Origin of the sequence: Kribbella sp. NBC_01484, from assembly GCF_036227145.1 — a bacterium.
Lineage (GTDB): Bacteria > Actinomycetota > Actinomycetes > Propionibacteriales > Kribbellaceae > Kribbella.
Genome location: NZ_CP109437.1, coordinates 5,768,264 through 5,883,606, shown reverse-complemented (window position 1 = coordinate 5,883,606; position 115,343 = coordinate 5,768,264). Strand labels below are relative to the sequence as shown.

At 68.9% G+C, this 115,343-nt stretch carries 96 protein-coding genes, 1 pseudogene and 1 riboswitch (1 of these 98 cut by a window edge); of the genes and pseudogenes, 49 read left to right on the top strand and 48 right to left on the bottom strand.

Annotation, left to right across the window (positions count from 1 at the left end):
• Nucleotides 1-211 precede the first annotated feature (211 nt).
• Nucleotides 212-1,618, top strand: a complete 1,407-nt coding sequence (gene uxaC, locus OG555_RS28765) for a glucuronate isomerase (RefSeq protein WP_329475673.1) — start codon at nt 212-214, stop codon at nt 1,616-1,618.
• A 528-nt stretch (nt 1,619-2,146) separates the two neighbouring features.
• Here uxaC and OG555_RS28760 read toward each other — a convergent pair.
• The gene (locus OG555_RS28760) at nt 2,147-3,319 is read right to left on the bottom strand and encodes an IS110 family transposase (RefSeq protein ID WP_329484779.1); all 1,173 of its coding nucleotides are present in this window, start codon (nt 3,317-3,319) and stop codon (nt 2,147-2,149) included.
• Between the two features lie 697 nt (nt 3,320-4,016).
• Here OG555_RS28760 and OG555_RS28755 point away from each other — a divergent pair.
• Nucleotides 4,017-5,552, top strand: a complete 1,536-nt coding sequence (locus OG555_RS28755; protein ID WP_329475671.1) for a right-handed parallel beta-helix repeat-containing protein — start codon at nt 4,017-4,019, stop codon at nt 5,550-5,552.
• On the opposite strand, the gene OG555_RS28750 is transcribed toward OG555_RS28755, so the two are convergent.
• The gene (locus tag OG555_RS28750; RefSeq protein WP_329475670.1) at nt 5,538-6,836 is read right to left on the bottom strand and encodes an O-antigen ligase family protein; all 1,299 of its coding nucleotides are present in this window, start codon (nt 6,834-6,836) and stop codon (nt 5,538-5,540) included. The two genes, OG555_RS28755 and OG555_RS28750, sit on opposite strands and share 15 nt — an antisense overlap.
• Before the next feature lie 2 nt (nt 6,837-6,838).
• Nucleotides 6,839-8,464, bottom strand: coding sequence for a Wzz/FepE/Etk N-terminal domain-containing protein (locus OG555_RS28745; protein ID WP_329475669.1), 1,626 nt, complete (start codon nt 8,462-8,464; stop codon nt 6,839-6,841).
• 172 nt (nt 8,465-8,636) lie between these two features.
• On the opposite strand from OG555_RS28745, the gene OG555_RS28740 reads away from it, so the two are divergent.
• The 3 genes from OG555_RS28740 to OG555_RS28730 all read left to right on the top strand — a co-directional run bounded on the left by OG555_RS28740 (nt 8,637) and on the right by OG555_RS28730 (nt 14,131).
• The gene (locus OG555_RS28740) at nt 8,637-10,856 is read left to right on the top strand and encodes a LamG-like jellyroll fold domain-containing protein (RefSeq protein ID WP_329475668.1); all 2,220 of its coding nucleotides are present in this window, start codon (nt 8,637-8,639) and stop codon (nt 10,854-10,856) included.
• Nucleotides 10,857-10,999: 143 nt separating this feature from the next.
• On the top strand, nt 11,000-12,526 hold the full coding sequence (locus OG555_RS28735; protein ID WP_329475667.1) for a fibronectin type III domain-containing protein: 1,527 nt from the start codon (nt 11,000-11,002) through the stop codon (nt 12,524-12,526).
• A 105-nt stretch (nt 12,527-12,631) separates the two neighbouring features.
• The gene (locus OG555_RS28730; protein ID WP_329475666.1) at nt 12,632-14,131 is read left to right on the top strand and encodes a fibronectin type III domain-containing protein; all 1,500 of its coding nucleotides are present in this window, start codon (nt 12,632-12,634) and stop codon (nt 14,129-14,131) included.
• 72 nt (nt 14,132-14,203) lie between these two features.
• On the opposite strand, the gene OG555_RS28725 is transcribed toward OG555_RS28730, so the two are convergent.
• Genes OG555_RS28725 through OG555_RS28705 form a run of 5 tightly spaced genes read right to left on the bottom strand, consistent with a single transcriptional unit; the run spans nt 14,204 to nt 19,658 of the window.
• A complete protein-coding gene (locus tag OG555_RS28725) occupies nt 14,204-15,469 on the bottom strand; it encodes a hypothetical protein (protein ID WP_329475665.1) in 1,266 nt (421 codons plus the stop codon).
• 9 nt (nt 15,470-15,478) lie between these two features.
• Nucleotides 15,479-16,255, bottom strand: coding sequence for a WecB/TagA/CpsF family glycosyltransferase (locus OG555_RS28720; protein ID WP_329475664.1), 777 nt, complete (start codon nt 16,253-16,255; stop codon nt 15,479-15,481).
• Between the two features lie 3 nt (nt 16,256-16,258).
• Nucleotides 16,259-17,242 carry a GDP-mannose 4,6-dehydratase gene (gmd, locus tag OG555_RS28715; protein WP_329475663.1) on the bottom strand — a complete coding sequence of 328 codons (984 nt, stop codon included), beginning with the start codon at nt 17,240-17,242 and terminating at the stop codon, nt 16,259-16,261.
• Nucleotides 17,239-18,168: a GDP-L-fucose synthase family protein gene (locus tag OG555_RS28710; protein WP_329475662.1), complete on the bottom strand. Its 930-nt coding sequence runs from the start codon at nt 18,166-18,168 to the stop codon at nt 17,239-17,241. The genes gmd and OG555_RS28710 overlap by 4 nt, the downstream gene beginning before the upstream one ends.
• Nucleotides 18,168-19,658 (bottom strand): sugar transferase, encoded by a 1,491-nt coding sequence (locus OG555_RS28705; RefSeq protein WP_329475661.1) that lies wholly within the window; start codon nt 19,656-19,658, stop codon nt 18,168-18,170. The genes OG555_RS28710 and OG555_RS28705 overlap by 1 nt, the downstream gene beginning before the upstream one ends.
• A gap of 328 nt (nt 19,659-19,986) precedes the next feature.
• Between OG555_RS28705 and OG555_RS28700 the strand changes: the two genes are divergently transcribed.
• Nucleotides 19,987-20,565, top strand: a complete 579-nt coding sequence (locus OG555_RS28700) for a phosphatase PAP2 family protein (RefSeq protein ID WP_329475660.1) — start codon at nt 19,987-19,989, stop codon at nt 20,563-20,565.
• 2 nt (nt 20,566-20,567) lie between these two features.
• Here the strand turns inward: OG555_RS28700 and OG555_RS28695 are convergent, their stop codons facing one another.
• The 11 genes from OG555_RS28695 to OG555_RS28645 all read right to left on the bottom strand — a co-directional run bounded on the left by OG555_RS28695 (nt 20,568) and on the right by OG555_RS28645 (nt 31,968).
• Nucleotides 20,568-21,467, bottom strand: coding sequence for a phytanoyl-CoA dioxygenase family protein (locus OG555_RS28695; RefSeq protein ID WP_329475659.1), 900 nt, complete (start codon nt 21,465-21,467; stop codon nt 20,568-20,570).
• A 125-nt stretch (nt 21,468-21,592) separates the two neighbouring features.
• Nucleotides 21,593-22,909: a glutamate-1-semialdehyde 2,1-aminomutase gene (locus tag OG555_RS28690; protein WP_329475658.1), complete on the bottom strand. Its 1,317-nt coding sequence runs from the start codon at nt 22,907-22,909 to the stop codon at nt 21,593-21,595.
• The gene (locus tag OG555_RS28685) at nt 22,906-23,454 is read right to left on the bottom strand and encodes a dTDP-4-dehydrorhamnose 3,5-epimerase family protein (protein WP_329475657.1); all 549 of its coding nucleotides are present in this window, start codon (nt 23,452-23,454) and stop codon (nt 22,906-22,908) included. The genes OG555_RS28690 and OG555_RS28685 overlap by 4 nt, the downstream gene beginning before the upstream one ends.
• Before the next feature lie 2 nt (nt 23,455-23,456).
• Nucleotides 23,457-24,716 carry a polysaccharide pyruvyl transferase family protein gene (locus tag OG555_RS28680; RefSeq protein ID WP_329475656.1) on the bottom strand — a complete coding sequence of 420 codons (1,260 nt, stop codon included), beginning with the start codon at nt 24,714-24,716 and terminating at the stop codon, nt 23,457-23,459.
• Between the two features lie 2 nt (nt 24,717-24,718).
• Nucleotides 24,719-25,663 carry a glycosyltransferase family 2 protein gene (locus OG555_RS28675; protein ID WP_329475655.1) on the bottom strand — a complete coding sequence of 315 codons (945 nt, stop codon included), beginning with the start codon at nt 25,661-25,663 and terminating at the stop codon, nt 24,719-24,721.
• The gene (locus OG555_RS28670) at nt 25,660-26,952 is read right to left on the bottom strand and encodes a hypothetical protein (protein ID WP_329475654.1); all 1,293 of its coding nucleotides are present in this window, start codon (nt 26,950-26,952) and stop codon (nt 25,660-25,662) included. Before OG555_RS28670 ends, OG555_RS28675 begins: the two co-directional genes overlap by 4 nt.
• A gap of 2 nt (nt 26,953-26,954) precedes the next feature.
• Nucleotides 26,955-28,076, bottom strand: a complete 1,122-nt coding sequence (locus OG555_RS28665) for a class I SAM-dependent methyltransferase (RefSeq protein ID WP_329475653.1) — start codon at nt 28,074-28,076, stop codon at nt 26,955-26,957.
• A gap of 14 nt (nt 28,077-28,090) precedes the next feature.
• The gene (locus OG555_RS28660; protein WP_329475652.1) at nt 28,091-28,756 is read right to left on the bottom strand and encodes a PIG-L deacetylase family protein; all 666 of its coding nucleotides are present in this window, start codon (nt 28,754-28,756) and stop codon (nt 28,091-28,093) included.
• The gene (locus OG555_RS28655) at nt 28,756-29,613 is read right to left on the bottom strand and encodes a sugar phosphate nucleotidyltransferase (protein WP_329475651.1); all 858 of its coding nucleotides are present in this window, start codon (nt 29,611-29,613) and stop codon (nt 28,756-28,758) included. The genes OG555_RS28660 and OG555_RS28655 overlap by 1 nt, the downstream gene beginning before the upstream one ends.
• Nucleotides 29,614-29,659: 46 nt before the next feature.
• A complete protein-coding gene (locus OG555_RS28650) occupies nt 29,660-30,892 on the bottom strand; it encodes a class I SAM-dependent methyltransferase (protein WP_329475650.1) in 1,233 nt (410 codons plus the stop codon).
• Nucleotides 30,892-31,968, bottom strand: a complete 1,077-nt coding sequence (locus OG555_RS28645) for an NAD-dependent epimerase/dehydratase family protein (protein ID WP_329475649.1) — start codon at nt 31,966-31,968, stop codon at nt 30,892-30,894. Before OG555_RS28645 ends, OG555_RS28650 begins: the two co-directional genes overlap by 1 nt.
• Before the next feature lie 141 nt (nt 31,969-32,109).
• On the opposite strand from OG555_RS28645, the gene OG555_RS28640 reads away from it, so the two are divergent.
• The 13 genes from OG555_RS28640 (at nt 32,110) to OG555_RS28580 (ending at nt 49,095) form a co-directional block, all read left to right on the top strand.
• The gene (locus OG555_RS28640; protein ID WP_329475648.1) at nt 32,110-32,322 is read left to right on the top strand and encodes a type II toxin-antitoxin system RelE/ParE family toxin; all 213 of its coding nucleotides are present in this window, start codon (nt 32,110-32,112) and stop codon (nt 32,320-32,322) included.
• Nucleotides 32,323-32,489: 167 nt separating this feature from the next.
• A complete protein-coding gene (locus tag OG555_RS28635) occupies nt 32,490-32,831 on the top strand; it encodes a helix-turn-helix domain-containing protein (RefSeq protein ID WP_329475647.1) in 342 nt (113 codons plus the stop codon).
• A gap of 242 nt (nt 32,832-33,073) precedes the next feature.
• Nucleotides 33,074-34,396: a UDP-glucose dehydrogenase family protein gene (locus OG555_RS28630; protein WP_329475646.1), complete on the top strand. Its 1,323-nt coding sequence runs from the start codon at nt 33,074-33,076 to the stop codon at nt 34,394-34,396.
• Nucleotides 34,393-35,622, top strand: coding sequence for a glycosyltransferase family 4 protein (locus OG555_RS28625; RefSeq protein ID WP_329475645.1), 1,230 nt, complete (start codon nt 34,393-34,395; stop codon nt 35,620-35,622). The genes OG555_RS28630 and OG555_RS28625 overlap by 4 nt, the downstream gene beginning before the upstream one ends.
• Before the next feature lies 1 nt (nt 35,623).
• Complete coding sequence (gene asnB, locus OG555_RS28620; RefSeq protein WP_329475644.1) at nt 35,624-37,543, top strand: asparagine synthase (glutamine-hydrolyzing); 1,920 nt, start codon at nt 35,624-35,626, stop codon at nt 37,541-37,543.
• 9 nt (nt 37,544-37,552) lie between these two features.
• Nucleotides 37,553-39,715 carry a bi-domain-containing oxidoreductase gene (locus OG555_RS28615; protein WP_329475643.1) on the top strand — a complete coding sequence of 721 codons (2,163 nt, stop codon included), beginning with the start codon at nt 37,553-37,555 and terminating at the stop codon, nt 39,713-39,715.
• Nucleotides 39,712-41,688, top strand: a complete 1,977-nt coding sequence (locus tag OG555_RS28610; protein ID WP_329475642.1) for a heparinase II/III family protein — start codon at nt 39,712-39,714, stop codon at nt 41,686-41,688. The genes OG555_RS28615 and OG555_RS28610 overlap by 4 nt, the downstream gene beginning before the upstream one ends.
• A gap of 89 nt (nt 41,689-41,777) precedes the next feature.
• On the top strand, nt 41,778-42,995 hold the full coding sequence (locus OG555_RS28605; RefSeq protein WP_329475641.1) for a Wzz/FepE/Etk N-terminal domain-containing protein: 1,218 nt from the start codon (nt 41,778-41,780) through the stop codon (nt 42,993-42,995).
• Complete coding sequence (locus OG555_RS28600; protein ID WP_329475640.1) at nt 42,992-44,623, top strand: hypothetical protein; 1,632 nt, start codon at nt 42,992-42,994, stop codon at nt 44,621-44,623. The genes OG555_RS28605 and OG555_RS28600 overlap by 4 nt, the downstream gene beginning before the upstream one ends.
• The gene (locus OG555_RS28595) at nt 44,620-45,849 is read left to right on the top strand and encodes an O-antigen ligase family protein (RefSeq protein WP_329475639.1); all 1,230 of its coding nucleotides are present in this window, start codon (nt 44,620-44,622) and stop codon (nt 45,847-45,849) included. The genes OG555_RS28600 and OG555_RS28595 overlap by 4 nt, the downstream gene beginning before the upstream one ends.
• Nucleotides 45,846-47,060 carry a glycosyltransferase gene (locus OG555_RS28590; RefSeq protein WP_329475638.1) on the top strand — a complete coding sequence of 405 codons (1,215 nt, stop codon included), beginning with the start codon at nt 45,846-45,848 and terminating at the stop codon, nt 47,058-47,060. Before OG555_RS28595 ends, OG555_RS28590 begins: the two co-directional genes overlap by 4 nt.
• Before the next feature lie 31 nt (nt 47,061-47,091).
• On the top strand, nt 47,092-48,717 hold the full coding sequence (locus OG555_RS28585) for a right-handed parallel beta-helix repeat-containing protein (RefSeq protein ID WP_329475637.1): 1,626 nt from the start codon (nt 47,092-47,094) through the stop codon (nt 48,715-48,717).
• Nucleotides 48,718-48,723: 6 nt separating this feature from the next.
• Nucleotides 48,724-49,095 carry a hypothetical protein gene (locus OG555_RS28580; protein WP_329475636.1) on the top strand — a complete coding sequence of 124 codons (372 nt, stop codon included), beginning with the start codon at nt 48,724-48,726 and terminating at the stop codon, nt 49,093-49,095.
• 33 nt (nt 49,096-49,128) lie between these two features.
• Here OG555_RS28580 and OG555_RS28575 read toward each other — a convergent pair whose 3' ends face one another.
• The 4 genes from OG555_RS28575 to OG555_RS28560 all read right to left on the bottom strand — a co-directional run bounded on the left by OG555_RS28575 (nt 49,129) and on the right by OG555_RS28560 (nt 52,716).
• Nucleotides 49,129-49,728 (bottom strand): RNA polymerase sigma factor, encoded by a 600-nt coding sequence (locus OG555_RS28575; RefSeq protein ID WP_329475635.1) that lies wholly within the window; start codon nt 49,726-49,728, stop codon nt 49,129-49,131.
• Nucleotides 49,729-49,817: 89 nt separating this feature from the next.
• Nucleotides 49,818-51,344 carry a sugar transferase gene (locus tag OG555_RS28570; protein WP_329475634.1) on the bottom strand — a complete coding sequence of 509 codons (1,527 nt, stop codon included), beginning with the start codon at nt 51,342-51,344 and terminating at the stop codon, nt 49,818-49,820.
• A 272-nt stretch (nt 51,345-51,616) separates the two neighbouring features.
• Nucleotides 51,617-51,892 (bottom strand): PspA-associated protein PspAA, encoded by a 276-nt coding sequence (pspAA, locus tag OG555_RS28565; RefSeq protein ID WP_328521989.1) that lies wholly within the window; start codon nt 51,890-51,892, stop codon nt 51,617-51,619.
• Nucleotides 51,889-52,716 carry a PspA/IM30 family protein gene (locus tag OG555_RS28560; protein ID WP_328521990.1) on the bottom strand — a complete coding sequence of 276 codons (828 nt, stop codon included), beginning with the start codon at nt 52,714-52,716 and terminating at the stop codon, nt 51,889-51,891. The genes pspAA and OG555_RS28560 overlap by 4 nt, the downstream gene beginning before the upstream one ends.
• A 164-nt stretch (nt 52,717-52,880) precedes the next feature.
• Between OG555_RS28560 and OG555_RS28555 the strand changes: the two genes are divergently transcribed.
• From OG555_RS28555 to OG555_RS28490, 14 genes are all read left to right on the top strand, one after another.
• A complete protein-coding gene (locus tag OG555_RS28555) occupies nt 52,881-53,468 on the top strand; it encodes a DUF3043 domain-containing protein (protein WP_329475633.1) in 588 nt (195 codons plus the stop codon).
• Between the two features lie 22 nt (nt 53,469-53,490).
• The gene (locus tag OG555_RS28550) at nt 53,491-54,501 is read left to right on the top strand and encodes an aldo/keto reductase family protein (RefSeq protein ID WP_329475632.1); all 1,011 of its coding nucleotides are present in this window, start codon (nt 53,491-53,493) and stop codon (nt 54,499-54,501) included.
• Nucleotides 54,498-54,707, top strand: a complete 210-nt coding sequence (locus OG555_RS28545) for a hypothetical protein (protein WP_329475631.1) — start codon at nt 54,498-54,500, stop codon at nt 54,705-54,707. Before OG555_RS28550 ends, OG555_RS28545 begins: the two co-directional genes overlap by 4 nt.
• Nucleotides 54,695-54,826: riboswitch (cobalamin riboswitch) on the top strand. It overlaps the preceding gene by 13 nt.
• Before the next feature lie 86 nt (nt 54,827-54,912).
• Entirely contained in the window at nt 54,913-55,620 is a 708-nt protein-coding gene (locus tag OG555_RS28540) for an SCO2322 family protein (protein ID WP_329475630.1), read from the top strand.
• Complete coding sequence (locus OG555_RS28535; protein ID WP_329475629.1) at nt 55,621-56,709, top strand: energy-coupling factor transporter transmembrane component T; 1,089 nt, start codon at nt 55,621-55,623, stop codon at nt 56,707-56,709.
• Nucleotides 56,706-58,316 (top strand): ABC transporter ATP-binding protein, encoded by a 1,611-nt coding sequence (locus OG555_RS28530; protein ID WP_329475628.1) that lies wholly within the window; start codon nt 56,706-56,708, stop codon nt 58,314-58,316. The genes OG555_RS28535 and OG555_RS28530 overlap by 4 nt, the downstream gene beginning before the upstream one ends.
• On the top strand, nt 58,313-59,158 hold the full coding sequence (locus OG555_RS28525) for an ECF transporter S component (protein ID WP_329475627.1): 846 nt from the start codon (nt 58,313-58,315) through the stop codon (nt 59,156-59,158). Before OG555_RS28530 ends, OG555_RS28525 begins: the two co-directional genes overlap by 4 nt.
• Entirely contained in the window at nt 59,151-59,681 is a 531-nt protein-coding gene (locus OG555_RS28520; protein WP_329475626.1) for a bifunctional adenosylcobinamide kinase/adenosylcobinamide-phosphate guanylyltransferase, read from the top strand. The genes OG555_RS28525 and OG555_RS28520 overlap by 8 nt, the downstream gene beginning before the upstream one ends.
• Before the next feature lie 275 nt (nt 59,682-59,956).
• Nucleotides 59,957-60,727 (top strand): adenosylcobinamide-GDP ribazoletransferase, encoded by a 771-nt coding sequence (locus OG555_RS28515; RefSeq protein ID WP_329475625.1) that lies wholly within the window; start codon nt 59,957-59,959, stop codon nt 60,725-60,727.
• Between the two features lie 710 nt (nt 60,728-61,437).
• A complete protein-coding gene (locus OG555_RS28510; RefSeq protein WP_329475624.1) occupies nt 61,438-62,628 on the top strand; it encodes an ROK family transcriptional regulator in 1,191 nt (396 codons plus the stop codon).
• Nucleotides 62,629-62,799: 171 nt separating this feature from the next.
• Nucleotides 62,800-63,876, top strand: coding sequence for a substrate-binding domain-containing protein (locus OG555_RS28505; RefSeq protein ID WP_329475623.1), 1,077 nt, complete (start codon nt 62,800-62,802; stop codon nt 63,874-63,876).
• A gap of 149 nt (nt 63,877-64,025) precedes the next feature.
• Nucleotides 64,026-64,841 (top strand): ATP-binding cassette domain-containing protein, encoded by an 816-nt coding sequence (locus OG555_RS28500; protein ID WP_329475622.1) that lies wholly within the window; start codon nt 64,026-64,028, stop codon nt 64,839-64,841.
• Nucleotides 64,838-66,172 carry a sugar ABC transporter permease gene (locus OG555_RS28495; protein WP_329475621.1) on the top strand — a complete coding sequence of 445 codons (1,335 nt, stop codon included), beginning with the start codon at nt 64,838-64,840 and terminating at the stop codon, nt 66,170-66,172. Before OG555_RS28500 ends, OG555_RS28495 begins: the two co-directional genes overlap by 4 nt.
• A gap of 13 nt (nt 66,173-66,185) precedes the next feature.
• The gene (locus OG555_RS28490; protein WP_329475620.1) at nt 66,186-66,347 is read left to right on the top strand and encodes a hypothetical protein; all 162 of its coding nucleotides are present in this window, start codon (nt 66,186-66,188) and stop codon (nt 66,345-66,347) included.
• Nucleotides 66,348-66,389: 42 nt separating this feature from the next.
• Here the strand turns inward: OG555_RS28490 and OG555_RS28485 are convergent, their stop codons facing one another.
• The 6 genes from OG555_RS28485 to gcvT form a co-directional block, all read right to left on the bottom strand.
• Entirely contained in the window at nt 66,390-67,457 is a 1,068-nt protein-coding gene (locus OG555_RS28485) for an ABC transporter ATP-binding protein (protein WP_329475619.1), read from the bottom strand.
• Nucleotides 67,458-67,475: 18 nt separating this feature from the next.
• Nucleotides 67,476-68,603 (bottom strand): ABC transporter ATP-binding protein, encoded by a 1,128-nt coding sequence (locus OG555_RS28480; RefSeq protein WP_329475618.1) that lies wholly within the window; start codon nt 68,601-68,603, stop codon nt 67,476-67,478.
• Between the two features lie 32 nt (nt 68,604-68,635).
• Nucleotides 68,636-69,628 carry an ABC transporter permease gene (locus OG555_RS28475; RefSeq protein ID WP_329475617.1) on the bottom strand — a complete coding sequence of 331 codons (993 nt, stop codon included), beginning with the start codon at nt 69,626-69,628 and terminating at the stop codon, nt 68,636-68,638.
• A 107-nt stretch (nt 69,629-69,735) separates the two neighbouring features.
• Nucleotides 69,736-71,493 carry an ABC transporter substrate-binding protein gene (locus OG555_RS28470; protein WP_329475616.1) on the bottom strand — a complete coding sequence of 586 codons (1,758 nt, stop codon included), beginning with the start codon at nt 71,491-71,493 and terminating at the stop codon, nt 69,736-69,738.
• Nucleotides 71,494-71,534: 41 nt separating this feature from the next.
• Nucleotides 71,535-72,542 (bottom strand): ABC transporter permease, encoded by a 1,008-nt coding sequence (locus OG555_RS28465; protein WP_329475615.1) that lies wholly within the window; start codon nt 72,540-72,542, stop codon nt 71,535-71,537.
• A 472-nt stretch (nt 72,543-73,014) separates the two neighbouring features.
• The gene (gene gcvT, locus OG555_RS28460; RefSeq protein WP_329475614.1) at nt 73,015-74,121 is read right to left on the bottom strand and encodes a glycine cleavage system aminomethyltransferase GcvT; all 1,107 of its coding nucleotides are present in this window, start codon (nt 74,119-74,121) and stop codon (nt 73,015-73,017) included.
• A 98-nt stretch (nt 74,122-74,219) separates the two neighbouring features.
• On the opposite strand from gcvT, the gene OG555_RS28455 reads away from it, so the two are divergent.
• Entirely contained in the window at nt 74,220-75,716 is a 1,497-nt protein-coding gene (locus OG555_RS28455) for a leucyl aminopeptidase (RefSeq protein ID WP_329475613.1), read from the top strand.
• On the opposite strand, the gene OG555_RS28450 is transcribed toward OG555_RS28455, so the two are convergent.
• The 3 genes and pseudogenes from OG555_RS28450 to OG555_RS28445 all read right to left on the bottom strand — a co-directional run bounded on the left by OG555_RS28450 (nt 75,705) and on the right by OG555_RS28445 (nt 76,787).
• The gene (locus OG555_RS28450) at nt 75,705-76,034 is read right to left on the bottom strand and encodes a cupin domain-containing protein (RefSeq protein ID WP_329475612.1); all 330 of its coding nucleotides are present in this window, start codon (nt 76,032-76,034) and stop codon (nt 75,705-75,707) included. The genes OG555_RS28455 and OG555_RS28450 overlap by 12 nt on opposite strands.
• A 1-nt stretch (nt 76,035) precedes the next feature.
• Nucleotides 76,036-76,137: pseudogene (locus tag OG555_RS42980) on the bottom strand (hypothetical protein); the annotation flags it as partial.
• A 332-nt stretch (nt 76,138-76,469) separates the two neighbouring features.
• On the bottom strand, nt 76,470-76,787 hold the full coding sequence (locus OG555_RS28445) for a hypothetical protein (protein WP_329475611.1): 318 nt from the start codon (nt 76,785-76,787) through the stop codon (nt 76,470-76,472).
• Between the two features lie 167 nt (nt 76,788-76,954).
• On the opposite strand from OG555_RS28445, the gene lpdA reads away from it, so the two are divergent.
• The 3 genes from lpdA (at nt 76,955) to OG555_RS28430 (ending at nt 81,574) form a co-directional block, all read left to right on the top strand.
• Nucleotides 76,955-78,334: a dihydrolipoyl dehydrogenase gene (gene lpdA / locus OG555_RS28440; RefSeq protein ID WP_329475610.1), complete on the top strand. Its 1,380-nt coding sequence runs from the start codon at nt 76,955-76,957 to the stop codon at nt 78,332-78,334.
• Between the two features lie 244 nt (nt 78,335-78,578).
• Entirely contained in the window at nt 78,579-80,543 is a 1,965-nt protein-coding gene (gene sucB, locus OG555_RS28435) for a 2-oxoglutarate dehydrogenase, E2 component, dihydrolipoamide succinyltransferase (protein WP_329475609.1), read from the top strand.
• A gap of 140 nt (nt 80,544-80,683) precedes the next feature.
• On the top strand, nt 80,684-81,574 hold the full coding sequence (locus tag OG555_RS28430; RefSeq protein ID WP_329475608.1) for a TIGR01777 family oxidoreductase: 891 nt from the start codon (nt 80,684-80,686) through the stop codon (nt 81,572-81,574).
• Between the two features lie 119 nt (nt 81,575-81,693).
• Here OG555_RS28430 and OG555_RS28425 read toward each other — a convergent pair whose 3' ends face one another.
• Together OG555_RS28425 and OG555_RS28420 are read right to left on the bottom strand one after the other, a co-directional pair.
• Nucleotides 81,694-83,871, bottom strand: coding sequence for an HNH endonuclease signature motif containing protein (locus tag OG555_RS28425; protein ID WP_329475607.1), 2,178 nt, complete (start codon nt 83,869-83,871; stop codon nt 81,694-81,696).
• Nucleotides 83,872-84,371: 500 nt separating this feature from the next.
• Entirely contained in the window at nt 84,372-86,510 is a 2,139-nt protein-coding gene (locus tag OG555_RS28420) for a protein kinase domain-containing protein (protein WP_329475606.1), read from the bottom strand.
• A gap of 131 nt (nt 86,511-86,641) precedes the next feature.
• Here OG555_RS28420 and lipB point away from each other — a divergent pair, with 131 nt between their 5' ends.
• On the top strand, nt 86,642-87,358 hold the full coding sequence (lipB, locus tag OG555_RS28415; protein WP_442914452.1) for a lipoyl(octanoyl) transferase LipB: 717 nt from the start codon (nt 86,642-86,644) through the stop codon (nt 87,356-87,358).
• 244 nt (nt 87,359-87,602) lie between these two features.
• On the opposite strand, the gene OG555_RS28410 is transcribed toward lipB, so the two are convergent.
• The gene (locus OG555_RS28410; RefSeq protein ID WP_329475605.1) at nt 87,603-88,982 is read right to left on the bottom strand and encodes a sulfatase family protein; all 1,380 of its coding nucleotides are present in this window, start codon (nt 88,980-88,982) and stop codon (nt 87,603-87,605) included.
• A gap of 4 nt (nt 88,983-88,986) precedes the next feature.
• On the bottom strand, nt 88,987-90,297 hold the full coding sequence (locus OG555_RS28405; protein WP_329475604.1) for a sulfatase-like hydrolase/transferase: 1,311 nt from the start codon (nt 90,295-90,297) through the stop codon (nt 88,987-88,989).
• Nucleotides 90,298-90,354: 57 nt separating this feature from the next.
• Between OG555_RS28405 and OG555_RS28400 the strand changes: the two genes are divergently transcribed.
• The gene (locus tag OG555_RS28400) at nt 90,355-92,013 is read left to right on the top strand and encodes a hypothetical protein (RefSeq protein WP_329475603.1); all 1,659 of its coding nucleotides are present in this window, start codon (nt 90,355-90,357) and stop codon (nt 92,011-92,013) included.
• A 4-nt stretch (nt 92,014-92,017) separates the two neighbouring features.
• On the opposite strand, the gene OG555_RS28395 is transcribed toward OG555_RS28400, so the two are convergent.
• From OG555_RS28395 to OG555_RS28375, 5 genes are all read right to left on the bottom strand, one after another.
• Nucleotides 92,018-92,983: a LysR family transcriptional regulator gene (locus OG555_RS28395; protein WP_329475602.1), complete on the bottom strand. Its 966-nt coding sequence runs from the start codon at nt 92,981-92,983 to the stop codon at nt 92,018-92,020.
• Nucleotides 92,984-93,091: 108 nt separating this feature from the next.
• Nucleotides 93,092-94,264 (bottom strand): ABC transporter permease, encoded by a 1,173-nt coding sequence (locus tag OG555_RS28390; RefSeq protein ID WP_329475601.1) that lies wholly within the window; start codon nt 94,262-94,264, stop codon nt 93,092-93,094.
• Nucleotides 94,261-95,142, bottom strand: coding sequence for an ABC transporter ATP-binding protein (locus OG555_RS28385; protein WP_329475600.1), 882 nt, complete (start codon nt 95,140-95,142; stop codon nt 94,261-94,263). Before OG555_RS28385 ends, OG555_RS28390 begins: the two co-directional genes overlap by 4 nt.
• A gap of 201 nt (nt 95,143-95,343) precedes the next feature.
• The gene (locus tag OG555_RS28380) at nt 95,344-96,021 is read right to left on the bottom strand and encodes a response regulator transcription factor (RefSeq protein WP_329475599.1); all 678 of its coding nucleotides are present in this window, start codon (nt 96,019-96,021) and stop codon (nt 95,344-95,346) included.
• Nucleotides 96,014-97,384 (bottom strand): sensor histidine kinase, encoded by a 1,371-nt coding sequence (locus tag OG555_RS28375; protein ID WP_329475598.1) that lies wholly within the window; start codon nt 97,382-97,384, stop codon nt 96,014-96,016. The genes OG555_RS28380 and OG555_RS28375 overlap by 8 nt, the downstream gene beginning before the upstream one ends.
• A gap of 222 nt (nt 97,385-97,606) precedes the next feature.
• Between OG555_RS28375 and lipA the strand changes: the two genes are divergently transcribed.
• The 4 genes from lipA (at nt 97,607) to OG555_RS28355 (ending at nt 100,954) form a co-directional block, all read left to right on the top strand.
• Nucleotides 97,607-98,551, top strand: coding sequence for a lipoyl synthase (gene lipA, locus OG555_RS28370; protein ID WP_329475597.1), 945 nt, complete (start codon nt 97,607-97,609; stop codon nt 98,549-98,551).
• A gap of 21 nt (nt 98,552-98,572) precedes the next feature.
• Entirely contained in the window at nt 98,573-99,268 is a 696-nt protein-coding gene (locus OG555_RS28365) for a DUF4191 domain-containing protein (RefSeq protein ID WP_329475596.1), read from the top strand.
• A 158-nt stretch (nt 99,269-99,426) separates the two neighbouring features.
• On the top strand, nt 99,427-100,707 hold the full coding sequence (locus OG555_RS28360; RefSeq protein WP_329475595.1) for a cyclopropane-fatty-acyl-phospholipid synthase family protein: 1,281 nt from the start codon (nt 99,427-99,429) through the stop codon (nt 100,705-100,707).
• 13 nt (nt 100,708-100,720) lie between these two features.
• Complete coding sequence (locus tag OG555_RS28355) at nt 100,721-100,954, top strand: GNAT family N-acetyltransferase (RefSeq protein WP_329475594.1); 234 nt, start codon at nt 100,721-100,723, stop codon at nt 100,952-100,954.
• 4 nt (nt 100,955-100,958) lie between these two features.
• Here OG555_RS28355 and OG555_RS28350 read toward each other — a convergent pair whose 3' ends face one another.
• On the bottom strand, nt 100,959-101,426 hold the full coding sequence (locus OG555_RS28350) for an RDD family protein (protein WP_329475593.1): 468 nt from the start codon (nt 101,424-101,426) through the stop codon (nt 100,959-100,961).
• A gap of 189 nt (nt 101,427-101,615) precedes the next feature.
• Between OG555_RS28350 and glnA the strand changes: the two genes are divergently transcribed.
• Both glnA and OG555_RS28340 read left to right on the top strand, forming a co-directional pair.
• The gene (gene glnA, locus OG555_RS28345; RefSeq protein WP_329475592.1) at nt 101,616-103,040 is read left to right on the top strand and encodes a type I glutamate--ammonia ligase; all 1,425 of its coding nucleotides are present in this window, start codon (nt 101,616-101,618) and stop codon (nt 103,038-103,040) included.
• Between the two features lie 849 nt (nt 103,041-103,889).
• A complete protein-coding gene (locus tag OG555_RS28340; RefSeq protein ID WP_329475591.1) occupies nt 103,890-105,050 on the top strand; it encodes a helix-turn-helix domain-containing protein in 1,161 nt (386 codons plus the stop codon).
• Nucleotides 105,051-105,423: 373 nt separating this feature from the next.
• Here OG555_RS28340 and OG555_RS28335 read toward each other — a convergent pair whose 3' ends face one another.
• From OG555_RS28335 to OG555_RS28325, 3 genes are all read right to left on the bottom strand, one after another.
• Nucleotides 105,424-106,422 (bottom strand): RNA polymerase subunit sigma-70, encoded by a 999-nt coding sequence (locus OG555_RS28335; protein ID WP_329475590.1) that lies wholly within the window; start codon nt 106,420-106,422, stop codon nt 105,424-105,426.
• Nucleotides 106,423-106,468: 46 nt separating this feature from the next.
• Nucleotides 106,469-107,461, bottom strand: a complete 993-nt coding sequence (locus tag OG555_RS28330; RefSeq protein ID WP_329475589.1) for a zinc-binding dehydrogenase — start codon at nt 107,459-107,461, stop codon at nt 106,469-106,471.
• A 132-nt stretch (nt 107,462-107,593) separates the two neighbouring features.
• Nucleotides 107,594-108,562, bottom strand: coding sequence for an aldo/keto reductase (locus tag OG555_RS28325; RefSeq protein WP_329475588.1), 969 nt, complete (start codon nt 108,560-108,562; stop codon nt 107,594-107,596).
• 214 nt (nt 108,563-108,776) lie between these two features.
• Between OG555_RS28325 and OG555_RS28320 the strand changes: the two genes are divergently transcribed.
• Nucleotides 108,777-109,832, top strand: coding sequence for an LLM class flavin-dependent oxidoreductase (locus OG555_RS28320; RefSeq protein ID WP_329475587.1), 1,056 nt, complete (start codon nt 108,777-108,779; stop codon nt 109,830-109,832).
• A 347-nt stretch (nt 109,833-110,179) separates the two neighbouring features.
• Here the strand turns inward: OG555_RS28320 and OG555_RS28315 are convergent, their stop codons facing one another.
• Entirely contained in the window at nt 110,180-112,075 is a 1,896-nt protein-coding gene (locus tag OG555_RS28315; protein ID WP_329475586.1) for a glycoside hydrolase family 76 protein, read from the bottom strand.
• A 137-nt stretch (nt 112,076-112,212) separates the two neighbouring features.
• Nucleotides 112,213-112,992 (bottom strand): NAD(P)H-dependent oxidoreductase, encoded by a 780-nt coding sequence (locus OG555_RS28310; RefSeq protein WP_329475585.1) that lies wholly within the window; start codon nt 112,990-112,992, stop codon nt 112,213-112,215.
• A gap of 145 nt (nt 112,993-113,137) precedes the next feature.
• Here OG555_RS28310 and OG555_RS28305 point away from each other — a divergent pair, with 145 nt between their 5' ends.
• The 3 genes from OG555_RS28305 to OG555_RS28295 all read left to right on the top strand — a co-directional run bounded on the left by OG555_RS28305 (nt 113,138) and on the right by OG555_RS28295 (nt 115,226).
• Nucleotides 113,138-113,941 (top strand): helix-turn-helix transcriptional regulator, encoded by an 804-nt coding sequence (locus OG555_RS28305; protein WP_329475584.1) that lies wholly within the window; start codon nt 113,138-113,140, stop codon nt 113,939-113,941.
• Nucleotides 113,942-114,071: 130 nt separating this feature from the next.
• The gene (locus tag OG555_RS28300) at nt 114,072-114,845 is read left to right on the top strand and encodes a peptidoglycan recognition protein family protein (protein WP_329475583.1); all 774 of its coding nucleotides are present in this window, start codon (nt 114,072-114,074) and stop codon (nt 114,843-114,845) included.
• A gap of 75 nt (nt 114,846-114,920) precedes the next feature.
• Nucleotides 114,921-115,226, top strand: a complete 306-nt coding sequence (locus tag OG555_RS28295; RefSeq protein ID WP_329475582.1) for a pyrophosphatase — start codon at nt 114,921-114,923, stop codon at nt 115,224-115,226.
• Nucleotides 115,227-115,309: 83 nt separating this feature from the next.
• Here OG555_RS28295 and OG555_RS28290 read toward each other — a convergent pair whose 3' ends face one another.
• On the bottom strand, nt 115,310-115,343 hold the 3' portion of the coding sequence (locus tag OG555_RS28290) for an MMPL family transporter (protein ID WP_329475581.1). It continues 2,120 nt past the right edge of the window; the window shows 34 of its 2,154 coding nt (coding positions 2,121-2,154); its start codon lies beyond the right edge, outside the window; its stop codon occupies nt 115,310-115,312.

Below are 115,343 nucleotides of genomic sequence, written 5' to 3'. Positions count from 1 at the left end.
ACGCCGAAGGCGGCTCTTCTCTCACCCTCCTCGCGAAGCGAGGGGCTGATGCTCCACGGCAGTCTGCAATCGGTTGCAGTGTCGTGTCAAGCTCTCACGCTGCGTGCTCTGCGGCCTGCCCAATTCGCCTTGTGGACAAGTACTTGTGCGGACATGAGAGCACTGCAATCCTTTGCAGAGTTCGTTGCAGCCCCTGTGAACCGGAGGACCCATGCCGAAGGCCCTGCAGCCTCATCCGGACCGCGCCCTGCCCGCCGGCGAGGCCCGTGCCGTCGCCCGCCGGATCCACGCGTCGACGAAGGACCTGCCGCTGCTGTGCCTGCACGGGCACGTCGACATCAGCCTGTTCGCGACCGACGCGCCGTTCGGCGACCCGGCCGAACTGCTGGTCGTGCCGGACCACTACGTCACCCGGATGCTGATCTCCCAAGGCATCTCCCCCGACCGCCTCGGACTTCCGCGCCGCGACGGCAGGAAGACGGCCGACCCGCGCGAGATCTGGCGGGAGTTCTGCGCGAACTGGCACCTCTTCCTCGGGACCCCGAGCCGGTACTGGCTTGAGCACGAGTTCGCCGAGGTCCTCGGCGTCACCACGCATCCGTCGGCCCAGACCGCGGACGAACTGTACGACCAGATCTCCGCGCGGCTCGCCGAGCCGGAGTTCCGGCCCCGGGCGCTCCTCGACCGGTTCGGGATCGAGCTGATCTCCACCACGGACGCCGCGACGGACGACCTCGCCCAGCACGCCAAGCTGGCGGCGGACCTGCCCGGCCGGGTGATCCCGACCTTCCGGCCGGATGCCGTCGTCCATCTGGATCGGCCCGGCTGGCCCGGGCTGGCAGAGCAACTGGGCGCGCTGGCCGAGGTCGACACCTCGACGTACGACGGTTACCTGCAGGCGATCCGACAGCGGCGGCAGGCCTTTGTCGCGGCGGGCGCGCGGGCGACTGACCACGGGCATCTGAGTGCGGCCGCCGTACCGCTGTCCGATGGGGACGCGGCGCGGATCTACGCGAGCGCGCTGAAGGGCGACGTGTCAGCCGAGGAGGCGGCGGCGTTCGCTGGGCACATGCTGTACCAGTCGGCGGTGATGTCGGCCGAGGACGGCCTGGTGATGCAGTTGCATCCGGGCGTCCTGCGGGATCACGATCCGGCGATCCACGCGACGTACGGGCCGGACCAGGGGCACGACATCCCGGTGGCGACGGAGTTCACTCGGTCGCTGCGGCCGTTGCTCGAGCGGTTCGGGCACGCTGCCGGTTTCCGGATCGTGCTGTTCACGGTGGACGAGACGGTGTACTCGCGGGAGCTCGCGCCGCTGGCCGGCGTGTATCCGGCCGTGCGGCTCGGCGCGCCGTGGTGGTTCCTGGACAGCCCGGACGGGATGCGCCGCTTCCGCGAGCTCGTCACCGAGACCGCCGGCTTCTACAACACCTCCGGCTTCGTCGACGACACCCGTGCCTTCCTCTCGATCCCGGCCCGGCACGACCTGGCCCGGCGGATCGACGCCGGCTACCTGGCCAACCTGGTCGTGCAGCACCGCCTCGACGAGGACGACGCTCTGCAGGTCGCGCAGGACCTCGCCTACAACCTCGCCCGCGACACCTACCTCGGCTAACGCGCCCACCGCGGCACCTGCGAGTGTGCGTGCGGTGAGGGCACCTCCTGGCTGCCGCGGACAAAATAGCGGCTCTTCTGCTCGATGTGTGGGTGGTGGCCGGCCTGCCGTGTCGAGGTCGGTGGGCGGACCCGGATCCGGTGACTTGAGAAAGCCCATGGTCCAGTCGCTGCCCCCCGGTTCCCGGCATCCGGCCGGCAGCATCCAGACGCCCAGACGCCGGAGTCCCGAAATGCTTGCGCCGCCCGGAGTGTTGATGGGCGCGATTGCCGCGAGCTCGGACAGGTACAGGGGACCTCGGACACCACACAGCCTGTCCGAGGCACCCAGATCGTGTCCCAGTTCCCGGTGATCGCCACCGGTCCCACCGCCGGCACGACGAACCCGTCCAGCCACCGCACCTGCCCGCCGGTGCGGGCCGGTCGGGTGCGGGCTGGTCGGGTGCGGGCTGGTCGGGTGCCGACGGTGGCTTGCGGGGGATGTGGCTGGGAGTGTGTCAGCTCGACAGACATCCCAGGAGTTTGGGTGTCAAGCTGCGAGGGTTTGGGTGGGGTGGGTCCAGGCGGTTGTTTCGTTGTAGTGGGTGTTGGTTTTGAGGCAGCCGTGGAGGATGCCGACGAGTCGGTTGGCGAGTTGGCGTAGGGCGGGGTTGTGGTCGGCTCCGCGGGCTCGTTGTTTGTCGTAGTAGGCGCGGGCTCCGGGCGAGGCGTTGAGTGCGGCGAAGGCTTGGCTCATGAGGGCGTCGATGAGCCGGTCGTTGTGGACGTAGCGGGCCAGGGCGACTTTCTTCTTGCCCGAGGCGCGGGTGATCGGGCTGGTCGCGGCGTAGTTCTTGCGGGCTTTGGCCGATGCGTAGCGGTCGGGGTCGTCGCCGAATTCTGCGAGCACCCGGGCGCCGAGGATCGGTCCCAGCCCGGGCTGGGACAAGATGATCTCAGCGGCCGGGTGCCGGCCAAAATGGGCCTCCACCTGCCCTTGCAGGCCGGTGACCTGCTCGTTGAGGACGGCCAGGACCGCGACCAGTGCGCGGGTCGAGGCGGCGTAGGCGGCGGTGACCACGGCGGGCTGGCCGAGGTGCTCGGCGCGCAGCGCCGCCTGGATCGCCGCGGCCTTGTCGGCGATGCTGCGGCGACGGGCCCGTTTCAGCGCCGCGGTGATCTGGGCGGTGGTCAGCCGGGCCGCCGCGGCCGGGTCGGGGGCCTTGGTCAGCAGCTCGAGGGTGTCGGCGGCGTCCAGGTCCTCGAAGGCTTCCAGCGCGGCCGGGAAGTACTCGCGCAGCGCGTGCCGCAACCGCTGCGTGGTCCGGGTCCGTTCCCAGATCAGGGTCTTGTGCATCCGGGTGACGACCTTGATCGCCTCGGCCTCGGCGCTGTCACCGGCCACCGGGCGCAGCTGGTGGGAGTCGGTGCGGACCATGTCGGCCAGCACATGCGCGTCGGCCGCGTCGCTCTTGGCACCCGACACCGCGTGCCGTTTGCGGTACTGCGAGGCCTGCAACGGGTTCACCGCGAACACCAGGTACCCCGCGGCCACCAGCGCGGCCACCCACGGGCCCCGATCGGTCTCGATCCCGACCACCACCTCGACCTCGTCAGGATCAGCCGCACCGAACTGCTCGGCCACCAGCGCATGCAACCGCGCCATCCCCGCCACCCCCTCGGGCAACCGCGCCTTGGCCAGCACCCGCCCCGCCGGGTCCATCACCTCCACATCGTGATGCGCCTCGGCCCAGTCATCTCCCACAAAGAACCTCAACACCGATCTCCCACACTCTCGACGCCATCCACACCACCAGCAAGCCGGTCGGGAGAACCATCAGCGACCTAATGAAGCAGTGCTCACGCCCCCCAACCACACCAAGGGCCGGGCACGACATCCCATCAGCGATCAAATCTCCCGGTCACCGGCAGGGGCACGATCTGTCGACAGGACTCAAACGGTCCAGGAGGTACAAGTGCTCACCCACCGGCGGCTTACCAGCCCCGAGTCTGCCCGACGGCGACCCGGTAACTCTCATTAGGAGGTGTCAGTCCTGGCCGCGACCTGGCCGGCCGGGGCAAGGCGTGAATGCCTCGCCCGACCAGCACCCCAGGACCGACACCACCTGTCGAGCTGGCACGCCCAGCGCAGCCAGGCGGTACGGTACAGCTGCGGTATCCGAAGGGGTGGGTGGGTGCCGACCTCGCTCACTTCGCCAACACATCCAGCAGAAGAGCCGCAATAACCTGTCCAAGGCCCCCAGTTCCTGGTCCAGCCCACGGCGGTCGGCTGGGTGGACCTCGGTCGCGCGGCGGCGTGGGACGCGTGCGCAGGTGGGGTGGGGCTCTGGTGAACGCTCGACCTTGTGGCGGGTAGTCTCTCGCAGATCTGTTCGCCGGGGGTGGGTGAAGGGACGTGGATGAGGCGTCGTGGTGTCGCGGTGGGTGGTGCCGTGCTGGTGTTGGTGCTCGCGGGCTGCTCTGACTCCGGGAGTACCGGCAAGCCGCCGGAGTCGGCTCCGTCGGCTACGTCCACGGTGACCGTGCCAACGGGTCCGCCTGCCGCGGCCGCCGCGGCGCTCGGACCGACAGGTCCTGGTACGGCGAAGGCCTGCCGGGGAATCGCGATCCCCGTCGGCACGGATCCGCAGACGGTGATCGACCCCTCCCCCGAGGGCAGCGTGTTCTGCTTCGCCAAGGGTGTGCATCGGATCAGCAAGGCGATCCGGCCGCGCACCGGTGACACGTTGGGTGGCGGCGCGGGCGTCGTACTCACGGGATCCGTGCGGCTGAGCGGGTGGACGCGGGCCGGAGATGCGTGGGTGGTGCGTGGGGTCCTGCCGGCGGCGTACCCGCTCAAGGGGCAGTGTGAGGACAACAAGACCAAGCCGTGTCAGCTCGGTGAGCAGGTGTTCGTCGACGGCAAGCATCTGACCCGCGTGATGAGCCTGAATCAGCTGACGCCGGGCACGTTCTTCGGGGACTACGAGGCGAATGCCGTGTACGTCGGGGACGACCCGGACGGCCGTGAGGTCGAGCTATCGCGCACGCAGACCGCGATCGAGAAGTCGGCGGACGACGTCACGGTGACCGGGCTGACCATCGAGCACTTCGCGAGCCGGCCGCAGGGTGGTGCGTTGCAGGTCGGTCGCGGGTGGAAGGTGAGCGCGAACGAGCTCCGCTGGAACCACGCGGTCGGGATCATGGTGATCGAGGGCGACGGCGCCGAGGTGAGCCGGAACACGGTCGCGGACAACGGGCAGCTCGGGATCGGGCAGTACAAGTCGGCCGGCGTACGCATCACCGCGAACCTGGTCACCCGGAACAACACCGACGGGTTCTGGATCGCGGACTGGGAGTCCGGCGGGATCAAGTCGACCCGGTCGTCGGGCGAGGTGTCGGGCAACGACATCGTGGCGAACCGCGGGATCGGGATGTGGAGCGACATCGCGGAGTACGACCGGCGGATCACCGGGAACCGGATCCGGGACAACGCGGCCGACGGGATCCGGTACGAGATCAGCTACCAGGCGGTGATCGACCAGAACGTGGTCGAGAACAACGGCTTCGGCACCGGCCGGGGCTCCGGCGGAACCCTGTGGGACGGCGGCGGCATCAACGTCAACACGTCCTCCGACGTGCAGGTCCGCGGCAACCTGGTCAAGGCCAACCGCAACGGCATCTCGCTGCAGTCCCGCACCCGGGGCGACGGCCCGCGCGGCACCTACGTCCTGTCCAACGTCCTCATCGAAGGCAACCTGGTCGTCCTGAGCGCCACCGCCACCACCGGCGTCGTCGAGAACAAAGGCTCCCCCACCAAACCCGGCGCCGTCACCTTCCGCCGCAACAGCTACCAGCTCGCGGGGACGCCGGACCGCTTCGCCTACCGCGGCAAAACCATGACCTGGGACCAATGGCAGCAATCAGGCTTCGACCAGGACTCAGTAAGTAGTTAGAGCTCTGGATCGGTGGCGTATTCGGTCTGCATCGCAGACGGCCGCGGCTACCAGTAGGTGCAGGGTCATGGAGCTGAGGTCGGAGAGGCCGCTTTCGTTGAGGGAGGCGACCGTGACGTAGCCGAGCAGGAGGGCCCCGCAGGCGCGGATGTACGGCGTCGGCGCGCGGAGGACCGAGATCCAGGCCAGGACCAGCGCCAACCCGACGATGATGACGGCGAGCAGGCCGGTCTCCCAGTAGAGGCCGAGCCAGCTGTTGTCGATCGCCATCACGTCGATGTCGCCCTCGCCGCGGCGCAGCAGCACCCGTTTGTTGCCGAGCCCGTGACCGATGATCGCGGTCTGGATGGACACCTTCTCGTCCAGCACCGCCTGCCAGCTCGTGGTCCGCCCGCTCAGCGAACTGATCTGCTGCGTCCCCTGCCCACGCAACAACCAGGTGTGCAACGACCCGATGGTCAGGAACGCGATCCCGAGCAGCCCAGGCACTGCCAGACTGGCGATCCGGCCGGCCCAGGTCTTGCGGGTGATGACCAGCGCGATCACCAGCCCGAAGGCAACCGCCGCCGCCGACGTCCGGGTCCGGCTCGCCGCGATCAGTACGCCGCCCAGCCCGATCAACGCACCCGCCGGGAGCAGCGAGAGCTTCCGGCAGAGCAACCCGATCAGCGCCAGCCCGAGCAGGATCGCGCCGACCTCACCCACCCGCGGCGGCAGCATCGGGATGATCACACCCTGCAGGCGGTACCCGGTGCCGAGCGATCGCAACGGCCGCCAGGCCTGCGACGGCGCGTACGCCAGGCTCAGCACGACCGTTGCCGCCAGCAACAGATGGGCCCACAGATGCGCCCGGATCAGCCGCTCCGGGACCTGCACCAGCGGCCGCCAGAGCAGGAACACCAGCACCAGCCCGATCAGGAACCGCGCCAGCCGCGTCAACGGCCCGAGTGGCTCCGCCAGCAGGAACGCGGTGGCGCAGGCGAACAGCACGTACATCACGTACATGCTGCCGGCCGGATTGACCCGGGTCCGGAAACCCGGCTTGGTCGCGGCCAGGGCGATCAGGAAGATGGCCCCCAGCAACAACCCCTTCATCACGCTGTTCGTCGAGCCCGTCGTACCCTGCGGCGCGGCGACCCGCGACGACCACGGCTGGACGCCGAGGACGAACAGGCACCACAGCATCAGCCAGAACCAGGCCGGTTTCTCGATCTGCCCCGCGACCGTCCCCGGCACCGGTGGCGCCAGCCCGGTGCCACCGCGGTACGTCGTCGTGGATCGCATCGTCAGCGCATCGGCGCGACAGCCGAGTCGAGTGGCTTGTAGTTCAGCGGGATCCCCAGCGTCTCGTCCTGCGACGAGGCCCCGATCAGTACGACGCCCAGCACCGGAGCACCCGCGAACTGCAGAGCACCGGTGAGCCGCGCGACATCCATCTCCTTGTCGAGGCCGACCTGCACCACGAGCACCGACGCGTCGACGGCGGCCGCCAGCGGCGTGATCCCGTGCCGCCCGACCGACGCCGGTCCGTGGATCACCACGGAGTACCCAGGCGGCAGATCCGCCACGATGCCCGGCACCAGCGACGGGCCAACGGCCTCCGCCGTCTCCTCGTGGTTCAACCCGGGCGGCAGCACATACAGGTCCGCGACCGTCCCCGGCCGGAACAGCTTCCGCGCCCGGATCGCCCGCGTCGCCGCCGGCTCCATCACCAGGTCGGTCAGCCCTTCGTGCCCGGTCAGATGCGGCAGCACCGGCGGACCCTCGATGTCCGCCAGGACCAGCAGGGTCTCGCGACCGTCGCGAGCGTTCGCCTCGGCCATCGCCAGCGCGATACCCGCCGAGTTCGGCGTGGGCGAGGCCGAGACCACCAGCAACGCGCCCGGGCCGCCACCGGCGAAGGCCCGCGGGTTCAGCTCCCGGCGAGCCAGCGCCCCGCTCGCCTCGGCGCCCAGAGCAGTGATCTCGTACTGCGGTAGTTCGGGAGCGGCCCGGTGCCAGAACCGGCGGCGGTGCCCCTCGGAAGCCGCGATGACCGGCGAGCTCGCGGCGCGCGCCGCCTGGTCACGGGTCAGGATGTACGGCGTCAGGTGCGACCGGAGCAGTGCGAGTCCGAAGCCCAGCACCAGGCCGAGGATGCCGCCGACGAGGATGTCGCGGGCAACCATCGGCGAGGAGCTCGCGGTATCCGTGGTGGCCGGGGTGACGAGCTCGCTGCCGGCGCCCACGGCGTTCAACGCCTTGAGCATCGCCGCCGCGTCGTCCGCCGCCTGGCGGGCCTCGGTGGTCAATCCGACCTGCTGGTCCCGCAGTGCGGCGGCGGTCTGGTTGTCCCCGCGCTGGACCGCCTCGTCGATCCGGGTGGTCAGGCTGCGCGACTGCTGGGTTGCGGTCTTCGATCGGTCCCCCGCCTGCCCGGCCACGTTGGTCAGCAGTGCCTTGGCCTCGTCGTTGCGCTGCTTGAGGTAGATGGTCGAGATCGCATTGGCCCGCTCGACCGCCTTCGCCGCGGTCGGGCCGTCGGTGGTGACCAGGTAGGCGTTGTCGGTGACCGCCTTCACCCGGGTCACCGCGGCGAGGCTCTGGAGGGTCTGGTCGTTGTCCGGCATCCCCAGCGACTTCACCACGGCGCGCAGCAGTGTCGGGCTGGCCATCACCCGCGCCTGGGTCTCGGCCGGCAGGTCCATGCCGAGCGGACCGGTCTTGTCCGAGCTGGTCGACAGCTTCCCGACCAAGGCCGGCGGCACGGCCGGACCGATCACCAGCTGGCTCGAGGCTGTCCATCGCTCCGTCTGGGAGAGCGCGAACACGGAGGCGCCGACCAATCCGAGCAGGATGCAGCCCATGATCAGCCACTTCTGCCGTAGCAGTGACTGGGCGGTCTCCCGCCAGACCACTGTGCCCGGTTCCATCCGATACCTCACTCCCTCGCGCCAGCGCCCCAGGATATAGGCACACCGGGGCGGTGTGGACACAGCATCTCGTGCTGTGCCCTACTCTCTTCCTCAGAGTTCTCGGGGGCAGGTGAGAACTGTCTACGGCGCCGTGGGTGGCGCCCGTGTGTCCGAGGGGGGACATCGCAGGATGAAGAAGAGATGGACGTTCGCGCGTCTGGGGGTCGTGGGCGCTCTGATCGCCGGGGCACTGGTCTTCGTGCTCGCGCCGCCGGCGCAGAGCACCGAGGCCTCGCTCGCGGCGACCGCCGGTCCGAGCTGGCAGACCAACGGCAGCGTGCAGGGCATCGCGGTCGCGGCCGGGAAGGCGTACGCCGGCGGCCGGTTCACCAGCGTCCGCCCGCCGGGTGCGGCGGCCGGGACCGGCGAGGTCGGCCAGGCGTACCTGGCCGCCTTCGACGCCTCCACGGGGGCGCTGGTCAGCTCGTTCAACCCGGTCCTGAACGGTCAGGTCTACGCGGTGGCCGCCACCGCGGACGGCTCGCGGATCTTCGTCGGCGGTGACTTCACCACCGTGAACGGCCAGACCCGGAACCGGATCGCCGCCTTCGATACCGCCACCGGCGCTCTGGTCGCGAACTGGAAGCCCTCGGTGTCCTTCCGGGTGAAGTCGATCGCCGTCTCCGGTACGACGGTCTACTTCGGCGGCTCGTTCGGGCTGGTGAACGGCCTGGACCGGCTCCGGCTCGCGGCCGTCACCGCGGATGTCGGCACCCTGTTGCCCTGGGCACCCGCGGTGAACGGCGACGTGTACGCCGTGGATGTCGCCGACGACGCCTCCAAGGTGTACGCCGGTGGCCAGTTCAGTACCGTCAACGGCACCAACCAGAACACCGTGACCAGCCTCGACCCGGCGACCGGCGGCGTACTGCCGTTCCCGGGCGCGTCCGCCGTCCCGCCGCCGAACGGCTCCTGCACCACGCGGGTGAAGTCGATCGACGCGAGCGGCGACACCGTGTACTTCGGCAACGGCGGTGACGGCGGCGGCTGCTTCGACGGCACCTGGGCGGTCGACATCGCGACGAACACGCTGAAGTGGAAGAACCAGTGCCTGGGCGCCACCGAGGCGGTCAAGGTTGTCAACGGCTGGCTCTACAAGGGCTCGCACGCCCACGACTGCGCCAACCAGGGTGCGGGCGGCTTCCCGCAGGGCTTCGACTACCGCTTCCTGTTGAGCGAGAAGCTGACCGACGGGTCGCTCGGCCCATGGTTCCCGAACACCGACGCCGACCCGAACAGCGTCACCAACGTCGGCCCGCTGGCCTTCGCGACCGGTGGCAACGACCTGTGGGTCGGCGGCGACTTCCTGCACGTGAACGACGTGGCCCAGCAGGGCCTGACCCACTTCACGAACGCGGCCCCGGGTGCGGCTCCGGCCAAGCCGGCCAAGCTGCTTCCCTACAGCGTCCAGCCGGGCGTGGTGCAGATCAACTTCCCGACCGTGCTCGACAACGACGACAGCACGCTGACCTACCGGCTGCTCAAGGGCTTCAGCAACACCACGATCGCGACCTGGACCGCCGCCTCGAAGCCCTGGGACCGGCCCTGGCTGCACTTCACCGATTCCACCGCGGTCCCGGGTGAGGTGACGAACTACCGGGTCGAGGTGACCGACGGCAGTACGACGGTCCGCGGCAACTACTCCGACCCGATCACGGTCGCCACCACGGCGTCGACGGCGTACGACCAGATCCTCAACGCGGACGGCCCGCAGGCGTACTGGCGCCTCGGTGAAGCGGCCGGTACGACGGCCTCCGTCGACGCCTCGGGTCAGAGCAACAACGGCACCTTCACCGGCGTCACACTGGGCACTGCGGGCGCCGTCGCCGGCAACACGGCCATGACGATCAGCTCGACCTCGGGCCGGATGGTCGGCGAGAAGGCGTACAGCATGCCGCAGCAGTTCACGGTCGAGGCGTGGGTCAAGCAGAGCGGCGTCAACCGTGGCGGCCGGATCATCGGCTTCGGCAACTCGAAGACCGGGAACAGCGGCGGTGGCGGCGACCGGATGCTCTACATGCGCACCAACGGCTCGATCGTCTTCGGCGTGAACGACGGCACCCAGCGCACCCTGACCAGCATCTCGGGCACGAACGACGGGCTGTGGCATCACGTCGCCGGCACCTACGACAACGGCGCGATGAAGTTGTACGTCGACGGCGCGCTCGCCGGCAGTGCCCTGGTCGGACCGGCGTCGGTGTACTACGGCTGGTGGCGCGTCGGGTACGACAACACCAACACCTGGCCGGGTGGCGGAGCGACGCAGACCGGAATGGGAATCGACGAGGCCGCGGTCTATCCCTACGCGCTCACTCCGGCGCAAGTGCAGTCTCACTACTCGGCCCGCTGACCGGGTCCGACCGGGAGTTCTGCCACAAAGTCATAACGCGAGGAGGAGGTCCGCTTCCGGTGGACCTCCTCCAGCGCTAATGTCCGCCTCTGGTGCGTGATGAGGCACGTGCTGTTCCACCCCCGCCTGTCCGAAGGACATAAATGAAGAAGTTAGTGCTGGCCCTTGTCACCGGCGCGGCTGTACTGGCCGCGGCGCTGATCCCCTCCGGACCTCCGGTGGAGGCGGCGACTCCGGGCTTCGCCTCGGCTGTCTCGGCGATCAAGCAGACCTCGTGGCAGACGAACAACAGCGTGAACGCGATCGCGATCTCCGGGAACACCGTGTTCGCCGGTGGTCTGTTCACCCGGATCCGGCAACCAGGCAAGCCGGCCGGCCAGGGGGAGGCCGTCCGCAGCTACGTCGCCGCGTTCAACCGCACCACCGGCGCACCGACCTCGTTCGCGCCGGTCCTGAACGGCCCGGTCTACAGCATCGCCACCAGCCCGGACGGCAACTGGGTGGTGATCGGCGGTGACTTCACCACCGTCAACGGCGTCAAGCGGAGCAAGATCGCGATGTTCTCGGTCGTCACCGGCAAGATGGTGTCGGCCTGGGACCCGGTCGTCGCGGCCCGCGTCAAGGCGCTGGCGATCTACGGCAACAGCGTGTTCATCGGCGGCGCGTTCACCAAGATCGACGGCGCGGTCCGCAACCGGCTCGGCGCGGTCCGGCTGATCCAGGGCGACCTGCTGCCGTGGAACCCGAACGCCAACAGCGACGTGTACGCCATCGACGTGTCCGACAACGGCACCCGCGTCTTCGTCGGTGGTCCGTTCAGCACGATCAACGGCGCGGACCACTATTCGCTGGCGATGCTGAACAACACCACCGGTGCGGCCTTCGCTTTCCCGGCCGCGGCGGCGATCCCGAAGCCGACGGCCACCTGCACGACGCGGGTGAAGGACATCGACACCCTCGGCGACAATGTCTATGTCTCGAACGGCGGTGACGGCGGCGGCTGCTACGACGGCGTCCTGGCCGCGCAGGTCTCGACCGGCAAGCTGCTGTGGCAGAACAAGTGCCTGGGCGCGACCGAGGCGATCAAGGCGATCGGCAGCTGGCTCTACAAGGGCTCGCACGCGCATGACTGCTCGTCGTCGCCCAACGGTTTCGGCAACGGCACCGGGACGCACTATCTGCTGGTCGAGAGCGCCATCAACGGCAACCTCGGCCCCTGGTTCCCGAACACCGATGCGAACCAGAGCAGCACCACCCAGGTCGGTCCGCTGGCGATGGCCGGTACTGCCACGGACCTGTGGGTCGGTGGCGACTTCCTGCACGTGAACGGAAAGGTCCAGCAGGGCCTGACCCGGTTCACGAACGCGCCGGGTGGCGCGGCTCCCGCCGTACCGAAGGCGCCGATGCTGACAGCGACGTCGTCCGGCCGGGTGTACGTGAAGTACTCCGACGTGTACGACGTGGACAACATCACGCTGACCTACAACGTGTTCCGCGGATCGACCAACGTCGGTTCGAGCAAGTACAGCACGTACTACTGGCAGCTGCGGAAGTCCTACACCGTGACCGACCGGGGGCTGCAGCGCGGGTCGACGTACACCTACCACATCGAGGTCCACGACGGGCGCAACATCATGAAGAGCCCGTCGGTGACCGTGAAGATTCCGTAGGAGCGGTCCCGAACGAAGGGGTCTGCCTTTTCGGGCAGACCCCTTTGTCGTAGGCAACCGGGCGGGGCTGCCGGACGTCTAGGGGGTAAGGGGATGGGGGGAAACATGGGGAGAAGACTGTTTGCTGCGCTCGGCGCCGCCGGCCTCGTGCTCGGCCTGGCGCCGGCACAACCCGCGGTCAGCACCGGGGCCGGCCTGACCGCGGTCGCCGGATCGGCCTGGCAGACCGACGCCAGCGTGCTCGGCCTGGCCGTTGCCAAGGGCAAGGCGTACGTCGGTGGCCGGTTCCTGAAGGTCCGTCCGCCGGGAGCGGCGGCCGGAACCAACCAGACCAGCCGGACCTATCTGGCCGCGTTCAACCAGAGCACTGGTGCACTCGACACCGGCTTCAATCACGTGCTGAACGGGATCGTCTGGGCGATCGTCGCGTCCGCAGACGGGTCCAGGGTGTACGTCGGCGGCGACTTCACCCGCGTCGACGGCCAGGTCCGGAACCGGATCGCGGCCTTCGACACCGCGACCGGCGCACTGGTCGCGAGCATCAAGCCGAGCGTGTCGTACCGGGTGAAGGCGCTCGCGATCGGCGGGACCAGCCTGTACTTCGGCGGCTCGTTCGGGCTCGTCAACGGCGTGGCGAGGAACCGGGCGGCCGCGATCAGCACCGTCAACGGCAGTCTGCTGCCGTGGAACCCGAACGCCGACAACGACGTGTACGCGATCGACGCGGCCGACGACAACTCGAAGGTCTACCTGGGCGGGACCTTCGCGAAGGTCGGCGGGACGAGCCGGTGGGCCGTTGCGAGCGTGAACAACTCGACCGGTGCGCTGCTGCCGTTCGCCGCGGCCTCCGCCGTACCCCTGCCGACCAGTGGGTGCACGTCCCGGGTCAAGGACATCGAGACGTCCGGGAACCGGGTGTACTTCTCCAACGCCGGCGACGGCGGTGGGTGCTTCGACGGGACCTGGGCGGCGGATGTGGCCACCGGCAACTTGGTCTGGAAGAACACCTGCCTCGGAGCGACCGAGGCGCTCACCGTGGTGAACGGCTGGCTGTTCAAGGGCTCGCATGCGCACAGCTGCCCGGGAGCGTTCAGTGACGGCACGGGCGCGCACTTCCTGCTGCTGCAGAACCCGGCCAACGGATCCCTCGGGCCGTGGTTCCCGAACACGAACGCCGGGCCGCCGACCGAGGTCGGCCCGCTCGTCTCGGCGACCGGTGGCAGCGATCTCTGGGTCGGCGGCGACTTCACCAAGGTCAACGGCGTGGGCCAGCAGGGTCTGACCCGCTTCACCAACCTCGGCCCCGGCGCCGCGCCGCTCGGCCCGGTCCTGCCGACGCTGTCCAGTACAACGGCCGGCCAGGTGAAGGCCACTGTCCAGACCTCGTTGGACAACGACGACATCACCCTCACCTACCGCTTGCTGCGCGGTGCGAGCAACACGGTCGTCGCCACCACCACGGCCAACTCCACCTTCTGGAGCAGGCCGAACATCACCCTCACCGACACCACAGCCCCGTCCGGCACCTCGCAGATGTACCGCATCGAGGTCTACGACGGCCACAACGCAGTCCGCGGCGGCTACTCCACCATCACGGTTCACTAAACCCGTTACGTCCGAAGAAGTGTGGCCTCTAGCCCTCACTTCTTCGGACGTAACGCGTCAGGGGGTCGCGCGTCAGGGGGTCGCGCGGCGGTGGGCTGTGATGGCTCGGTGGGCCTGGAACCACCAGAGGAGGAGTGTGGTGAAGGAGGCGGTGGCCAGGCCCCAGGCGGCGCCCTTCGCGCCCCAGAGGAAGGCGCCTCCGACGCCGCAGGTGATCAGGATGACCGAGGAGATCAGGCGGACCCGGAGGCCGCGGGTGGCGGCGGTGAGGGCGCGGAGGATGGCGAAGGCGCCGGCGTTGGAGGCGCCCAGGGCCTGCAAGAGAATGACCGGGATGAGGACCTCGTGGGCCTGGTTCCAGACGCCCGGGCCGAGGAGCTCACGACCCACGAACGGGGGCAGCAGCAGGAAGATGGCGCCCCAGGCCAGTGCGCCGGCACCGACGCCGACGGAGATCGCCAGGCCGACCAGCCACAGGCGGCGGTAGGAGTGGCGGAGGGCACGGGCGGCTTCGGGGACGGAGATCATCCGGATCCCCTGGTTGAGGACATTCACCGGGCCGAGCAGCACCTGAGCACCGCGGATGCCGGCCGTGGCCGCCAGCCCCGCGGCCGCGGTGATGCCGAGCATGTAGACCTGGATCGTGCCGGACACCGCGAGCATCTCCCCCACGTACTTCGGGCTGAGATCCCAGTTCCGCCGTACCCACTCGCGGATCAGCTGGCGCCGCGGTGAGACGCCGGCCTGGAACCGCCCGGCTATCGCCGCGATCATCGCGCCCAATCCCCACGCGAAGGTCAGCGAGGGTGCCGACGCCGTGTCGGTGAGATAGAGGCCGCCGAAGATCGCCAGCATCGCGAGCAGCCAGATCAGGTCGTTGACCAGGGCCTTCTGCCCCTCACCCACCACGAAGAACGCCCACCGCCACGCGTCCTGCAGCAACAGCCCCGGCATGGTCACCGCGAACGCGATCAGCACCCCCTTCGACGGAACGCCGGGGAACGCCGCGATCGCCAGCGTGACGAGCATCGCCAGGAATCCGGCCAGCAGCGCAGTCGCCGTACTGGCTCGCACCGCCCGTTCCCAGTCGGGCGTCCGCGCACCGGAGTGGCGGACGGCCAGCGGCTCGGTCGAGACCGCGCGGGACACATTGAGAGCGATCGTGTAACCGCCGAAGGCCAGCGCGTAGACACCGAAGTCGGCGACCGTGCTGGACCGCGCGACCACTACTCCGACGGCGAGATTGCTCAGGCTGGACAGCGCCTGGTCGGCCAAACCCCAACTCGCGCGACCGGCCGGTCCGGCCAGCCGACGTAGCTTCGGCCGCCGGAACTTCACCGCCTCACTCTAGATGGGGCGCGGAGGGCGCCGGAGGATGCCCAGGCCGAAACGCGGGATGCCGAGGAAATACCGGCGCCAGAGGCGCTTGGGCTCCTTGTAGAGGCGGTAGCTCCACTCCAGGCCGGATCGCTGCATCCACAGTGGCGCGCGGTCGAGGCGGCCGGTGTGGAAGTCGAAGGCGGCGCCGACGCCGATCAGGATCGACGCGTTCAGCCGATCCCGGTGGTCGGCCATCCAGCGCTCCTGCTTGGGCGCACCGAGCCCGACCCACACGATGTCCGGGCGGGCCGCGTTCATCCGCGCCACCACCTCGGCGTCCTCGGTCTCGGTGAGCGGCCGGTACGGCGGGCATTCGGCGCCGACGACCTTCAACGCGGGGTGGCGCTCCTGGAAGGTGTTGCCCAGCTCCTCGGCCACGCCCTCCGCGCCGCCGTAGAAGTACTGCGTCCAGCCGCGATCGGCCGCCTCCGCCATCACCCGCTCGAGCAGATCGGGTCCGGCGACCCGGTCCATCCGCTCGAAGCCGGCCTTCTTACCAGCCCACACCAACGGCATGCCGTCCGGCACCGTCAGGCCGGCCGTGTTGTACACCTCGGTCAGCCGCTCGTCGGCGCGGGCGTGCAGCAGCGCGTTCATATCGGTCACGCAGACCAGCTGCCGCTCGTCGCCCTCGATCCAGCGCGCGAACGTCCCGATCGTGTGGTCCAGATTGGTCACGCTGACATGGATGCCGAGGACATCGACACGATCCGCGGCGGCCAGCTCCGTGTGCATATCGGTCATCCGTCAGTCCTCCGGGGTCAGCGCGGCCAGGTCGGCGTCGACCATGATCCGGACCAGCTCGGGCACGTGAACCTGGGCTTTCCAGCCAAGCTCGGTGGTGGCTTTGGACGCGTCCCCGACCAGCGAGTCCACTTCGGTGGGGCGTTCGTACCGCACGTCGTAGTCGACGTACTCCTCCCAGTCCAGCCCGGCATGGGCGAACGACAGTGCGACGAAGTCGCGGACCGAGTACGACGTACCCGTCGCGATCACGTAGTCGGCCGGATTGTCGTGCTGCAGCATCCGCCACATGGCCTCGACGTACTCCGGCGCGTAGCCCCAGTCGCGGCTGGCGTCCAGATTGCCAAGGTATAACCGGTCCTGCCGGCCGAGCTTGATCGCCGCGACCGCACGGGTGATCTTGCGGGTCACGAACGTCTCACCGCGGCGCGGGCTCTCGTGATTGAACAGGATCCCGTTGACCGCGAACATGTCGTACGCCTCGCGGTAGTTCCGGGTCATCCAGTAGCCGTACAGCTTCGCGGCGCCGTACGGCGAGCGTGGGTGGAACGGGGTCTCCTCGTTCTGCGGCGGGGGCGTCGCGCCGAACATCTCCGACGACGACGCCTGGTAGAACCGGCAGTCCAGCCCGATCATCCGGATCGCCTCGAGCAGCCGCGTCGTCCCCATCCCGGTCGTGTCACCGGTGTACTCCGGCTCGTCGAACGAGACCCGGACATGGCTCTGCGCGGCCAGGTGGTACACCTCGGACGGCTGGATCGACGCCAGCAACGTCACCAGCCGCGACCCGTCCGTCAGGTCGCCGTAGTGCAGGAACAGCCGCTTGTCCTTGGCGTGCGGATCCTCGTACAGGTGGTCGATCCGCCGCGTGTTGAACGTCGAAGCGCGCCGGATCAGGCCGTGCACCTCGTAGCCCTTGGCCAGCAGCAACTCGGCCAGATACGACCCGTCCTGCCCGGTGATCCCGGTGACGAACGCCTTCTTCATAGGGCCTGCTCCTGATACCAGGCGTACGTGGCGGCCACACCGTCGTAGAGGTCGATGGACGGCTTCCACCCCAGCGCGAGCAACCGGCTCACGTCCAGCAGCTTGCGCGGGGTGCCGTCCGGCTTCGACAGATCGTTGCTGATGGCACCGGTGTACCCGACCACGCGGGCGACCAGCCCGGCCAGCTCGCGGATCGTCACGTCCGCACCGACACCGACGTTGATCGGCTCCGGCGCGTCGTAGTGCTCGAGCAGATGCAGGCACGCATCGGCCAGGTCGTCCACATGCAGGAACTCGCGCCGCGGCGTACCACTCCCCCACAACACGACCTCAGGGGCATTGGTACGACGAGCCTCGTCGAAGCGACGGATCAGCGCGGGCAGAACGTGCGAACTGGTCGGATCGAAGTTGTCGTTCGGCCCGTACAGATTCGTCGGCATCGCCGAGATCCAGGGCAGGCCGTACTGGCGTCGCACTGCCTGGACCTGCATGATCCCGGCGATCTTCGCGATCGCGTAGGCGTCGTTCGTCGGCTCGAGCTCACCGGTCAGCAGACTCGACTCGCGGATCGGCTGCTCGGCGTACTTCGGGTAGATGCACGACGACCCGAGGAACAGCAGCCGCGGCGTGCGGACCTCGAGGGCCGCGTCCATCAGGTTGACCTGGATGCGGAGGTTGTCGCTGAGGAACTCGGTCGGGTGGTCCCGATTCGCCAGGATGCCGCCGACCCGCGCCGCGGCCTCGATCACCACCGCCGGCCGGTGCTCGGCCAGGAACGCGAAGGTGGCCGACCGATCCCGCAGGTCGAGCTCGGACGACGAAGCGCCGATCAGGTTGCTGAAGCCGGCCGCTTCCAGGCGGCGCCAGATCGCCGAGCCGACCAGGCCGCGGTGACCCGCGACATACACCGGTGCACGATGGTCCATCAGTACGCTCCCGCGCCGTAGATCACCGCACGCACGGTCTTCCAGAGGATCAGCAGGTCCAGGGTCATCGACCAGTTGTCGACGTACCGCAGGTCGAGCCGGACCGACTCGTCCCAGGACAGGTCGCTGCGGCCGCTGACCTGCCACAGGCCGGTGATCCCGGGCTTGACCAGCATCCGCCGCGAGTCGTCGGCGGCGTACAGCGCGACCTCCTCCGACAGCGGCGGGCGCGGGCCGACCAACGACATGTCGCCGCGCAGCACGTTGAACAGCTGAGGGATCTCGTCGAGCGAGAAGCGCCGGATCCACCGGCCGAGCGGCGTCATCCGCGGGTCGTCGCGCATCTTGAAGACCACGCCGTTGCCGTCGCTCAGTGCGTACAGATCACACAGCCGCTGTTCGGCGTCGGAGTACATGCTCCGGAACTTCAGCATGGTGAACTCGACACCCGCCCGGCCGACCCGCTGCTGCCGGAACAGCACCGGACCAGGGCTGGACAGACGGACGGCCAGCGCCAGGCCGATCAGCACCGGCGCCAGCAGGACGATGAATCCGAGGGCGACGACGCGATCGAAGACAGCCTTCATCAGGTGCGGGCCGCCACTCACCGACGGGCGCTCCAAGTGCAACAGGGACAGACCGGCGACCGGGCGGACCGAGATCCGCGGGCCGGCCACCTCGATGATGCCGGGCGACACGATCAGCTCGATGCCGCGCTGCTCCAGCGCCCAGGACAACCGGCGCAGCGACTGCCCTGCCAACTCCGGATCGGTGGCGACGGCGACCACCTCGACCGCGTGCCGGTCGGCGGCGGCCAGAATGTCCGGCTCGGCCAGCTCCTCCGGCTGCAGCGGCCCGTTCGCGTGGGCGTCGCCGCGCGGCCGGCACGTCGCCACCACCCGGAACCCGTCGGTCGGGCGGCTCTCGAGGTGCTCACACAGCGTCGCGGCCGGACCGCTACGCCCGACCACGAGAACCCTGTGCATGCAACGGCCTCTGACCCGGTGCCGATGCAGGTCCTTCCGCAACGCGTACCGCAGCATCAACGCGGAACCGACCATCACCGGAATCGCCAGGACGACGAAGCCGCGGGCGATCTCGGTCTTGGTCACGTACGACGCCATCGCGACAGCGGCCGTGAGACCGACACCCGAGCGCAGCAGCGACCGGAACTCGTCCGGGCCGGCGCCGAAGTACCGCGGGTCGTAGCCCTTCGACAGGGCGACCGCGGCGACCCAGGCCAGCGGCAGCACGCTGCTGACGATCAGGTAGCTGCTGCCGACGTGATAGCCGAAGCGCGTCAACAGGGCGATGGAGACACCGAGCATCGCGGCGAGCAGGTCACCGCCCACGGCGGCCCAGCGATACACGCCGACCCAGCGCGGCTCGGTCGATCGCGACGGAAGCGGGACGATCGCCGGCACCTCGTGCGGCACCACCCAGAGCGGCCGGCGGCCATCGACCGCATCCGGCGCCTCTGCTCCGCTCACCCCGGCCCCTCGTCTCACGCTGCCAACGCCCGAACACGGTGCGTGCCCGGCGCAGTCTGCAGTCTCCCTGTCAAAACTGTCAATCGGAGATCGTCACCAAAGGTGACGGCAAACCTACTTGCCACACATCCCCAGGAGTTCATCCGCCCGTCGGCGGTGCGACATGGCACAGTACTACGCGCGAGGGCCTGCCACGACGTGGACTCGAGAAACCCTTGGATAGAATTTGCGTGGGGTGGGGGGATTGAGCCAAGCCGGCGCTGATCGTACGCGCGCAGGGGTCCGACCGGCCGTGGTGCCGGCGGTCCGACGGTCGATGCTGCCGCTGATGGTCCTCGGACTGCTCCTACTCACTGTGCCCGCGGTGGCCTACGCCGGCGACACCCGACCGGGACGGCTGGATCGATGGATCCAGTCGGTCGTCGACCACACTCCGGCCGCCGCGCGAGACAGCGCTCTCGCGCTCGACTGGCTCGGTGAGCCGACCGGCCGGGCTGTCCTGGTGCTCGCCACCACAGCGGTGTGCCTGCTCGCCGGGCGCCGCGCCCTGGCCGTGACCGCGGTGGTTGCCTCAGTCCTGACCGCCGTACTGACGACCGGTCTCAAGTACGTCGTCGATCGCCGGATCCATGACGGTTTCCTGTCCTACCCCAGCGGTCACACCGCCGCGGTCGCGGCCATCGGCCTGGTGGTGGGACTGCTGCTGGCCGACCTGCTCCGCGCCGGCCCGATTCTCGGTACGGCGCTCGTCCTCGGACTCGGCGTACTCGGTGGAGCGCTGATGGCCTGGGCGCAGATCGACCTGACCGCGCACTACCCCACCGACACCGTCGGTGGGGTAGGCAGCGCGCTCGTTGTCGTCCCGGCAACAGGACTGCTGATCGACCGGCTCAGACGACAACCCTGAACTCAGGCGACGTCGTCGTCGACCTTCGGAGTGTCGAAGGCGTCGACGACCTCGGCCGGGACGTGCTCCAGGTCGCTGACCCGCAGGTAGTCGCCCATCGTCGTACCGGTGCAGTCCGAGTCGATGTTCGGTGCGGTCAGGCCCGCCACCGCATCGCCCAGGTGCACCGTCCGCAGATCGATGCTGAACCGGGTCCGCCCCGACGTGTTCGGCACGCTGGAGTGCAACTGGGCCCCGGAGAACAGGATGATGCCGCCGGGCTTGCAGATCGGCCGGATCTGCGGCGTCAGTTCGACCTCCTCCTCCGGCACCGGCTGGATCCGGGTGTCGGTGCCGATCTGGGTCGCGGCGATCTTCCGGCTCGTCGCGTTCCACTCCGCGTAGTTGTAGACCCGGGAGCTGTTCCGGACCGGGGTCTGCCAGTACCTCGGGTGGAAGGCCAGCCCGTTGTCGTCGCTGATCGCGAAGATCGGCAGCCACCAGTTGAGCTGGAAGTGCGGCGCCGAGTACCACGTGTCGCGGTGCGGATGGAACGCGAACGCGATCCCGGTGGTGAGGTAGTCGTTCGACGTCGAGCTCCGCATCCGCGGTACGTCGAAGTACGTCTGCTCCTCGTCGCAGCCGAAGTCGGCCAGCATCTCCTGGATCAGCCGCTTCGACTCCGGGTGATGGATGAACGCCGGCTTCAGCTCGGCCAGCAGCGCCGCGTAGTCCTCGACGGCCATCTCGAACTGCGCCGTCTCCGGGTCCAGCGGCGCGAAGGCCTCCCGGGCCATCGCCGCCGCGAACTCCGTCAGCGCCCGCGTGGACGGCCGCGGCGAGTAGACGAACAGGTCGCCGTCGTACAGCTTCTGCCTGCGTTCGTCGTCGCCGAACTCGGCGTCGACATAGATGGAATGCATGATGAACCCCCCTCTCGTCGAACCGGCTCCTTACCGGCTCGGACCAAGTCCCCGTACCCCAGCCGGCTACCTCGAGAGGTCATCGGCGGGCGCGCCCCCCAGCGCGTCGTGTCTCTGTACAGCGGTTACGTGTAGCGGCGGAAGACCGGTTTGACCGGGCGGCCGCCCATCCATCCCTTCGGGTCGCCGGTGTCGAGTGCCTCGCGGTAGACCGCGCACGCTCCGGCGACGACCTCCACCGTCCGGGCGATGTCCTCGTCGGTGAGGGCCGCGCTCACCACGAACGATGGGCCGATGACGCCGCCGAGGATTAGTTCCCGGAGGAAGAGCGTGCGGTACGGCTGCGACGGCGTCAAGGTCTCGTCGAGCGTCGCGAAGACCAGGTTGCTGGCCCGGCCGCGGACGAGGACGTGATCCTGGACCCCAGCCGCGGCGGCGACCTCCCGGACACCGGCGGCGAGCTTGTCACCCAGCTCGTGCAGGCGAGCCGAGATGCCTTCCTCCTCGTAGACGTTCATGGTGGCGATCGCGGCCGCGAGGGCGTGCGTCTCGGCGCCATGGGTCGTGCTGAGCAGGAACACCCGCTCATGGTTGTCCCGCAGGCCCCCGCGCTCCATCAGCTCGCGCCGACCCGCCAGCGCCGACACGGCGAACCCGTTGCCGAGTGCCTTGCCGAAGGTGGAGAGGTCCGGCGCCACGCCGTACAGGCCCTGTGCGCCGGAAGCCGAGAAACGGAAGCCGGTGATCATCTCGTCGAAGATCAGCAGCGCGCCGTGGCGGTGGGCCAGGTCGCGCAGGCCTTCGAGGTACCCGGCCGGCGGGTCGTGCTGGGTCGCCGCCTCGAGGATCAGGCAGGCGACCTGGCCCTCGTGCTGGGTCAGCAGTTCCTCGGTCGCGGCCAGATCGCCGTACGGGAAGCCGATCGTCAGCTCGCCGATCTCACCGGGGATGCCGGCCGACATCGGCGTCCGGGCGATGAACCAGTCGTCGATCGAGAAGAACGCCTGGTCGGAGCAGAGCGCGACCAGCGGCCGTCCGGTCACCGCGCGGGCCAGCTTGACCGCGGCGGTGGTGGCGTCCGAGCCGTTCTTCGTGAACTTCACCATCTCGGCCGTCGGGACCGAGGTGAGGAAGCGTTCGGCCGCCTCGAGCTCGATGATGCTCGGGCGGACGAAGTTGGAGCCGCGGTCCAGCTCGCGCCGGACCGCCTCGACCACCTTCGGGTGCGCGTGCCCGAGGCTGACCGCGCGCAGGCCGGAACCGTACTCGATGTACTCGTTGCCGTCGACATCCCAGACGTGCGCGCCGGAGCCGTGCGAGATCACCGGCGCCATGTCCTCCGGGTACTGGTCCTCGCCCTTGGCGTACGTGTGCGCGCCGCCGGGGATCAGGTCCTGCAGCCGCTTGTTCGCCGCGATCGAGTTGCCGAACGATGTGGTCATGTCAGCCTCGCAGTGGCCAGAGCGAGCGAGGGAGCCGCCTTGTCCCGGTCGGACATCAGGGTGACCGGCAGCGGCCAGGGAATGTCCAGGTCCGGATCGTCGAACGCGATCGAGACGTCCTCGGACGGGTCGTGGGCCCGGTCGATCCGGTACGACACGTCGGCCGGCTCGGTGAGCGCCTGGAACCCGTGCGCACACCCGGCCGGGACGTAGACCGTCACCTGGTTGTCGCCGGTGAGGTCGAAGACCTCACGGTTCCGGTACGTCGGTGAGCCCGGGCGCAGGTCGATCACGACATCGAACACCTCGCCGAACGAACAGCGGACGAGCTTGGCCTCGCCCGCGCCCGCGCGGATGTGCATCCCGCGGACGACGCCACGCCGCGAGCGGGAGATGCTGTCCTGGACGAAGGCGTCCGGGTCGAGCCCGGCCCCCTTCACCACATCACGGTCGAAGGTGCGCGAGAAGAACCCGCGCTCGTCCCGGTGCGGACTCGGCCGGAACACCAGCGCCCCCGCGATTCCCGGTACTTCGATGACGTCCATCGCTATTCCCCCTGTTCGATGTCCACCGCGACGCGGGGCGTCGTACCGGCCCCGAACAACGCAGCGGACAGTACGTCGTACTGCCGCTCGAGTGCCTCGGCGTACTCGGCGTTCCGTGCACGCATGGCCGGGACGACCGCGGCCGCCCGGGCCTCGAGCGCGCGGAACTGATCGATCAGCCGCGCCACGTCGAGACCTTGGATCGGCTGCCGGAACTCGGCCAGCCGCATCTGTTCCATCAGCAGGTCGCTCTTGGTCCCGTAGCTGATCGAGATGGTCGGTATCGACAGCTTCAGCGCGGACAACACGTTGTGATAGCGCGAGGCGACCACCACGTCGGTTCCGGCGAGCTGTTCCATCAGTTCACCGAGCGAATCGGCCGGCTCGCTGATCAACCGATCCGCAGCCAGGTCCGGCCGGGTCTGCCGCAGGTCGGCCTGGACCGCTTCGACCACCGACAGGTCGCTCGGGTCGCCGGTGACGAGGCGGATCCGGTAGTCCTGGTCGACGAGCCAGCGGGCGAACTCGATGATCTTCGCGGTGTACGCCGCGTAGATCTCGTCGGCCCGGGCCCGGTCGGCGTTGGTGCCGTGATAAGCCATCACTCCGAGGCCGACCGTGCGCCGCGTCTCATCAGCGGGCGCCGGCTCAGCGGGTTCGGGCAACGCGAAGGCCAGGTCCGGGTAGACCTCGTCCGCACTCGTGTCGAGACCCATCTGCCGCATCGCGTCCCGGGAGTACCCGTCCCGGTAGGAGCGGTACGACGCAAGCCGCGCGGCCCCGGTGAACAGCCACCGCAGCGACCGCTCGCGGGCCACGTTCGCACCGACGTTGACGAACGCGGTCTTCGTGCCGGCCATCCGCGCCGACAGCGTCATCAGGAACAGCGCGTACGGCCAGCCCCACGGCCGCAGCTCCAGCGTCGTCTCGAACACTCCCATGCCAGGCACGATCACCACGTCGTACTGGCGGAGCAGCCGCGGCATCCGGACCAGGTCGGCCACCTTGCCGAACGCCTTGCGCGCAACGGAGTCGAGCCTGGAGCGGCCAGGGCCGTGTTGCTGGTACCACGTGATGGCGACCGACGGAATGCCGTACTGCTGCTCGAACACCTCGGGTCCGGCGCACACGCAACTGATCTCCGCCTCCGGATGCCGGGCCCGGACGAAGGCCAGCATCGCGTCGAGCGAGCCGTGGTTGCCGATGTTGCCGGATCCCAGCAGGCCGAAGAAGGCGACCCGCGGCCTGCCTGCGTCGTTCATGCCTACGAGACCTCCCGGCCCCGGACGACTCCGGAGCTCTCCGGGATCGCGGTCGGCGGCGTCGCCGGCTTGCTGTCCTCGATCCGGCCCGTCGAGCGGCGTACGGCGCGGCTCGCCAGCCAGCGGGTCAGATGGCCGTAGCACTCCCGCCGGTCGGCCGACGACAGCGGCGCCCGCCGGATCCCGCCGACGAAGCCGCCGATGTACTCCGAGACCAGCCGGACGGTGGGATGACGCAGCCGGCTCGCCCGCCGCGGCTCCATGTTCGCCGATCGGGACCGGATGGTCGGCTTGGCCCGCTCGGCCCGGTCGGGGTGGTCGCGACGGAAGAAGAGCAGCTCGGGCACCTGGTGGAACCGTCCGTACAGGGCCAGCTCGGCCATGATCGTCCGGTCCGAGTGGTGGTAGCTGCCGTTCAGCGGCGTACGGCGCAGGATGTCGGAGCGCATCACGCCGTAGAAGTCGTCGCCGCCGACGTCGAACAGCAGGCTGCGGAACCGGTCCGGTGCGTGCGGGTTCGCGGTGTCCAGCGGGTAGTCGACCTTCAGCACGATGTCGCCGTTGCCGTCGATGATCGCCTGGTGGGCGTGCGCGAGTACCAGGTACGGGTCGGCGTCCAGCGCTTCGATGCAGCGGGCCAGCAGGTCCCGGCCGTAGAGGTCGTCGTACGACGCCCACTTGAACAGCTCGGTGCTGGACTGGTCGAACGTCCAGTTGTGGTTCGGGGTGGCGCCGATGTTGACCGGCTGCTTGAAGTAGCTGATCCGCGAGTCCTTGGCCAGGTACTCCCGGCAGATCTCCTCCGTGCTGTCGGTCGAGGCGTTGTCGGAGATGATCAGGTGGAAGTCGCCGTAGCTCTGCCCCAGCAGGGCGTCCAGGGACTCCCTGAGGTACTTCTCGCCGTTGTAGACCGGAAGGCCGACACTCAGCCGCGGTTGCGCGTTCATGTGCTCCTCATTTCAGGCATCTCCTGCCGGTCAACCGCCGCGGCCGGCTCAGACTCCAGCTGCGCTTCCAGCTGCTTGCGTTCGCGGACCCCGATCCGCAGCGTGAACCACCAGACGAAGGCGGCGCAGAACGTCGCGCACGCGGCGCCCCAGGCCGACCCCCGGGCGCCACCGATCACACCGCCGGCAACGCCGCCGACCAGGTAGAACGCCGAGGCGCACAGCTGCGCCCGCAGACTGCGCCGGGCGACCCCGAGCGCGCGCAGGCCGGCCGCGGCGCCGGTGTTGAACCCGGCGTTCGCCACCGACAGAGTTGCCGGCAGCAACAATGCCGAGGAGGTCAGCCAGACCTCACCGAGCAGTGCGTGCCCCCAGGCGTCCGGCAAGGCGACCAGCAGTACCAGCCCCCAGGCCAGCGCCGCGACGAACTGCGCGCCGCCGAGCGCCAGGCAGAAGATCGGCAAAGCCCGGACCGATCGCCGCAGCACCCGCGCCGCCTCGGGCACCGCGACCAGGCCGACACCGGACAGGACGATGAAGAACGGTCCGAGCAACATCTCTGCGCCGCGGACCGTGCCGACCGCGGCGAGCCCGGCGAACGCGCCGAGCCCGTACATCCGGAGCTGGTAGGCGCCGCTGATGGTCAGGTTCTCGGTCAGGTAGCGCACGCTGAGGTCACGGTGGTCCCGGAACCAGTGCAGCGCCCGCGACACCCGCGGCATGATGCCGGCCTGCAGCCCGCTCACCAGCGCCGCGAACGCTCCGGCCCCGCCCCACGCCAGCACGAACCTGGTCACACTCGCGTCCTGCGACGCCAGATACAGCAGCGGCACCAGGGCGAGTGCCCAGGTGATGTCACTGACGAAGGCCTTGCCGCCTTGCCCCGATGTGAAGAACGCGAACCGCCAACTGTCTTGCAGCATCAGTCCGGGCAGCACGATGCCCAAGGCGATGAATCCCGCACCCGTGTGTCCACCGAGCAGCGCACCGACGGCGGCACAGGCCGCGCCGAGGATCAGGCCGACCGCGATCGCCATCCCGGACGAACTCGCGACCGCCGTCCGCCAGAGCGGTCGCTCGACCCCGCTGAAGCGCACGGCCAGCGGATCGGTTCCCAGGCCACGCGAGATGTTGACCACCACGCCGTACGTCACCCACGCGAGGCTGAACGCGCCGAACTCCAGCGCGCCCAGCTCGCGGGCGACGACGATGCCCACCACGAAGCTGACCAGGCTGGTCACAGCCTGATCAGCCAGTCCCCAGGTGAGGCGGCGCAGGACTCCGCGCATTGTCAGCGGCCCATCTCGTGGGGCTCCGGCAGCGGGACCAGGTACGTCGCACCCCAGCCGCCACCGGCCTCGAGCTGCGAGATCACCTCGTCGGCGATGTCCCAGGTCAGGATCAGTACGACGTCGGGCCGCGCCGCGCGCAGTTCGTCGATGGGCCGGATCGGTACGCCGCAGCCGCCGGGGATCCGGCGTCCGTGCTTACCGGGTGCGGCGTCGACAGTGAACGGCAGCAGGTCGGTCCCGACCTTGCTCAGGTCCAGCAACACCGGCGCCTTCGACGGAGCGCCGTACCCGAGCACTGTCCGGCCGGCGGCCTTGTGACGGGTCAGCACGTCGTGCAGCGCGCCAGCCGCATGCCACGCAGCCTCTTGCAGACTGGCCAGCTGCACCTCGTCGGCGATGCCCGCGGCGTCCTCGTCCTCGAGCAGCACGTCGACCGACGGGTCCGGCTCGGCGTCCGCGGTGTGCCGGAGCATCACCATCAGGCTGCCGCCGAACATGTCGACCTGCTTCACCGACTCGACGGTCAGACCGTAGAGCGCACCCAGCCGCTGCACCGCCCGCAGCGACAGGTAGGACCAGTGACCGTGCCGGATGGTGTCGAACTGGTTGCCGATGAACAACGGCAACAGGTGGTGGAACTCCAGCACCAGGAGGCCGCCGGGCGCGAGCCGCTCGGCACGGAGCTGCATCAGCTCACCGACCGCCGGCTCGTGTGCGATGCCGTGGACGTCGACCACCAGGTCGGCCCGTTCGCCGTCACCGGCCAGCCGGCACCCCTCGGCGTACAGGTGCTCGAGCCAGGAGCCACCGTGGTGGCTGGCGAACTCGAAGACCACGCCACCGGCGAGCTCCGGGTAGTCCCGCAGCAGTTCCTTCACCGACGACTCGGCGTGCGCGATGCTCGTCGCCGACTCGACCGCCAGCGGCGGCTCAGGCAGCTGCGGCTCGACCGGACCGAGCTGGACCAGCGTGCAGTCCCGGCACAGCCACAGCTCCAGCGGCCAGCGCGGATCCGGCCCTGGCGTGTCCGCGGTCGGGAAGTAGTCGGCGCAGGGCTGCGCACCCAGATCCACCACCGGTACGACGTTCTCCCCCGCGCACCCACGACACTTGAAGCTCACTGCTCCCCCTCCGGTCACCATGTCAACATCGCCTTGGCCGTGGTGAACGCTTCGGCGTACTTCGCCCGGCACTCCATCCCGCGCAGCCGGGCCAGCCCGGCGAAGACCTCTTCGTCGAACCAGTCGTGCGGGACCTGGGACGGGTAGGCCTTGTGCAGCCGGGCGATCTTCTCCCGCAGCTGCTCCTCGGTCAGTTCGACGTACAGCCACGGCCGGCTGATGTCGCCGTCCCACTTGGGGATCTCGTAGTGCAGCACCAGCTGGTTGCGCCACACCGTCGGCGCCAGTTCGGCGATCAGCCGGTGGTCCTGGTGCGCGTCGGTGCGGCTCGGCGCCAGCACCAGATCGGGGCGACGCCCAGAACCGGTGTCAGCGCCCCGAGCCGTTGCCTCTAGCAACTCTTTGGTCTCGTTCCAGTACGACGGCAACCGGCCGTCCGGCAGCTCGGCCGAGGTGACGGTCACCTCGCAGTCGGGCAGGAACAGCTCGGCCGCGCGGCGGGCCTCCTCCAGCCGGAGCGAGGACCCGGTCGCGATCACGAACTCGGCGGTCAGCTCCGGCACCGACTCGGCCAGCTTGAGCAGCGTGCCGCCGCAGCCGATCTCGATGTCGTCCGGATGGGCGCCGAGGGCAACCAGGTGGACCGGCCCGTCGATCAGGCCGAGCTGGAACGGCAGCATCAGATCGCCACCACTACCGGCCCGTCGGCCGATCCGTTGAGGGCCGCCTTGTCGAAGACCTGGGCCTGCTGCTCCCGCGCCTCGTGGCTCCACAGCGCCCACGGCTTCTTGCCCGACCGGTACAGCTCCTCGAGCTGGCTGCGTTCCTTGAGGGTGTCCATCGGCGCCCAGAACCCGTGGTGCGGGATCGCTTCCAGCTTGCGCATCGCGGACAGCCGCGGGAACGCGTCGCCGACCAGATCCTCGTCCTCGTGCAGGACGTCGAAGATCTCCTTCTTGATCACGAAGTACCCGCCGTTGATCCACACGTTCAGGTCGGCGGCCGACCGCAGCCCGGTGATCCGGGAATCGTTGTCGAACTCGACCACGTGGAAGGACGCCTGCGGCGGTACCGCGAGCAGGCTGGCGGTGATGTCGCTGGTCATCACGTGGTCGACGATCTTGTCCATCGGTGCGTCGGTCAGCACGTCGCCGTAGTTGGCCAGGAAGGCGTCGTCGTCCTCCAGGTACGGACGGACCCGGCGCAGCCGCTCACCGATGCTGGTGTCGATCCCGGTGTCGACGAAGGTGATCTTCCACTCGCTGATGTCGGAGTCGAGCAGCTGGATCCGCTGCCCGCCCTTCGACATCACGAAGTCGTTGGAGACCGTCTCCTCGTAGCGCAGGAAGTACTCCTTGACCGCGGACCCCCCGAAGCCCAGGCACAGGATGAACTCGGTGTGGCCGAAGTGTGCGTAGTACCGCATCACATGCCACAGGACCGGCCGGTCGCCGATCGTCATCATCGGTTTCGGTGCGGAGTCCACCCCACTGCGCATCCGCAGCCCGAACCCCCCACAGAAGATCACGACCTTCATCTGACTTCCCTTCCCCCCAACACGTTTTTCAGATCCCTAATACGATTCAGATCAGTTCGAGACGGGGGATGGGGACGACGAACTTCGCGCCCCACTCCCGTGCGTAGCCGAGCTGATGGACGATCTCCTCCCGCAGGTTCCACGGCAGGATCACGATGTAGTCGGGGCGCGTCTCGGCGAGGCGCTCCGGGGCGAAGATCGGGATGTGCGTGCCCGGCAGGAACATGCCGTGCTTGTGCGGGCTGCGGTCCACCGTGTACGTCAGCAGGTCCTCGCGGATGCCGCAGTGGTTCAGCAGCGTGTTGCCCTTGCCGGGTGCGCCGTACCCGGCAACCGTCTTGCCGTCGCGCTGGGCCTGGATCAGGAACTCGAGCAGCTCGGCCTTGATCGTGAAGACCTCCTTGGCGAAGCCCATGTGGCCTTCGACCGTGTGCAGGCCGGCGTCCTCCTCGTCCTTCAGGACCTTCCCGACCAGCTCGGACGGCTCCCCCGCGGTCTCGATCGGCGTCGACATCACCCGCAGGGACCCACCGTGGCTGGCCAGTTCCTGGACGTCGACCACCGTCAGGCCGGCCTTCTCCAGCGCCAGCGCGGCGGTCTTCAGGGTCAGGTACTGGTAGTGCTCGTGGTAGATCGTGTCGTACTGACGACGCTCGATCAGCCGGAGCAGATGCGGGAACTCCAGCGACACCAGCCCGTCGTCCTTCACCAGCGCGCGCAGGCCCTTGGCGAAGTCGACGATGTCCGGCACGTGCGCGAACACGTTGTTGCCGACGACAAGGTCCGCCTGCCCGTGCCGGGACGCCGCGTCCTTGCCGGTCTCCTCGCCGAGGAAGTAGCTCTCGGTCCGGATGCCCTTCTCGTTGGCGATCTCGGCGATGTTCGCGGCCGGCTCGATGCCGAGCACCGGGATACCGAGCGCGGTCGCGTGCTGCAGCAGGTAGCCGTCGTTGCTGGCGGCCTCGACGATCAGGCTCTCGGCGCCGAGGTCGAGCCGCTCCTGCATGTCGACGACGAACCGGCGGGCGTGCTCCACCCAGCTGGTCGAGTACGACGAGAAGTACAGGTAGTCGCTGAACACGTCGTCGGCCGCGACGTACGCCGGCAGCTGGACCAGCAGGCAGTTGTCACAGATCCGGACGTGCAGCGGGTAGAACGTCTCACCGCTGTCCAGCTGGTCGGCGCGCAGGTAGCTCTCGCACGGCGGCGACATCCCCAGGTCGACGAACGTCCGCGTCAGTGTCTGGCCACAGAGGCGGCAGGCGACTGATTCCCCCATCAGTGCTTCTCCTCGAATAGAGCGTCCCCAGGACCGGGGAACTGGTCGTCGGTCTGCCGGCGCAGCTGGTCGTCGACCAGGCCCGCGCCGAGCAGTTGCTGGATCCGGCGCAGCCGGACGAACTGGGCGGAGTTGAAGTCGTCGAGCGTCAGGCCGTGCCGCTGGTAGGCGTTGTACAGCTCGTCGACGCCCTTGCGGACCGTCCACTGCAGTTGCAGTTGCGGGAAGGTGTCGCTCAGCTTGCTGAAGTCGACCTTGTAGTTGCGCAGGTCGGGGCCGGCGCCGTCGGCGATCGACAGGGTCGAGCCAGGCACCGCCTCGCGGACCATCTCGGCGATGTCGCGGACCTGGACGACGTCCTCGGACCGGCCGACGTTGAACGCCTGGTCGTGGATCACTTCGCGTGGCGACTCCAGCACGGTCAGGAACGCCCGGCTGATGTCCTCGATGTGGACCAGCGGGCGCCACGGCGTGCCGTCGCTCTCCAGCCGGACCTGACCGCTGGTCATCGCGATCGCGGTCAGGTTGTTCACCACGATGTCGAGCCGTAGCCGGGTCGAGGCGCCGTACGCGGTGGCGTTGCGCAGGTACGTCGGGCTGAAGGTGTCGTCGGCAAGTTTCGCCAGCTCCTGCTCGGCCAGCGCCTTGGTCTCGCCGTACGGCGTGACCGGGAACATCTCGGCGTCCTCGGCGACGGCTTCGGAGCCGGCCGCGCCGTACAGGCTGCAGGACGACGCGAACAGGAACCTCTCGATGCCCGCGTCCTTGGCGGCGCGCGCGACGTTCAGCGTGCCCTCCAGGTTCACCGAGTACGTCGCGGCCTTGTCGAGGTTGCCGAGCGGGTCGTTCGACAGCGCGGCCAGACAGACCACCGCGTCGTACCCCTCGAGCTCCCCCGCCGTCACGTCCCGCATATCCCGCGGCTTGCGGCGCCCGATCGGATCCGGGCCCCCCAGCAGGTCGCACCCCTCGTACAACCCGGTGTCCAACCCGTCCACCTGATGCCCAGCATCCCGCAGGAACGGCACCATCACGGCCCCGATGTAACCCCGATCCCCGGTGACCAGAACCCTCATCCGTCGCTCCCCACGCCTCGGCTCTGTCATTCGCACAAACAGATCACCGAGGCGCCGGTCTGATACATCCGAACCGGATTCGGGTTCGATCGCGCCGTAGACCGGATTGCATATGTCGTCGACGACATATATTGTCGGCGTGTGGACGAGCTCTACGCGATCGAGGTCGAGCCGGAGGTCCGCGCCTGGCTGGAAAGTCTCCCCGCCAAACATTTCCTCAAGGTCGACGAGTTCGTCGGGTTGCTCGCCGAACATGCTCCGTCACTCGGAGAACCGTACGCACGACACCTCGGTGAGGGCGTTCGGGAGCTACGTCCGACCCTCGACGGCGCCGCCATCCGGATCACCTATTGATTAGCACCTGATCGGAGAGTCGTCCTGCTGACTGTCTTTCGGAAGACGCGCATGCGGGAGAACTCCGAGGTCACGCGTGCCGTGCTGGCCAAGAAGGTCTGTGAGACAGAGCACGGCCCAGCACATCAGGAGTTCTTCCGGACTATCGAGGAAGGCGAGATCGAGCCATGAGCCACAGTCGTTGGAAGACATTGCGCGAGCGGAAGCTCGGGGCGGGCTTCACCGAGCCTGGAGATGTCGCCGATGCTCGTCGCGAGATCCGCTTGTCGATGGCCCTCGCGCAAGCTGTTCACGGACGGCGGACGGATCTCGGGCTCACCCAGACCGAGCTGGCCGCACGTGCCGGCCTGACGCAGGCCAAGATCTCGCGGATCGAAGGTTCCGACACGGTTCCCACGCTGCCCCTGCTGGCGAGGCTCGCAGAGGCGCTCGACGCGTCACTCAACATCGCGCTCGACGACGACAAGACCGAGGTCTCCTTCATCGCACACACAACCGACGCCGCCTGACCTCCGCCAGGGTCTCGTCGTCCACGCCCGAACGAGCCGATCGCGCTCAGCGCTCCTGAGACTGGGAACGTCCGGGGCCGGACGGGCGAGGGCGCCGAACACGTTGCGTGACTCAGGATACGTTCCGCGCAATTTCCCCGAACCCATTTTCCACAGGCATGTATCAGCGCACCGGCCTGCGTGCTCTCCTGTGCGCTGACGTACGTGGGGGATGCCTGCGTCATGAGCCTGTGGGGGGCGTTATGAAGGTTGCCGTATTCGGCTTGGGCTATGTGGGTTCGGTGACGGCCGCGTGCCTGGCCGCCAACGGCCACGACGTCTGGGGGGTCGACGTCGACACTGCGAAGGTCGGTCCGATCACAGAGGGACACAGCCCGGTGGTCGAACCCGGCCTGGACGAGCTGGTGGCGGAGGGGGTCACCGCGGGCAGATTGCACGCGACCACCGATCCGCGGCTCGCGCTGGAGCGCGCCGACGTCTCCTTGATCTGTGTGGGGACACCGTCGACGCAGGCCGGCAGTACTGATCTCACCTACATCCGGCGCGCGGTCCGCGACATCGCCGAGGCCGCGCAGGTCGTGAACCCGCCGGTCTCCGGTTTCCACAGCATCGTGGTCCGGAGCACGGTCCCACCGGGCACGGTCGACGAGGTGGTCGAACAGGTACTGGCCGAGGTACCGCCGCCGGAGGGTCTTTCCTTCGGTACGGCGATGACGCCGGAGTTCCTCCGCGAGGGCTCGGGTCTGGCGGACTTCTACGACCCGCCGTTCGTGGTGGTCGGCACCCGGAACCCGACGGTCGGTACCGCTCTGGCCGACCTGTTCGGATTCCTCGGCGTCGACGTTCAGATTGTCGACGTCCGGACCGCGGAGGCGCTCAAGTACGCCTGCAACGCGTTCCACGCGACCAAGGTCTCGTTCGCCAACGAGATGGGCCGGATCTTCCGGCACTACGGCGTCGACTCGCGTGAGGTGATGCGGATCTTCGTCCAGGACACCAGCCTGAACATCTCGCCGTACTACCTGAAGCCCGGCTTCGCGTTCGGCGGCTCGTGCCTGCCCAAGGACCTGCGCTCGGTGCTGCACCTGGCCCGGGTCAACAACACCGACCTGCCGCTGCTGGCCGGCACGCTGGCCACCAACGAGCGGGCCGTGAGCGACGTCGTCGACCGGGTCGTGGCCGGTCCGGGCCGCGAGATCGCGCTGCTCGGCCTGAGCTTCAAGCACGCCACCGACGACCTGCGGGAGAGTCCGAACGTCGAGCTGGCCGAGCGGCTGCTCGGCAAGGGCTACAACCTGCGCATCTACGACGCGATCGTGAACCCGAGCCGCCTGGTGGGCGCGAACCTGCGGCACGTCAGGTCCAAGCTTCCGCACCTGCAACGGGTGCTCACCGACGACCCGGCGGCAGCCCTCGAGGGTGCCGATCTGGCCATCGTCTCGGCCACCGACAGCGCGGCAGTGAACGCCCTGCTCAGCTCGCCGCCGGCCCGCACCATCGACCTGAGCGGCCGGCTCGGCGACGCCGTCGAGGCGCTGCCCGGATACGAAGGAGTGGGCTGGTGAACGGTCCGCGCGTCCTGATCATCATCCAGAACCTCTGGGTCCCGTTCGACCGCCGGGTCTGGCTGGAGTGCAAGGCCCTGGTGGCCTCCGGGTACGACGTGACCGTCGTGTGCCCGAAGGGTCCGGGCGACCCGTCGTACCAGGTCATCGACGGCGTGACCGTGCACCAGTACAAGGCCTACGCGCCGGGCGGCAGCAAGGTCGGGTTCGTCACCGAGTACGCCTACTCGTTCCTGATGACGCTGCGGCTGGTGCTGCGGGCCCGCAAGGCCGGCAAGTTCCAGGTCATGCAGGCGTGCAACCCGCCGGACATCTTCTGGCCGATCGCGATGCTGCTGCGCCGGCTGGACGGGACCAAGTTCGTCTTCGACCACCACGACCTGTGCCCGGAGCTGTTCCAGTCCCGCTTCGGCGGTACGACGAGCCTGCCGTACAAGGGATTGCGGTTCCTCGAGCGGATGACGCACCGCAAGGCCGATCACGTCATCTCGACGAACGACTCGTACCGGCGGATCGCGATCACCCGCAGCGGCAAGGCGAACCACGACGTGACCGTGGTCCGCACCGGGCCGGACCCGGACAAGTTGCGCCGCGGCGGAGCGGACGAGTCGCTCCGCCGCGGTCACCGCTACCTGGTCACCTACATCGGCGTGATGGGACCGCAGGACGGCGTCGACATCGTCGTCCGCGCGGCCGATCACATCGTGAACAAGCTCGGCCGAACCGACGTCGCGTTCACGCTGATGGGTGGCGGTGACTCCTTCGACGACGTCGTGGCGCTGCGCGACGAGCTCGGGCTCGGCGACCACGTCGAGTTCACCGGCCGGGTGCCGGACGAGACCGTCCGCGCGGTGATGTCGACCGCGGACCTCGGCCTGTCGCCGGATCCGAAGAATCCGCTCAACGACGTGTCGACGATGAACAAGACGATGGAGTACATGGCCTTCGAGCTCCCGGTCGTCGCCTTCGACCTGATCGAGACCAAGGTGTCGGCCGAGGACGCCGCCGTGTACGTCGAGCCCAACGACGTCGCGCAGTACGGCGAGGCGATCGTCGACCTGCTCGACGACGAGGTCCGGCGCCGCCGGATGGGCAAGCTGGGTCGCGAGCGGGTCGAGCGGGTGCTCGCCTGGAACCACCAGCGCAAGGCCTACCTCGAGGTGTACGACCAGCTCACCGGTCACGTCAGCCACGTCGGCGACGTCGCCCGGGCCACGGGGTCCTGAGGTGTGCGGCATCGCCGGCTGCTACCAGCAGCGCGACGGGTTCGCCCTCGCCGAGACGATGAGCGACCGGATCGCGCACCGCGGTCCGGACGCCTCGGCGGTGTACCCGTTCGAGGACGGCGACGTTCGCGCGTACCTGGCGCACCGCCGGTTGTCGATCATCGACCTGTCGTCGGAAGCGGACCAGCCGTTCAGCAAGCGCGGCCTGACGATCTGCTACAACGGCGAGCTCTACAACTACAAGGAACTGCGGGCCGAGCTGTCCAGGGCCGGCGTCGCGTTCCGGACCAACGGCGACACCGAGGTGGTGCTGGAGGCCTGGCGGCGGTGGGGCCCGGACGCACTCAGGCGGTTCCGCGGCATGTTCGCGTTCGCGATGCTCGACGAGGACAGCGGCAGCATGTACCTGGCCCGCGACCCGCTCGGCATCAAGCCCCTGTACTTCCTTCGCCGCGAGGGCGGCGTGATCTTCGCGTCCGAGCTGAAGGCGCTGGTCGCCGCGATCGGACCGGAGCTCCGCACCGAGCCCGGCGCGCTGATCGCGTCGATGCTCTACTACTGGCTGCCCGAGCAGCGCTGCTCGATCGAGGGCGTGGACAAGCTGCCGCCGGGTTCGTGGGCCGAGTTCCGGCCGGACGGCAGTAGCCGGCACGAGACGTACTGGCGCGTGACCGACGTCGCGACCGAGGCAGCGGCCGGGCCGCGCGCCGACCTGCGTACGGTGATCGAGGAATCCGTCGCCGCTCACATGGTCGCCGACGTACCCGTCTCCACCTTCCTCAGCGGCGGCCTCGATTCCAGCCTGGTCACCGTGCTGGCGAAGCGGCTCGATCCGAGTGTCGACTCGTACACGATCACCTTCCGCGCGCAGGACCAGCGGCTCGAGGCGATGCCCGACGACGCGATCTACGCCCGCAAGGTGGCCCAGCAGTTCGGCATCGACCTGCACGAGATCGAGATCGCCCCGGACGTGGTCGAACTGCTGCCGCGGATCGTCGACATCCTGGACGAGCCGATCGGCGACCCGGCCGCGATCAACACGCTGCTGATGTGCGACACCGCCCGCAACGCCGGCGTCAAGGTCCTGCTCTCAGGGATGGGCGCCGACGAGCTGTTCGGCGGCTATCGCAAACACCTCGCGTGCGTGATGGGAGCGCAGTACCAGCGGCTTCCCGGCGTACTGCGCAACGGCCTGATCGGACCCACCGTCCGGCGGCTGCCGGTGACCGTCAACGGTCGCGGCCTGCGGTACGCGCGCTGGGCGAAGCGGTTCGAGACGTTCGCGAACCTGTCCGAGGAGACGGCGTTCCGGCGCAGCTACACGATGTACGACGGCGACCAGCTGACCGGTCTGATCAGTCCGGACCTGGAGCCGTACGTCGGGAAGCTGCTCGCCGAGCACAGCGACATCTACCACGACACCACGCTCGACGATCACGTGAACCGGATGTGCCTGGCCGACTCGCGGATGTTCCTGCCAGGGCTCAACCTGGCCTACACCGACCGGTCCAGCATGGCCGCGTCGACCGAGGTCCGGACACCGTTCGTGGACCCGATCGTCGCGCGGGCGGCGTTCTCGATCCCGGGCAGCGAGAAGATCCACCGGCGGGTGAGCAAGCTCGCGCTGAAGAAGGCGGCCGAGGCCTGGTTGCCGAAGGAGATCATCTACCGGCCGAAGGCGTCGTTCAGCGCGCCGCTGCGGGCGTGGATCCGCAACGACCTGCGCGAACTGGTCGACGACACCCTGGTGCGGGGCGAGCTCGTCGGCAGCGGGTTCCTGCGGCAGAGCGCCGTACAGCGGCTGGTCGACGACGAGCGGGCCGGGCGCGAGGACTACTCGAAGCAGATCTGGCAGCTGCTGACGCTGGAGACCTGGACCCGGAACATGCGGTCCCTCGGCGTGACCATCACCTCTCTCTGAAGGACCGACATGAAGCAGGTTGCACAGAACTACAAGTCCGGTGAGCTGGCGGTCCTGGACGTGCCTCCGCCCACCTGTGCGCCCGGTGGCGTGCTGATCCGTTCGCTGTACTCGTTGATCTCGACCGGCACCGAGCTGATGAAGGTCGGCGAGGCGAAGCTGTCGCTGGTCGGCAAGGCGAAAGCGCGTCCGGACCAGGTGCGGAAGGTGCTCGACTCGGTCGCCCAGCAGGGCGCGGTCAACACCTACAAGAAGGTGATGAACAAACTCGACTCCTACACACCGCTGGGCTACTCGCTGTGTGGTGTGGTCGTCGAGGTCGGCGCCGGTGCCGAAGAGTTCAGCGTCGGGCAGCTGGTCGCTGCCGCGGGCAACGAGTTCGCGCTGCACGCGGAGTACAACTGGGTGCCGGTCAACCTGTGCGTGCCGGTGCCGGACGGAGTGCCGCCGGAGCAGGCGGCCTTCTCGACGGTCGGTGCGATCGCGATGCAGGGCGTGCGGCAGGCGGAGGTGCAGCTCGGCGAGACCGCGGTCGTGATCGGGCTCGGCCTGGTCGGTCAGCTCGTGGTGCGGCTGCTGGTCGCGGCCGGCGTACGCGTCTTCGGCATCGACACGGTCGAGGACCGCTGCCGGATGGCGGAGAAGGCCGGCGCGTTGCACTGCTCGTCCGCGGACGAGGCCGGGGTCGCAACGCTGGAACGGGCCTTGCTCGAGGCCTCGAACGGCCTCGGCGCGGACCGCATCCTGCTGGCCGCCGGCGGCCACTCGAACGGCCCGGTCGAGACCGCCGCCCGGCTGGCCCGCGACCGCGCTCGCGTGGTCGACATCGGCAAGACCAAGCTCGACCTGCCGTGGAACGCCTACTACGACAAGGAACTCGACGTCCGCTTCTCGCGCTCCTACGGCCCCGGCCGGTACGACGACCGCTACGAGCTCGAGGGCATCGACTACCCGGCCGGCTACGTTCGCTGGACCGAACGCCGCAACCTGGAATGCTTCATCGACCTGATCGCCCGCGAACAGATCGACGTCGGGTCCCTGGTGGCCAGCGTGTTCCCGATCGCCGACGCGACCGAGGTCTACCAGCAACTCAGCTCAGGCACCCTCCCCGGAGTCGGCTTCCTGTTCGAGTACCCGGAGGTTACCCAGCAGGAGGCCGCGCCGCAGACGACGCGGGTTTCGCGACCGTCCGCTCCGACCACCGGCTCCGTCCGACTCGGATTCATCGGCGCGGGGAACTACGCGTCGAGCATGTTGTTGCCGCACCTGCAGAAGGATGAGGATGCGGTGCTGGCTCATGTGGCGACGAACAAGTCGTTGTCGGCGGCCAACGCGCAACGGAGGTTCGGGTTCGAGACGATCTCGACCGACGCGGATGCGGTGCTGACGGACCGCAGCCTGGACGCGGTGTTCGTGGTGACCCGGCACAGTAGTCACGCCGACCTCGCCTGCCGCGCGCTGGAGAGCGGGAAGGCCGTCTTCGTCGAGAAGCCGCTGGCCCTGACCACCGAGGACGTGGACCGGATCGTCGCCACGGTTGATGCCACCGGCAACGACCGGCTGATGGTCGGATTCAACCGGCGGTTCGCCCCGCTGCTGACCGACCTGCGGGACCGCTTCGGCACCCCCGGCGGCAACTCGTCGCTGCGCTACCTGGTGAACGCGGGCCGGCTCGACCCGTCCAGCTGGTACCTCGACCAGGACAAGGAAGGCAGCCGCTTCGGCGGTGAGGGCGGCCACTTCATCGACACCCTCAGCTGGTGGCTCAACAGCCCGCCCACCGAGGTGTTCGCGGTACCCGGTCCCGACGCCGGCGACGTCGTCGTCACGCTGCGGTTCGCGAACGGCTCGGTCGGCACGATCAGCTACGTCGGCGGCGGCAACGCGCGCTTCCCGAAGGAGACGCTGGACATCACCGGCGGCGGCCGCAACGGCCGGCTGGACAACTTCCAGAGCGCCTCGGTGTGGATCGGCCGGAAGCCGGCGACGCGCAAGACCCGCGGCACCGACAAGGGCCAGCGGATCGAGCTCGAACACTTCGTCGCCGCGGTCAAGGCCGGCGGCCCGATGCCAATCTCGTTCGACTCGCTGATCGCCACCACCCGCGCGACCATCGCGGTCGACCGCAGCCTCGCCAGCGGCCGCCCGGAGCCCATTCAAGGGACCCAATGAGCCGTCAGCCCCTGGGTTGGTACGTCCGCCGCCTGCGCCGGATGTCCGCCACCGAGCTGATCTGGCGCACCCGCGACCATGCACGCCGTACTGCCTGGGCCTACCAACAGATCCGGCCCGGGCAGGACACGGAGGTTCACCTCCCGCTGCGCAAGGAGCCGACCTTCGGTACGACGCTCCCGCCGCACACCGCGTGCGCCGTACCGGAGGAGGCCCGCAAGGCGGTGATCACCACGGCCGACGCGATCATGGCCGGCAAGCTCGAGGTGCTCGGCGCCGACCGGACCGACCTGCGCTCGCCGGACTGGTTCCGCGACCCGACCACGGGCCGGCGATCGGACCCGGCGCAGTACGTGTTCCGGCTCAACCACCGCAACGAGGAAGTGGTCGGGAACGTCAAGCAGGTGTGGGAGCTGTCCCGCCACCACCACCTGACCCAGCTCGCCGCGGCCTGGTACCTGACTCACGACGACACGTATGCCGAACGCGTCGCCGATCACCTGAACGACTGGTGGCGGTCGAACCCGTTCCTGTCCGGCGTCCATTGGGCCAGCGGGATCGAGATCGGCCTCCGGCTGATCAGCTGGACCTGGATCCGCCGGCTGCTGAACGACTGGCCCGACGTCACCGACCTGTTCGAGCACAACGAACTCGCTCTCCGGCAGATCTACTGGCACCAGCGCTACCTCGCCGCGTTCGAGAGCCGTGGCTCGTCGGCGAACAACCACGTGATCGCCGAGGCCGCCGGGCAGCTCGTCGGCGCCTGCGCGTTCCCCTGGTTCAGCAAGAGCGCGCGCTGGCGGGCCGACGCGGCAGCCCTGCTGGAGAAGGAACTCGACGCCAACACGTTCCCGTCCGGTGTGAACCGCGAGCTCGCGACCGACTACCACCGCTTCGTCTCCGAGCTCGGCCTCTACGCCGCTCTCGAGGCGGACATGGCCGGTCATCCGCTCAGCCCCCGCACCTGGGCTCTGCTCACGCGCACCGTCGACGTCGCCGCGGCGATCGTCGACGACACGCTGCGACCACCTCGGCAGGGCGATGACGACGAGGGCATGGTGCTCGTCCTCGATCCACCGGATGTCCACCACTGGTCAGCGTTCCTGTCGCTCGGCGGCGCCGTCGTCGGCCGAGCACCCTGGTGGCCGAAGACTCCGGTCACGGCGACCGCGGTCATCGTCGGCTCCTTGGTCAACGGCAAGCAATCAGATCGTCCGGCCGAGCGGCCGGCACACTTCGGGGACGCCGGACTGACGATCCTGCGCAGCCGCACCAGTGTCGACGGAGCCGGCGGCCCGGAGATCTGGTGCCGCGCCGACGCCGGCCCGCACGGCTTCCTGTCCATCGCGGCCCACGCGCACTGCGACGCGCTGTCCCTCGAGGTCCGGGTCGGCGGCGTCGACATCCTGGCCGACCCTGGCACGTACTGCTACCACGGCGAGGAAGCCTGGCGGAACTACTTCCGCTCGACCATCGCCCACAACACCGTCGAGGTCGCCGGCACCGAGCAGTCCACCTGGGGTGGCCCGTTCCTCTGGCTGCGCGGGGCAACAGGCCGGGTACGCCGGTACGCCGTCGAGGGCGACGTGGTCACCTGGGACGCCGATCACGACGGCTACCGAGCCGGCGAATCACCGGTCACTCACCGGCGGACCGCCGTACTGGATCATGGCGTGCTGCGGGTCGAGGACCACCTGGATGCGGCGTCCGACGTACGGATGGCGTGGCACCTGGGTCCGGAGGTATCCGTCGAGCTGGACGGAGCCAGCGGCCGGCTGGAGTGGCCCACGGGTTCGGCGATCGTCGAGTTGCCGGCCGGACTGAGCTGGACCGCGCACCGCGGCGGCGACGATCCGTTGCTGGGCTGGTACTCCCCGCGATTCGGCCACAAGGTCCCGATCACCACTCTGGTCGGTTCGGGCACCCTCGCTGCGGACGCCCCGGCGACCAGCACCTTCCGATTCCGGTCCTGACCGGACTCCACTGCCTCCGCGCTGTATCAGGCGCGGATCACCGCCCTCTATTACTCCGAAGTCATGGTGACGTTCGACTGGAGGGGACTGTGAGCGCACAGCAGCTCGACGTCAAGAAGTCCTGGCAGGCCATCCGCCGCCAGCGACTGGTGGTCGCCGCGGTGGCCGCTGTCGGCCTGCTCGGCGGGGTCGCCTACGGCGTCCTGGAACCGCCGCTGCACACGGCGACGTCGCTGGTGGTACTGCCACCACCGCCGGCGACCGACGCGGAGAAGGAAGCCGGCACGCAGAGCATCGCGACCCAGGTCTACATCGCCGAGAGCGAGCCGGTGCTGCGGAGCGCCGGCCAGAACCTCGCGCCGGCGCTGGGTGTGAAGACGGTCCGCGACCGGGTCAATGTCACCGCGGTCACGACGGACGTGATCAGGATCGATGCCAAGGGAACCTCCGCGCAGCAGGCGATGCGGCTGTCCAACGCCGTCGCCCAGATCTACCTGGTGTTCGTCACCACGGACCAGAAGCTGCCCGGTGACCTCGGGAAGAAAACGGGAGCCCGGATGCTCGAGGAAGCGACCACCGCCCGTGGCGGGAACATGTTGGTCCATCTCGGCATCTTCGGCCTGCTCGGCGCGTTGCTGGGTGCCGCGGCCGGATCGATCGCTGTGCTGGCCAGGGCCCGCGGTGACCGCCGGCTCCGGCTGCGCGACGAGGTCGCCGACGCGGTCGGGCTGCCGGTGCTGGCCTCCGTCTCGTCGTACCGGGCCACGGACGTGTCGGACTGGGCCTATCTGTTCGAGCACTACTCCCCGACCGCCGTCGACGCCTGGAGCCTGCGCAAGACGTTGCACAACCTGGGCCTGGACGTGAAGGGTGGGCCGCCGGCCTCGCTGACCGTCATCTCGTTCAGCGAGGACGACAAGGCCCGTCCACTCGGTCCGCAGCTCGCCGCGTTCGCCAACTCGATCGGGATCAGTACGTCGATCGTGCTCGACAACCACCAGGAGCAACCGTCCGGATCCGTTGCCCTGGACATCCATCTGGTCGTGGTCGACAAGGACGCCCCGAACTTGGACGGCGCAGAACCCACCACCAGTACGATCGTCGCCCTGTCGGCCGGCACCGTGACGGCCGAGGAGCTCGCCCGGCTGGCCGTGGCCGCGGCTGCCGACGACCGCACGATCGACGGCCTGGTCGTCACCGATCCCGATCCGTCCGACCGGACGATCGGCCGGGTCTCGCAGGCGCAGCGGCGCGCGGGCTCCCGACTGCCCACGCTGCTGACCGGATCTGCGAGGCGGCCGCGATGAGCAACCAACCGTACTCCGATCCCCCAGCCGGCTCGACCACCTGGTTCGACGACGACGACGGCCTGTTCGCCGACGAGACGACGACCTCGTTTCCGCCGGACGCCCTGGTCACCTACCGGTTCCTCCGCGACGCCATCCGGCGGCACTGGCGGATCTGGCTGGTACTGGCGATCATCGGTCTGGCCGGCGGGATCACGACGGCCGTCGCCCTGCCAACGGCTAGCGTCTCGTCCGCCCGGCTGCTGCTGACCCACCGGGACGGCGAGGATCCGACCAAGGCGATGGCCACCGACGCCAGCCTGGCCACCACCCGCACCGTGGCCGAGCGGACGATCGAATTCCTGAAGCTGCCGGAGACACCGGACGACCTGCTCAAGGAGTACACGGTCGCGCCACTGACCGACCGGGTCCTGGAGATCAAGGTCAGCGCGAAGACCAGCGAGGATGCCACCAAGCTGGCCACGGCCCTGGCGCAGACGTACCTGATCTTCCGCAAGGAGCAGATCGCGCTCCAGGGGGCGCCACTCAGCCGCGATTATGTCACCGCCCAGAACGAGGAGACCACAGCGGAACAGGCTGTGGTGGCGGCGGGTGGCAACCCGAACAGTCCGGAGCAGCCGCAGACCCCGGAGATGATCAGGCTCGGCGCCGCCCGGGACAAGGCGACGTACGTCCGGCAGCAATTGCTCGACGAGCAGGTCGCGGCGTCCAAGATGAACAGCAGCCGGATGCTCGACCAGGCCGCGCCGGTCCTCGTGTCGGCGAAGCGGACGCTGGCAATCAAGGCCATGACCGGCCTGATGGCAGGTCTCTTCATCGGGCTGGGCTTCGTGGTGGTCCGCGCGCTCGTGTCCGACCGCGCGTGGAAACGGCAGGACATCGCCCGCTCGCTCGGCGCCCGGGTCCGGCTCAGCACCGGTCGGCCGCCGCGCTGGCGCCTGTGGCCGTTCCCGAAGCGGCTGCGCGCCTCGCAGCAGCAGAACCCCGAGATCAAGCTGATGGTGCAGCACCTGGACCAGCGGATCATCTGGACGAAGCGGCCGACTCCGGCGCTGGCCGTGGTCAGCGTCGACGACGTCAAGGCGTGTGCGCTGGCCGTGGCGTCGCTGGCCGTGTCGTACTCCACCGAGGGCAGGCACGTGCTGGCCGCCGACCTCACCGGGACCGGTCTGCTCGCCGCGACGCTCGGCGTCAAGACGCCCGGCACGCACGAGTCGCAGTTCAGCGAGCCGGGCAAGCGGCTCGACGTCTTCCTGCCGGACCCGGTCAACGGACCGGCCGAGGGCTGCTACCTGCGGCTGGGTGACAACAACCGCTCGGGCGGTACGAACGACATCGCCCTGGATGCCGCGTGGGACGTCGCCGACGTGGTCCTCACCCTCGCTACCCTGACGCCGGCCCTCGGCGCCGAGCATCTGGGCAGCTGGGCTTCCCGGGCGGCCGTCGTGGTCACGGCGGGACGGTCGACGACGGCCAAGATCCAGGCGACCGGCGAGATGCTGCGGCTCGCGGGCCTGCAGATCGACACCGCCGTCGTACTGCGGGCCGACCGGACCGACGAGGGCGTCGGGATCGCGGAGCTGGAGTCCTCGACCAGGACCGCTGATATCGAGATGTTCGAGCGATGAGCACCGAGGTCGCCGGCCCGAAGCTCGGTGCCGCGGTCGGCCGCCGGCCCGTCGCGCCGGAGCGGCGCCGCCGGCGGCGGGTGCAGCTGGTCTGGGCTCTGCTGGTGCTGAACGTGATGACGTTCTTCCCCGGCGCGCCGCACATCATTCCGATCCCGGGCTCCGTCGGCAAGCTGATCGCCCAGTCGTCGCTGGTCGTCGCCCTGATGGTGGTGCTGACCGTGAACCGGCCGGCCCGGATCCGGCCCAGCGTCTACATGTTCCTGGCCGGCCTGCTGGCGGCCGAGGCCCTGCTGGCGAGCATCCGGGCCGAGTTCCTGTTCGGCGCGCTGTTCCGGACCAGTCGCCTGTTCCTGTTCGTGCTCGTGCTCTGGCTGCTCACTCCGTGGTGGACCCGGCGCGACCTGCTGCTGGTGCGCACCCATCTGCTGGTCCTGTGGTGCATCGTCGGCTCGGTCGCGCTCGGGTTGCTGGTCGCACCCGGTCTCGCGCTCACCGACGATCGGCTCGGCGGCGTCCTGTGGCCCATCCCGCCGACCCAGGTCGGCCACTACTCCGCGGTCGCGATCGGCCTGACGGCCGTGCTGTGGATGGCCGGACTGTTGCGTCGTTCGGTGGCACTCGCCAGTGTCCTGGTGACGACGCCGATCCTGTTGCTGACCCATACCCGGACGGCGCTGATCGCCATGCTGGCCGGTGTGGTGATCGCCGGGCTGAGTCTGTTCACCGCGCGCACGCGGGTCCGCCGGGCGTTCGCGATCGGCGTCGTCGTGTTCTCGGTCGGCGCGCTCACCCTCAGCTCGGTGGTGACCACCTGGCTGGCCCGTGGGCAGGATACCGCCGAACTCGGCGCCCTGACCGGCCGCAAAATGGTGTGGGACGCGATCCTCGAGCAGCCGCGCTCGACGTTCGAGACCTTCTTCGGGTTCGGGCTGTCCAACAAGTCCTTCAACGGCCTGCCGATCGACAGCAACTGGCTGGGCACGTACTACGACGTCGGCCTGCTCGGGGTCGGCATCACCATCGTCCTCGTCCTGTTCGTGCTGGTCGCGGCCTGGTTCCAGCCCCAAGGCCCGCGCCGCGCGCTGGCGCTCTTCCTGGTCGCCTACTGCGTCGTCGCCTCGTTCACCGAGAGCGGGCTCAGCGAGGCGTCGCCGTACCTTCTCGAGCTCACACTGGCCGCGTCGCTGGTGTACTCGTGGACTCCGCGTGAGGGAGCACGATGAAGATCCTGCTGGTGCACAACAGGTACCGCTCGACGGCGCCCAGCGGCGAGAACCGGGTGGTCGATCAGGAGCTCGCGGCGCTGGCCGCGGCCGGCCAGGACGTCGAACTGTTCGAGCGCCGCAGCGACGAGATCGAGGACTGGCCGGCCTGGAAGAAGGCCACCTTGCCGGCCCGCGTGGTCTGGAACCCGGCCGCGAAACGCGATCTGGGCGAGACGCTGCAGCGATTCCGCCCGGACGTGGTCCACGTGCACAACACGTTCCCGGTCCTGAGTCCGTCCGTGCTCTACGCCTGCCGGGACGCGGGCGTTCCCGTCGTGATCTCCCTGCACAACTACAAGCTGCTCTGTGCCAGCGGCGACTTCTTCCGCGACGGCGCCGTCTGTCACAACTGTGCCGGCGGCAATCCGCTCCCCGGTGTGCGGCACCGCTGCTACCGCGGGTCCACGCTGGCGACCGCGAGCACGGTGCTGAACACCCGCAGCCACCGGCGGAGCTGGCGCGACCTGGTCTCGGCGTTCGTGTTCATCTCCGAGTCGCAGCGCAGGTTGCTGGCCGGACTGCGCTTCGACCCGGACCGCAGCTTCGTCCGCTACAACTACGTGCCGTACGACGGCCGGGTCGGCCGCCCCGGCGACGGACGCAAGCAGCGACAGGTCGCATATGTCGGCCGGCTCGACGCGGCGAAGGGCGCGCCCCTGCTGATGAAGGGCTGGGACGCGTACCGCGCGATCGCGGGTGACGACGCGCTGCGGCTGGTCATCGCCGGTGGCGGCCCGATGCTGGACGAGGTGACCGCGTGGGCGGCCTCGCGGCCATCGGTCGAGCTGCGCGGCCTGCTGAGCAAACCGGAGGTCTTCGAGCTGCTCGGCGAGTCCCGCGGGGTCGTCCTGCCGTCGGAGTGGGAGGAGACGTTCGGGCTGGTCGTGGTCGAGGCGATGGCGGTCGGCGTACCGCCGCTGGCGTCCGCCCACGGTTCCTTCCCCGAGCTCGTCACCGACGGGGTCGACGGCGCGCTGTTCGATCCCGGCCGCCCCGACGACCTGGGGAAGCTCCTGCTCGATGTCGACACCGACCCCGACCGGTACGACGTCCTCGGCCGCAACGCGCGGGCGACGTATGAGGCCAAGCACGACCCCGGACACGCCATCGGGCAACTGCTCGACATCTACCGGTTCGCCATCGACCAGTCAGCCACACCGCTTCATTAGCCCACAGCACGTGCCCCCCGAAGGAAGAGCCATGGAACAGCGCGACCCGTCCCCGCCGGTCTCCGGCCGAGGAACCGCGTGGTACCGCAACCGGCGGACGGTGATCGTCGCCGGAGTGGCCGTGCTCGCGGTCGTCGCCGGCGCCGGTGTCTATGTCGCGAACCGGCCGTCCTCGACGGGGGCGGCGTCCTCCGGCCCTGCCGCGACGTCCACCACGGCGAACGTCGTGGCGCCGAAAACCCCGCCGGCCAGGATCTGCGGGAACGTCAAGGCGCTGTCCGGCCCGGCCACCGCACCCGTGGGCGCCGTCGTCGTCAGCGCCACGCAGAACCTGCACGACGTCACCGAGGCCAGCCCGGCCGGCACCACGTTCTACCTGGAGGCCGGCAAGCACACGCTGGGCTCGGGCGCGTTCTCCCAGGTCATCCCCAAGCAGGGGAACGTCTACATCGGTGCGCCCGGGGCGGTGCTGGACGGCGGCCGGAAGAACCGCTACGCCTTCACCGGCTATGCCACCGACGTGGTGATCAAGAACCTCACCATCCAGAACTTCGGAGCGCGCCGGACGAACAATGACGAAGGCGCGGTGAACCACGACGCTGCCGCGCAGTGGACGGTGGAGGCCAACACGATCCGGGAGAACGCCGGCGCCGGGGTGATGATCGGTGACCACAACGTTGTCCGCGGCAACTGTCTGAGGGACAACGGCCAGTACGGCTTCAGCGCCTACAACCCCGGCAAGGTCACCAGCATCGTGGTCGAGCACAACGAGATCGCCGGGAACAACACCGACGACTGGGAGAAAGTGAAGTCGGGCTGCGGCTGCACCGGCGGCGGCAAGTTCTGGGAGGTCACCGGGGCGATCGTGCGGTCCAACTGGATCCACGACAACCACAGCGCGGGGCTGTGGGCGGACACCAACAACACCAGCTTCGCCATCGAGGGCAACTACATCTCCGGCAACCTGGCCGAGGGCATCGTCTACGAGACCAGCTACAACGCCTCGATCCGCGGCAACACGTTCGTCCGCAACGGTCTCGGCAAGGGTCCGCAGAACGGCGGGTTCCCGACCCCGGCGCTGTACGTCTCCGAGTCCGGGGCCGACAAGCGCGTGGCCGGAATGTTCAACCAGTCCTTCGAGATCAGCGGCAACGTCTTCACCGACAACTGGGCCGGGGTGATCCTCTGGGAGAACGCGGACCGGTTCTCCGGCTCACCGGCCAACACCAGCACGGGTTCGGGCACTCTGGTGAACACGAAGGTCGTCACCGCCAAGACCTGCAACGCGGCCAACATCCGCAACCAGCCGTACCTGGGCGACTGCCGGTGGAAGACCCAGAACGTCCGCGTGCACGACAACGTGTTCAGCCTCGACCCGGACAACATCGGCAAGTCCTGTGCGTCGCGCAGCGGCTGTGGCTACAACGGGTTGTTCTCCAACTGGGGTACGTTCCCGACCTGGTCGCCGTACCAGAAGGCCGCCGTGCAGGACGCCATCACCTACCACCAGGGCAACCGCTTCTTCAGCAACACCTACGCCGGGCCGTGGAACTTCGTCGTGCACGGCCAGGGCACGCGCGTGAACTGGGCCTCGTGGCAGGGAGCGCCGTACGGGCAGGACGGCGACAGCGTGATCAAGGTGACCGAGGAGCGTTGAGCGGCGATGATCGGGCCTCCTGAGCGTGCCGCGGGCGAGCAGATCGCACTGCTCCGCTCGGTCGGCTATGCCGCCTTCGGGCGGCACGAGCGGGATCTCGACGTCCTCGACCTGATCTTCGACAGCATCATCGACGCCCCTGGTTCCGAAGACATCCGGCGGCTGCGGTTCGCCGGCCACGGCATCACCCTGGACGTCGACGTGCACGGTCAGGCCGATCTGACCATCGAGCTGCGGGTCTCCCCGTCCGGTCCGGTCGCGGTCGAGTCCCGCGGCGGCGAGGCCGAAGGCCCGACCGCCGCGCGGCTGGTCAGCTTCCTGCTCCGCTGGCCGGGCAGCACACAACGACCGGTCCGGACCGCCTGGATCATGCTCTGATCAGGCGGTCCGGACCGGACACAGAATGCTGTTTCAGGAGGCAAGCAGCAGTCTGAGTTTCTCGAGGCAGCGGCCGCGGATCGGGCCGATGCTGCCGATCGGGATACCGATCGTGGCGGAGATCTCCGCGTACGGCGCAGGCGGGTCGGCCATCAGCATGCCGAGCAGCTGCTGCCACCGATCCGGCAGGCTTTCCAGTGCCCGCCGTACGTCGTGCGCCCGCTCGCCGGCGAGCAGCTCGGCATCCAGGTCGGGCTGGTCGCCCGGCTGTCCCTCGAACGCGGACGACTCGTAGGTGAGCAGGACACGCTTGCGGAATGCCAGCACCCGCAGGCATTCCCGGCGGGTCGTGACGACCAGCCACGCGCCGACCCGCTCGGGGTCGACGCGGTGAATGTGCTCGAGCAACCGCAGCCAGACCATCTGCGACACGTCGGCAGCGTCGCTGTCGCTGAGCCGGAAGCTGCGGGTGACGGCCCAGACGAGCCGCGCATAGTGATCGACCAGCCGGCTCCACGCGCCCTGGTCCCCGGACGCGGCCTGGATCACCAGGGTCGCGGCTTCGGACCGGACGGAGGTGTCCTCGGTCGTTGCCTGATCAGTACCGGATTCGGCACTGAGGTGTTGCGTCATGAATTCCCCCCTCGGGAATGCACCGCTGTGAGTCGTCCCCCGACGTGGTGCTTGGATGTCGCGCCGGCCGGCAGAAGGCCGGAGCGAGGTCAGTAAGCGCCGTCGCTACCGAGGACGGCGCGGGCGGTCTTCCACAAGATCAGCAGGTCCAGCGCGATCGACCAGTTGTCGGCGTAGCGCAGGTCGAGCCGCATGGACTCCTCCCACGTCAGGTCGCTGCGTCCACTGACCTGCCACAGACCGGTCAGGCCCGGCTTCACGAGCATCCGGCGCGCGTCGTCGATCGCGTACTGCGCGACCTCGGCGGGCAACGGCGGCCGTGGGCCGACCAGTGACATGTCGCCACGGAGCACGTTCACCAGTTGCGGCAGCTCGTCGATCGAGAACCGGCGCAGATACTTGCCGACCTTGGTCACGCGCGGATCGTCGCGGAGCTTGAACAGCACCCCGTTGCCCTCGTTCAGCACGGCCAGCTCGGCCTTGCGGGCCTCCGCGTCGGCCACCATCGTGCGGAACTTCAGCATCGAGAACTGCTCTCCGCCACGACCCACCCGGGTCTGCCGGAACAGCACCGGTCCACGGCTGGTCAGCTTGATCAGGACCGCGGTGACGAGCAGGATCGGCGCGATCGCCAGCAGCAGCAGGCAGCCGACCACCCGGTCGAAGATGCTCTTCAGCAGGTGCGGCCCGCCGGAGACCGACGGCCGCTCCAGGTGCAGCAGCGACAGGCCGGCCACCGGGCGGATCGAGATCCGCGGACCGGCGACCTCGACGATCCCCGGCGAGACGATCAGTTCGACCCCGCGCTGCTCGAGCGCCCAGGACAGCTTGCGCAGCGTGTAGCCGGCCAGCTCCGGATCCGCGGCCACCGCGACGACGTCCACGTCGTACTTGTCGACCGCGGCCAGGATGTCCATCTCGGTCCGGCCCAGGAGTTCGAGCTCCGGCTCCGCGAAGGCGTCGCCGCGCGGCAGGCAGCTCGCCACCACGACGTAGCCGTCGGCCGGCCGCTCCTCCAGGTGCCGCCGCAGCGTACTCACCTGATCGTTGCGTCCGACAACGAGCACCCGGCGCATGCACCGGCCGGCGAACCGCCGCCAGGAGATGCTGCGGTGCAGCACCCAGCGTCCGGTCATCGCCGCCAGGCACGTCATCGGCACCGCCAGGACGACGAATCCACGCGCGACCTCGCTCTTGGTCGCGTACGACGTGATCGCGACCACGGCGGTCAGCGCCACCGCGGCGCGGATGATCGAGCGGAACTCTTCCGGCCCGGTGCCGAAGTAGCGGGTCTCATAACCCCGCTGCAGCGCCACACAGGCCAGCCAGGCGATCGGCAACAAGGCCCCGACCAGGAAGTAGCCGACGTTGATCTGGGCCCCGAACCTGGCCACCAGCGCCAGCGAGCCCCCGATCACGCCGGCACCCAGGTCAGCGGCGAGCGCGGCCCGCCGGTATCTCCCCACCCAGCGTGCCTCGGTGAACCGGGCCGATTGCGGCACGATCGCCGGGACCTCGTCCGGAACCACCCAGACCGGCCGACGACGCTCCCCCGACGACGCCGGCCGCAGCTCAGCTGGTTCGGCCAACCCCTCCGACATGACAAATTCAGTCACGCACAGTCACCCCCCACAGGTGAAAAGCGATGCCCGTGACCAACCCACACCCCGTCACGGACCTCGATGAACGCCGCCCCCACAACGACGTGAAGCAGACAGTACTACGAGGATGCCCCGTACAACAGCACTAGTAGGGAGTGTTTACCCCGGCGCAACCCAACTAACAGGCAGAGACCCCCGAGGCCGCGATGCGGGCCTCGGGGGTCTCGAATGACTTGACTACCAGTAGTGATCAGCCGCCGGGTCGGGGACGGAGATCGGGGTGTGGCTCAGCCGGCGATCAGGCCGTCGCCGCTGATCAGCTCGCGCATCTCGGCCAGCGAGCTGTCGCCGGGCGGCAGGATCGCGTCGGAGTCGTGCAGCTCGTCGTCCGGCACCCTGGCACCGGAGCGGACGAACTCCAGCAGCGCGGCGAACGCGGTCTGGAAGGCCGCCTCGTCGCCGGCGGAGACCGCCTTCTCCAGGTCGCCGTCGACCGCGTTCAGCGCGTCGAGCTTCTCGTCGGCGAGGCGGTACTGACCTTCACCCATGATGCGAACGATCATCGAACGTCTCCGTCCTGAGGTCGCACCGGCTCGGCGGCCGGCTGCTGCACTGGCTGCTGGGTCTGGGCGGACTGCGGCGCCGCGGCACCCTCGGCCTCACCGGAGAGCTCCTTCGGCGCACTGCCGCCGGACAGCTGGGCCTTCATCGCGGCCAGCTCGTTCTCCACGTCGGAGCCGGACGACATCCGGTCCAGCTCCAGGGTGATGTTGTCCTTGACCGTACCGCTCGCGTCGTCGAGCGCGCCGGAGGCGAGCAGCTCGTCGATCGCGCCGGCCCGGGCCTGCATCTGCTGGGTCTTGTCCTCGGCCCGCTGGACCGCCAGGCCGACGTCGCTCATCTCCTCGGAGATGCCGGAGAAGGCCTCGTTGATGCGGGTCTGCGCCTCGGCCGCGGTGTAGGTGGCCTTGATGGTCTCCTTGCGGGTCCGGAACGACTCGACCTTGGCCTGCAGCCGCTGGGAGGCCAGCGTCAGCTTCTCCTCCTCGCCCTGCAACTGGGCGTGCTGGGTCTGCAGATCGTCGATCTGGCCCTGCAGCCCGGACTTGCGGGTCAGGGCCTCCCGGGCCAGGTCCTCACGGCCCATCGAGAGCGCCTTCTGGGCCTGCTCCTGCAGCTTCGCCGACTGGGACTGCAGCTGGGACGCCTGCAACTCGACCCGCTTACGGCTGGTGGCCACGTCGGCCACGCCCCGCCGTACCTTCTGCAGCAGCTCCAGCTGCTTCTGATACGAGTAGTCAAGGGTTTCGCGAGGATCCTCGGCCTTGTCCAGGGCGGAGTTCGCCTTGGCCTTGAAGATCGTCGACATCCGCTTGAAGATGCTCATCGATATCCGTACCCCTTCTGTGCCGGCGTGACGACCCGGCGTGCCTTATCCACCCTATGTCCCCACGGGTCACCACACCATCAGGACCGGCCCCGATAAAGTAGTGCCTAGGTCCGGGGACCACCCCGAGTCGCGACCTGCCCTGCGAATGAGGTTCAGACCCCGTGTTCCGTCGTACCAAGTCTGAGACAGCTACCACCGTACCCGGCGAGCCCCAGGGCAAGCCGGGTGGGAAGGGACGCCCCACCCCGACCCGCAAGGAGGCGGAGGCGGCCCGCAAGCAGGCGCTGAAGAAGCCGCGTAACCGCAAGGAGGCGTCGGCGTACCGGCGGGAGAAGGTCCGCACCGAGCGGGCCAAGATGCAGGACGCTCTGCGCACCGGCGACGACCGGTACCTGCCGGCCGCCGACAAGGGCCCGGTCCGGCGCTTCGCCCGGGACTATGTGGACGCCCGCTACTCGGTGATGGAGTTCGCGCTGCCGGTCCTGCTGGTGGTGTCGCTGGTCGGCGTGGTGTTCTCGGCGCAGTTCCCGTGGCTGGCCGGCGTGGTCAACCTGCTCTTCCTGGTGATGATCGTGCTGATCGCGGCGGACTGGTTCCTGCTCTCGGCCGGACTGCGGAAGGCGGTCACGGTGAAGTTCCCGAAGGAGTCCACCAAGGGCCTGGGGTTCTACGCGGTCCGGCGGACCATGCAGATGCGCCGCTGGCGGATGCCCAAGCCGATGGTCAAGCGCGGCGAGAAGCCCAGCTGACCGGGCCGGTAGGGTCAGGGGTATGGACTTCCGCTATCTCGGCAACAGTGGTTTGAAGGTCAGCGAGATCTCGTACGGGAACTGGCTCACGCACGGATCCCAGGTGGAGAACGATCAGGCCAAGGCCTGTGTGCGGGCGGCCCTGGAGGCCGGCATCACCACGTTCGACACCGCCGACACCTACGCCAACACCAAGGCCGAGTCGGTCCTCGGCGAGGCGCTGGAGGGTGAGCGGCGCGAGTCGCTGGAGATCTTCACCAAGGTCTACTGGCCGACCGGCCCCGGCGGACCGAACGACACCGGCCTGTCCCGCAAGCACATCCACGAGTCGATCAACGCCTCGCTGAGGCGCCTCAAGACCGAGTACGTCGACCTCTACCAGGCGCACCGGTACGACACCGAGACGCCGCTGGAGGAGACGATGGAGGCGTTCGCCGACGTCGTCCGGTCCGGCAAGGCGCTCTACATCGGCGTGTCCGAGTGGACCGCGGAGCAACTCCAGGAGGGCCACCGGCTGGCCCGGGAGCTGCGCATCCCGTTCGTCTCGAACCAGCCGCAGTACAGCATGCTCTGGCGGGTGATCGAGGCCGAGGTGGTGCCGGCCTCGGAGGAGCTCGGCATCGGCCAGGTGGTGTTCTCGCCGATCGCGCAGGGCGTGCTCACCGGTAAGTACCTGCCAGGTCAGCAGCCGCCGGACGGCTCCCGGGCCACCGACGCGGCCGGGTCGAACTTCATCAAGCGGTTCCTCACCGACGACGTGCTCACCCGGGTCCAGGACCTGAAGCCGGTCGCCGACGAGGCCGGTCTGTCGCTGTCCCAGCTGGCGATCGCCTGGGTGCTACAGAACCCGAACGTGTCCTCGGCGATCATCGGCGCCTCCCGGCCCGAGCAGGTCACCGAGAACGTGAAGGCGTCCGGGGTGAGGCTCGAGGAGAGCCTGCTGAAGCAGATCGACGAGACGCTGGGCGGCATCGTCGAGCGTGACCCGGCCAAGACCGCGCAGAACGCGCCGCAGACTCGGCCCGGCTCGTGAGCTGGAGCTGGCGGTTCGAGACCGCTTCCGGCGCCCTGGTCGACCCCGGTGAGGTTGGTGGGGCCGAGTTCTCCGCACAGGGTGACGCGGAGAGCTGGCTGGGTGAGCTCTGGCGGGACCTGGCCGACCGTGGCGTCGCCCAGGTGTACCTGCTGGAGGACGACCGGGAGGTCTACGGCCCGATGAGTCTGGCCGCGCCAGAGTAGGCTTCGGTCCGAACACGCCTGCGTCACAGGGAAGCCGGTCCAAGTCCGGCGCTGACCCGCAACCGTAGGCCACCTCAGGTGGCGAGCCGGAACACTGTGCCGCAGGCAGGCTCAGCTACCCGCCGTGGTCCGCGGGTGGGGCCCCTACCCTGCCGGTGCAGGCGGGACTTCCTCCACCGGGCCACGGCCCGATCGAGGACATGAGATGACTGCACACCGGACCGTACGACTGGTCCTCGCCCTGCTGGCGGGTCTCCTGCTGGCGGGGACCGTCGCCACCACCGCACAGGCCGAGGACGGCTATCGCTTCTGGGGCTACTACCAGTGGGCTTCCGGCCAATGGGCCTTCTCACCGAAGGGCTCCGACGCCGTCGTCCCGGCCGACGGGGCGGTGGAGGGCTGGCGGTTCGCCGTCGGCGGCGCGAAGCCCCGGGTGCCGCGCGCAGCGGGAGATTTCGAGGCGATCTGCGGCAAGACGCCGGCCGAGACCGGCAAGAAGCGGGTGGCCCTGGTGGTCGACCCGGGTACGCCGGAGGACGCGGCCGGCGGTGAGACTCCGGGTCCGGCCACCGGCACGTGTGTGGTGACCGACGTGAAGGCGACCGGCGCGAAGATCCTGGCCGCGGTCGCGCCGGTCCGGATCGAGAAGGGCCTGACCTGCGGGATCGCGGGCTACCCGGCCAAGGGCTGCGGCGACCAAGTGAAGAACATCCAGGTCCCGGCCACCGACACCCCGGTGACGCTGCAGATCGGTGCCGCGGTCGGTGCCGCACCTGCGGCCTCCCCCTCGCCAGTCGCATCCTCCTCGGACGGCGACGGCGCTCCGTGGGGTGGGATCATCATCGCCGCCGCGGTTGTCGTCGTACTGGCCGGTGGTGGTCTGCTCCTCAGTCGCCGCCGTACAGCCAAGTAAGTGCGTGCTGTCGATCGTCTGACGTTCCCCCGGGCGCTCCACCCGGGGGCCTGGTGGCTGTGGGCGCTCGGTATGGCCGTGGCCGCCAGCAGGACGCGGAACCCGGTGCTGCTCGGGCTGATCCTCGCAGTGACCGGATTCGTAGTGGCCGCCCGCCGGACCGATGCTCCCTGGGCCCACAGCTACGCCGCGTTCCTCAAGCTCGGTCTGGTGGTCATCGGCCTCCGGGTGGTTTTGCAAGCGCTGCTGTCCACCCGCTCGCAGGGGAACACGGTCCTGTTCACCCTGCCGCAGATTCCCTTGCCTGACTGGGCAAACGGGGTGAAGCTCGGCGGTGAGGTCACCCTGGAGGCGTTGCTCACCGCGCTGTACGACGGTGGTCAGCTCGCCGTCATGCTCTGCTGCGTCGGTGCCGCCAACGCACTGGCCAGTCCCCGGCGGCTGCTCAAGTCGTTGCCCGGGGCCCTCTACGAGATCGGCGTGGCCTGTGTGGTGGCGCTGACGTTCGCGCCGCAGCTGGTGACGGACGCCCGTCGCATCCGCGCCGCACGCCGACTGCGCGGCCGCACCCGCGGCTCCTTCCGTACGACGGCCATGCCCGTGCTGGAAGGTGCTTTGGACAGGTCGGTCGAGCTCGCCGCCGCGATGGACTCGCGCGGCTACGGACGTACGGCGCACGTCCCGCAAGCGCAGCGTCGTCTCACCGCTGGCTGCGTCCTGCTGGGGTTGCTGGGCATCCTGCTGGGCGTCTACGCGTTGCTGACCGAATCCATGGCGTTTCCGCTCGCGGCGTCCGCGCTGGCGATCGGACTGCTGCTGGCCCTCGGAGCCATGGCAATTGGGCGTCAGCGGGTCACTCGGACTCGATACCGGCCGGATCCGTGGGCGCTGCCCGAGTGGCTGGTCGTGGCGTCCGGTGCGATCGCTGCCGGGGCTATGGTCACCGCTGCGGCACGTGGTGTCCCCGGACTGCTGCTGGCGGGCCCGTTGGTCGTTCCACCCGTTCCGCTGGTGCCCGTTGTCGGCGTACTGATCGGACTGGCGCCAGCGGTGGTCGCGCCTCCACAGGTCAGGCGGGCGATCGCATGATCGAGTTCGACCGGGTGACAGTGACGTACGACGGTGCCGCGGAGCCGGCGCTGCGGGACGTGAGCTTCACCGTGCCTGAGGGAGAGTTGGCGCTGGTGATCGGGCGGACTGGATCCGGCAAGTCCACGTTGCTGCGGGCAATCAACGGACTGGTGCCGCACTTCACCGGTGGCACGCTGGCGGGGCGGGTGCTCGTCAACGGACGGGACACCAGCGAGTACCGGCCCCGCGACCTGGCCGACGTGGTCGGCATGGTCGGTCAGGATCCGATGGCTGGGTTCGTGACCGACACGGTCGAGGACGAACTCGCTTACAGCATGGAGTCGCTCGGAGTCGCGCCGGACGTGATGCGCCGACGGGTTGAGGAGACTCTGGATCTGCTGGGGCTGGCCGACGTACGGGATCGGGCGTTGACGGCGCTGTCGGGCGGGCAGCGGCAGCGGACCGCTATCGGCGCCGCACTGACCTCTCACCCGGCTGTGCTCGTGCTGGACGAGCCGACGTCCGCACTGGACCCGCAGGCGGCTGAGGAGGTGCTGGCCGCGCTGCAGCGACTCGTGCACGACCTGAGCGTCACTGTGATCATGGCCGAACATCGGCTCGAGCGCGTGATCCAGTACGCCGACCGAGTGATCGAAGTACCGGGTGGTGCGGCTGCTGTGTCCACTGGGCCACCGGCGGAGCGGATGGTGACCGCTCCGGTCGCACCGCCTGTGGTGGAGCTGGGGCGTCTGGCCGGCTGGTCGCCACTCCCCCTGTCGGTGCGCGACGCCCGACGGGCAGCTGTCGCGTTGCGAGGCCGTTTGGACTCCATCGTGCCGCAGAGGTCGGCGGCTGCCCCGGGTGCCGAGCTCGCCCGGTGCACTGACCTGGTGGTTGGCTACGGCAACGTCATGGCTCTCCGCGGCGTGTCACTGAGTATCAAGGCCGGTGAAATCGTCGCACTGATGGGCCGCAACGGCGCCGGCAAGTCCACACTGCTCAACGCCCTGGTGGGGATCCTGCCGGCGCAATCCGGTACGGCGGCAGCGGCCGGCGCGGACCCGCGTCGTACCAAGCCTTCCGAGCTGGTCAAGGCGGTCGGACTGGTCCCGCAAGAGCCTGCCGACCTGCTGTACGCCGCCACGGTCGCCGAGGAGTGTGCGGGCGCCGACTCCGACTTCGGTGTGCCGGCGGGTAGTTGCCGTGCGCTACTGAACCGGCTCGCTCCGGATATCGACCAGGCGATGCATCCGCGGGACCTGTCCGAGGGACAACGGCTCTGTCTGGCGCTGGCCGTCGTACTGTGTGGCGCTCCGCCGCTCCTGCTGCTCGACGAGCCGACGCGGGGTCTGGACTACGGCGCCAAGCGTCGGCTGGTGGCGATCCTGCGTGAGCTGGCTGCTGCCGGGCATGCGGTCGTGCTGTCGACGCATGACGTCGAGATGGTGGCTGAGGTCGCTACCCGGGTGCTGGTGCTCGCCGAGGGCGAATTGGTCAGTGATGGCGATACAGCAGCGGTCATGGCCGGGTCTCCGTCGTTCGCACCGCAGGTGGCGAAGATCCTTGCCCCCTTGCCGTTCCTGACCGTCGGAGAAGTGGCTACCGCACTGGAGCGGGCGTCATGACCACGGCCCGGCTCAAACTGCACGGTCGCTCGCTTCGCCTGGTCCGGCTCAAACCGCGGAGCACGACCATGCTCGTGGTTGCGTCTCTGGTCGGGCTGCTGGCGTTCGCCTGGCCGCTGTTCCTCCACACCGACCAGGGGGGTGAGTCCGCGATCGGCCACACCACGGACGCGCCCTGGCTCTTCGTCCTGCTGCTGCCGCTGCTGGTGGCCGTCGTACTCGCGGAGCTGTCCGAGGCGGGGATCGACGCGAAGGTGATCTCGCTGCTCGGCATGCTGGCGGCCGTCGGTACGGCGCTACGGGCACTCGGTCCGGGGACTGCCGGGCTGGAGCCTGGGTTCTTCCTGCTCGTGCTGGCTGGGCGCGCGTTCGGAGCCGGGTTCGGGTTCGTGCTGGGGGCTGTGTCGCTGCTCGGCGGCGCGCTCATCACTGGTGGGGTCGGGCCGTGGATGCCGTTCCAGATGTTCGCCTGTGCGTGGGTGGGGTGCCTGGCGGGCCTGCTGCCTCGAGTGGGCGGGCGGTTGGAGTTGTTGCTGCTGGCGGCGTACTCGCTGGTGTCCGGGGTGATGTACGGCGTGGTGATGAACCTGTGGTTCTGGCCGTACGCGACCTTCGGCAGCGACTTCTCGTTCGTGCCGGGCGACGCGCTGGCCGAGAATCTGCATCGGTATCTGTTGTTCGTGGTCGCGACGTCGCTGGCGTGGGACATTCCGCGCGGGGTGCTGTCCGCCGTGCTGGTGCTGCTGCTCGGCCGGCCGGTCCTCACGGCCTTCCGCCGGACCGCGCGGAAAGCGGCCTTCGATACGCCTGTCGTCTTCGAGCCCGGGAGAACGGATGCCTGACCAACGCACGCTGATCCTCGGCGGCGCCCGCTCCGGCAAGTCGATCGCCGCCGAGCGCCGGCTCGCGTCGGAGCCGGAGGTCTTGTACGTCGCTACTGGCGGGGACGACTCCGGTGACGCCGAATGGGCCGAGCGAGTCGCCAAACACCAGGCCCGGCGGCCGGCGACCTGGGGGTTGGCGGAGACGATCGAACTGGTCCCGTTGCTCGACGCCGCCGGACCACCGCTGCTGATCGACTGCCTGACGCTGTGGCTCTCGCGCACGATGGACGCGCTGGACATCTGGTCCGATCTCGGCTGCGCCGGGCTGGTCGAGGATCGCATCGCCGACCTCGCGGAGGCCTGGTCGCGGACCCCGCGGCTGGTGGTTGCTGTCAGCAACGACATCGGCTCCGGCGTGGTCCCCGCCGACCCCGGCACCCGCCTCTTCCGCGACCTGATGGGCCGGCTGAACACCACAATCTCGCTAGCCTCCGACCAAGTCCTCTGGACGATCGCCGGCCGAACCCTCCCCCTGACATGACGCCGCCTGACCTGCCACCGTCTGACCTGCCACCGTCTGACCTGCCGCCGCCTGACCTGCCACCGTCTGACCTGCCGCCTGACCTGCCACCGCCCGACCTGCCGCGTCAGCCACCGCCGCCGGGGGCCGCGCCCGACCCCTCACAGCCTGGGCCACCGACTGGGCCGCCGGATCTGCCGCCGCCCGACCTGCCTCCGGCTGCGCCGGCGGGGGGCGGCGCTGACGGTGCCGGCCGGCGTGGTGGGTGGGGTGACGGGCTGCGGTTGGCGGTAGGCATGTTGAGCTTGCTCCCGGCTGGGATGCCGTCGCGTGTCGACCGGGTGGTCGGTGGGCGGGCGATGGTGCTCGCGCCGGCGGTCGGCGTACTACTCGGTGGGATCGCGGCCGGCGTGGTGGCGGTGGCTCAGTTGGTGCAGCCGGACGCGGAGTTGCTGGCCGCGGTGCTCGGCGTACTTGTGGTGGCGGGGCTGTCCGGGGCGTTGCATCTGGACGGATTGGCGGACTTCGCGGATGCGCTCGGCAGCCGGCGGGATCGCGAGACCATGCTCCGGATCATGAAGCAGAGCGACATCGGGCCCTTCGGTGTCGTGGCCATCGTCGGGGTGCTCCTGGTCGACGTGGCGGCGCTCACCGCCTGCATCCAGGCCGGCTTCGGCTGGCAGTCGATCCTGATCGCCACCGTCGCCAGTCGCCTCACCCTCCCCTGGTCCTGCCGAACGACGATCCCCGCGGCCCGCCCTGACGGCCTGGGCGCCATGGTCGCGGCCACAGTCCGCCCCATCACGGCCGCTCTCACGACAGTCGTCGTACTGGCTGCCGCTCTGCTGCTGGTGTGGCTCAGCGCCCCGCTCACCCCGGACCGGATTGTCGACAACGTACTCCTGTTCGTCGGCACCGCGGCCGCCATCCTGCTCGCCGTCGCCACCAGCTTCATCACCACTCGCCGCGCTCGGACCGCCCTCGGCGGCACCACCGGCGACGTCCTCGGCGCCACCCTCGAACTCGCCCTCCCGATCACCCTCCTCATCCTCGCCCTGACCGCCTGACCCTTCCCCCATTTTGTGTATGGGCTGTGGATGCGGCTCTGGGTCGCGCGCAGGCGTTTCCCGCGTGCCGGCACCCGCCCGAAATCCTGCGATCGTCGAGTCGTGGATTCGGGTCAGGATTAGGGCCTTGTGGCGACCGCGATCCACGACTCGGCGCTGCCCCCCGGCCGGTTTTCGGCCAGGCTGTCCCGGGCGTGGGGTCGCGGTGTGTTCGGGTGGCGCCGGCGGGCGGGCGTGAGGGGTGAGGACAGGAACTGGTGGGTTGGGACATGGAATTACCTGTCGCAGCCCGCGACAACCTGTCCCAGGTCCCCGGACGTGGTCCGGGGCGGCGACCCGAAGGCACCTTGGGCACCGAAGGCACCTTGGGCACCGAACTCGGCCGGTTCGCCCTGAAAGCCCGTCCCGCGCCGTGCCCGCCAGCGCTCCCGGACCGATCGCGACCTCCATATCGGACAGGAGCCCCATTTGGCTGGCTGACCCACCAGGCGGTGGCTTTGCCACCCAGGTTCAGCCTGGCAAACCCACCCTCTGGTGGGTCAGCCAGGCAAAGGCGGATGGGGCGGGTCGGAGGGGTGCGGGGTGACGGGTGCATTACTGTCACGGATGGACGGTGAAGTGGGGTAGTGACGGCGAGGGCGAATGATGATGTTGGTGGTTCACGACCGGTGTGCGGCGGCTTACGCCCCGCGATCCGTTATCTTTATGTAATGAACGCAACCCACCCGGCGCCGGGATCACAGGCTTCGCTGCGCGAAGCCAACCGTGCGCGCGTTCTCGGAGTCGTCCGCCAGCACGGCCCGCTGACCCAGGTCGAGATCGCCGCCGCCTCCGGCCTGTCCGCCGCCACCGTGTCGAACATGGTCCGCGAACTCGACCAGGCCGGCATGGTCGGCCTGTCCCGCAGCATCCGCAACGGCCGCCGCGCCGTCCTCGTCTCGCTGGCCTCCGGCGGCGGCCTGCTGGCCGGCGTCGCATTCGGCGAGCGCGACGTCCGGGTCGCGATCGCGAACCAGTCCAGCGAGATCCTCGCCCAGCAACTGATGCCGTTGCAGGCCGACCACGTCGCCGACGACGGGATGGAACGCGCCGCCCGGCTGCTCGCCGACCTCGCCGAGACCGTCAGCTCGGACGTCGAGGACATCGCCGGGATCGGCTTCGGCCTGCCCGCCCCGGTCGACTCGGTCAGCGGTGAGGCCGGCTCCGACGCGGTCCTGCCCGGCTGGCGCGGCGTCAACGTCGCCGAGGCGATGGCCGGCTATCTCCGCGCCCCGGTCGCGCTCGACAACACCGCGAACCTGGCCGCGCTCGGCGAACTACGCAACGGCGCGCTCCGCGGCGTTCAGCACGGCTGCTACCTGAAGTTCTCGTACGGCGTCGGCGCCGGGATCGTGCTGGGTGGCGAGGTGTTCCGCGGCTCGGCCGGCACGGCGGGCGAGATCGGGCACGTCACGATCGACGAGAACGGGCCGATCTGCCGCTGCGGCAACCGCGGCTGCCTGGACACGTTCGTCGGCTCCCGGGCGCTGATCAACAGCCTCGCGGCGTCACACGGCCCGCTCCGGCTCAAGGACATCGTCACCCGCGCTCTGGCCGGTGACCTCGGCTGCCGCCGCGTGATCGAGGATGCCGGCCGCCGGGTCGGCGTCGCGGTGGCCGGCCTGGTGAACCTGCTCAACCCCGAGGTCATCGTCGTCGGCGGCCTGATGGCCGAAGCCGGCGACCTGATCCTGGACCCGCTCCGCGAGGCCCTCGACCGCTGCGCCATCCCCAGTGCCGCCGCCACCGTCGAGCTCCGCCGGGCCGAGCTCGGCGATGACGCCGACATCATCGGCGCTATCCACCTGGCCTCGGTCCTGAGCCACACCCAGGCCACGAAATCGCTCAGCACCACCTCCTGAGCAATCCCACAGCACGACTTCGGAGGACGCCGTACGCCGAAGTCGCTGCGTCATCGTCGATCATGTAACGCCAATATGTCTATTTCTTGAATTCAAGTCTTGACGACAAGGCGCGCGGACGCTTGACTTCGGGGCAGGCCTACTCGGGCCTTCACGTCAAGGAGCCGCCATATGTCCGTGTCACCATCCCGTCTCGTCGGCCTCGGCATCGCCGTCTCGGCCCTGGCCGTCTCGTTGGTGGCCTGCGGCTCGGACAACGGCGACTCCGGCAGTTCGGGCGGCGCGAAGAAGATCGCCCTGCTGCTGCCCGAGTCGAAGACGACCCGCTACGAAGCGCTCGACCGGCCGCTGTTCACCGAGGCGCTCAAGGCGGCCTGTGCGGACTGCGAGCTGATCTACAGCAACGCCGACCAGGACGCGGCGAAGCAGCAACAGCAGGCTGAAGCGGCTCTGACCCAGGGCGCGAACGTGCTCGTCCTCGACCCGGTCGACGGCAAGGCCGCCGCCGCGGTCGTCGCCTCCGCCAAGAGCCAGAACGTCCCGGTAATCGCGTACGACCGGTTCATCGACGGCGCCAACTACTACGTCTCGTTCGAGAACGAGGCGGTCGGCAAGCTGCAGGCGCAGACCCTGGTCGACACGCTGAAGGCGGCCGGCAAGACGTCCGGCAACCTCGCCATGATCAATGGCGCCCCGACCGACCCGAACGCGGCGGACTTCAAGAAGGGCGCGCACAGCGTGCTCGACTCCAGTGGCTTCAAGGTCGCGGCCGAGTTCGACACCCCGGACTGGAGCCCGGACAAGGCCCAGGCCTGGATGGAGGGCCAGCTCAGCGCGATCAAGAACGGCCTGGTCGGGGTGTACGCCGCCAACGACGGGACCGCGGGTGGCGCGATCGCAGCGCTGAAGGGCGGTGGCGTGACGCCGCTGCCGCCGGTCACCGGGCAGGACTCGGAGCTGGCCGCGATCCAGCGGATCGTCGCCGGCGACCAGGCGATGACGATCTACAAGGCCGTCAAGCCGCAGGCCGAGGCCGCCGCGAAGGGCGCGGTCGCGCTGGCGAACGGCGGCAAGCCCGAGTCCACCACCGAGAAGAGCGGCATCCCGTCGACGATCCTCGACCCGGTCGCCGTGACCAAGGCCAACATCAAGGACACCGTGGTGAAGGACGGCATCTACAAGGTGAGCGACATCTGCACCGCGTCGTTCGCCGCCGCCTGCACCGCTGCCGGCCTGACCAGCAACTGACCGCCCCTTCGGTGTTGCCCCGCAGTGAGGTGCGGGGCAACACCGGGCCGGTCCACGAAGCCCTGTCCGGATTTGTTGCCGCGTCGCCCTGTCCCGCGGGACGGATCGCCGCGATCATGGCCTGAAGCGAAGCCCAGGAGGCTGATCGAGTGACTGTTACCCCGACATCCCTCGACGTCGGTACCGGTACGGTGCTGACGCTGCGAGGGGTTTCCAAGCGTTTCGGCGCGGTACAGGCCCTGAAGAACATCGAGCTGGACGTCCGGGCCGGTGAAGTCCTCGCGCTGGTTGGCGACAACGGCGCCGGGAAGTCGACGCTGGTGAAGACGATCGCAGGGGTCTACACCGCCGACGACGGGACGATGGTGTTCGACGGCCAGGAGGTGCGGGTCAGCAGTCCGGCCGAGGCACAGCAGCTCGGCATCGCGACGGTGTTCCAGGACCTGGCGCTCTGCGACAACCTGGACGTGGTCGCCAACCTCTACCTCGGCCGCGAGCTCCGCAAGGGCAGCCTGCTCGACGAGGTCGAGATGGAGCGCTCGTCCTGGGAGCTGCTCCGCCAGCTGTCCGCGAAGATCCCGTCGGTCCGGATCCCGGTCGCGAGCCTGTCCGGCGGCCAGCGGCAGACCGTCGCGATCGCGCGCAGCCTGCTCGGCCAGCCCAAGGTCGTGATGCTGGACGAACCGACCGCGGCGCTCGGCGTGGCTCAGACCGCCGAGGTGCTCAACCTGGTCGAACGACTGCGCGAACGCGGCCTCGCCGTGATCCTGATCAGCCACAACATGGCCGACGTGATGGCGGTCGCCGACCGGGTCGCCGTCCTCCGCCTCGGCCGCAACAACGGCGTCTTCATGGTCACCGACACCAAGACGCAGGACATCATCGCGGCCATCACCGGCGCGACCGACAACGCGGTCTCCGAGCGCGCCGCGCGCCGGAGCCGGGAGGAGGGCTCCGCATCATGAGCCTGCGAGGATCCGGCACCCGCCCCCAGGACGACACCCCATCGACAACGAAGTCCGGTACGGCGGGCGCCGCCGATCCGGCCGTCGACGCCAGCGGCGCCGACCAGCTGCCGGCCGATCTCCAGGACGAGCGGCTGATCGCCAGCCACGGCATCAGCGGCGCCGTCTCGGCCTTCATCGCACGGCTGCGCTCGGGTGACCTTGGCTCGGTGCCGGTGGCGATCGGCCTGATCATCATCTGGGCGGTCTTCCAGATCGCCAACAGCTCGTTCCTGTCCAGTCGCAACCTGGTCAACCTGACCCTGCAGACCAGCTGGATCGGAGTGATTGCCCTCGGCATCGTTCTGGTCCTGCTGCTCGGCGAGATCGACCTGTCGGTCGGCTCGGTCAGCGGTCTGTCCGCCAGCGTGCTCGCAGTCACTTTCGTCAACCAGAGCTGGCCGCTGGTGCTGTCGCTGGTGGTCAGCGTCGCCCTCGGGCTGGTGATCGGGTTGTTCTACGGCGCGCTCTACACGCGCTTCGGCGTACCGAGTTTCGTCATCACTCTGGCCGGTCTGCTCGGTTTCCTCGGTCTCCAACTCCTGGTGCTCGGTAAGGAAGGCACGCTGAACCTGCCGTTCGATTCCGCGCTGGTCCGATTCGCCACCCGCAGCTTCCTCTCCCCCGCGCTGTCCTACGGACTGATCGTGGTGGTTGTCGCGCTGTATGTGCTGACCCGGCTGCGCGGCCGAGGCGCCCGGATCGCCGCCGGGTTGTCGGCGGCACCGCCCTCGATGATCGCGATCAAGGCCGGCGCGCTGGCCGTCGGGCTGTTCGTGCCGGTCCTGATCCTGAACGGCAACCGTGGGGTGTCGTCGATGTTCCTGCTGTTCCTGGGACTGGTCGTCGCCACGGATCTCGCGGTCCGGCGGACCAGTTGGGGCCGCTCGGTCGTCGCGGTCGGTGGCAACGTAGAAGCCGCCCGTCGGGCCGGTATCAACGTGCGGATGATCTACCTGTCCGTGTTCGCGGCCTGTTCGACGTTCGCCGCGGTCGGCGGCATTCTCGCGGCCGCCAGGCTGGGAGCGGTCAGCCAGAGCAGCGGTGGCACCGACACCAACCTGAACGCGATCGCCGCTGCCGTCATCGGTGGTACCAGCCTGTTCGGTGGCCGTGGGTCGGCGTACTCCGCCCTCCTCGGTGCCTTCGTGATCATGTCGATCTCCAACGGCCTCGCGCTGTTGAGCCTCGACTCGAGCATTCGCTACATGGTCACCGCCGGCGTCCTGCTGATCGCCGTCACCATCGACTCCCTCAGCCGCCGCAGCCGGCAGGCCCACGGCCGGGCGTAAAAGACAAGAGCCGGTGGGCTTGCGACTGACCCTGACCAGGCGGGAGCCCACCGTTCCACCTGCGCTCGGGCAGCTCGCCGTACTGGCTGGTCTGTTGACCGGTCTGATCGTGTTCGAGTCGGTGCGGTTCGCTCGGGAGCGGGACGAACTGCGGCACGGCGAACGGCACGCATGAGAAAGGCCCCCGCCACGCGGTGGCGGGGGCCGATCAGGTGTCTCAGGCGGTGGCGGCGGTCAGGTCGACCTTCGGCTCCGCGAAGTGGCAGGCGGCCGTGTGGCCGGCGCCGGACTGCGGCTTGATCTCCAGCAACGGCTCCTGGGTGGAGCAGATGTCTTCGGCCTTCCAGCAGCGGGTCCGGAACCGGCAGCCGCTCGGCGGGTCGATCGGCGAGGGTACGTCGCCGACCAGCCGGATCCGCTCCTTCGGCGGCACACCACGAATGGTGCCCAGGTCCGGAGCAGCCGACAGCAGCGCCTGGGTGTACGGGTGCTGCGGTGCGTTGTAGATCTGGTCCCGCTGACCCTGCTCGACGATCTTGCCCAGGTACATCACCGCGACCCGGTCACAGAAGTGCCGGACTACGCCGAGGTCGTGGGCGATGAAGACGAACGCGATACCGAGGTCGTGGCGCAGGTCCTCCAGCAGGTTCATCACCTGGGCCTGGATGGACACGTCGAGTGCGGACACCGGCTCGTCGGCGATGATCACCTCGGGCTCCACCGCGAGCGCCCGGGCGATGCCGATGCGCTGGCGCTGACCGCCGGAGAACTCGTTCGGGTAGCGGTTGTGGTGCTCGGGGTTCAGGCCGACCCGCTCCAGCAACTCCTGGACCCGCTCGACCTCCTTGCCCTTCTTCACCAGGTTGTGCACGCGCAGCGGCGTACTGATGATGTTGCTGACCGTCTGCCGCGGGTTCAGCGAGCTGTAGGGGTCCTGGAAGACGATCTGCAGCTGCCGGCGGAACGGGCGAAGGTCCTTCTCCTTCAGCTGCGCGATGTCGGTGCCCTTGAACAGGATCTGCCCCGACGTCGGGGTCAGCAGCCGGGTGATCATCCGGCCGGTGGTCGACTTGCCACAGCCGGACTCGCCGACCAGGCCCAGGCTGCCGCCCGCCTCCAGCTTGAAGCTCACGCCGTCGACGGCCTGGACGACCTTCTTGGTCCGGGACAGACCGGTCGCTTCCTTGATCGGGAAGTGCATCTTCAGGTCCCGGATCTCCAGCAGCGGGGTCCCCGCACCGCCGGACGCCGGAACGCTGTCGACCTTGCGCACGTTGTCGCTCATCTCTCTCCTCAGCCCCTGTCAGCTCAGTCTCGGCAGGACCTCGGCGGCGTAGATCGCGGCCTTGTCGTGCAGGTGACAACGGGACGTGTGGGCACCGGCGCCGTCCACCGGCATCAGCTCCGGCAGTTCGGTCGTGCAGCGCTCGCCCTTCACCCGGTCCACGTACGGACAGCGCGGGTTGAAGGAGCAACCGCTCGGCAGGGCCAGCAGGCTCGGCGGCAGGCCCTTGATCGGACGCAGCCGCTCACTCGCCGCCGACACCGTCGGGATCGACTCGAGCAGACCCCACGTGTACGGCATCCGCGGGTTGGCCAGCACGTCCTCGGCGGTGCCGTACTCGACGCAGCGGCCGCCGTACATCACCAGCACGTCGTCGGCCATCTCGGCTACCACGCCCAGGTCGTGCGTGATCATCACGATCGCGGAGCCGAACTCCTTCTGCAGGTTGTTCAGCAGGTCGAGGATCTGCGCCTGCACGGTCACGTCCAGCGCGGTGGTCGGCTCGTCGGCGATCACCAGCTTCGGGTCGTTGACCAGGCTCATCGCGATCATCGCACGCTGCCGCATACCGCCGGAGAACTCGTGCGGGTACTGCGCGAACCGGCGGGCCGGGTTCGGGATGCCGACCAGGTCGAGCATCTCCAGGGCCCGCTTCTTGGCCGCGTCCTTGGACACCTTGTGGTGCACCCGGTACGCCTCGACGATCTGGTTGCCGACCGTGTACAGCGGGTGCAGCGAGGACTGCGGGTCCTGGAACACCATCGCCATCGCGTCGCCGCGGACCTTCATCAGGTCGCTCTCCGGCAACCCGACGATCTCGTCACCGCCGAGCCGGATCGACCCGGTGATCTGCGTGCGCTTGCGGTCGTGCAGGCCCATCACGGCCATGCTGGACACCGACTTGCCGGATCCGGACTCGCCGACGATCGCCAGCGTCCGGCCCAGCGGGACCGCATAACTCAACCCGTTCACCGCGCTGACCACACCGTCCGCGGTCGGGAACTTGACCGTCAGGTCCTCGACCACCAGGTACGGCGTCTCGCCGCTCGGGTTGATCACACCGTGGCGCTTCTCGCGGGTCGCGATCGAAGGACCCCGCTTCTCAGCGGCCGCAGCCTCCGGCTGGCCGTCTGCACTCTCGACCATGGTGTCCTTCCGGTCTTCAGGGGCGGGTATGGTCACGTGAGCCTCACCCGCGGGTCGATCACGCTATACACGATATCGACAACCAGGTTGGCCGCCACCAGGAAGATCGAGGCCACCAGGACGGTCCCCATGATCACGGGCAGGTCGTAGTTGTTCAGGCTTTCCAGCACCAGGTTGCCCAGGCCCGGCAGGTCGAAGATGCGCTCGGTGAAGATCGCGCCGGCGAGCATGCCGGCGACATCCAGTCCGAAGATCGTGATGACAGGGATGAGTCCGGCGCGGAGAGCGTGTTTGTAGGTGACCTTCCGGTCCGACAGGCCCTTGGCCCGCGCGGTCCGGATGAAGTCCTCGTTGAGTGTCTCGACCATCGAGCCTCGCGAGTACCGCACGTACTGCGTCGTGTTGACCAGGCCGAGACACAGCCATGGCGTCAGCAACCCGACGAACCACTGGGCGGGATTCTCGAAGAATGGCGTCCAGCTACCACGCGGTAGCACCGCGTAGAAGATGGTGAGGTACAGGGCGACCATCAGAGCGACGATGTAGTACGGGATCGAGCTGATCACCAGCGACGTGGTCACCAACCCGCGGTCGCCGGTCGTCCCTCTTCGTTTGGCCGCCATCGAACCTATCGCGACGCCGACCGGCAGCATGATGAGCGCAGCACCGGCGACCAGCGAGACCGTCACCGGTACGCGCTGAGCCAGCATCTGCAGGACGGGGCGGTCGTTCTTGAAGGAGAAGCCGAGGCACGGTGCGGGGCACTCGCGATCGACGCCGGCCGTCGTGTAGGTCCGGCCGACCACGATGCCCTTCATGTAGTCGGCGAACTGGGTCACCTTCGGCTTGTCCAGGTTCAGGTTCTTCTTGATCTCCAGGTATCGCTCCTGGGGACAGTTGCGCTGACCGCAGATCGCGCCCGCGGGGTCGGTGGGCGCGACGAAGAACAGCGCGAACGTCGCGACGAGGGTGACGAGCACGACGGAGAGGGCGCTCACAATGCGACGCGCCAGGAAGTGCAACACGGGATTCTCCTCACCGATCGCTGGCGGTGGCCGGACCGTTTACCGGTCCGGCCACCTACCCTGCGATCAGAACGGACGCCTCATGGCTGTCCGGTCACTGGTACCGATCAGGGCTGCTTCAGGAACAGCGAGGTGAATTCGGGCATGCCCTGTGTCGGGTCGTTGATCGCGTTGCCGATGTTGGTACCGACCAGGAACGCCGACCGCGACTGGTACTGCGGAAGAGCCGGCAGGTAGTCCTGCATGATCTTCTTGTCGAGGTTGATCCAGGCCTTGGACTTCAGGGCCTCGTTCGGGTCCATGTTCGAGACCTTGTCGATCTCCGCGTCCAGCGCCTTGTCCTCGAGCTGGCCGACGCTGTTGCCCAGGGCGATCGCGTCGGAACGGAACAGCACCGGGGCCCAGGAGGAGCCGCTCGGCCAGTCGGAGCACCAACCGGTCGGAGCCTTCAGCATGTTCACCGGAGCGTTCTGGTCACCGGTGACGGTACGGATCTGGGCCTTCGGCACGCCGATCGCCTTGACCTTGAATCCAGCCGCCTCGAGCTTCTGCTGGCGGACCTGGCTGCGCTGCGTCGCGATCTTGTCGTCGTTCGAGTAGTACCAAGACAGCTCGAAGCCGACCGCGTTCGCGTCCGTCAGCATCTGCTTGGCCTTGACCGGGTCACCGTCACCCTTGCCGTTCAGGCCCGGGAGCTCGTAGTTCTCCCAGCCCGGAACCGACGGCGACATGTACGTCGAGGCTGCCGGCTCGGCCAGCGAGGTCCAGCCCGCGACCTTGCGCTCGGTGTCGTACGGGTACGCGGCCGCAACGGCCTTGCGGACCGGCAGCGGGATCTTCCGGGTGTCCATCGGGACCATCCGGTTGCACGGAGTGTCGCCCTCGATGAGCTGGGACTTGTTCTGGTCGGTCAGCTCAGGTACCAGCGTCGAGTCGATGTTGCTGTAGGTCAGCGCACTCGCATCCGGGCCGGAGCTGGCCAGGATCTGCCGCTGGATCTTCAAGGTGTCCAGGCCGAACTTGAAGTCGTAGCCGTCCAGGTACTGGTGGCGCACCGCGTCGGTGGCCGGGTCCCAGTTCGGGTTCTTGACCAGCTTGAGCTCGGTGCCCGGGTTGTACGAGTCGACCATGTACGGACCGGTCGACAGCGGCTTCTGCTCGTAGTTCTGCTTGGTGTCCTTCGCCTTCGGGATCGGCGTGAACATCGTGAACGCCGCGAAGAACGGCATGTCCGGGAACGGCTTGGCCAGGTGAATGACCAGCGTCGTGTCGTCCGGCGTCTCGACACCGGCGTACACGTCACCGTTCGGGCCGTACGGGCCCTTGTACTTGTCGCCGTCCTTGAAGAACTGGATCTGGTACGCCGGTCCGGCGTCGTACAGATCGTGCGCGAAGGACCGCTTGATCGAGTACGCGTAGTCCTCGGCCTTGACCGGCGTACCGTCGGAGTACTTGATGCCCGGCTTCAGCTTGAAGGTCCAGGTCAGCTTGTCGTCCGACACCTTGCCCAGGTCCTCGGCCAGGTCAGGCACCAGGACGGGCTTGTGGTCGGGGCCGTCGAGCCGGTACTGGGTCAGCGCCCGGAAGTACAGCTTCTCGATCTGGAAACCGTCGACGTAGTACGTGTTCGTCGGGTCGAAGGTGTCCGGCGTCACGTCCGACAGGATCGTCGCCGTGCCACCCTTCTTGGCCCCGGCGACATCCGCAGCCGGGCCCTTCGCGGCTTCGTCAGTTACCTTCGTCTGGGTGCCGGCGGCCGGCCCGTTCGACTCGTTGGCCTTACCGCTGTTCGAGGACGGGCTGCCGCAGGCTACGGCGGCCAACATGACCGTCGCCGCGACTGCGGTGATCCGTTTCCACTGCATGGTCGGGTTTCTCCTTTTCTGCCGCTGGGGCAATCGCCGTACTACCGGCGAGTCTTGGGGTCGAAGGCGTCGCGGATCGCGTCGCCGAGGAGGGCGAGCGCGAGCACCAGGATGGTGATCGCAGCGACCGGAAGCCACAGGTACAGCGGGTCGGCCTTGAACCAGTTCGTCGCGCTGGCGATCGTCTGGCCCCACGACGGCCGGGGCTCGATCAGGCCCACGCCGAGGAAGGACAGCCCCGCTTCCGCGGTCACATACGCCGGCAGCGCGAGGGACGCCGAGATCACAATCGGGGCGACCAGGTTCGGCAGCAATTCCTTGAACAGGATCCGCCGGGTCGACACACCGATCGCCTTGGCGGCCAGGACGAACTCACGTTCACGCAGTGACAGCACCTCGCCGCGGATGATGCGCGCCAGTCCGGCCCAGCCGAAGAACGACAGCACGAAGATCAGCACGTAGAACCGGGTGCTGGCCTGTTGCTCCGGGGTCATGTTGAAGCTGCCACCCTGCCACGACTCGACGATCGGGACCATCGCGATGGCGAAGAGCAGGTACGGAAGGCTCAGCACGAAGTCGATGAACCAGGAGATGACCCGGTCGACCCAGCCGCCGAGGAATCCGGCCAGCAGGCCCATCACGACACCGACCGTGGTGCCGAAGATGGTGGCCACGAACGCGACGATCAGCGACGGCCGGGCCCCGAAGACCCAGCGGGCGAAGTTGTCCCGGCCGGTCTTGGGCTCCACTCCGAACCAGTGATCGGGCGTGATGCCGATGGTCGGGAAGCCGAACTCGTCGACCAGCTCCGGGTGGAAGGTCTGGACGTCGCCGCCCTCGAGCTTGGCCAGCAGCGGCGCGAAGATCGCGATCAGCACGAAGAACAGCACGATGCACACGCAGGTCACGGCGACCTTGTCCTTACGAAGCCGGTCGACCGCGATCCGTGTCGGGGACTTGCCGTGCGCCATGGTTGCCGAACGAACCGGTTCCGCCGACGCCGGGTGGTCCTCGATCCCTACGGTCGAGTCAGGTGACCCAATACTCATTCGCGCTCCGTCAGCTCTGTCAGCCGGAATTCTGTCCGTGGATCCGGCACATATCGGTGGATATCGTGCCGAAGCTTCGTTCTGTGGTGGGCTCTCGTCAAATCCCCTTGACAGGCCGATCCGCCTCAACCGCGGGCAAGCCTGCCTGACACTGTGACACCAAGCCAGCGGTGCTCGGCACCAGTGCACAAATCGTTACCGGAACGGGTACTGGAACGGAACATTTGCCCCGATCTGTCACCCTTTGCGATCAATCCTTCGCAAAACGCGTCGGCACAGTCCAGCCAGCGACCATTTTGTGCCAGCTTTTGACAGTCTGTGACGAAAAGCTACTCTTCGTGGAGCATTACCGAGTGTGATGAGGGTCGAGTCCCAGAAGCCTCTGTGCTGCCCGATGTCATAGGTATACGCGCAGTAAGAGGCCCGAGCCAGGCTTCCGCCGGCTCGGGCCTCTTACTGGGGTGACCTGGGTTCAGCCTTCGCGGACGTGGACGGTGACGAAGGGCGGCTTGACGACGTCGAACGGCTCCTGCCGGCCGCGGATGTCGACGGAGACCTGGTCGCCCTCCTTCACCGTCGCGTCGAGCAGTGCGAGCGCGATGCCCTTCTTCAGCGTCGGTGAGAAGGTGCCGGACGTGACCTCGCCGAGTGCGGTCCCGGACTGGTCGAGAACGGTCATGTGCGGCCGCGGGATGCCACGGCCGGCCGCACGCAGGCCTCGCAGGATCCTGGCCGGCCCACGTTCCTTCTCGGCGCGCAGCGCCGCGTCACCCCAGAAGTGCTCCTTCTTCCAGCCCACGGCCCATCCGGACCGCGCCTGCACCGGCGTGATGTCCGGAGAGATGTCCTGACCGTGCAGCGGATACCCCATCTCGGTCCGCAGCGTGTCTCGCGCACCCAGCCCGGCCGGGACGATGTCATACGCTGCACCGGCCGCCAGCAACGCGTCGAACACACCGACCGCGCCCTCGTTCGGTACGACGAGCTCGTACCCGCGCTCGCCCGTGTATCCGGTCCGGCACACGACGACCGGCGTACCGGCGAAGTCGGCCGTCGCGAACGACATGTAGTCGTGCCCGGTCGGCAGGCCGATCGCGCCCACCACCTCGTCGCTGTTGGTGCCCTGCACCGCGAGGATCGCGTAGTCGTCGTGGGTGTTGGTCACCACGACGCCGTCGGGCGCGTCGGCCTGCAACAGCCGGACCACCTCTGCGGTGTTCGCCGCGTTCGGGATCAGGAACACGTCGTCGTCGGCGTGCAGGTAGGCGATCAGGTCGTCGACCACTCCCCCGCGCTCGTTGCAGCACAATGTGTACTGCGCCTGGCCCGGAGCGATCTTGCCGAGGTCGTTGGTCAGGCACGAGTTCACGTACGCCGCCGCACCCGGACCCTTGACGGTCGCCTTGCCCAGGTGACTCACGTCGAAGACGCCGACCGACGTACGGACCGCGGTGTGTTCGGCGACGACGCCGGAGTACTCCAGTGGCATCTCCCAGCCGCCGAACTCGGCGAACTTGGCGCCGAGCGCGACATGGCGCTCGTGCAGCGGCGACTTCTTCAGATCAGGCGACTCGGTCATGGAGGGGAAACTACCTGACGCGTAGCATGCGGAGGCAGCATTCACGTACCGTCACGGCCGGCCATCTGCCTCGCCGGTCAAGGAGGACTGAGGATTTCGTGACCACCATCACCCTGAGCAAGTCAGATGCCGCCGGCGTCAAGACCGACGCCGTAGTCATCGGCGTGGTCAAACTCGGCGGCGCCGTCACCCTGCCGGCCGGCACCGAGGCGCTGAACGCCGCGTACGGCGGGAAGTTGGTGGAGGTGCTGTCCGGCCTCGGCGCCACCGGTAAGACCGGGGAGGTGACCAAGGTGCCCGGTGCGAAGCCGGGCAAGTCGGCGACCCTGATCGCGGTCGGTCTGGGCGAGGCGCCCGACGGTGCGTTGAAGACCGAGGACCTGCGCAAGGCGGCCGGCGCCGGTGTCCGGGCCGCGAAGACCTCGCAGTCGGTCGCGTTCGCACTGCCGGCGCCGGATGCCGAATGCGTCCGCGCGATCGCCGAGGGCGCGCTGCTCGGTCGTTACACGTTCACGGCGTACAAGTCCGCGGAGGGCACCACCGAGGCGCCCGGCAACCTCACCGTGCTGACCGACCTGGCCCGGAACAAGGACGCCAAGGCCGCCCTGGAGCGGGCCGAGGTGACCGCCGACGCGGTCGCCCAGGTGCGCGACTGGGTGAACACCCCGCCCTCGGACCTGAACCCGGTCGACTTCGCCGCCTCGGCTGTGAAGCTCGGCAAGGAGTACGGCGTCAAGGTCGAGGTGCTGGACGAGAAGGCGCTGGTCAAGGGCGGGTACGGCGGCATCCTCGGCGTCGGCCAGGGATCGGCCAACCCACCGCGGCTGATCCGGATCAGCTACACCCCGAAGAAGCCGGTCACCCATCTGGCCTTCGTCGGCAAGGGCATCACCTTCGACTCGGGCGGTCTCTCCCTGAAGACGTCCACCGGCATGGTGAGCATGAAGGCCGACATGGCCGGCGCCGCCGCGGTGCTCGGCGCGACCATCGCGATCGCCCGGCTCGGGTTGCCGGTCCAGGTCACGACGTACGCCGCGATGGCCGAGAACATGCCGTCCGGATCCGCGGCGCGGCCGTCCGACGTCCTGACCATGTACGGCGGCAAGACCGTCGAGGTGCTGAACACCGACGCCGAGGGCCGGCTCGTGCTCGGCGACGCGCTGGTCCGCGCGTCCGAGGACCAGCCGGACCTGATCGTCGACGTGGCCACCCTGACCGGCGCCTGCGTCGTTGCCCTGGGCACCAAAGTGGCAGGTGCGTTCGCGAACACCGACGCGGCCCGGGACCGGGTCGTGGACGCCGCGATCGCGGCCGGTGAGTCGATGTGGCCGCTGCCGATCCCGGCCGAGATGCTGGACAAGCTGAAGTCGCACTCGAAGGTCGCCGACCTGGCCAACATCACCGGCGAGCCGTGGGGCGGCGCGCTGGCCGCGGCCGCGTTCCTCGGCGACTTCGTTGCCGACGGCATCGACTGGGTGCACCTGGACGTGGCCGGCCCGGCCTTCAACGAGGGCGGCGCGTCCGGCTACACCCCGGCCGGTGGCACGGGGTACGCCGTACGCACGCTGATCGAGCTGGCCGCGTCAGCGACCTGAGTAGCGGATCTCGAGCATGGTGCAGCCGTCGGTCGTGCGGTACGGACCGTGCGGCATCCCGGGCGGCCGGCAGGCGTAGTCGCCGGGGTGGAAGGTCTGCTCGAGGGTGAGATCGGTCAGCGAACCCTCGAGCAGATAGACCTCTTCGACGTACTCGTGCCGGATCACCTCGGTGCCCGACGTCGTACCGGGAGTCCAGCGGGCCAGCCGGGTCAGAGTGCCGTCGGCATCCTGGCTCAGCACTCGCTGGGTGATCCCGGCGCCTCCATCGGTCCACGCCACGCTGCGGGCGGGGAAGAACTCCTTCTCTTCCTTCACGTCAGTCCCAGGCCGCTGCGAGCTGCTCGACCGTGTACACGGTGAACCGGTCGTCTTCGATCTCCGCGAGGGGCCAGGCGACGTCGCCCAGCAGGTCCGGTGCGGATTGCTTGCTCCAGGCAACGCAGTGCGCCTCGAGTGCCCGGTCGGTGTCGGTCGCAAGCGGGCGTCAGCAGGACACCGGCGTACCCGGCGTTGAGGGCGTTGCGGACCGGGATCGTCCGCTCACGGCCGTGCGGCAGGATGAACTGCAGTGCCTGGCTCATCGATTCCTCCATCTTTCCGGCGCCGGCGCATGCGTACATCGTGGTGGCGTGCGTGATCACGGTGGTCGGTCTCCGGCTGGGGCGCCGTGGAGGATGAGAGCACGTCCTGCCGGCGTGCGACCAGGTGTCGCGACGGTCCGGGCGGGCGTGCCCATCCTTTGGATCGCTGCTACGCGCGGCCGTTCTTCTTCATGCGGGCGTTGTACTCACGCATCCGGGGCGGGTAGCCGACCACGGCCGCGTCGTACGACGGGATGCCGAGCCGGTTGGCGAAGTCGTGCGCCCACCGCACGGACGGGACCCGGCGCCGGGTCCACTCGCCGTCGATGGCTACCAGCAGCAAGGTGTACTCGGTCACCGCCGTCCGCGGCTCGACGAATCCCTCGACGCCCTGGCGGGTCTGGGCGAACTCCCGCAGGTGCGCCTGATCGGGGGTGTCCGACCGGCGCATCGTTCCGGCCTTCTGCCGGCGACCGAACCACTTCATGAGGTAAGTGTCCCCTATCCCGGCAAGTCCCCGGGCGAAAGCGGGCGTAACGGTTCCGTCGTCGGCGTGCCCGGCCCGGCGGTGGCGCCGATGGGGATCGGTGGAAAGATGACGGCGGGCAGGAACCGCGATCCGGGGCCGCCCGACCGACACCCACGGAGGAACCTGTGACTGATAGCGGTACGACGTTCGACCTGGTGATTCTCGGTGGCGGCAGCGGTGGCTACGCCGCCGGCGTGCGCGCTGCGACCCTCGGGCTGTCCGTCGCCCTGGTGGAGAAGGACAAGGTCGGCGGCACCTGCCTGCACCGCGGCTGCATCCCGACCAAGGCACTCCTGCACGCCGCGGAGGTGGCCGACTCGGCCCGTGGGGGCGAGCAGTTCGGCGTCCGTACGACGCTCGAGGGCGTCGACATGGGTGGCGTGAACAAGTACAAGGACAGCGTCGTCGACCGGCTGTTCAAGGGTCTGCTGGGCCAGGTCAAGGCCCGCGGTATCACCGTGATCGAGGGCGAGGGGCGGCTGACCTCGCCGACCACGGTCCAGGTCGGCGACACGACGTACACCGGCCGCAACATCATCCTTGCGTCCGGCTCCTACTCCCGTTCCCTGCCTGGCCTCGAACTCGACGGGCATCGGGTGATCGCCAGCGAGCACGCGTTGACGCTGGACCGTGTCCCGGAATCCGCCGTCGTGCTGGGTGGCGGGGTGATCGGGGTCGAGTTCGCCAGCGCGTGGACGTCCTTCGGCACTGCCGTGACCATCGTCGAGGCGCTGCCGCGGCTCGTCCCGGCCGAGGACGCGGACTGTTCGAAGGCGCTGGAGCGGGCGTTCCGGAAGCGGAAGGTCGCTTTCAAGACGGGTACGCCGTTCGAGTCCGTCGCGGTGACGGATTCCGGTGTGCGCGTGACGATCGCCGGTGGTGAGGTGATCGAGGCCGAGCTGCTGCTGGTCGCCGTCGGCCGTGGCCCGAACACCTCCGGGTTGGGCTACGAGGAGGTCGGCGTAGCGCTCGACCGCGGGTTCGTCACCGTGGACGCGACGCTGCAGACCAGCGTGCCCGGGGTGTACGCGGTCGGCGACATCGTGCCGGGGCTGCAGCTCGCGCACCGCGGGTTCCAGCAGGGCATCTTCGTTGCCGAGCACATCGCCGGCCTTTCGCCAACCCCGATCGACGAGGCCGGCATCCCGCGCGTCACCTACTCCGAGCCGGAGGTGGCGTCGGTCGGTCTGACCGAGGAGCAGGCCCGGGCGAAGTACGGCGACGTCGAGATCCTCAACTACAACCTCGGCGGCAACGGCAAGAGCCAGATCCTCAAGACGTCCGGCTTCGTCAAGCTGGTCCGCGCCAAGGACGGCGCCGTCGTCGGCCTGCACATGGTCGGCTCGCGCGTCGGCGAACTGATCGGCGAAGCCCAGCTGATCTACAACTGGGAGGCCTACCCGGCCGACGTCGCACCCCTCATCCACGCCCACCCCACCCAGAACGAAGCCCTCGGCGAAGCCCACCTCGCCCTGGCCGGGAAACCACTGCACTTCCACGATTAGGACAGGTCGCATGACCGGCTGCCGTAGCGAGCAGGTGCTCGGCGGAGTGCCTCGGTGCGCTCTGAGTGCCGCGCAGTAGGCAGTCGGTCAGGTGACCTGTCCTTGGACGCTTGGGCGGGTTGTGGGCCGCCCGAGTAGGTTTGAGGCCGTTGGGGGCGTGCGGGCGCCGTGACCCGGATCCCGCCCGCTCCGGCGGCACCGTAGGCTGACACTCGACCGATCAGACGAAGGAGCAACGACCGTCATGCCGACCTCTGTATCCCTGCCGGCCCTCGGGGAGAGCGTCACCGAAGGAACCGTCACCCGCTGGCTCAAGCAGGTCGGCGACACGGTTGCCGTCGACGAGCCCCTGCTGGAGGTCTCGACCGACAAGGTCGACACCGAGATCCCGTCCCCGGTCGCCGGCACCCTGCTGGAGATCAAGGCCGCCGAGGACGAGACCGTCGAGGTCGGCGCCGAACTGGCCCTCATCGGCGACGCCGGCGAATCCTCCGCCCCCGCCCAGGACGCCCCGGCAGAGCAGCCCGCCGCCGCACAGGCCGCTCCCGCTCAGGAAGCGCCGGCCGCACATGCCGCCCCTGCTCAGGAAGCTCCAGCCGCACAGGCCGCCCCCGCCCAGCAAGCGCCGGCGCAGGAGGCTCCCGCCCAGCAAGCGCCGGCGCAGGAGGCTCCCGCCGCAGAGACCCAGGCCGCCCCGGCCAACTCCGCGCCCGCCCCAGCTGACCAGGCCCCCTCCGACTCTCCTTCGGCACCCGCGTCCGGTGGCACCTCGGTCACCCTTCCCGCCCTCGGCGAGAGCGTCACCGAAGGAACCGTCACCCGCTGGCTCAAGCAGGTAGGCGACGACGTAGCCGTCGACGAGCCCCTCCTCGAGGTCTCCACCGACAAGGTCGACACCGAGATCCCGTCCCCCATCGCCGGCAAGCTCCTCGAAATCAAGGTCGCCGAAGACGAGACCGTTGAGGTAGGCGCCGAACTAGCCATCGTAGGCACCGCCGACGCCGCCCCGGCCGCCTCTTCCGCCCCCGCGGCACCCGCCGCTTCGGCCCCCGCCGAAGCCCAGCCCGCCGCCCCGACCCCGGCCCCGCAAGCCGCCCCCGTCCAGGCAGCCCCGGCCCCGCAGGCGGCTCCCGCCCAGGCTCCGGCGGCACAGGCTCCGGCGGCACAGGCCCCGGCCGCGCAAGCCGTCCCCGCCCAGGCTGCTCCGGCCGCATCGGCACAGCCCGCAACCCAGGCTCCGTCCACCTCCACACCCCCGGCCGCGTCCCCGAACGGCTCTCCGTCGGACGCCCCGAACTACGTCACCCCGCTCGTACGCAAGCTGGCAGCAGAGCACCAGGTTGACCTCAACGCCGTACAGGGCACCGGCGTCGGCGGCCGGATCCGCAAGCAGGACGTGATCGCCGCCGCCGAAGCGAAGAAGGCCGCAGCAGCCGCACCCGCCGCCGCAGCCCCGGCCGCCGCGGCGCCCGCGGCGAAGGCTCCGTCGATCAGCCCGCTGCGCGGCACCACCGAGAAGATGAGCCGGATCCGCAAGGCGATTGCCAGCCACATGGTCAACTCGCTGAAGGTCTCGGCCCAGCTGACCACCGTGGTCGAGGTCGACGTCACCGAGATCGCCAAGCTGCGGAACGCGAAGAAGGCCGAGTTCGAGGCCCGCGAGGGCGTCAAGCTGTCCTTCCTGCCGTTCTTCGCGCTCGCCGCGATCGACGCGCTGAAGCAGTACCCGAAGCTGAACGCGTCGATCGACGAGGAGGCCGGCGAGATCACGTACCACGCGGCCGAGCACCTCGGCATCGCCGTGGACGTGGAGAAGGGCCTGATGGTCCCGGTCGTGCACAACGCCGGCGACCTGAACATCGCCGGCCTGGCGAAGAAGATCGCCGACCTCGCCGAGCGCACCCGCACCAACAAGGTGCTGCCGGACGAGATGGCAGGCGGCACGTTCACCATCACCAACACCGGCAGTCGCGGCGCCCTGTTCGACACGCCGATCCTGAACCAGCCGCAGGTCGGCATGCTCGGCACCGGTGCCGTCGTGAAGCGCCCGGTCGTCATCACCCACCCGGAGCTCGGCGAGACGATCGCGATCCGGCAGATGGTGTTCCTGGCCCTCACCTACGACCACCGCCTGGTCGACGGCGCCGACGCGGCCCGCTACCTGACCGCCGTCAAGCAGCGCCTCGAAGAGGCCCAGTTCGACGTCTGATCCCGACCAGACGCCGGCGCCGGTGTCCGTCTCGCTCGAGACGGGTACCGGCGCCTTGTCATTCGAACCCGAATACCTGCAACCGCAGCCAGTCCACGGCGCGACCCACCACAGACGCGGCTGATCAAGGAGCATGCTGGATGAAGTATGTCCTGGCCGGCGCATCCGGCTTCCTCGGCAAAGCCCTCGCCCGCGACCTGGTGACCGACGGCCACCAGGTCCTCCGACTGGTACGACGTACGCCGTCAAGCGCCGACGAAATCCGCTGGGACCCGGCCCGCGGCGACCTGGATCCGGCCGCACTCGGCGACCCCGACGTCCTGGTCAACCTGGCCGGTGCGAACATCGGCCGCCCGTGGACTCCGACGTACCGCACCCTCATTCGCGAGAGTCGCGTCAGCACCACCGCAACTCTCGCGGCCGTCGCGGGGCAACTCGAACGTCCGCCGGTTGTGATCACGCAGAGCGGGGTCGGCGGCTACGGCCTCGACTGCGGCGACCGCATCCTCACCGAGGACTCCGAACTCGGCGACGGTTTCCTCTCCGACGTCGTACGCCTGTGGGAAGGCGCCCTCGAACCCGCCCGCGCCGCCGGCAGCCGCGTCGCCGCCCTCCGCACCGGCGTCGTCCTCGACCGCAAGGCTCCCGCGTTCCAGCTCCTCTCACTCCCCTTCCGCGTGGGTCTCGGCGGCCGCCTCGGCTCCGGCACCCAGTACTTCCCCGTCATATCCCTCACCGACTGGCTCCGCGCCGTCCGCTTCGTCGCCGAACACGACGCCCTCAGCGGCCCCGTCAACGCCACCCTCCCCGTCCCCGCCACCAACAACGACTTCACCCAAGCCCTCGCCACAGCCCTCCACCGCCCCGCCTTCGTCCCCGTCCCCGCCTTCGTCATGAAGGCCGCCCTGGGCGAGTTCGCGTGGGAACTCCTAGGCAGCAAACGAGCCCTCCCCACCCGCCTCCAATCCCACAACTTCACCTTCCACCACCCCACCACCCCCACAGCCGTCTCCGCCGCCCTCACCTCCTAGCCTGAACCGCGCCGCTACGCACACCCGGACCTACAACGCAGCCCCGAGGCCGGCACCCTGTGTTGTGTGGCGACCCTCCTTCGGGCGTCGCCGAGATCGGTCCGGTGCAGCTGATCTCCTCAGCGGCCGCCGTACGGAACGACCCCCGCACCATCGCGCCACGGATCCGTCGGCCGCCCGTCCTCGAGATCACTTGGTTGATCGCCGACCAACCCCCTCCCATCCGAATCCGCGGGCTCACCTAATGGGGTAGGCACCTCACCCCAGATGGCCAAGCTCACCGCCTCCCGAACCGACAACCGCGCCCCATCCCCAGCAACCTCGCTGCCAGCCAGCCACAACCGATGCAACATCCCTCCACGTATGCCGCGAACGGCGGGGCCCGACGAGCTACGGACATCCGATACAGCGCCGCTGCCCGGCGCGGGCGCCAAGCCGAGCCCGGACGATGGAGTCGTAGAGCCGAGCCCGGACGATGGAGACGTAGAGCCCAGCTCAGCCGGCGAGGCCGTCCAGGACTGACCTGATGGGTCGTGACCGGTGTGCGTTGTGGCTGTTCGAGATGGACCGGACAAGCTTGGTCCGACGTTCGGCGGGTCCGTGCGGGATGGACCAATCGGGGCCGGTCCTGCAAGCGGTGAGGCTGCGTGGGATGAACCGCACAGGATCGGCTCCGTTTGCGGCGAACTCATGCGGGATGGACTGGTCGGGCTTGGTCCGGTGGGCGGTGGTTGTTGGGCTGCCTGTTGCCGTGGTCGGCAGGGGTTGGGCTGCCGGGGTGGTCGGAGGGATTGTTGTGGTGGTGGGTCGGCCCAGGTGGGGCGGGCGACGTGGACCTCGCCGTCGGTGATGGTGATGGTCCAGTCGCCGTGGTGCAGGTCGACGTGGTGGCGGCGGCACAGCAGGCACAGGTTGTGCACGGCGGTGGCGCCGCCGTCGATCCAGGACTGCAGGTGGTGGGCGTCGCACTGCACCGGCGGCGCACCGCAGGCGACGCAGCCTTTGTCGCGGGCGTTCAGGGCGCGTCGCATCGCGCCGGTGACGAGCCGCTCGGCCCGCCCGACGTCCAGCGGCTCCGACTTCGACCCCAGCACCAGCGGGATGATCTTCGCGTCGCAGGCGAGTCGCCGGATGGTGGCCGCGGACAGGCCGTCGCCGTACACGAGGTCGCCGATCGCGTCCGCGGCCGCCGACTTCAGGTCCTGCAGGTCGATGGTCACGGTGATGTTCGCCTTCGCACCGAACCCCGGAATCCGCCCAGACCCACCGGCCCCGCCCGCCCTACCGGTACCGGCCGGACCGGCACCAGTCGCCCTGGCACCGGCTGGTCCCGTCGTACCGGCGCCGGCCTCACCCACGTCCGCCAGGCCGGCACCCGCCGTATCAGCACCGGCCGTATCAGCACCGGCCGCACCCGGCGTGCGGGCGCCCGTTGTACTGGCTCCGCCCGTGCGGGCAGCGGCTGTAGGGGCCGGGGTGGTGGCGGTGTCGTAGGCGGTGGCGGCGAGGGTGAGGGCGGTGGTGAGGGCGTCGGCTTGGCGTTTGTCGCGGGGGCGGGGGTCGAGGTCGCCGGTGAGGGTGCGGTGGGGGCGGGCGCCGGCGTGGATCAGGGAGCGGAGGAGTTCGGCGTTTTCGTTGGCCAGGTAGCCGCGGAACTTCACGCCCCGGTCGGCGCCGATCAGGGTCAGGGATTCGCGGGCGTAGGCGTGGTGTTCGTCGGGTTCGGGGCCGTCGGTGTCGAGGACGTCGCGGACGCGTTGGCCGGCCTTGCGTAGTTCGGCCGGGGACAGGTGGCGGGCCAGGCCGACGAGTTCGCGTTCGGCCACGTCGAGGTCCTCGACCGCGACGGTGTCGGGGACTTTCTCGAGCGCGGTCACGATCGCCTCGGCCTGGGCCGGGCGCAGGAACCCCTCCGCCGCACCCGCACCCGCGCCGTCCGCCTCGTGGGCCTCGGCCGCCTCGTCCGCCTCGTCCGGGTCGTCGGTCGGTTTGTCGGGGCTGTCTGCTGCGCGGTAGGGCGTCGGTAGGGCGGCCGACACGGCGGCGTACTTCGACAGCGTCTGGGCCAGGCGGACGTCGCGGCGGGCTTGGGGGCGGTCCAGGCGGTAGCGGAACGCGAGTAACTGGGTGGTGTCGTGGGCGCCGATTTCCTGGGCGTAGCCGTCTTGGTCGAGGCCGGCGATGAGGTGCAGGCGGTAGGTCTGTCGGCGGGCGAGGTCGGCCTCGAGGGCGTCGAGAGCCGCGAGCTTTTCGCTGCCGCTCATCGACCACACCGGTCGCTCGCCGAGAAGTTCCATGCCGTCAACTCTAGACACAGCCACCGACAGTTCTCAAACCCAGAACCCCTTGTTTTCAAGGGGTTCTGCTCATCCACAACGCATCGTCGGCTATCCACAAGCATCAGATGCTGTGGACAACCTGAAGGACGTTGCCTCGGGCAACATGAGGCTCGGTCGAGTAACTGCTGACCGTTCAGGCGGCAGATGACTCCAATTGTTGAGGAGCCATGCGCAGCCGACTCTGCTGAGGCTGACGACAAGCGTCGACGGCCCAAAGCACATGCCCGAAGGGCGATGACGAAGCCAATCGCGGCGAACTTGATCAGCAGCACGCCCTCGATCGCCGGCGTGGTCGGACGCGAGCGGTGGCAGGTGCGTGGGGTGGCGGGCGCGTGGGGTGGCCGGCGCGTGGGGTGGCGGGCGCGAGCGGCGGGTGCGCGGGGTGACGGGTGCGGGCGCGAGCGGTGGCGGTCGCGAGGTGGCGGGTGGGTGTGACAGCGGTCGTAGCGGGCAGAGGCTCAGGCTGGGGTGATGGTGGTGATTCGCCAGGTGGGGGTAGTTCGGGTGCTGGTGAGGGTGATGAGGCGGGTTGTGGGGGTGCCGGGCGGGAGTGGGGTTGTGGTGCCGGTGTGGTCGATTGCTCGGCCGGCTGAGAGGTGGTCCGTGGTTTTGAGGGTGATGGTGGTGGGGGTTTGGTGGGTGACGGTGGTTTTGTCGATCTGGATGCGCAGGCCTTGGATGCGGACGTTTTGTTTGAGGTACGAGGCAAGGAGTGCGCGGTCGGCGAGCCAGGGTGGGCTGCCGGGGACGTAGATGTTGTCCAGTACGTCCGGGTTGAGTGTCCAGAAAGCGTGTGCGCGTTGGGCATCTAGGGCTCCGAGGGTGAGCGCCCATCGGGCCGCGTCGGTGCGTGATGTGGTGGTCGGAGGCTTGATGGGCGATTGAGAGGTTGGGGGCCGGGTCGGCGTTGGCGGGGTTGCTGGCCGGGTCGGTGTGGGCGGGGTTGTCGGCTGGGTGGCTGTTGGTGAGGCCGTGGGCTGGCTGCGTGCGCTCGCGGGTCCGGTGGGTGTCGGGTGGGTTGCGGGTTGAGTGGGTGTCGATGGGGTTCTGGGTTGAGTCGATGCCTCTGCGGTTGTGGGTTGGTTGGTCGCGGCGGTTGGGGTGGGGGTGTTCAGGGCGCCGATTGTTGCTATGCCGATGACCAGGACGATGACGGCTCCGAGGGCGGCTGCGGCGAGTACGCCGTACGCGGGGTGAGGTAAGCGTCGTCGTTCTGGTGAGGTTCTTGGGTATAGAAGGCGGGACCACAGGGCGTGGCTGCGGCGCCAGGGGTGGCGGTGGGTGCGCGGGCGGTTGGGTCTGGTCGGCGTGACCATGGCGGTGGAGGCAGCTGTCGGGCTCGAGGCGAGCGCGGAGGTCGGCGTGTGCGCCTGGTTCTGATCGGGTGGTGGGGTCTGAGCGGGCGCCGGGGTCTGGGCGGGCGCGGGGGTCGAGGCGAGCGCGGGGGTCGGCTTGGGCAATGCGCTCTGGACGGCTGCCGGGGTCCAAGCCTCGATCGGAGTCGAGGCGTGGGGCGGCGTGGAGGTGGGAGGCGGGGTCGAGACGTGGGGCGGCGTCGCGGTCCGTGCCGGGGTCCAGGCCTGTGCGGGGATCCAAGCCTGTGGCGGGGTCGAGGTAAGGGGCGGCGTGGAGGTGTCGGGCCGGGGCGACGGGTGGGGCGGCGTTGAAGGGCCGGGCGAGGAGGGGGCGGGTGGGGTTAGGCGGGTCAGGGGGTTGATGGGAGGTGGAGTGGGAGTGCGGCGGGTGAGTTTGGGGCGGCGGAGGGGGCGGCGGCGGGAGGGTTTCGGGAGGGCTTTGGTGGGAGCGGGTGGATGAGGGGTGGTGGCTTGTGGAGGTTGAGGTGTGGACGGTTTGGGTGGGAGTGGGGTGAGGGGGGTGCGGGAGCGTTGGAGGGGGTCGTCGGTGGTGGCGGGTTTGGTGGTGGTTGGGGGGTGGGGTGGGGTGGTGATGGTGTCGGGCAGGGTTGTTGGAGGGGTGGTGGGGTCTTCGGGGAAGGCCAGGTCGATGGGTTCGGGGGCGGCCAGGGTGAGGAGGCGGCTGGGGAGGTTGTGGGTGGTGAAGAGGTCGGGGGTGAAGGTGGTTGGGTCGCCGCCGGCTTGATGGGCGATGGTGGCGAGGGCTCGTAGGTCGTCGGTTGGACTGCCGGGGTGGAGGGCTGCGTCGGTGAGGACGGGGCGGCCGTCGGCGTCGAAGAGGGAATTGGTGGGGGTCAGGCTGCCGTGGGTCAGGCCGGAGCGGTGGAGGTGGTCCAGGGCTTCGGCGAGTGGCGTGAGGAGGGTCACCAGTTCGCCTGGTGAGAGGGGGCCGCGGCGGGTCCGGAGAGCGGTCAGGCTGCCGGCTACGACGTACTGGGTGATGAGGAGCCAGTCGGTGCCGGTCTCGCGGAACTCCAGGAGGCGGGCGATGTGCGGGTGGCGGATGCGTTGCAGGATGGCGATGTCCTCACGGAACTTCTCCTGGTCGGGGATCGCGGTGATCGGGATGCGTTTGAGTACGGCGTTGCGGCCGGTCGCGAGGTCGCGGACCTGCCAGACGGCGCCGGCCGATCCGGACCCGAGCTTCTTGCGGAGGCTGTAGCCGGCGATGTCGAGGTCCATGCCCAAGAGAGTGCACGAATCGCCGGAACCGCCGCGGAAGTTATCCACAGACGGCATCGGGGTTCGGCGTAGCGCGGTGGCCTGTGGATGGCGGAGTACGGCGGGATCGGGCGCCGCATACACTCGAAGGCGTGAGGGATATCAGGTATGTGGAGGCCGGGTTCGGCGCCGACGCGGTGGATTACGAGGCCGCGTGGGCCGAGCAGCGGCGCCTGCACGCGGAAGTTGCCGAGGGCACCGGTTCGGAAACGGTCATCCTGCTCGAGCACCCGCCGGTGTACACGGCGGGCAAGCGGACCGAGCCGCACGAGCGGCCGCTCGACGGGACGCCGGTGGTGGACGTCGACCGCGGCGGGAAGATCACCTGGCACGGTCCGGGGCAGCTGGTGGGCTACCCGATCGTGAAGCTGGCCTCACATGTGTACGTGGTGGACTACGTACGGCGCCTGGAGGAGGCGCTGATCGCGGTTTGCGCCGAGCTCGGGGTGAAGACCGGGCGGGTCAAGGGGCGCAGCGGGGTGTGGGTGGCGGCGGACGATCGCGGTCGGGAGCGGAAGATCGCGGCGATCGGGATCCGGGTCGCGCAGGGCGTGACGATGCACGGGTTCGCGCTGAACTGCGACAACGATCTGGCCTGGTTCGATCGGATCGTGCCGTGTGGGATCTCGGATGCGGATGTCACCACGCTGTCCCGGGAGCTGGGGCGGGATGTGCGGGTGACGGAGGTGCTCGAATCGGTGCGCCGGAATCTGGATCGGCTGCTGGCGTGGGAGGAGTACGAGCGGAGTCCGGACATCGACCACCATGAGGAACCGCCGACTGCCATTACCTACGGGTTGACTGTCTGAGGGTCGCGCTGCCGCTGCGTGGGTGTGGGTAGCTCCCATTCGGTGCTTTGCCAGTTGCTGTTCGGCTGATCCGTCTGTGCCTAGGCAAAGCACCGAATGTGAGCGGTTGTGGACGATGCCGTGAGTTCGGCGGGCGTGGCTTGTGTCTGACGGCCGCAGCCTGCGTGACGGGCGGCGGTTGGCTGCTGGACGATTTGTGTGGCGGGGTCCCGGTTGCGGGCCTGGACCGGTGCAGGGCGCTCGCCTACATCGTCACTGTTAGTGGGGGCAGGCCGACTTTGGTTCGCCAGGTGGTGTGGAGGGTTTGTAGGCGGGTGGCGAGGGCGGGTTCGGTGGTGACGTGGTTTTGTTGTTCGGCCAGGTCGTTGGTGAGATTGGTCAGGGACCAGCCGTTGCCCATGGGGGCGTGTTCGTAGGTTTTGAGGTGTTGGGTGTCGGGGGTGTCGGCTACCCAGCTGAGTTTCCACGGGCCGGAGCGGACCGCCCATTGGAATTCGCAGTCCCAGTGGAGGGTGTCGTGGGCAGCGTCCGTCTCGCCTGACAGAGCCGGCAGGATGTCCAGGCCGTCGGTCGCCTCGACTGTCGCGCCCGCGGCGGCGGCCAGGGTGGGGACTAGGTCGAGGGTGCTGACGAGGGCATCGGCACGGCGGCCGGCGGGGAGGTGGCCCGGCCAGCGCCAGAGCATCGGGACGCGGATGCCGCCGTCCCAGACTGTGTACTTGGTGCCGCGGAGCGGTGTGTTGTCGCCGAAGTTGCAGGTCGAGCCGCCGTTGTCGGTGGTGTAGACGACGATGGTGTTGTCGTCGACGAGGTCCAGCAGTCTGCCGATCTCGGCGTCCATCAGTTCCAGTTGTGCGAGGTAGTACTCCCGGCCGTGCGGCAGGTTCGGCACGATCACGTCGTCGTACCACTCTGCGAAGGAGTCGTTGACGTCCGGCGTCCAGTCGCGGAAGGCGGGTAGACCGCGAGCCGCGAGTTCGGACTCGGGTAGTTGCCAGCAGAAGTTGTGTACGGCGTTGAACGCGAGCATGCAGAAGTACGGCCGCTCGTCCTCACCGGTGATGAACTCGGCCGCCCGCCGCCCGAACTCCGCGGTCAGGAAGCCCTCGTGCTCAACCGGCTCGTCCCCCGACAGCAACGGCTGGACCGCCATGTGATGCGCCGCGGGCTGCCCGTACGACGAGACCGCGTCCTCCGAGTGATGCAGATAGTTGAGCCGCCCGAAAGACTGACCAGCCAGCCCGTACAACGTCTCCTCGAACCCGTGATGCGGCGGGCACGCCCGATCACCGACCGTCTCTCCCCCGTAGTGCACCTTGCCGAAGTACCCGGTTCGATACCCCTGATCACGCAGGACCTCCGCCAGCGTCGGTACGTCGTCCGGCGGGAACGCGGCCGAGTCGAACCACTGGCCACCCCACCGCTGCTGATACTGCCCGGAGATGATCGCGGCCCGCGAAGGACTGCAGATCGGCGCGGTCACATACGCGTCGGTGCAACTCACCCCCTCGGCCGCGAGCCGGTCCAGCGCAGGCGTCCGGACATCGGCGTGAATCCCCTGGACGCCGCGATCGGCGTACCCATGGTCGTCCGAAACGATCAGCAGAATGTTGGGCGCGGACAAAGGATCATCCTCTCGTGAGGGTGGCCAGGCGCTCGGCCTGGTCGGATTTCGCAAGTACGTCGATCCGGTCGGGGTCCAGGATCGATCGGAGCTCGGAATCGAGCCTGGCGACCAGGGCCTCGTCGGTCGAGAGGTCGTACAGCTCGAGCGGATCGGTGTCGACGTTGAAGACCTGCGGCCGCTGCGCCGCACCGTGGTAGCAGTACTTCCACGGACCGGACTTGAGCATGAAGCCGCCGTCGACCATCCCCTGTGCGTGGTACTCCGACAGCACCGGCCGATCGACCGGATCGAGCAGAGTCCGTCCCGGGAGCGCCGGATCCGGTGTCAGGCCGGCGATGTCTCGCAAGGTCGGCAGAACGTCGACCAGACTCACGTGGTCGTGGTTGCGCCCTGGCTGCACCGACGGATGGCGCAGCAGCAGAGGGATGCGTACGGCGGGCTCGTAGAAGCACTGCTTCTGCCAGATGCCGTGGTGCCCGGCCATCTCACCGTGATCACTCGTGTAGATGACGACCGTGTCGTCAGGCACCGCCGCCAACAGCCGACCGATCTGGTGGTCCAGGTGACTGATCAGCGCCCAGTAGCAAACCGTCGCCTCACGCAACTCCTCCTCGGTCAGCAACTCGTCGTTGCGGAAACCGTGCCGCAGCCGCGAGATCACCGGGTGCTCGTCATCGGCGGTCGATGGCAACTCGACGTCGGCTGGATCGTAGAGAGCGCGATACGCAGGCGGTGCTACCAGCGGGAAGTGCGGATGCATGTACCCGACGTACAGCAGGAACGGCTCCGATCTCGGATCACGCAGGAAGTCCAGGGCGGCATCGGTTGCCGCGACGTCGTGCGTGGTGTGGACGTGGTCGCCGGGGCCGTGTTCGGTCACATGTGAATTGGACGGTCGCCGCCAGTCCGTCGTACGACGAGGTGGCTTGCCGCTGTGGTCGAGCCAGAAGTCCAGGTCGTCGGTCAGCCGGAGATCGAACCCGAGCAACCGGTCCGGTCCGTTGAAGTGGGTCCGGCCCGCGATCACCGAGGTGTAACCGGCCTCGCGCAGGTGGTGACCCCAGGTGCGGAACGACGGTCCAGGGATCACGCCGTTGTCCCAAGCCCCGATCTGGTGCACGTACTGGCCAGCCATCACTGACAGCCGCGAAGGCACACACATGGGGCTGTTCGTGTACACGCGGTCGAACGAAACGCCTTGTGCGGCGAGCTGATCCAGGTGTGGTGTCCGAACGTGCGGATGCCCGGCCCACCCAGCCGCAGCGGCGGTGTGCTCGTCGGACAGGACAACGAGGACGTTGGGAGGGCGCATAGGGACAGCCTAAGCAAGCGATTGCCCTTCCGCGCGGTGCCGAAGTGTCTGCGGGATGTGACGGCAAAACGTCGCTACCTTGTGGGTGTGGCCAAATTTCTTGGGTTCTTGCTCGGCGTGGCGGTAGCACTGGCCGGACCGGCTGTGTTCGGGGTACTCGCGGCGCCGGGTGGTATCGAGCTGAATACGAAGGAGATGGCGCTTGCCTACGGCATCGGCGCGCTGATCTTCTGGGCCGTGGCGTCGTACTTCTCCGGCGCCGGTGCGCTCGGTGCGTTCGTCGCCTTCGGCGCGCTGATCTACTGCTGGCTCTGGATCCCGAACCGGACCACAAACTTCCTGAACGACGTCCCAGGTGTCACGACCGGGATGATCGAGGGGTCGAGGCGGTACACGCTGAACGGCGTCGTTCCGATTCTTGCGGTGATCTCGCTGGTGTATGCGATCCAGCTGATCGTGCACAGCGTGCAGCGCCGGCGGCGGGAGCGGGTCGAGGCTGATCGCCTGCAGCGTGAGCAGGAGGCCGCGCAGGCGGAGCAGGAAGCGGATGCCGCGGCGGTGTACCCGGTTGCCGGGAGCACCTATCCGGCGTACGCCGAGTCGTTCGGCAACAGGAGCCGGTTCGACGACCTGTTCGACGATGAGCAGGAGCCGGTCCAGCCGCGCAACCAGGCGGAGGACCAGACCGACCAGTACCCGACCGCTGCGGCTGAGCACACCGCGCAGTTCCGCGGCGCAGCTCCGGAAGACGATGCCTCAGGCAACTATCCGGGCGATGACACGGTCCTCGTCCCTACCGACCGCGACGAGACCGTCCAGGTCCCGGCCCAACAGCCGGAAGCAGCACCCGAGCCGCAGCAGCCTGAGGGTGGCGAGCGGACCGCAGGGGCGGCGCCGGCCGCAGTCGCTGGGGCGGCGGTGGCGCACGAATCGCAGCAGGAGAAGGCGGTCACTCCCGACGACGAGCCCACGGCGGTAGCGCCGCAGCAGCCGCCGGCGGCGCCCAAGGTGGCGCCCGAGCAGCCTGCCGCCGCACCTGCGGTGAAGCAGCCGCAAGCGGAACAAGCCCCCGCCGACAACGCAACACAAGTAGCTCCCAACGCGGAGCCGCAGGCCACGCAGGCTCCCCCGGCCGCGACGGCGGCGCCGGTGCCGGACGCCGGTGAGGATGCGACGCAGCAGGCGGCGCAGACTCCCCCGGCGGCGCACACAGACGAGGACGCAACGCAGGAAGCGCCCAGGGTTGAGTCGCAGGCAGTGGAGGCTCCCCCGGTCAAGGCCGAGCAGGCGCCGGCGTCGAACGCCGACGACGATGCGACGCAGGAAGCTCCAAAGGTGGAGCCGCAGGTCACGCCCGCTCCCCCGGTCAAGGCCGAGCAGGCGCCGGCGGCTGACGCCGACAACGATGCGACGCGGGAGGCTCCTCGGGTGGAGCCGCCGACTGCTCAGGGTCAGGCGGAGCAGGCTCCTGCGGGCAACCCGGAGCAGGTGGTGCAGGCTCCGGTGGGCAAGGTGGAGCAGCAGGCTCCTGCGGGTAAAGCGGGGCAGGTGCCGCAGGGTGCTCCGGGTAGGGAGGAGCGGATGGCTGGCGCGGTGCCGACGGTCAGGGAGCAGGTGGGGTCTCAGTATCGGGAGCGGATGGACGACCCGGAGGACACCGGCGAGTTCCACATGACCGCGTTCGAGAACCCCGTGGTCAGGCCCGCAGAAGCTTGAGAGTTCAGGCGACGTGCATGCGTTGGTGCTGGTCGCGGCGGGCGTGTTCGGTGATGGCTTCGTCGTAGGCGGCGCTGGCCATCGCGAGCACGTCGCCGGCCATCTGCGCACGCGGTGACTCGGTGCTCCACGCAAGGATCAGCTTGCGGTGGATCGGGTCGCCGACCAGGGTGCGGGTGGTGACGTCGGAGGAGAGCATCCGATACGACGTCGGTGAGACCAGCGCGACACCCTGACCACTCGTCACGAACCCCATCAGCACCGACGTGTCCACCGAGTGGTGCTCGACCTTCGGCTGGAACCCGGCCTGCTCGCACGCCGCCCGGAACAGTACGTGGAACCCGCTGTCGTCCGGCGGCTCCCCGATCCACTCCTCCCCCGACAGCGTGGACAGCTCGATCTCCCCGCGCGCCCGCGTCGCCACCGCCAACGGGTGGTCCGCGGCCATCACGACGTACGCCGATTCCGACTCGACGACCGTGGTCGACTCGACCCCGCTCGACAGCCGCAGCTCGAAGCCGGGGAACTCCCGCAACAGCGCGAAGTCGAGCCGCCCGCTCTCCAGCTGCTGCAGCAGCACGCTGGTCGACCACTCGACCTCGATGCTGACCTGCTCGATCTCGCCGTGGTGGCGCAGCCGCGACGCGATCCCCGACATCGGAGCCGTCGGGAACCCGCCCAGCCGGACGGCCGAGGACTCGACCGCCGTCATCGCGGACACGGTCGCCGACAGGTGGTCGACGTCGACCAGGATCGCCCGGGCGCGATCGACGGCGTACCGCCCCAGCGGAGTGGGGGTCACGCCGGTGCGGGAGCGCTCGAACAGCTCACCGCCGAACGCCGCCTCGATCCGTTTGAGCTGCGCGGTCAGGCTCGGCTGGCTGACCTTGAGCCAGCGGGCGGCCCGACCGACGGACCCCGCTTCTGCCACCAGGACCACCACCCGCAGGTGGCGCAGCTCGACGTTCATGCGTTGAGACCGTAGTCGAGGTCGTCACACAGCACACAGGCATCCCACATTGCGGTTTCGTCACAGCCCGGGCAGACATGTAACACTCGCCCGGGCTGTCACGATGATTTACCCCGCCTTGATGGTCAGCGCCTCGCGATACCCGAGCCGCCGACCCGTCTGCAGCAGGGTGCGCTCGTACAGGCGGGCGCCGAGGCGGACGATCAACACGGTCGCGGCGAGCAGGATCGCGATCGCCAGCAGCGGCTGCCAGACCGGTACGTCCTCGGTCAGCATCCGCCCCGGCATCGCCATCGACGACGCGATCGGCACGAACGACGCGACCGTCTTGGCCGACGCCCCGGCGAACACCGAGAAGAAGAACGGGATCATCAGGATCATCTGCCCCGGCAGCGTGGTCGACCCGAGGTCCTCCTGCCGGGTGGCCAGCGATCCGGCCACCGCCCACAGCCCGGCCAGCGCGACGAACCCGAGGACGAAGAAGACCACGAACCAGCCCGCCACCGGCGCGACCACCTCGAGGATGGCGGCCTGGTCGGTGAGCAGCAGCCCGATCAGCGAAGCCCCCGCGATGACCACGATCTGCCCGAGGGCCAGCGCGGTGCTGCCGAGCACCTTGCCCCACAGCAGCGACCGGATCGGCACCGCGGCGGCGAGGATCTCGACGACCCGGCTCTCCTTCTCCTGGACGACGCTCTGCGCGATCATCATGCCGAACCCGAGCGCGGTCATGTAGAACACCAGCGCCAGCCCGATGTTGACGAAGTCGGACACGATGTCGGGCAGCGGACCGGGCTTCAGCAACACCAGATCGACCTTCGTCCCGGCGCGCAGCTCGGTGGGAGTGAGACCGGCCTGGGCCGCGTTCTGCTCCATTCCGACGCTGGATGCCGCCTCGCGCAGCGCGCTCTCCAGCCCCGAGTCGACCCGGTCCTTGCCGATGACGGCGTACCCGTCGGCGACCGGCACCAGCGCCGCCTTCACCTCGCCGCTCGTGACGAGTTGCTCGGCCGCCGGCCGGTCCCCGGCCCGGGTCACCTCGAAACCGTCGCCGCCCTTGGTCGTCGACGCCTGCTGCACGACCTTGGCGCCGACGTCATCGATCACGGCAATCTTGTCGGCGCCGCCGCGGCCGGCCAGGATCGCCGGGATGATCACCGCGGCGAGCACGATCAGCAGCATCACCACGGTCGACCCGATGAAGGTCTTGTCCCGCAGCTTGGTGCTCACCTCACGTTGAGCGATCAGCATCCAGGGCCGATCGAGAGTACGGTCGTTCATCGGGTCGCCTCCCGGAAGACGTCGCTCAGTGCCGCCCGCTCGGGTCCGAACTCGAGGACCGGCCCGCGGGAGATCGACTGCTGCAGGACCTGTTGCGCCACACCGTCGTCCTCGACGTCGAAGAGCGCCGTACCCCCGGCGACATCGCGCACCTGGATGCCGCGGACGTCGCGCAGCCAGCCCGCGTCCCCGTCCACCACCAGCTTGTAGGTCAGGGAAGGCCCGGCGGCCAGGTCCGCAACGGGGCCTGCGGCAACGACTTTGCCACGGGAGAGTACGACGAGGTCGTCGCACAACCGCTCGACCAGGTCGAGCTGGTGGCTGGAGAACAGCACCGGCACCTCCGGCGTGACCTCCTCCCGGAGCAGATCCACCATGGCGTCGACGGCGAGCGGGTCGAGGCCGCTGAACGGCTCGTCCAGGACCAAGGCGATCGGCTCGTGCACCAGCGCGGCCGCGATCTGCACCCGCTGCTGGTTGCCCAGCGACAGCGTCTCGAGTACGTCGGTCGCCCGTTCGGCCAGCCCGAGTCGTTCGAGCAGCTTGTCGGTCCGCTCGGCGGCGCGGTCCGGGTCGAGCCCGTGCAGCCGGCCGAAGAACACGAGCTGGTCGCGGATCTTCATCTTCGGGTACAGCCCACGCTCCTCCGGCATGTACCCGAAGTCACGCCGTACCGCCTGGGTCAGCAGCTCGCCCTTCCACAGCACCTCGCCGACCGTCGCGGCCAGCACGCCGAGGATGATCCGCATCGCGGTCGTCTTCCCGGCCCCGTTGGCCCCGACGAATCCGGTCATCCGGCCCGGTGCGACGTCGAAGTGGACGTCGTCCAGCGCCAGCTGTTCCCCGAACCGCCGAGTGAGCCCAGCCACCCTCAGCATCCGTCACCGTTCCCCATCAGCTCAGCCCCCCGCCGGGTCCGTCCCCAGCACCCCAAAGCTAGTCAGGACAAGCGCCCCCCACGTCGCCCCTCAGACGGATCACCCAGGTCATCCGCGCGACGGACTCCCCCGCCCGTTGCGTCCGAAGATGTGTGGCCTACAACCCACAGTTCTTCGGACGCAACGGCTGTGTGGCGGTGGTTAGCCGGTCGGATCGTCGCCGGGGGTGACGAGGCCGCATTCGTAGGCGAAGACGACGGCTTGGACGCGGTCGCGGAGGCCGAGTTTGAGCAGGATGCGGGAGACGTGTGTCTTGACGGTGGCCTCGCCGACGTAGAGCTGGTTCGCGATCTCGGTGTTGGTGAGGCCGCGGGCGATCAGACCGAGGACCTCGCGCTCGCGGTCGGTCAGCTCGGCGAGCAGATCGGGGCGGTAGACGCGTTCGCCGCCGCCGGTGAACCGCTTGATCACCCGCCGGGTCACCTCGGGCGCGAGCAGAGCGTGGCCGGAGTGGACCACCTGGATGGCGTCGACCAGGTCCTCCGGCGCGGTGTTCTTCAGCAGGAACCCGCTGGCCCCCGCCCCGAGCGACTCGAACAGGTAGTCGTCGCGGTCGAACGTGGTCAGGATGACGACCTTGCCGGCGTCCGCGGCGACGATCTGCTGGGTCGCGGAGATCCCGTCCATGCCGGGCATCTGCACATCCATCAGTACGACGTCCGGCCGCAGAGCCAGCGCGAGTTCGATCGCCTTCTCGCCGTCGGCGGCCTCGCCGACCACCTGGATCTCCGGTTCGACCGACAGGATCATCCGGAACCCGGCCCGGACCAGGTCCTGGTCGTCCACCAGCAGCACCCGCATGGGCGCGGTGTCACTCATCCTGAGTCCCTCCGGTCAACGGGCGGTTCTGCGGGTCGAGCGGGATCCGGACCCGGACCCGGAAGCCGCCGACCGGGCGCGGCCCGATCTCGCTCTCGCCGCCGAGCAGACCGACCCTCTCACGGATCCCGACGTGGCCCAGCCGGCTCCCCACCGGCGCGTGTTTCGGCCGGCCGTCGTCGATCACCTCGAGCTCGACCGAGTCACCGAGGTAACGCAGGGTGATGTGGGCACTGCGGGCGGTCGAGTGACGGCGTACGTTGGTCAGCGCCTCCTGAGCGATCCGGTACACCGAGACCGAGACGGTCTCCGGTAGCCGGACCGGTGGGCCGATCTGGTGGAACCCGACGGACAGGCCCTCGCCGTTCACGTCCGCGATCAGCGCGGGCAGCCGGTCGGCGCCGGCCTGCGGCTGCTTGACGGCCGGTGCTTCGAGGTCCAGATCCGGGTCGGCCGCGCGCAGCATGCCGAGTAGCTGGCGCATCTCGTTCACCGCGGTGCGGCTGGAGTTCTCGATCACGCTGAGGGCGCTCTTGGCGGCGTCCGGGTCGGTGTCCATCACGCGGCGGGCCCCGCCGGCCTGTACGCCGATGCTGCTGATGTGATGCGCGACGACGTCATGCAACTCTCGGGAGATCCGCAACCGCTCGTCGATCACCGCGCGCTTGGCGTTGGCCTCCTGCTGGGCGGCGAGCTCGGTCGCCTGCTGCTCGAGCTCGTGCCGCTGCCGCGCGATCCCCCACGCCGTCCGGCCCCAGAAGTACGCGCCGAAGAAGTAGAGGGCGTTCAGCGCCAGGGTCAGGACGACGCTGGAGACGTACGGCGAGAGCAGCGCGTGGTTCGGCCCTTCGATCGCGTTGTTGCGCAGCGCGTGGGCGAAGTTGATCGTGAGCCAGCCGAACATCGCGATGAAGACCAGCGCCACCGAGGCCTTCATGAGCCGCCGGTCCCGCGCCCAGGCGACGGCGGCGTAGACCGCCATGAACATGGTCGCCTGGGTGATCAGGTTCCCGGCGAACGCGAAGGTGGCCCGCTCGCCGTTCACCACGAACAACACCGCGACCGCCAGCAGCACCGTGATCGGGTACCGGCGGCGGAAGCACAGTGGCAGAGCGATCGCCGCACTCAGCACGTACGCCTCGACCCCGCCGATCCCCAGGTCGACGTGCGTCGGGGCAGCGCCGCGGGCCAGCTCGGTCCCGATCACCGCAGCGAGCGCCATCCCGAGACCCAGCAACACGTCGGTACGACGCTCCCGCGCGGTCGGACCGGGTCGCACCCATCCGCGCACCGTCGTCCCCGTGGCCGGTGGTGTCCCGGGTTCCGCGCCCGCGGGCGCCGTACCGAGCTCAAGCGTGGACATGGCTCATCAGCCTAGGGCCTGTCCGGCGCTCCCCTGCAGTCGCGAGCAGGTGCTCGGTGCGGTAGCTCGGTGTGCTGGAGTGGAGGCCTCGATGTTTTTCCATCGTGGCCTTCGCTCCAGTGCACCGAGATGCCGTGCCGAGTGCCGCGCAGCACGCAGGGGAGCGCCGGACAGGCCCTGGGGCCTGATGACGCCTGACTCGGGCCGCGTACCCTGGAGGGCGTGACGATCGCCCCAGAAGGACGGAAACTGCTCAGGCTCGAGGTGCGCAACGCGGAGACCCCGATCGAGCGCAAACCCGAGTGGATCAAGACCCGCGCGAGGATGGGCCCGGAGTACCAGGCGCTGCAGAAGCTCGTGAAGTCCGAGCAGCTGCACACGGTGTGCCAGGAAGCCGGCTGCCCGAACATCTTCGAGTGCTGGGAGGACCGCGAGGCCACCTTCCTCATCGGTGGCGACCAATGCACCCGGCGCTGCGACTTCTGCCAGATCGACACCGGCAAGCCGGAGGCGCTGGACCGCGACGAGCCGCGCCGTGTCGCCGAGTCGGTCCGGACCATGGGCCTGCGCTACGCGACCGTGACCGGCGTCGCCCGCGACGACCTGGACGACGGCGGCGCCTGGCTGTACGCCGAGACGATCCGCCAGATCCACGAGCTCAACCCGGGCACCGGCGTCGAGATGCTCGCGCCGGACTTCAACGCCGTACCGGAGCAGCTGGCCGAGGTGTTCTCGTCCCGGCCCGAGGTGTTCGCGCACAACGTCGAGACGGTGCCGCGGATCTTCCGCCGGATCCGGCCCGGGTTCCGCTACGAGCGGTCCCTGGACGTCATCACCCAGGCCCGCGACTACGGCCTGGTGACCAAGTCGAACCTGATCCTCGGCATGGGCGAGACCCGCGAGGAGGTCGGCCAGGCGCTGCGCGACCTGCACGCGGCCGGCTGCGAGATCATCACCATCACCCAGTACCTGCGCCCGTCGGTGCGGCACCACCCGGTCGAGCGGTGGGTCCGGCCGGAGGAGTTCGTCGAGCTACAGGCCGAAGCGGAGCAGATCGGCTTCGTCGGCGTCATGTCCGGTCCGCTCGTACGTTCGTCGTACCGGGCCGGTCGGCTGTACCGTCAGGCTGTGGAGTCGCGGATGACCGCCGCGACCCAGGACGTTTAGAGATCACGGACAAAGGTAGAGATGGCCAAGAACGACGCGCCCGAAGAGAAGACCAGCCGGCTCAAGCAGATCCGGTCGGCGTACCAGCTGACCAAGAGGTCCGACCCGAAGATCGGTCTGATCCTCGCCGGGATCTTCCTCGGCATCGTGGCCGTGTTCGTCGTGGTGGGCCTGCTGGTCGGGCCGCTGATGATCTGGATCCCGCTGGGTGTCGCACTCGGCTTCCTCGCCGCCACGATCGTCTTCGGCCGCCGGGTCGAGAAGGCGGCGTACAGCCAGATCGAGGGCCAGGCGGGTGCGGCCGCGTCCGCGCTGCAGACGCTGCGCCGTGGCTGGACCGTGACGCCCGCCGTCGCCGTCACCAAGAACGCCGACATCGTGCACCGGGTGGTCGGCCGGCCGGGCATCGTCCTGGTCGGCGAGGGGCAGCCGAGCCGGGTGAAGAACCTGCTCGCCGCCGAGGGCAAGAAGCACACCCGGGTGGCCGGTGGTGCGCCGGTGATCCAGATCGTCGCCGGCAAGGGCGAGGACGAGATCGACATCCGCAAGCTCACCAAGCACGTGATGAAGCTGCCGGCCGCGCTGCAGCCGTCCGAGATCACCGACCTGCTCCAGCGGCTGAAGGCGCTGGACGCCGTCCGCCCCCAGGTGCCGATGCCGAAGGGCCCGGTGCCGACGAGCCTCAAGGGCGCCCGGCAGGCCATGAAGGGGCGCTGAGGGGCGCTGAGCGTTCTCTCTGAGTGAGATGCCGGTAACCCGGCAGCCGGTCAGCAGTTGATCTGTCGTGACGTGGCACGAGAGTGCCTTCGTGTCGCGCGGTGGGGTGGCTGGTTGGCCTTAAGGTGCGACCAGGACGGATCGATACAGGGGTGTAGATGACGGATCTGATGCCGCGGGTGCACCAGCCGACGGCCGAGACCTGGCCGACGCTGGCTCGCCCGCGGTCGAACCCGGTACGCCGGGCCGGCGCGCTCGCCGCGATCCGTCTGATCGCCAAGGACCTGCCGGCGACGATCCATCTCGACAACAACCGGTCGTATGGGCTGGGCGGCCCGGCGATGCGGGTGCACCGCAGCGCGCACTTCCTGGATCGGCTCGGGCACGACGCCGGGTCCGGGTTCGGCGAGGCCTACCTGGCCGGTGACTGGGATCCGGAGCCGGGCACCGATCTGGCCGATCTGCTCGTCCCGTTCGCCGAGCGCTTCAGCAATGAGGAGACTCGGCACCTGCTGCCGAAGTGGGCCCAGTCGCTGCGCTGGCTGGTGACCCGGACGCAGCCCGGTGAGCAGGAGAACGACCGGGCCGGCGCCCGGGAGAACGTCAGCCGGCACTACGACCTCAGCAACGCGATGTTCTCCGAGTTCCTCGACCCGACCCTGACGTACTCGGCGGCCTACTTCGGCGGCGATCCCGTGGCCGACCTCGCGACCGCGTCGTACGACGAACTCACGCAGGCGCAACTCAACAAGCTGGACTCGATCCTCGACGCGGCCGGGATCGTCTCGGGATCACGCGTCCTCGACATCGGCTGTGGCTGGGCGAGTCTGGCGATCCGCGCCGCCCAGCGTGGTGCCTGGGTCACCGCGATCACGATCGCCTCGCAGCAGGCGTTGCTCGCTCAGCGCCGGATCGCGGACGCGGGCGTGAGCGACCGGGTGCAGGTGGCGCTGCGCGACTACCGCGATCAGATCGGCGAGTTCGACGCCGTACTGAGTGTGGAGATGATCGAGGCGGTCGGCGAGAAGTACTGGCCGGTCTACTTCGATGTGATCGAGCGGCGGTTGGCTCCGGGCGGGGTCGGCGTGGTGCAGGCGATCGTGATGCCGCATGCGCGGATGCTCGCGACCCGGAACACGTTCACCTGGGTGCAGAAGTACATCTTCCCCGGCGGCCTGATCCCGTCGATCAAGGTGATCGACGACATCACCGCCCAGCACACCGGCCTGCGCACCGAGGTGATCCGCCACCTGGGTGCGGACTACGCCCGGACGCTGCGGATCTGGCGCAACCGCTTCATCGACCGGTGGCCGGCCATCGCCGACCTCGGCTTCGACCACACCTTCCGCCGCATGTGGGAGTTCTACCTGGCCTACTCCGAGGCCGGCTTCCGCACCGGCTACCTGGACGACGTCCAGCTCCGCCTGACCCGCCGCTGACCACAATGGGCGGATGCCGGAGATCGCCGTACTGACATCCGTCGAACCAGCCCGGTTGCACCGCGGAGCCGGGTTGGGTGCCGCCCTGATGGACGCTGTCGTCTCGCATCCGAGGCTCGCTGATGTCCGGAGTATCGAGCTGGTCTGCCAGCCGGAGCTCGTGCCGTTCTACCGGCGGTGGGGATTCACCGACGAAGTCGGTCGCTCGCTGCTGATGCGTCGTACGGCGGATGCTCGGCTGGCGTGACCGGTCAGCGGCGTACGACGACTGTGTTGGCTGCGCGGTCGTGGAGGCCGCGGCGGTCGCGGTCGTAGACGACGGCGGGGATCAGGAGGCAGATCATGAGGGCCCGGATGACGCCGCCGAGGAGGCCGACCTGGGCGGCGTAGCCGGTCTGGCCGCGGGCGTTGAGGTTGAGCACGCGGAGGCCGAGGACGCGGTGGCCGATCGTGCCGCCGGCCAGTCCGGTCAGGATCGCGGTCATGCCGAAGAAGATGATCAGCTGGGCGGTGTTGAAGTCGTTCCCACCGCCCCAGATCGGTTTCGACGTGACCGCGGACGCGATCAGGGCGGCGATCAGCCAGTCCAGGAGCAGTGCGAGGATCCGCCGGCCCCAGCTCGCGACGGAGCCCGGACCCTGCTCCGGCAGGCCGAGCCGGTTCCCCGGAAAGCGGAATTCTTCGGAGGGTCCTGTGCCCGGCCGCGCCGATGATGCCATGATGGCTAGCCTACGGAAGCTGCCACGCCCCGCTCACAGCGGACCTGGAGATCTCAGGGCGTAGCCGACGTACACCAGTGGGTCAGCGCGGACACGCTGGGCGTAACATCCGCGAAACACCAGGGTCACGACCGAGTAATCCCGAGGCCCTACGTTCAGATCAATCTCTGAGCCACCCTAGGAGTACGTATGTTTTCCAGCGCTGAGGAGCTGCTCGCCTACGTCAAGGACGAGGGCGTCGAGATCATCGATGTCCGGTTCTCCGACCTGCCGGGCATCATGCAGCACTTCACCGTCCCGGTGTCGTCGTTCGGGCCCGAGGTTTTCGAAGAGGGCCTGATGTTCGACGGTTCGTCGGTCCGCGGGTTCCAGCAGATCCACGAATCGGACATGAAGCTGCTGCCCGACCCGACCACGGCCTTCCTCGACACGTTCCGCGGGACGAAGACGCTGGCCATCAACTTCTTCGTGCACGACCCGCTGACCGGCGAGGCCTACAGCCGCGACCCGCGCAACATCGCCCGGAAGGCGCAGGAGTACCTGAAGTCGACCGGCATCGCGGACACCGCGTTCTTCGCGCCGGAGGCCGAGTTCTACGTCTTCGACGACGTCCGGTTCGAGACCAAGCAGAACTCCGGCTACTACTCGATCGACTCGGTCGCCGGCGCCTGGAACACCGGCCGGGTCGAGGACGGCGGCAACCGTGGGTACAAGGTCCGCTACAAGGGCGGGTACTTCCCGGTCGCGCCGACCGACCACTTCGGCGACCTGCGGGACCAGATCACGCTGAACCTGGAGAAGGCCGGGCTGGTCGTCGAGCGCGCCCACCACGAGGTCGGCACCGCGGGCCAGGCGGAGATCAACTTCCGCTTCGACGAGCTGCTGAAGACCGCGGACAACCTGCAGAAGTTCAAGTACATCGTCAAGAACACCGCCTGGGCGGCCGGCAAGACCGCGACCTTCATGCCGAAGCCGATCTTCGGTGACAACGGTTCGGGTATGCACGTGCACCAGTCGCTGTTCTCCGGCGGCGACGCACTGTTCTACGACGAGTCCGGGTACGGCGGCCTGTCCGACATCGCCCGCTGGTACATCGGCGGCCTGCTCAAGCACGCCCCGTCGCTGCTGGCCTTCACCAACCCGACGGTGAACTCCTACCACCGCCTGGTGCCGGGCTTCGAGGCGCCGGTCAACCTGGTCTACTCGCAGCGCAACCGCTCCGCCTGCATCCGGATCCCGATCACCGGCTCGAACCCGAAGGCGAAGCGGATCGAGTTCCGCTGCCCGGACCCGTCCGCCAACCCGTACCTGGCCTTCTCGGCCCAGCTGCTGGCCGGCCTGGACGGCATCCGCAACAAGATCGAGCCGGCCGACCCGGTCGACAAGGACCTCTACGAGCTGCCGCCGGAGGAGCACGCGGGCATCCCGCAGGTTCCCACCTCGCTGCCGGCCGTGATCGACTCGCTCGAGGCCGACCACGCCTTCCTGCTCGAGGGCGACGTCTTCACCTCCGATCTGATCGAGACCTGGGTCGACCTCAAGCGCGAGCAGGAGATCGCCCCGATCCAGCTCCGCCCCCACCCCCACGAGTTCGAGCTGTACTACGACGTGTGATCGGCGATAGCCGCTGACCTGCGGAAACGTCGTCATGACTCCTCCGCGTTCCGTGGCTGTTCCGTGAGACTCCCGACCCGTGCCGCCAGCACAGCACCAATGGCGGCACGGGTCGACTCGTCTGCATCCGGCCACAGATGCCCGTACGTATCGAGCGTGGTCTTGGCGCTCGCGTGCCGTACCCGTGCCTGTACGACCTTGACGTCAGCGCCGGAGTTGATCAGCAACGACCCAGGTAGTGCCGCAGGAACTGATCAACCTGGGCCCAAGGCTCAGCCGTCGACGGTGCTGCCTAGGCCACCGATCCCTCGGTGACCTTCAGGAACTCCTCTAGCGCGTCGTGGGCCGCTGGTGGTGTAGAGCCGCAGCCGATGCCAGTCAGGGCGAGGAGCGCCGCCCCCGGTGATGAATCGCATGTGTACCCCCGCTGGATACATCGCAGCCCACTACTGATCGTTACTGCGGCGATGTGTTGTCACGGCGGCCCTGGGTCGGTGGTGGCAGGGGCGTGCGCGGATGTCAGGGAATCGACACGCACGCCCCTGCGGTTCAGGAGGTCAGTCGTCCAGCCACTCGGCGCCGGACGTGTCGCGGTGGTAACCCCCGTGGTGGCCGAGTACGCACGGCCGCCCGGTTTCCGGCTGCACACCGTCACACGGCTCGGTCCGTGACGCGCGCTGAGCGCCGGCCAACGGCGGTCGTCGTTCCCCGTCGCGCTGGCGGAGGTTCTCCCCGTCTCGGTGCTCATGCGAGAAAGCTTGGCCTAGTCCGGTGTCCAGGATCGAGGACTCCCTTGTATCCCGACGGTTCGGGATGCAGGGATACAGCGGCATAGCTGACACTGGGCGGGTGAGCTTCGGACGGCGGCTACAGGAGTACCGGGACCACCGGGGATGGTCCCTGGCCGACCTTGGCCGAGCCACGCACTACAGCCGGTCGTACCTGAGCAACATCGAGAACGGCCGCAAGGCCCCGACCGACGACCTGGCCCGGCTGTGCGACGAGGCGCTGAGGGCGAAAGGCGAGCTGATCGCATCCGCCCGGGAGGATGTCGCGGCGAAACTGGACCGTACGCCGTGGCAGACGGCCGAACTCGTCCAGCGGATGCAGTCGAGCGACACAACCTCGCAGACACTTGAGACACTGCACTCGACCATTGAGGAACTGTGCTGTCAGTACAACTACCGCGACGCCCTGGACCTGCGGCGGGAGGCGCACGAGTGGCTCCAGCACGTCGGCGGACTGTTGCGGCGCCCGGTCGGTCTGAAGGCCCATCAGGACCTGCTGGTGGCGGGTGGATGGCTTGCCCTGCTCGCCGGGTGTTTGGAGTACGACCTGGGCATGCGGTCGGCTGCTGAGGCCACCCGTACGGCGGCACTGCAACTCGGCCTGGAGGCAGGCCACCCCGAGATCGCCGGGTGGGGCCACGAGATGACGGCCTGGTTCGCCCTCACCCAAGGCCGGTTCCGGCAGGCCGTAGAGGCAGCCCAACGCGGTCAGGCGGTCGCGCAGTCGTCCAGCGTCCACGTCCAACTGATCGCACAGGAAGCCAAGGCGAAAGCCCGGCTCGGTGGATCCAACCTGAGCACAGTGCTTGCGTCAGGCAAGGAGATGCTCGACCGCCTGCCGTACCCGGACCGACCGGAAAACCACTTCAAGATCGACCCCGCGAAGTGGGACTACTACGCGATGGACGTACACCGGATCGCCGGTGACGACGATCTGGCCACGCAGTACGCGACGACCGTGATCAACGACAACGTGACGCCGGACGGCGCCGAGCTGAGCCCAATGCGGATAGCCGAGTGCCGGATTACGCTCGGCATCGTCGCGGGCCGTGAAGGCGACCTGGAACAGGCTGTGGAACTCGGCAAGACCGGACTCAGGCACGGCCGCCAGAGCAGGATCCACCTCCTGATGATCGCCGGAGAACTCGACCGGGAACTCAGGGACCGCTTCCCCGACGAAGGACTCGTGTCCGAGTTTGAAGAGACGCTGCACGGAGTCTGAGCGGGTGTGCAGCGCAACTTTCTGATCCTTGGCCCTTGGCGTCGCACTCGTTCATCGCTCGACAATTGCTGCACATGCGCGGGGACCTGATGCATTCACACTGGATCATCGGTGACGTGCCATCGCCCGACGACCTTGTCCGCACGGGTCAACTCACGCCCAAGCAAGCCCAAGAGATTGACCCCCACGACTTCGTGAAACGTGTACTCATACCGGCTGCGCGGGACTGATCCGCGGTCAGACAGCCGTATGAGGCCAACCTCACCCAATGGCTGCCAACGGATAGTGCCCTGCCGTTCGCGATCAACAACAGCAAACCGCGCGCCAGCAGTTCGAGCTGTACTACGACGTGTGAGTCTGCTCGCCTCGGTCGTCAGGCGGGGTACACATCCGGGAAACCGAACAGCTGCACGAGCGCAGGCTGGTGGTGGAACGCGACCACCCGTGAGACGCCGGTGGCGGTGGTGGCCAGCACGACGGCACCGTTCGCCCGGAGCACGCCGTCCGGGGCCCGGTGGTACACGACGGCCGCGGGTTGGCCGTTGGCGGTGGTCGCGAGCATCCGCCAGTCGCCCGGGGTGCCCAGCACGTAGGCGTCGAGCACGTGGATGCACATCGCCCGGTCTGCCTGCCAGTCGCGGAATGGCGTCGCCTCCAGCGTGGCGTCCGTTCGCAACACCTTCTCCAGCAGGGCAGCGTCGGACCGCTCGAAGGCGGCGATGTACCCGTCCAGCAGCGCGCGTGCCCGCTGATCGGTCGGTTCGAGCAGCTCCGCGGGCTCCGTCTCCAGTTCGTTCAGCCGGGCGCGGGCGCGCTGCAGGCCGCTCTTCACCGCGGCAGTGGTGGTGTCGAGGACTTCCGCGGTCTCGGCCGCGGAGAAGGCCAGCACCTCGCGCAGGATGAGGATCGCGCGCTGACGGGCGGGCAGGTGCTGCAGGCTCGCGATGAGCGCCAGCCGCAGCGACTCCCGCGCGACCACCACCGCGGCCGGATCATCCAGGGGTGGGGCGATCCACGCGTCGGGGAACGGCTCCAGCCATGAGACCTCGCCCGGCGCATCAGGACTCGGCACACGGTCGGGGTCGTCGCACGGGCCGGCCAGTCCCGACGGCAGGACTCGGATACGGCGCGGCTCCAACGCCGTCAGGCAGACGTTGGTGGCGATCTTGTACAGCCAGGATCGGATCGACGCACGGCGCTCGAATCCGGCGTACGACCGCCACGCCCGCAGATAGGTCTCCTGCACCAGGTCCTCGGCGTCGTACGCCGAACCCACCATGCGGTAGCAATGCGCCAACAGCTCCCGCCGAAACCGCTCCGTCTCGGCCGAGAACCGATCCTGATCCGGTGTCGCCCGCAACCGCGCCGTCATGCGGCGAGCTTAGGCCGACGATCCGCGAGCCCCTCGATAGCCCGACTCACGGCAGCAAGGCCAGCTTGCCGATGGTAGCCCTGGCTTCCAGTTCCGCGAGCACTTTCGGGCCGTCGACCAAGTCGTACGTGGTGGGCCGACCGCGGGTGAGCACGCCGGCAGCGATCAGCGCAGACAACTCGGCCATGAGCTCACCGAAGACCTGCGGTGCGGCCTGGATGAGTACGCCGATGTTGAGGCCGATGATGTGGATCTGGTGCCTGTACACCAGTTCCCAGTTGGTGATCGTGGCTTCGCCGCCTGCTAGGCCGTAGACGACGACCCGCCCGGTCACCCGTTTGGCCGCGGCCAGGCTGGCCTCGAAGGTGGTGCCGCCTGCCGACTCCAGCACCAGATCGGCACCGGCGCCGCTGGTCAGCCGCAGTACCTCGGCGACCAGGTCGCCGCCGACCGAGTCGAGCACGTGGTCAGCGCCGAGCGCGAGCACTGTCTCGTGCTTGCCCGCAGAGGCGGTGGCGATGACCGTGGCGCCATAGTGCTTGGCCATTCTCACCGCGGCCTGACCGGTCGCGCCCGCCGCGGCGTGGATCAGCACGATCTGCCCGGCGGCGATGCCGCCCAGAGGCTTGAGTGCGGCCAGCGCGGTGGGCCAGTTCACGACCAGGCCCAGCGTCTCCGGCTCCGTCCAGCCCGCGGGCACCGGCACCGCCGCGGCCGCAGGCAACACCATGTACTCGGCGAAAGCACCGTTCCCGACGCCGACGACGCGAGTCCCCGGGCGCGGGCCGGTCACCTCCTTGCCGACCGCGACGACCTCGCCGGCTGCCTCGAAACCGGCCAGGTACGGCGGCCTGGGGCCATCCAGGAACGTGCCGTGAGCCTTCGAGATGTCGGCGAAGTTGATCCCGGCGGCAGCGACCCGGATCAGAACCTCCGCGCGGCCTGGGACGGGCACCGGCGCGTCGGTGATGAGACGCAGGTCCTGCGGACCATTGAGGGACGTCTGCTGCAGGGCGCGCATGGTGGCGGGGATGCTCATGGCGATCACCGTTCCTTCCTCGGCATGATCGAGACCGGCCCGTTCAGGGGGTCGGCCCTTCTACCAGGTAGACCCCCGCCACCGCGCAAAGGAATCGGCTGCCGCGGGGAAGCCGCGCGTTCGACCGAGCTGTTACCGAGTAAGGATCGTGCTCACCTCGGCGAGTTGGCCGGAGGTCAGCGGGCCGTGCGCCAAGGCGCCGGCGTTCTCCTCGACCTGGGCGACGGTCTTGAAGCCGGGGATCGGGATGAAGGCTTCGCTGCGGGCCCAGAGCCAGGCGAGGGCGCCCTGGGCCAGGGTGCGGCCGTCGGACGTCAGTACGTCGCGGACGGCGTCGAGGCGACGGAGTGACTCGGCCTGGTCGCCGGTGCGGAAGTTCCAGCCGTGCCGTACGTCGTCCGCCGGCAGACTGCTGTCCTGGTCGAACTTCCCGGTCAGCAACCCCATCCCGAGCGGACCGCGGACGATGCTCGCGAGTCCGTTTCGTTCACAGAGCTCCAGCACCTCGTCGTTGCCGCCGAACACGTTGAAGTGCTGCTGGATCGCCTTGCAGTGCTCACTCTTCGCGAACACCGCCGCCCGCTCCGGGCTGTCCGTGCTCCACCCGATCGCCCGGACCTTGCCTGCGGCAACGAGTTCCTCGAACACCGCGAGTACGTCGTCCGCCTGCGCCAGGTCGTAGCCGCCCAGGTGGAACTGGTACAGGTCGATGTGATCCGTCCCGAGCCGCCGCAGCGATTCGTCGCAGGCCCACCGGATGTAGTCGGGGTCGCCGTTCTCCCCCGGCGCCTCCCGGGTCTCCTCGACGTACGTGTAACCCGCCTTGGAGGCGATCACGATCTCGTCCCGGACGTCACCGAGTGCGGCCGCGATCAGCTTCTCGCTGTGCCCGCAGCCGTAGACGTCGGCGGTGTCGAAGAACGTGACCCCGAGGTCGTACGCGCGCCGCAGCGCCCGCTTCGACTCCGTGTCGTCGATCACCCCCCAGCCGACCGGACTCCCCTGCCGCGCGTGCGGGCCGCCGATCGCCCAGCACCCCATCCCGAGCGCGCTGACCACCGGTCCACCGTCGCCGAGCGAACGTTGTGCTGCCTTCGTCATCCGGTCCTCCGAACCGTAGCGGGAACGTTTCCAGCATCCTCATCACGTTCCCCTGTGTCCGTCCAACACGGAAACAAACTGACCTTCACAACTCGCAGTACTGAGTCAGACGCCGGGCTGGGCCTGCACGCGGCCAGTGGTGACGGCGTCGGCGAGTGACCAGACCGCGAGACGATCGAAAGTCGACTAATCAGGTAAACATAAACTGCTTTGCATGACCTTTCTCTGGTACATCCCGAACCAGGTCGCTCCCGGCCATCGCGGGGACGACACCGTCCAGGGACACAACAGCCTCGAGCGGTTGACCGAGCTGGCCCGGCTCGCCGAGGATCACGGCTGGGCCGGTGCGCTCCTCGGCACCGGGTGGGGCCGGCCGGACACGTTCACGGTCGCCACCGCGTTGGCCGCGCGTACGACGACCTTCCAGCCGCTGGTCGCGATCCGGCCGGGCTACTGGCAGCCCGCGCACTTCGCGTCGGCGGCAGGGACGCTCGACCAACTGAGCGGCGGGCGACTGCTGATCAACATCGTGTCCGGTCAGGACAACCTGGCCGCGTACGGCGACTCCGAGGGCGACCAGGCACAGCGGTACGCGCGGACCCGTGAGTTCCTGCAGTTGGTACGGCGCTTGTGGACCGAGGAGGACGTCACGTTCACCGGCGACCACTTCTCGGTCACCGGGTCCACGGTCGCGACGCGTCCCGTCGTACGCGAAGGCAGGCCGCATCCGCGGCTGTACTTCGGCGGTGCGTCGGAGGCAGCGCAGCGGGTCGCTGCGACGGACGCCGACGTGCAGCTGTTCTGGGGCGAACCGCTGGACGGGATCGCCGAGCGCATCAGCCGGCTGCGGGCGCTGGAGTCCGAGCTCGGTCGCGAGCACCCACCGCTCGAGTTCGGGCTGCGGATCACGACGCTCGTCCGCGACACGACCGAGGAGGCCTGGGCGGACGCGGAGGCCAAGGTGGCGAAGATGGCCGAGGCCGAGGGCTCTCGCGATCGCCGGTGGTTCAAGGCGGTCGGCCAGCAGCGGCTACTCGAACTCGCCGAGCGCGGCGAGGTCCTCGACGACAACCTCTACACCGCTCCCGGCAAGTACGGCGGAGGCGGCGCCGGTACGACATGGCTCGTCGGGTCGGCCGACGACGTCGCCAAGTCCCTCCGCAAGTACCAGGACCTCGGACTCACCCACTTCATCCTGTCCGACACGCCATACCGCGAGGAGACCGCCCGCGTCGGCGACCAACTCCCACCACTGCTGAAGAACGCTTAGGCGTACTCGGTCAGCAGGGTTGGCGGACGACAGCTCGGGGGCCGACCTGCCCGAGGTCAGGTGTACCGGTGGTGGGGCCTGGCAGGGCAAGGAGCCGTGGCCTTGGACAGGAACCGGTGGGCAGACACACGTTATTTCCTGTCCAAGGCCCCCAAGGAGGTGCCCCGCCCCCCAGAGGAGTCGGCCAACTGTGCGCCGGCCAACTCTCGACCCGCGCCACAGAACCCAGAGCTCGCCGCTTTCCGGAACATCCCGGTCGCGTGGCGCCCTTTTGTTTCCGGAGATCACCTGCGACGCCCGCCCCTGACAACCAGGACGGGCGCCTCACCCTGCCACGCGACAGGAAGTCAGCTGTAGGCGGCGCTGACGTGGTAGACGCGGCCGCCCCAGCCGTCGGTCGGGAAGGAGTCGGAGACTCGGACATAGGCGGCCTTGTCGGGGCCGAGGTAGGGAGTCAGGTCGATGGTCTGGTCCGCCTTGTTCTCGCCGTCGTGGAGCTGGCGGGTCTCGGTCAGGACTGTGGTCCAGTTCTGACCGTCACCGCTGACCTGAACGACGTACTCGTTGTCGATCGTCAGCACCGCGTGCGCCGCGGTGGTGTCGGCCGGGAACGGGAAGCGGTAGACGAAGTAGGAGTTGCCGTCGGCGAACCGGTTCTGTACGCCGTTGCTCTGTGAGCCGTCGGCGTCCCACAACCAAGGCGTCTCGGCCGCCGTACCGGTGTCGAAGTCGACGGTGCGCGCAACCAGGATGTCGGCCTGCGCACTGAACGCCAGCCGGTCACCGGATGTCGCCGTCGCGGTCACCGCGTAGTGCCCGTCGGTCGTGCCCGCGGGAATCGTCACGTCCAGCTGGACACTCGATCGAGCGGGCACGGCGTTCCCGCGCGGAAAGAGCGTGGTCGTCGCACGCGCCGGCGTCACGGCCCACCCCGCGGGCACTGCCGCCTGCACCTCGACCTTGAGCGCACCAGCCGGCGCAGTGGCCTGTAGATCGACCTTGAGCTTGACATGGGTCGGGCCACCGCTAGCCGGCATCACCACCGGCTGGGCCGGACTCAGCGTCGCGGACAGCGATTGATCAGGAGTCTGCTTCGGTACTGCGGCGATCAGTGCACTCAGCGCACTGGCCTGCGTGCGCCAGTCGAAGGCGTTCGGGTGATCGGCATTGGTCAGACCCGACCAGCGCTCCCCCAATCGGTTGGACGCGTCGCGGTCGTGGTCCCACACGCTGCTGGCTTGCTGCTGGACGAAGGCGACGTACCGCGAGTCGTGGGTGGTGTCGGCGAGATCCATCCAGTACCGCTGGAAGATGCCCTTGAACTGCTTGCCGTTGTCATCGCACTGCCGGTCCGGAGCATCGCAGTACTCGTTCAGTACGCCGTCCGACACCAGTCCGCCGGATGCGATCGACGCGTCCGCCAGCCGCCGTACGGTGGTCAGCAAGCCTGGGTCCCGGGTCGCCCGCCACAGCTCCAGGCCGGCGCCGATCGCCAGCCCTTGGTTGTAGCTCCACACCGTGCCGCCGTTGTTCTCGCAGCTGCTGTTCAGACCGTCGTTGACCAGACCGTCGGAGTTGATCATGCCGCTGCTATTGAGCCAGTTCCAGCCATCCTGCGCCCGGCCGAGCCAGCGGTGGTCGCCAGGCAGCCGATTGTGGAGCTCGGCCGTGAGCCGGATCCAGAGTCCATTGGTGACGGCGTTCTTGTACGTCCGCTCCCCGTCCCACCAGACGCCGCCACCGCACGTGCTGGGATCCCAGTACCCCTCGACGTATTCGGCGATCGTGACCGCCATGTCGAGGTACTTGCGATTCTTGGTGAGGTCGTAGGCCTGCACCCAGGTCAGACCCCACCACTCGGAATCGTCGATCGCGCGACTGGTGAAGTTGCCGAGCAGCGGATCGCCCGAGAGATATCCGGCCGGGAACGGTCCCTTGTCCTTCTCGAACGTGTTGTCCAGCTGGGACAGATAGCGCCGGTCGCCGGTGCGCTGCATGTAGTCGCCGATCGTCTGCAGCGCGACCGCCGAGTTCCACCAGCTCGACGGGAACCACGCCTTCACCGGCTCGTACGAACTCATCAGCACGTCGGCCGCGACCCGGGCCCGCGCGACGGCGGTCGAGCCCTCGGCGTCCCGGCCCGGATCGGCTCCGGCCGGCTGTGCCGAAGCCAATCCGAGGCCCAGCGCGACGGCTCCGGCCAGGACGGCGCGCAGGGCGCGCGCCGGACGATTCACGACCATGATCGATCTCCTCGAGTACCTCGGGCGGCGAGAGTTGGAAACGTTTCACCGCTTCCCTCGCGGAACTTCATCAAGCCCAGACAACGATGTCAAGACCTCGGCCCGAAGCGATCGCCCGTCCTGCCACCCGGCGGTGGCTAACCCCGGACGTGCAGGCCGAAACCCTTGCGGCCCGGCACTTCCAGGCCCTCCTTCAACTGCAGCGACGGGATCTCGTAGTCACCGAAGTTCTGCCGGCGGAACGCGATCGGCTCGGTCGTCTCCAACGACAGCAGCTTCTCCTTCCACGCCTTCGCGGCGTCCTCGACGTCGCCGTCGGTGAACCTGTCGGTGCCGTACAGCACGAACGGCGGCAGCACCTCCAGGCCCGGGTAGTACAGGATCCCGTGATGGATCGGGAACAGCAGGTCCTCGATCGGGCCGTTGATCCCGCGACCGGTGTAGTGGGACTCCGGGCCCCCGACGGTCACCGACAGGATCGCCCGCCGCCCCTGCAGCGTGCCCTCACCGAAGCGCTCGCCGTACCGGGTCTCGTCGTGCACCCCGACGCCGTACGCGAAATGGTAGGAGAACACCCGATCGACCCAGCCTTTGAGGATCGCCGGCAGCGTGTACCACCACATCGGAAACTGGAAGACCACTGTGTCGGCCCACAGCAACTTCTCCTGCTCGGCCGCCACGTCGGGCGTGAGCGCGCCGGCGTCGTGCGCCCCGGCTGAACTCGGTATCACCCGCAGCGGGCTGGTGGCGTACTCGCCGAAGTCCGCGGCGTCCACCACGGCCTTCCAGTTCATCGCGTACAGGTCGCTCACCCGTACCTCGTGCCCGGCCGCTTCGAGAGTGGAGACGGCGACGTCCTTCAGTGAGCCGTTCAGCGAACGCGGCTCAGGGTGGGCGTAGACGATGAGTGTCTTCATGGTTGTTCCCTTCAACGAGGCGTGTCGCCACAGATGCTCTGCCGTCGGGGGCCGCGTCATCCAGAGGCGCCTCTTCCATCGGCCGGGACTTCCTGGTATCCGCAGGACCACCCTTCACGGCCGTTGGCTGAGCCATACTTGGCGCATGGACGATCTGGCGGGCTTCCTGCGCACCCGGCGCTCCCGGGTCGACCCTTCCGCCGTCGGCATCCCCACCGACAGCCGCCGCCGCGTCGAAGGGCTGCGCCGCGAAGAGGTCGCGCACCTGTCCGGCGTCAGCGTCGACTACTACGTACGGCTGGAGCAGGGCCGCGCCACCCAGCCCTCCGAACAGGTCCTCGACGCACTCGCCCGCGTCCTCGGCCTGGACGAGACAGAACGCGAGCACCTGTACCGGCTGGCGCGGCAGCGCCGCCGCCGCGCGAAGTCGCCCAGCGGGCGCCTGCGACCGGAGTTGCTGCGCGTGCTCGACCTGGTCACGGCCGCACCCGCGCTGATCATGAACCACCGGCTGGATGTTGTCGCCGGCAACCGCCTCGCCGGGCTCCTCTACGGCCGGGAGATGCCGGGCCTGAACACCGCCCGGCACATCTTCCTCGAGGAAGCCGAGCGTGGCCTTTACGCCGACTGGGAGACCTGCACCCTCGACGTGGTCGGGCACCTTCGCCTGGCGGCCGGGCAGTACCCCGACGACCCGGGCCTCGCCTCGCTGATCGGCGAGCTGGCGATGGGCAGCAAGCGCTTCCGCCGACTCTGGGCCCGCGCGGACGTGCGCGCCCGAACACACGGACGCAAGGCGTACCGGCATCCGCTGGTCGGACTGCTGGAGCTGCACCAGGAGAACTTCGCACTGCCGGGCGAGTCAGGTATGGGAGCTGCTGGTGCTGTCCGCGGCTCCCGGGAGCCCCGCCGAGGATGGGCTGCGTCTGCTGGGCGCGCTCAGTGGTGATAGACATCCCACAGTGAAGGTGGCGGATCCACTGACTGTTGGTGCTTGACGTCAGGTGCCGCGTGTGATCGGTTGATTACCGAGCGCCAGCGTGGGGTATGCGGTGCTGTGAGGCATGTGAGGAGCACTGATGGTCGAATATCTGCCCCGGTCCGCGTGGAACGCGCGACCGCCGACCGCCGGGCCGGGCAACCTGACCGTGTCCCGGGTCGAGGGCGCGGTGATCCACTGGCCCGGCACCGGGACGACGAACGTCATCCACACCAAGGCCGCGGTCGCGTCCGCCTTGCGCGGGTGGCAGGACTACCACATGGACACCCGCGGCTGGTCGGACATCGCGTACCAGGTCGCCGTCGACCAGTCCGGCCGGGCCTGGACGCTACGCGGCCTGCGCACCCAGTCGGGAGCCAACGGCAACAACGACGTGAACGAGCGGTACGGCGCGATCCTGCTGGTGCTCGTCACCGGCGAGCAGCCGACCGCGGCGATGAAGGCGACCACCCGCGCGGTGATCGCGGACTTCCGCCGGCTCTATCCCCGCGGCACGGCGATCAGGCCGCACTCCGCGGTCCGCCCCGACCCGACCGACTGCCCCGGTCCAGCAGCCCGGGCGGCGATCGCCCGCGGTGACTTCACCCCAGGCCATGTGGAGGACGATTTGCCGTACACACAAGCTCAGCTCAGGGCCATGATGCAGGCCGAGATCGAGGAGTACATGAAGCGGTTCTGGGCTGCCCCCACCGGCACCGGCACCGCGCTCCGCCAGCAGTTGAACCGCATCGAGGCCGCCGTCACCCGCGCGGCGATCAGCGAGGACGCCGGTCTCGACCAGCCCCTCGTCCCCGATGCACCACCAGCACCCGATCCGGAGCAGCCGGCGGATCAGGAGCCCGCGACGCAATAGGCGGTCCAGCGCCCTGCGGCCCGCAGTATCCGCAGGGCGCTGACGACTGTCGGTGGGACGTGGTTGGGTGCTCGCGTGGATCTCACGAAGTTGTCGGAGCGGTTGGAGAAACTGTCGGTCCGGTACGGCGAGACGCTCGGGTTCGAGCGCGATCCGGACTGGTTCCTGCTGAAGTTCCAGGAGGAAGCCGGCGAGCTGACCCAGGCCTACCTCCAGCACACCGGCCGAGCCCGGGCCAAAGGGCTCACCGCGGACGAGATCCGGGCCGGCTTCCACCAGGAGTTCGCCGACGTCTTCTGCCAACTCCTCCTGTTCGCCCGCCAGCACGACGTCGACCTACCCCACGAGATCACCCAGAAATGGCTGGCCCGCGAGGTCTGAGTCGCCGCGACCGGCGCGGGCCTTGACGGACCGACGGACGGGGCTCCGGCTGTCGCCGGAGCCCCGTTGCAGTGCGCCGTACGTCAGTTCTTCGCCGAGGGTTCGAGCTCCCGGGCG

Excerpts from the sequence above, each read along its gene's own strand:
- uxaC (WP_329475673.1), top strand. The coding sequence starts at position 212 with ATGCCGAAGGCCCTGCAGCCTCATCCGGACCGCGCCCTGCCCGCCGGC.
- OG555_RS28760 (WP_329484779.1), bottom strand. The coding sequence starts at position 3,319 with ATGGACCCGGCGGGGCGGGTGCTGGCCAAGGCGCGGTTGCCCGAGGGG.
- OG555_RS28755 (WP_329475671.1), top strand. The coding sequence starts at position 4,017 with ATGAGGCGTCGTGGTGTCGCGGTGGGTGGTGCCGTGCTGGTGTTGGTG.
- OG555_RS28750 (WP_329475670.1), bottom strand. The coding sequence starts at position 6,836 with ATGCGATCCACGACGACGTACCGCGGTGGCACCGGGCTGGCGCCACCG.
- OG555_RS28745 (WP_329475669.1), bottom strand. The coding sequence starts at position 8,464 with ATGGAACCGGGCACAGTGGTCTGGCGGGAGACCGCCCAGTCACTGCTA.
- OG555_RS28740 (WP_329475668.1), top strand. The coding sequence starts at position 8,637 with ATGAAGAAGAGATGGACGTTCGCGCGTCTGGGGGTCGTGGGCGCTCTG.
- OG555_RS28735 (WP_329475667.1), top strand. The coding sequence starts at position 11,000 with ATGAAGAAGTTAGTGCTGGCCCTTGTCACCGGCGCGGCTGTACTGGCC.
- OG555_RS28730 (WP_329475666.1), top strand. The coding sequence starts at position 12,632 with ATGGGGAGAAGACTGTTTGCTGCGCTCGGCGCCGCCGGCCTCGTGCTC.
- OG555_RS28720 (WP_329475664.1), bottom strand. The coding sequence starts at position 16,255 with ATGACCGATATGCACACGGAGCTGGCCGCCGCGGATCGTGTCGATGTC.
- gmd (WP_329475663.1), bottom strand. The coding sequence starts at position 17,242 with ATGAAGAAGGCGTTCGTCACCGGGATCACCGGGCAGGACGGGTCGTAT.
- OG555_RS28710 (WP_329475662.1), bottom strand. The coding sequence starts at position 18,168 with ATGGACCATCGTGCACCGGTGTATGTCGCGGGTCACCGCGGCCTGGTC.
- OG555_RS28700 (WP_329475660.1), top strand. The coding sequence starts at position 19,987 with ATGGTCCTCGGACTGCTCCTACTCACTGTGCCCGCGGTGGCCTACGCC.
- OG555_RS28695 (WP_329475659.1), bottom strand. The coding sequence starts at position 21,467 with ATGCATTCCATCTATGTCGACGCCGAGTTCGGCGACGACGAACGCAGG.
- OG555_RS28690 (WP_329475658.1), bottom strand. The coding sequence starts at position 22,909 with ATGACCACATCGTTCGGCAACTCGATCGCGGCGAACAAGCGGCTGCAG.
- OG555_RS28685 (WP_329475657.1), bottom strand. The coding sequence starts at position 23,454 with ATGGACGTCATCGAAGTACCGGGAATCGCGGGGGCGCTGGTGTTCCGG.
- OG555_RS28680 (WP_329475656.1), bottom strand. The coding sequence starts at position 24,716 with ATGAACGACGCAGGCAGGCCGCGGGTCGCCTTCTTCGGCCTGCTGGGA.
- OG555_RS28675 (WP_329475655.1), bottom strand. The coding sequence starts at position 25,663 with ATGAACGCGCAACCGCGGCTGAGTGTCGGCCTTCCGGTCTACAACGGC.
- OG555_RS28670 (WP_329475654.1), bottom strand. The coding sequence starts at position 26,952 with ATGCGCGGAGTCCTGCGCCGCCTCACCTGGGGACTGGCTGATCAGGCT.
- OG555_RS28660 (WP_329475652.1), bottom strand. The coding sequence starts at position 28,756 with ATGCTGCCGTTCCAGCTCGGCCTGATCGACGGGCCGGTCCACCTGGTT.
- OG555_RS28655 (WP_329475651.1), bottom strand. The coding sequence starts at position 29,613 with ATGAAGGTCGTGATCTTCTGTGGGGGGTTCGGGCTGCGGATGCGCAGT.
- OG555_RS28650 (WP_329475650.1), bottom strand. The coding sequence starts at position 30,892 with ATGGGGGAATCAGTCGCCTGCCGCCTCTGTGGCCAGACACTGACGCGG.
- OG555_RS28645 (WP_329475649.1), bottom strand. The coding sequence starts at position 31,968 with ATGAGGGTTCTGGTCACCGGGGATCGGGGTTACATCGGGGCCGTGATG.
- OG555_RS28635 (WP_329475647.1), top strand. The coding sequence starts at position 32,490 with ATGAGCCACAGTCGTTGGAAGACATTGCGCGAGCGGAAGCTCGGGGCG.
- OG555_RS28630 (WP_329475646.1), top strand. The coding sequence starts at position 33,074 with ATGAAGGTTGCCGTATTCGGCTTGGGCTATGTGGGTTCGGTGACGGCC.
- OG555_RS28615 (WP_329475643.1), top strand. The coding sequence starts at position 37,553 with ATGAAGCAGGTTGCACAGAACTACAAGTCCGGTGAGCTGGCGGTCCTG.
- OG555_RS28610 (WP_329475642.1), top strand. The coding sequence starts at position 39,712 with ATGAGCCGTCAGCCCCTGGGTTGGTACGTCCGCCGCCTGCGCCGGATG.
- OG555_RS28600 (WP_329475640.1), top strand. The coding sequence starts at position 42,992 with ATGAGCAACCAACCGTACTCCGATCCCCCAGCCGGCTCGACCACCTGG.
- OG555_RS28595 (WP_329475639.1), top strand. The coding sequence starts at position 44,620 with ATGAGCACCGAGGTCGCCGGCCCGAAGCTCGGTGCCGCGGTCGGCCGC.
- OG555_RS28590 (WP_329475638.1), top strand. The coding sequence starts at position 45,846 with ATGAAGATCCTGCTGGTGCACAACAGGTACCGCTCGACGGCGCCCAGC.
- OG555_RS28585 (WP_329475637.1), top strand. The coding sequence starts at position 47,092 with ATGGAACAGCGCGACCCGTCCCCGCCGGTCTCCGGCCGAGGAACCGCG.
- OG555_RS28580 (WP_329475636.1), top strand. The coding sequence starts at position 48,724 with ATGATCGGGCCTCCTGAGCGTGCCGCGGGCGAGCAGATCGCACTGCTC.
- OG555_RS28575 (WP_329475635.1), bottom strand. The coding sequence starts at position 49,728 with ATGACGCAACACCTCAGTGCCGAATCCGGTACTGATCAGGCAACGACC.
- pspAA (WP_328521989.1), bottom strand. The coding sequence starts at position 51,892 with ATGATCGTTCGCATCATGGGTGAAGGTCAGTACCGCCTCGCCGACGAG.
- OG555_RS28560 (WP_328521990.1), bottom strand. The coding sequence starts at position 52,716 with ATGAGCATCTTCAAGCGGATGTCGACGATCTTCAAGGCCAAGGCGAAC.
- OG555_RS28550 (WP_329475632.1), top strand. The coding sequence starts at position 53,491 with ATGGACTTCCGCTATCTCGGCAACAGTGGTTTGAAGGTCAGCGAGATC.
- OG555_RS28540 (WP_329475630.1), top strand. The coding sequence starts at position 54,913 with ATGACTGCACACCGGACCGTACGACTGGTCCTCGCCCTGCTGGCGGGT.
- OG555_RS28530 (WP_329475628.1), top strand. The coding sequence starts at position 56,706 with ATGATCGAGTTCGACCGGGTGACAGTGACGTACGACGGTGCCGCGGAG.
- OG555_RS28525 (WP_329475627.1), top strand. The coding sequence starts at position 58,313 with ATGACCACGGCCCGGCTCAAACTGCACGGTCGCTCGCTTCGCCTGGTC.
- OG555_RS28520 (WP_329475626.1), top strand. The coding sequence starts at position 59,151 with ATGCCTGACCAACGCACGCTGATCCTCGGCGGCGCCCGCTCCGGCAAG.
- OG555_RS28515 (WP_329475625.1), top strand. The coding sequence starts at position 59,957 with ATGTTGAGCTTGCTCCCGGCTGGGATGCCGTCGCGTGTCGACCGGGTG.
- OG555_RS28510 (WP_329475624.1), top strand. The coding sequence starts at position 61,438 with ATGAACGCAACCCACCCGGCGCCGGGATCACAGGCTTCGCTGCGCGAA.
- OG555_RS28505 (WP_329475623.1), top strand. The coding sequence starts at position 62,800 with ATGTCCGTGTCACCATCCCGTCTCGTCGGCCTCGGCATCGCCGTCTCG.
- OG555_RS28495 (WP_329475621.1), top strand. The coding sequence starts at position 64,838 with ATGAGCCTGCGAGGATCCGGCACCCGCCCCCAGGACGACACCCCATCG.
- OG555_RS28485 (WP_329475619.1), bottom strand. The coding sequence starts at position 67,457 with ATGAGCGACAACGTGCGCAAGGTCGACAGCGTTCCGGCGTCCGGCGGT.
- OG555_RS28480 (WP_329475618.1), bottom strand. The coding sequence starts at position 68,603 with ATGGTCGAGAGTGCAGACGGCCAGCCGGAGGCTGCGGCCGCTGAGAAG.
- OG555_RS28470 (WP_329475616.1), bottom strand. The coding sequence starts at position 71,493 with ATGCAGTGGAAACGGATCACCGCAGTCGCGGCGACGGTCATGTTGGCC.
- OG555_RS28465 (WP_329475615.1), bottom strand. The coding sequence starts at position 72,542 with ATGAGTATTGGGTCACCTGACTCGACCGTAGGGATCGAGGACCACCCG.
- gcvT (WP_329475614.1), bottom strand. The coding sequence starts at position 74,121 with ATGACCGAGTCGCCTGATCTGAAGAAGTCGCCGCTGCACGAGCGCCAT.
- OG555_RS28445 (WP_329475611.1), bottom strand. The coding sequence starts at position 76,787 with ATGAAGTGGTTCGGTCGCCGGCAGAAGGCCGGAACGATGCGCCGGTCG.
- sucB (WP_329475609.1), top strand. The coding sequence starts at position 78,579 with ATGCCGACCTCTGTATCCCTGCCGGCCCTCGGGGAGAGCGTCACCGAA.
- OG555_RS28430 (WP_329475608.1), top strand. The coding sequence starts at position 80,684 with ATGAAGTATGTCCTGGCCGGCGCATCCGGCTTCCTCGGCAAAGCCCTC.
- OG555_RS28425 (WP_329475607.1), bottom strand. The coding sequence starts at position 83,871 with ATGGAACTTCTCGGCGAGCGACCGGTGTGGTCGATGAGCGGCAGCGAA.
- OG555_RS28420 (WP_329475606.1), bottom strand. The coding sequence starts at position 86,510 with ATGGACCTCGACATCGCCGGCTACAGCCTCCGCAAGAAGCTCGGGTCC.
- OG555_RS28405 (WP_329475604.1), bottom strand. The coding sequence starts at position 90,297 with ATGCGCCCTCCCAACGTCCTCGTTGTCCTGTCCGACGAGCACACCGCC.
- OG555_RS28395 (WP_329475602.1), bottom strand. The coding sequence starts at position 92,983 with ATGAACGTCGAGCTGCGCCACCTGCGGGTGGTGGTCCTGGTGGCAGAA.
- OG555_RS28390 (WP_329475601.1), bottom strand. The coding sequence starts at position 94,264 with ATGAACGACCGTACTCTCGATCGGCCCTGGATGCTGATCGCTCAACGT.
- OG555_RS28385 (WP_329475600.1), bottom strand. The coding sequence starts at position 95,142 with ATGCTGAGGGTGGCTGGGCTCACTCGGCGGTTCGGGGAACAGCTGGCG.
- OG555_RS28380 (WP_329475599.1), bottom strand. The coding sequence starts at position 96,021 with ATGAGTGACACCGCGCCCATGCGGGTGCTGCTGGTGGACGACCAGGAC.
- OG555_RS28375 (WP_329475598.1), bottom strand. The coding sequence starts at position 97,384 with ATGTCCACGCTTGAGCTCGGTACGGCGCCCGCGGGCGCGGAACCCGGG.
- OG555_RS28365 (WP_329475596.1), top strand. The coding sequence starts at position 98,573 with ATGGCCAAGAACGACGCGCCCGAAGAGAAGACCAGCCGGCTCAAGCAG.
- OG555_RS28360 (WP_329475595.1), top strand. The coding sequence starts at position 99,427 with ATGACGGATCTGATGCCGCGGGTGCACCAGCCGACGGCCGAGACCTGG.
- OG555_RS28355 (WP_329475594.1), top strand. The coding sequence starts at position 100,721 with ATGCCGGAGATCGCCGTACTGACATCCGTCGAACCAGCCCGGTTGCAC.
- OG555_RS28350 (WP_329475593.1), bottom strand. The coding sequence starts at position 101,426 with ATGGCATCATCGGCGCGGCCGGGCACAGGACCCTCCGAAGAATTCCGC.
- glnA (WP_329475592.1), top strand. The coding sequence starts at position 101,616 with ATGTTTTCCAGCGCTGAGGAGCTGCTCGCCTACGTCAAGGACGAGGGC.
- OG555_RS28335 (WP_329475590.1), bottom strand. The coding sequence starts at position 106,422 with ATGACGGCGCGGTTGCGGGCGACACCGGATCAGGATCGGTTCTCGGCC.
- OG555_RS28330 (WP_329475589.1), bottom strand. The coding sequence starts at position 107,461 with ATGAGCATCCCCGCCACCATGCGCGCCCTGCAGCAGACGTCCCTCAAT.
- OG555_RS28325 (WP_329475588.1), bottom strand. The coding sequence starts at position 108,562 with ATGACGAAGGCAGCACAACGTTCGCTCGGCGACGGTGGACCGGTGGTC.
- OG555_RS28320 (WP_329475587.1), top strand. The coding sequence starts at position 108,777 with ATGACCTTTCTCTGGTACATCCCGAACCAGGTCGCTCCCGGCCATCGC.
- OG555_RS28315 (WP_329475586.1), bottom strand. The coding sequence starts at position 112,075 with ATGGTCGTGAATCGTCCGGCGCGCGCCCTGCGCGCCGTCCTGGCCGGA.
- OG555_RS28310 (WP_329475585.1), bottom strand. The coding sequence starts at position 112,992 with ATGAAGACACTCATCGTCTACGCCCACCCTGAGCCGCGTTCGCTGAAC.
- OG555_RS28305 (WP_329475584.1), top strand. The coding sequence starts at position 113,138 with ATGGACGATCTGGCGGGCTTCCTGCGCACCCGGCGCTCCCGGGTCGAC.
- OG555_RS28300 (WP_329475583.1), top strand. The coding sequence starts at position 114,072 with ATGGTCGAATATCTGCCCCGGTCCGCGTGGAACGCGCGACCGCCGACC.